Source organism: Chachezhania sediminis, from assembly GCF_009765275.1.
In the GTDB taxonomy this organism is placed as follows: Bacteria; Pseudomonadota; Alphaproteobacteria; order Rhodobacterales; family Rhodobacteraceae; genus Chachezhania; species Chachezhania sediminis.
Genome location: NZ_VOPH01000003.1, coordinates 742299 through 853604, shown reverse-complemented (window position 1 = coordinate 853604; position 111306 = coordinate 742299). Strand labels below are relative to the sequence as shown.

Below are 111306 nucleotides of genomic sequence, written 5' to 3'. Positions count from 1 at the left end.
ACTTTAGGCCTAGCGGCCACGCAGCGATTCATCACCTTCGGAATCTCGGCCACAAAAGGCACAAGATCAGGTTTCGAAAGCGCGGGCTCCCACTACATCTTCGAATTCGGGGGTCCGGACCAGATCGTCCCATGATTTCCCAAAAAATCCCGACCCGAACTGACCAAAGCTCCCCAAGGGGTTAATGTTTCATTTTTGTTCTCGTCACGGCGCCAATTTCCGGCGCGAATCATCCCGGACACGGCATCGGTGGCATGGCTTCCCCTTGCCGGTGGCACGACGTCCCAAATCGGCAGCCCCGGCCAGATCTGCGCGCCTGGCCCTTCGGCACCGGCGGACTGCCGGATCCCCCCGGCGACCGGCCCGACCCGGGCCCACACCGGGCCGACTCGAAACTGGGTCGGCGCCCGAATCTCTCACCCCAAACGACTCGACTCTGGCCCGCGCCGCCCGAAACAGGAGAAACACCCCTGAGGCGAGTTGACGTAAAGTCCCTTCAGGTCAAACTGGTCGCATGGTGAAATTCTGCGCACCGTGCGAAAAATGACGCTGGGGCACACAAGAGATCTTGATGCGAATTGCAGCGCCCCGCTGAAAATTCGCGCATGTCTCCATGCACTTGCCGCATAGCAGCATTGCCGAGGCAGGTATTGTGCAAGCGCAGCAAATACCAAATATTGGGGTCATCGAAACGGACACGGGATCACACGAACCCAACGCGGATCGGACGCCACACAGGCAGCAGCCAGGCAGACGAACCCGAAACCGGATCGATCAGGCGGCGGGCGGCCTCAGGGCCCGCAAGAACATAGAGATCAGGTTCTCCTCTCCTCCTCCCTAGAGAGCCTGTTACTCGCGGCGGCATCTTCCTCCTCCCTGATGCCGCCGCATTTTACAAAGACCCGATCCGGGTCACTGTTGCGCCGGGTACTCTCCTCCCTCATCCCGGCAGCATCTGGAACGGCGGCCCTCCTCCTCCCTCGGGCCGCCGTTCCTCATTTCCCACCCCGCTTTTCAGCAGTCCTCGGCGATCATCCGGCGTTCAACGCGGACGGCGCCGCATTCCGTTTCCATCGGGCAACGGCCGGATACACGCATGGTTTGCATGCTGCGCGCCTTCGGACATTGCCCGGTCGACTGCACTGCATTTGCTGCATAGCAGCATTGATGACGCACCTATTGTGCAGGCGCAGAAAATACTAAATATTGTCTATACCGAAACGCAGACGGGGCCGCAGGGTCCAGCGGGTCGGGCAGGCGGCGGGCAGCCACAGGGCCCGCAGGAACATAGAGATCAGGTTTCCCTCTCCTCCTCCCTGGGGAACCTGCTACTCGCGGCGGTGTCTCCCTCCTCCCTGACGCCGCCGCACTTTACAACGACCCGATCCGGGTCACTGTTGCGCCGGGTACTCTCCTCCCTCATCCCGGCAGCATCTGGAACGGCGGCCCTCCTCCTCCCTCGGGCCGCCGTTCCTAATTTCATCCCCCCGCATATCTGGACCGGCATTGGTCTAACGCCACGGCCCCGGGACTCCGGCGCCAGCCGACAGCAAAACCCCATCTGCATGGCACAAGGCGTCCGTCGGGCGTGATACGCACAAGAGACATGCGCGCGGTGCAGCGCGCACATGCGGCCCTGGTCGGGTCGCTGCGGTCAGAACGGAATGTCGTCGCTGGATGTCACGAAGCGCGCGACCACCTTCTTGGGCCCCGCCTTTTCGAAATCGATGTCCAGCTTGTCGCCCTCGATTCCCGTGATCGCGCCATAGCCGAACTTCTGGTGGAAAACCCGCTGGCCGACCGTGAAGGACGACACGGCCTCCAGATCGATCACGACGTTGCGGGTTTCCTTGGGCTGCGCCATGCCGCGCTGCCCCGACCGCGCCTGCAGCCGCTTCCAGCCGGGCGAGTTGTAGACATTGGCCTCTGCCACCCGCGTCTCGATCCCGCCGCCAAAGCCCTGGGGCTGCCCTGCCCCCATGCCACCGCCGTAAAGCCCCGGGGGCGTCAGGACGTCGACATGTTCGGCGGGCAATTCGTCGATGAAGCGGGACGGCATGGACGACTGCCACTGCCCGAAGACCCGCCGGTTCGCGGCAAAGGAGATGGTGCAGACCTCCTCGGCCCGCGTGATCCCCACATAGGCCAGGCGGCGTTCCTCCTCCAGGCCCTTGATCCCGTTCTCGTCCATGCTGCGCTGGGACGGGAACAGCCCGTCTTCCCAGCCCGGCAGGAACACCGACGGGAATTCCAGCCCCTTGGCCGCGTGCAGCGTCATGATCGACACCTTGGCGCCATCGCCCTCGGCCTCGTTGTCCATGATCAGCGCGACGTGCTCCAGGAACCCTTCCAGGTTCTCGAAATTTTCCAGCGCCTTCACCAGTTCCTTCAGGTTTTCCAGCCGGCCCGGCGCCTCGGGCGTCTTGTCGTTCTGCCACATCGCGGTATAGCCGCTTTCGTCCAGCACCTGACCCGCCAGGTCGACATGGCCGATATCGGCCTCGCCCGTCATCCGGCCCCACCGCGCCAGGTCGTCGACCAGCATCCGCAGCTGCGCGCCGCCCTTGCCCTTGATCTGGCCTTCCTCGACCGCGATCCGCGCGCCTTCGACCAGGCTGACGCCGTGCTTGCGCGCCGTGATCTGGATCGTCTGCTGCGCCTTGTCGCCCAGCCCGCGCTTGGGCACGTTCACGATCCGCTCGAAGGCCAGGTCGTCCTCCGGGCTGACAACCAGCCGGAAATAGGCCATGGCATCGCGGATCTCCATCCGCTCGTAGAAGCGGGGGCCGCCGATCACCTTGTAGGGCAGGCCGATGGTCAGGAACCGGTCCTCGAAGGCGCGCATCTGGTGGGACGCGCGCACCAGGATCGCCGTCTCGTCCAGGTCGAAGGGCCGCAGGCCGCGGGTCCCCTTCTGCATGGATTCGATCTCTTCCCCGATCCAGCGCGCCTCTTCCTCGCCGTCCCAGTGGCCGATCAGGCGGACCTTCTCGCCCTCGTTCGCCTCGGTCCACAGCGTCTTGCCCAGTCGCTTCTCGTTCGCGGCGATCACGGCAGAGGCCGCAGCCAGGATATGCGGGGTCGACCGGTAGTTCTGTTCCAGCCGCACGACATGGGCGCCCGGGAAATCCTTCTCGAACCGCAGGATGTTTCCCACTTCCGCGCCGCGCCAGCCATAGATCGACTGATCGTCGTCGCCCACACAGCAGATGTTCTTGTGGCTGGCAGCCAGAAGGCGCAGCCACATGTACTGGGCGACGTTGGTGTCCTGGTATTCGTCGACCAGGATGTAACGGAACCAGCGCCGATACTGGTCCAGCACGTCCTCATGCGTCTGGAAGATGGTGATGACATGCAGCAGCAGGTCGCCGAAATCGACCGCGTTCAGCTCCTTCAGCCGCGCCTGGTACTGGGCGTAAAGCTCGGTGCCCCGGTGGTTATAGGCCCCGGCTTCCGCGGCAGGCACCTTTTCGGGCGTCCACGCGCGGTTTTTCCAGTTGTCGATGATCCCCGCCAGCATCCGCGCGGGCCAGCGCTTGTCGTCGATATTGGCGGCCGCCACCAGCTGCTTCAGCAGGCGCAACTGGTCGTCGGTGTCGAGAATGGTGAAGTTCGACTTCAGCCCCACCAGTTCCGCATGCCGACGCAGCAGTTTCACGCAGATCGAATGGAAGGTGCCCAGCCAGGGCATCCCCTCGACCGCCTGCCCCAGCATGGACGCCACCCGCGTCTTCATCTCGCGCGCGGCCTTGTTGGTGAAGGTCACGGCCAGGATCTCGTTCGGGCGGGCGGTGCCGGTGTTCAGCAAATGCACGATCCGCGCGGTCAGCGCCCGTGTCTTGCCGGTGCCGGCGCCCGCCAGCATCAGGACCGGGCCGTTCAGGACCTCTACCGCCTGGCGCTGTTCGTCGTTCAGACCGTCCAGATAGGGTGCCGGCCGCGCAGCCATTGCGCGCGAAGACAGCGAGGCGGCCTCGAAGGCGTCGATATCGTCGAAACTGCTCATGCCCCGGACGATACAAGGGATCGGGGCCGCGTTAAAGAGTTGTTCTCGTTCCGTTCACGACAGTTTTCGCAATCCTCGCCGACGGGGGCTCTGCCCCCGGCCCGCCCGTTCCGGACGGGCTCCCCCGAGGGTATTTGAAGACCGAAGAAGCAGGGGACGCGCTCGCATTCCTTCTTCTCTTCACAAATACCTCCGGGGGAGGCCGGGCCATCAGGCCCGGGCGGGGGCAGCGCCCCCACGTGCGACGATTGCCACTTGGGACTGGACAAAGGGACGGCGCAGAGCAACCAATGCAGCCCATGGACCTGCATCAGAGATTTCCCGGCGTCGAAGACCTCCGCCGGCGCGCGCGAAGACGAATCCCGCATTTCGTCTGGGAGTACCTGGACAGTGGCACCGGGCACGAGGCCGCCAAGGCCCGCAACCGCGCGGCGCTGGACCGGGTCGGCTTTCAGCCGTCGATCCTTCACGGCGCGATAGAGCCCGATCTGTCGACCAGCCTTTTCGGACAGGACTATCCCCTGCCCTTCGGCGTGGCGCCCATCGGCATGTCCGGTCTGATGTGGCCGCGGGCCGAGTTCCTTTTGGCTCGGGCCGCGAAGGTGGCCGGCATTCCCTACGCGATCTCGACCGTGGCGGCCCGCACGCCCGAGGACATGGCGCCCCATATCGGACCCAATGCCTGGTATCAGCTGTATCCGCCGCGGGATCCGAAGATCCGGCAGGACATGATCGACCGGATCCGGGCCGCGGGCTTTACCACGCTGATCCTGACCGTCGACGTGCCCTCGCCCTCGCGCCGGGAGCGGCAGGTGCGGTCCGGTCTGACCATGCCACCGGTGCTGACCCCGCGGCTGATGGCCCAGATCGCGATGCGCCCGAGATGGGCCCTGGGCATCGCGCAGTCTGGGCGGCCGACATTGAAGACCATCGAGAAATATGTCGAACCGCAGATGGGTCTCTCCTCCACCGGGCATATCGGCTACATCCTGCGGACCTCGCCCGACATGGATTATGTCAAATGGCTGCGGGATGCTTGGGACGGCCCCTTCCTGATCAAGGGCGTGATGCGGGCCGAGGATGCGGCACCGCTGGAGGCGGCGGGCGTCGATGGCCTGTGGGTGTCGAATCATGCCGGGCGACAGTTCGACGGTTCCATGGCCAGTATCGAGGCGCTGCCCGCGATCCGGGCCGCCACGAAGCTGCCGCTGATCTTCGACAGCGGGATCGAGGGCGGTCTGGACATCCTGCGGGCGCTGGCGCTGGGGGCCGATTTCGTGATGCTGGGCCGGGCCTTCCACTTCGCGCTTGGCGCCTTGGGAGAGGCCGGGCCCGCGCACCTGATCGACATGCTGGCGCAGGACATGATTTCGAACATGGGGCAGATGGGGGCGGCGACGCTGAAGGACCTGCCGCCGCCGATCGTGCTGGCCTGATCTGGTGCTATTTCGCCCGCAAGGGTTTCGCGGCCGGGAAAAAGTGAAGCGTCATTGCTTCTTGTTCCGGCATGGTGTCGTCTCCCAGTACATCGACCAGCCAGACGTTGTCGCCAGCACGAAAATACGTCCCACAGTAGCCGCCCAGGGTTTCCAGGCGCTCATCGTAGAGCGTGACTGCCAAGTTCGACGTGGCATTGGCAACGTCCTGCGCAACAGGGCGCGCCGCCTGATCTATCCTTGTGGAGACTACCGTGGTGCCACCTTTTTCGTAGCAGTCGGACAGGCCCAAAAGCCGTCCTTTCATGACCCACTCATTCGTGACGATGCCGATTTCCATTTTGTAGGTTTCCGTGAGCCGTCGCACCGTTCGTGATCCAGAGATCGACACCTTCCAGATCGAAGAGCAGGACTCTGTCGCCGGACGGTAATTCAGACACCAGTAGTCGTTCACATGTTCTTCGGCGAGCTGCGCAAAACCGACCTGCTGCGCGTTCGGAGGCAAATGCACCTCCGTCACAACATCGCAGGCGCCCAGTGCCATGACCGCACAGGCCGCCAAGGTCTTCAGTCGTACCATCTTCATCGCTACCCGGGCCAGCGCCCGCCCTTCCCCGCAGATCTCACTCCAAACTGGAATATCGCGCAGCGAAGCACAATCCAGAATTGAATTCCACTACATCAACGTTAGCGCCGGACAATTGTATACCGCGGTATTCCTGACAGATGCCAGCCACCCGCCTCCCGCTACATCCTTGCAAAAAATGCACTATTTCGGCTTTTTGCATCTGCAGCACCATGCTAGCACTAGCGTCATCCCGGACCGTGCCGCCCTTACCACGGCACCGTCCGGCGGACCGGCAAGGAGACCCCCATGACCGATTTCCGCAAGATTCTCATCGCGAACCGCGGCGAGATCGCCATCCGCGTCATGCGGGCCGCCAACGAGATGGGCAAGAAGACCGTCGCCGTCTATGCCGAGGAAGACAAGCTGGGCCTGCACCGCTTCAAGGCGGACGAGGCCTATCGGATCGGCGAAGGCCTTGGCCCCGTGGCGGCTTATCTCTCGATCGACGAGATCATCCGCGTGGCCAAGCTGTCGGGGGCGGACGCGATCCATCCGGGCTATGGCCTGCTGTCGGAAAACCCGGCCTTCGTCGAGGCCTGCGATGCCGCCGGCATCACCTTCATCGGGCCGCGCGCCAAGACGATGCGGGCGCTTGGCGACAAGGCCTCTGCCCGTCGGGTCGCCATCGAGGCCGGTGTGCCGGTGATCCCCGCGACCGAGGTTCTGGGCACCGACATGGACGCCATCCGCAAGGAAGCGGCCGAAATCGGCTATCCGCTGATGCTCAAGGCCTCCTGGGGTGGCGGCGGCCGCGGCATGCGGCCGATCCTGGCGGAAGCGGAGCTGGAGACCAAGGTCCAGGAAGGCCGGCGCGAGGCCGAAGCGGCCTTCGGCAACGGCGAAGGCTATCTGGAAAAGATGATCCTGCGCGCCCGCCATGTCGAGGTGCAGATCCTGGGCGACAAGCATGGCGGCATGTACCACCTCTACGAACGCGACTGTTCGGTCCAGCGCCGGAACCAGAAGGTCGTCGAACGCGCACCCGCCCCCTATCTGACCGACGCCCAGCGGGCCGAGATCTGCGAACTGGGCTACCGCATCTGCAAGCACGTGAACTACGAATGCGCCGGGACCGTCGAGTTCCTGATGGATATGGACACCGACCAGTTCTACTTCATCGAGGTGAACCCCCGGGTCCAGGTCGAGCACACGGTGACCGAGGAAGTGACGGGGATCGACATCGTCCGCGCCCAGATCCTGATTGCCGAGGGCAAGACCATTGCCGAGGCCACCGGCAAGGCCACCCAAGGTGACGTCCGGCTGGAAGGCCACGCGCTGCAGACCCGGATCACGACCGAGGATCCGCAGAACAACTTCATCCCCGACTATGGCCGGCTGACCGCCTATCGGTCCGCCACCGGGCTGGGGATTCGGCTGGACGGCGGTACGGCCTATGCCGGGGGCGTGATCACCCGCTATTACGATTCGCTTCTGACCAAGGTCACGGCGCGCGCGCCGACGCCGGAAATGGCGATCGCGCGGATGGACCGGGCGCTTCGGGAATTCCGGATCCGCGGCGTCAGTACCAATATCGCCTTCGTCGAGAACCTGCTGAAGCACCCGACCTTCCTGGATTATTCCTACACGACCAAGTTCATCGACGAGACGCCGGAGCTGTTCAACTTCGCGTCGCGCCAGGACCGGGGCACCAAGGTCCTGACCTATATCGCCGACATCACGGTGAACGGGCATCCCGAGACGAAGGACCGCCCGCGCCCGCCCGCCGACGTGAAGGAGCCGCGGCCGCCCGCGCTGAAGGCGGAACCGATGATGGGCACGCGCAACCTTCTGGAACAGAAGGGCCCGCAGGCCGTCGCCGACTGGATGACGGCACAGCGCCAGCTGCTGATCACCGACACGACGATGCGCGACGGGCACCAGTCCCTGCTGGCCACGCGCATGCGGTCGGTCGACATGATCCGCGTGGCCCCGGCCTATGCCGCGAACCTGCCGCAGCTCTTTTCCATGGAATGCTGGGGCGGGGCGACCTTCGACGTGGCCTATCGCTTCCTGCAGGAATGCCCGTGGCAGCGCCTGCGCGACCTGCGGGAACGGATGCCCAACCTGATGACGCAGATGCTGCTGCGCGGCTCGAACGGCGTGGGCTACACCAATTACCCCGACAACGTCGTCAGGGAATTCGTCCGCGTGGCGGCGAAGACCGGCATCGACGTCTTCCGCGTCTTCGACAGCCTGAACTGGGTCGAAAACATGCGCGTCGCGATGGATGCCGTACTGGAACAGGACAAGGTCTGCGAAGGCACCGTCTGCTATACCGGCGACATCCACGATCCCGAACGGGCGAAATACGACCTGAAGTACTATGTCGCCATGGGCAAGGACCTGCGCGATGCCGGCGCCCATGTGCTGGGCCTGAAGGACATGGCCGGACTGCTGAAGCCCGCCGCGGCCAAGATTCTGATCCGCACCCTGAAGGAGGAGGTGGGCCTGCCCATCCACTTCCATACCCATGACACCGCGGGCGTGGCCGTGGCCACGATCCTGGCCGCGTCCGAAGCCGGGGTCGATGCGGTCGACTGCGCGATGGACGCGCTGTCCGGCAACACCTCGCAGGCGACGCTCGGATCGGTGGTCGAGGCGCTGCGCCGCACCGACCGCGACACGGGCCTGGACATCGGCGCGATCCGCGAGATCTCCGACTACTGGGACACGGTCCGTACCCATTACCGGGCGTTTGAATCCGGCATGCAGGCGCCCTCGTCCGAGGTCTACCTGCACGAGATGCCGGGCGGCCAGTTCACCAACCTCAAGGCGCAGGCGCGCTCCATGGGGCTCGAAGAACGCTGGAGCGAGGTGGCCCACATGTACGCCGACGTGAACCGCATGTTCGGCGACATCGTCAAGGTCACGCCGTCGTCCAAGGTGGTGGGCGACATGGCCCTGATGATGGTGTCACAGGGGCTGACCCGCGACGATGTCGAAAATCCGGGTGTCGACGTGTCCTTCCCGGATTCGGTCATCGACATGATGCGCGGCAATCTGGGCCAGCCCCCGGGCGGCTTCCCCGAGGCGATCGTGAAGAAGGTCCTGAAGGGCGAAGCCCCCTCGACCGAACGCCCCGGCAAGCACCTGCCCCCGGTGGACCTGGAAACCGTGCGCAAGCAGGTGGTGGCCGAACTCGACGGGGAAGAGGTCGATGACGAGGATCTGTCGGGCTACCTGATGTATCCCAAGGTCTTCCTCGACTACCAGTCGCGCCACAGGACCTATGGCCCGGTGCGCACCCTGCCGACCAAGACCTTCTTCTACGGGATGGAACCGGGCGAGGAGATCTCGGCCGAGATCGCTCCGGGCAAGACGCTGGAAGTCCGCCTGCAGGCGGTGTCGGAAACCGGCGAAGACGGCGGCGTGAAGCTCTTCTTCGAACTGAACGGCGTGCCCCGGATGATCCGGGTGGCCGACCGCAAGATCAAGTCGACCAAGGCCGCGCACCAGAAGGCCCAGCCGGGCAACCCGGCACAGGTCGGCGCGCCGATGCCCGGGGTCGTGGCCTCGGTCGCGGTGCAGGCCGGCCAGGCGGTGAAGGAGGGCGACCTGCTGGTCACCATCGAGGCGATGAAGATGGAAACCGGCATCCACGCGGAACGGGCCGCCACGATCAAGGCCGTCCATGTCCAGCCGGGCAGCCAGCTGGACGCCAAGGACCTGATGATCGAGTTCGAAACCGCGACCGAAAACTGACCCTTGGCGGTGCGTGCGTCAGCACGCACCCTGCCCGCCGGGAAAGCCGGTTACCGTGGCCGGAACCCCGGCGGTGCGCCGCAACCCAAGTTGCCGGAACAGGCGAACCCGACGCGTCTGTCGTCTTTGGTCTCCAGATATCCTCGGGGGAGTCGCGCCAGCGGCGCGGCGGGGGCAGAGCCCCCGAACGACGCCCCAACAAGTCCAACCTGTGACCGTCCCGTGCAGGGTGCATGCTCCGCACGCACCACCCCCTCCCCCAGCCACTTTCGGGAAGGTCCCGTCTTCCCGCCCCGAAACGGCAAGCGCGCGTCCCCGCCGAAACCGATCCGCCTTCCGGCCTGCCGCCGCGCGTCCACCCTTCTCGCGGTTTGCATTTTCAGCGCGAGGATGGTCAGCTTCGCATATGCCCCAGGCCTCCATCCCTTCCCCGCTCTTCGATCCCGTCTCCCTGCCCAACGGCACCGTCCTGAAGAACCGGATCGTCAAATCCGCGATGTCGGATTCGCTGGGCGACGGGCGCGGCAATCCGACCCCCGCACAGATCCGCCTCTATCGGCTGTGGGGCGAAGGCGGCGCCGCGGCCGCCATCGTGGGCGAGGTCCAGGGCGACGGTCTATTCCCGGAAAGGCCGGGCAACCTGGTCCTGGCCCCGGATGCCCCGGACGTCCTGGTGGACAGGTTCCGCGCCCTGGCCCGGGCGGGCAAGGACTTGGCCCTGTGGCTTCAGCTGGGCCATGCCGGCGCACTCGCCCATCCGCCGCTCTCCGCCCCGGCCGGCCCCAGCGCGCTGGACCTGCCCGGCCTGTCCTGCCGCGCGCTGACCGCCGGCGAAATCGCGGCGCTGCCAGAGCAGTTCGCCCGCACCGCACGACAGGCGCAGGACCTGGGTTTCGGCGGTGTCCAGATCCACGCAGCCCACGGCTTCCTGCTCAGCCAGTTCCTGTCTCCGCTGTTCAACCGGCGGACCGACCGCTACGGCGGACCCATCGCGAACCGCATGCGCCCCCTGCTGGAAGTCGTGGCCGCCGTCCGCGCCGCCACTGCCCCGGACTTCACCGTCGCCCTGAAGCTCAACGCCACCGACCAGCTGACCGGCGGGCTGGAGGCGCGGGATGCCCTGACCGTCGTCGGCGCCCTGTCCGGATCGGGGCTCGACCTGATCGACATCTCTGGCGGGACATACTTCCCGGGCGCCCCTTCGGCCTCGGACCGCACGACCGGGGGCGCCTATTTCCGCGACTTCGCCCGCGCCGCCCGGACCCGCACCGATATCCCGCTGATGCTGACCGGAGGCATCAAGACCAGGGCCGAGGCGCTGGACTGCGTGACCAGCGGCGATACCGACCTCGTGGGCCTGGCCCGAGCACTGGTTCTGGACCCAGACCTGCCCCGCCACTGGCAGAACGACAGTTCGTCGGATCCCGTCTTCCCCCGCTTCGAAAGCCCACCCGAAGGCGGCGTGACCGCCTGGTACACCATGGCCCTGACAGCCCTTGCCGAAGACAGACCCCTGCCTGCGCCGGACAATCTGCCTTCCGTGATGGCCGCCTACGAGGCCCGCGACGCTGACCGAACACATTTATGGCGCGCGCGCTTCGGGGGCGCTGGCCCGACCGGGGCATAGGCCGGGCATCCTGCAACCGGATCGGCGCCCCCTCCCGATCTGCGATCCGGGACGGCCGCAAGCGCGATATCGGCACCTGTTCCGGCCCAGGACCCATGCAGCAAGCGTATGGAGCCTGATCCCGGACGCCAGCCGGCCCGACCACTGGCTGCAGTGGAAAAGGGTGCCCGGAGCCGTGGCGAATAATTTGCCCGGCCGGGAATTTTCCACTTGCAGCCGGTTTGGGATAATCATATCTCAGCGCTCACCCAAGGACGCGGGCGTAGCTCAGGGGTAGAGCATTACCTTGCCAAGGTAAGGGTCGTGAGTTCGAATCTCATCGCCCGCTCCAATACTGCCTATTTCATAGGCGACATAGCCAGTGAAGCGCGGGCGTAGCTCAGGGGTAGAGCATTACCTTGCCAAGGTAAGGGTCGTGAGTTCGAATCTCATCGCCCGCTCCACTGGAACAAAACACCTCCAATCATTGAACGTGTACCATAGGCATCCGGCCACATCGGCGGGGCGTTCAGCTGCATGCCCAGGTCGACGCGGCAGGCCCGCCGATGAGGTCGGGCGCCCGGTGGCACCCCGGACCGGCCACCTGCCCGCTTGGCCTGTGCCCCCGGATGGATCATGGTGGCGGCACCATCTTCGGGGGAGGACGCGCAGATGCTCGACTATATCACCCGGCCACTGACGGCGGCCGAGATCGACATCGCCGTTGGCTGGGCCGCGGCAGAGGGGTGGAACCCCGGCGCCTCGGACGCGATGGCCTTCCGCAGCGTGGATCCCGAAGGGTTCTGGGGCGGCTTCGCCGATGGCGAGATGGTCGCCTCGATCTCGGTCGTGAACTACGACGACGGGTTCGGCTTCCTGGGCTTCTACATCGTGCGGCCGGAATATCGCGGGCTGGGGCTGGGCCATCAGCTGTGGCAGGCGGCAGAACAGCATGGCGGCGCCCGGGTGATCGGCCTGGACGGCGTGGTGGACCAGCAGGACAACTATCGCAAGTCGGGCTTTGCGCTTACCTATCGCAACATCCGGCAGGGCGGGCCTGCGGGCCCGGCGCTGCGCGCGCTGGGGACAGCACCCGAAGCCACAGCGCCGCTCTCGTCCGTGACCGATGCGGTTGAAGCCTATGACCGCCAGATGTTCCCCGCCCCCCGAAGGACCTTCCTGGAGGCCTGGATCACCAGTCCAGGCCATATCGCCCGCGTCGCCACGAAAGCTGGCCGGATCACAGGCTACGGCGTCCTGCGTCCCTGCGGGACCGGGGCAAAGATCGGCCCCCTTTTCGCCGATGACCCGGAAACCGCCGAGGCGCTGCTGGCCGATCTGCTGCAGGAGTTGGAGCCGGAGACGGAAATCTTCCTCGACACGCCCGAACCGAACGCTGCCGCCCTGGCCCTGGCGGCCAGGCTGGGCCTGTCCCCCGTGTTCGAGACGGCCCGGATGTACAAAGGCCCGGCCCCGGACCTGCCCATCGACCGGATCTTCGGCGTCACCACCTTCGAACTGGGCTGATCACGCCCGCCATCGGCCCAAGCCCGCGCGGCCCTGTGCCCGGCGGCGGTACAGCGGATATGGCACGCATCCGCCGGGTCGGGTGTGCCGGTGGACCGTCGACGGACACAGGACCGCGCGGGCGGTCCCGTCCGACACCCCGGTAAGATCAGAAAACCTTGAACGTCATCGTCGTCAGCGACCGTTCGATCCCCTCGATATCCAGCAGGTTGTCGTTGATGAACTTGCCGACATCCTCGCCCGTGGGCACGTAAAGCTTCATCAGCAGGTCGTATTCGCCGCTGGTCGAATAAAGCTCGGAATGAATCTCGCGCAGCGCGATGCGCTCGGCCACCTTGTAGGTGGTGCCGGGCTTGCAGCGGATCTGGATGAATACGCAGGTCGTCATGGATGTCGTCTTCCCGAAGTACTGTAGAGGGTCGCGCCTGCCCCGACGCTGACACGGGCACCCCGAAAGGGCAAGTCCAAGGGCCAGGGCGGCCACCCTGCCATCGCCCGGCCGTTGCCCAGCCATCCCCATGCCGCCGCAACCGCATCGAAGCGCTTGGATCGGCGGGCACAGCGCCCTATAAGCGCCCCGGCAAGAAGGATCCGCCCCATGCGCAACGCCACGATCACCCGCCAGACCGCTGAGACGAAGATCGAAGTCACCCTCGATCTCGACGGCACCGGAACGTATGACAACGCCACCGGCGTGGGCTTCTTCGACCATATGCTGGACCAGCTGGCGCGCCACGCCATGCTGGACCTGACCGTCCGGGCCCAGGGCGACCTGCACATCGACGATCACCACACGGTGGAGGACACCGGCATCGCCATCGGTCAGGCCCTGACAAAGGCGCTTGGCGACAAACGCGGCATCCGCCGCTACGGGTCCTGCCTTCTGCCCATGGACGACGCGCTGGTGCGTGCCGCGCTCGACCTGTCGGGACGGCCTTTCCTGGTCTGGAACGTCGACCTGCCGACCCAGAAGATCGGCACCTTCGACACGGAACTCGTCCGCGAGTTCTTCCAGGCGCTGTCGACCCATGGTGGCATCACGCTCCATGTCGATGCGCTTCACGGCGTGAACTCGCACCACATCGCCGAAGCCGCCTTCAAGGCCGTCGCCCGCGCGCTGCGCGAAGCACTGGAGCCCGACCCCCGCGCGGCCGGTGCCGTGCCGTCGACCAAGGGCGCGCTGTAAACGATGCTGACCGCGATCATCGACTACGAAAGCGGCAACCTGCATTCGGCGGAAAAGGCGTTCCAGCGGATGGCGGCGGAAACCGGCGCCGGCACCACCGTCGTGACCGCCGACCCGGACGTGGTGGCCAGCGCCGACCGCATCGTCCTGCCGGGCGACGGCGCCTTCCCGCATTGCGCCGAACAGCTGCGCGACCGCACCGGCCTGATGCAGGCGATGCGCGAGGCGGTCGAAGTCAAGGGCCGCCCCTTCCTCGGCATCTGCGTCGGCATGCAACTGATGGCGGCGCGCGGCCACGAATACCAGGAAACCGACGGCATCGGCTGGATCGACGGCGACGTGGTCAAGATCACGCCCGACGACCGGGCGCTGAAGGTCCCGCACATGGGCTGGAACGACCTGGTGATCGACCAACCCCACCCGATCTTCGGCGGCGTTGCCACCGGCGACCATGTCTACTTCGTGCATTCCTACCATTTCCGCACGGCCGATCCGGCGGACCTTCTGGCCCATGTCGACTATGGCGGGCCGGTCACGGCCGTGGTGGGCAAGGACACGATGCTGGGCCTGCAGTTCCACCCGGAGAAAAGCGCGGCCATCGGCCTGCGCATGATCGCCAATTTCCTGACCTGGGCGCCCTGAGGCCCCTTCCCCGCCCGGAACCGGAGCACGACATGATCCTCTACCCCGCCATCGACCTGAAGGACGGCCAGGCCGTCCGCCTTCTTCGCGGCGACATGGAAAAGGCCACGGTCTTCAACGCCGACCCGGCCGCGCAGGCCAAGGCCTTCGTCGACGCCGGTTGCCAGTGGCTGCACCTCGTCGACCTGAACGGCGCCTTCGCCGGCAAGCCGGTGAACGCCGCGCCGGTCGAGGCGATCCTGGCCGCCTGCCCCGTCCCCGCCCAGCTGGGCGGCGGCATTCGCGACATGGCCACGATCGAGGCCTGGCTCGACAAGGGTCTGGCCCGCGTGATCCTGGGCACCGTCGCGGTCGAAAACCCCGACCTCGTCCGTGAAGCGGCGCGCGCCTTCCCCGGCAAGGTCGCCGTCGGCATCGACGCCCGCAAGGGGCGCGTCGCCACCAAGGGCTGGGCCGAAGAAACTGACGTCATGGCCACCGACCTCGCCAAGAGCTTCGAGGACGCGGGCGTGGCCGCCATCATCTATACCGACATCGACCGCGACGGCGCGATGCAGGGGCCGAACGTTCCGGCGACCGCCGCGCTGGCACGGGCCGTGTCGATCCCGGTCATCGCCTCGGGCGGCGTGTCCTCGCTGGACGACCTGATGGCGCTGCGCGATTGCGGCGCATCGCTCGACGGCGCCATCTCGGGCCGTGCGCTCTATGACGGCGCGCTGGACCTGAAGGCCGCGCTGGCGGCCTTGGCCTGACCCCATGCCCCGCTGGATCCCGCGCATCTTCATGATCCTGACCCTTGCCCCGGTGGTGTTCTGGATCGCCAATATGGGCGCCGTGATGTATCTTGCAGGCCCCAACAGCTGCATGATCAACGAAGGGTCCGTGACGCCCTGCCTGTTTCTGGGCCACGACATTGGCGAAACAGCCTATACGATGGGAATGATCGCGGCCTGGGGCCCGCTCTTCCTGTTTCCCTGCGTGGTGATCACCGGCCTGCTGTGGGCCGGCGTGGTCCTGCTGGGCAAGATCCTCGACCGCCGCGGAGACGCCTGATGCTGAAAACCCGCCTGATCCCCTGCCTGGACGTGGCCGACGGCCGCGTGGTCAAGGGCGTGAACTTCGTGGACCTGATCGACGCGGGCGATCCCGTCGAAGCGGCCCGCGCCTATGACGCGGCCGGCGCGGACGAGATCTGTTTCCTCGACATCCACGCCACCCACGAAAATCGCGGCACCATGTTCGACCTGGTCCAGCGGACGGCCGAACAGTGCTTCATCCCGCTGACGGTCGGCGGCGGTGTCCGCACGCCCGACGACGTCCGGGCCCTGCTGCTGGCGGGGGCCGACAAGGTTTCCTTCAATTCCGCAGCCGTGGCCCGGCCCGATGTGGTGGCCGAGGCCGCGGATCGCTTCGGCAGCCAGTGCATCGTGGTGGCCATCGACGCCAAAACGGTTGCCCCCGGCAAGTGGGAAATCTTCACCCATGGCGGCCGCAAACCCACCGGCATCGATGCGGTCGAATTCGCCCGGACGGTGGCCGAAAAGGGTGCGGGAGAGATCCTGCTCACCTCCATGGACCGCGACGGCACCCGTGCCGGCTTCAACCTGCCGCTCACCCGCGCGATCTCGGACACGGTCGACATCCCCGTCATCGCCTCGGGCGGTGTCGGCACGCTGGACCACTTGGTCGAAGGCGTCACGATGGGCGGCGCCTCGGCGGTACTCGCCGCGTCGATCTTCCATTTCGGCACCTATTCCATCGCCGAAGCCAAGGCTCACATGGCCGCGGCCGGCATCCCGATGAGGCTGGCATGACGACGCTTGACACGCTCTACGCCACGATCACCTCCCGCAAGGGGGCCGATCCCGACAGCAGCTGGACGGCGAAACTCTTCGCCAAAGGCCCGGAAAAATGCGCCGAGAAATTCGGGGAAGAGGCTGTCGAGGCGATCATCGAAGCCGTGAAGGGCGACCGCGGGAAGCTGACGACCGAAGCCGCCGACGTCCTCTATCACCTCCTGGTGATGCTGGCCGCCCGCGATGTCCCCCTGTCGGATGTCCTGGCCGAACTCGACCGTCGCGCCGGCACCAGCGGCATCGCCGAAAAGGCCGCGCGCCCGTAAAGCGGCCGGTGCGTGCAGAGCACGCACCCTACGGATGCGCCACGCACGCCTCCCGAAACCCGGGCCCGCAGCCCCCTACTTCTTCGATCTTCAAATACCCTCGGGGGAGTCGCGCCAAAGGCGCGGCGGGGGCAGAGCCCCCTCTCCCACGCGCCCCTAGGCACCCAGCGTCCGGAACTTCGCCGCCAGTTCCGCCGCCGCCTTGTCCCATCCCCAGGGCGCATTGACGACCCAAAGCCCGCTGCCGATCATGCCGTGCCCTTCCCGCGCCGGCGGGAACCGCACTTCGCTGGTCACAGCTCCGTCTCCCAACCCAGCCAGCCGCCGCACCAGCTCCCGTTCCGCGCCGGACGTCAGAATCGGATACCACAGCATCAGCACGCCCACGGGCCACTTGCGGTGCACTTTGGCCATCAGGTCGGTGATCGTGCGGAATTCGGTCTTCACCTCGTAGGAGGGATCGACCAGCAGCATTCCCCGCCGCGGCTCGGGCGGCGTGATCGACAGGGCCAGCTCCGGTCCGTCTGCGGCGTGGATCTCCGCCCACGGCAGGGCCTGGCGCAGCGCCGCGACCTCCCGCGGGTGCATCTCGGCCAGGACCATCCGGTCGTCCGGACGCAGCAGCGTCCGCGCGACCAGGGGCGAACCGGGATAGGCATCCGCCCCGCCCTCCGCACGGGCCGCGTCCAGCGCCCTGGCATAGGGGTGATCCATGCCGAACCAGCCCTCGACCCGGGCAATGCCCGCGGCCGCTTCGCCAGTCTTCAACGCCTCGGCGGCCGAGAGATCGTAGAGCGCACGGCCCGAATGCGTTTCGATATAGGTCAGGGGCTTGGGCTTGGCGGCCATGTAGTCCAGCGCCGCAGCCAGCAGCGCGTGCTTGTGGACGTCAGCCAGGTTCCCGGCGTGGTAGATGTGCTGGTAGGAAAGCATGTCCGGGCTCTAGCACCCGCGGACGGGTTCGGGAATGGGTCGGGTTCGGTCTTTTGGAGCAGAGGTGACGGGGGCTCTGCCCCCGCCGCCCTTCGGGCGACTCCCCCGAGGGTATTTGAAGATCAAAGAAGCCAGGAGGGCGTCCGGAACTGGAACCCGGCATATCGGCCATCCGCAGAGTGCGCACTTTGCACGCACCGCCCCCGGCAAGGCGGCCGGGGAAGCGGTCAGCGAAGCCTGGACGAGATCATGCCGGTGGCGAAGCCGCCCATGCGCAATTCGCCGAACAGGCGCTGGTACTCGATCTTGGGACAGCGGTCCTGGATGACGATGATGCCGCGGGCTTCGGCCCTTGCGGCGGCCTCCGGGTGTTCGATGCCGATCTGCATCCAGATCGTCTTGAGATCGGGGAAGACCTCCATCGCCTCGTCCACGATGGCGGGGACGAATTCGGCGCGGCGGAAGATATCGACCATGTCGACCGGCTCCGTCACCTCGGCGAGGGAGGCCACGACCTTGCGGCCATAGAGGGTTTCTCCGGCCGAAGCCGGGTTCACCGGATGTACCCGGAACCCCTTCAGGCCCAGATAGCGGGCGACATAGTTGCTGGGGCGTACCGGGTTCGTCGACACCCCCACCACCGCGATGGATCGGGTGCCTTGCAGCACGGCTTTCAGATGGGCGTCGGAATAGGTCGGCATGAGGCGATCATAGGACGCGCGCCTACCTGTCCGCATCATAAAAAAGCGCCCAAGGCACAGGGCCTTGAGCGCGAAGTGCGGAACGAGGGACAGTGAAAGCCGGAGCGGTTCCAGCGCGTCCGGCTGTGTGAAACAAATAGGAGTGAACGGGGGCTTGGGAAGGATTCGGGGCGGTCACCCGGCCGTAGGCGCAGGCTTTAGGCGAAGTCCTGCCGAAAAGATGTGTTCCGACCGCATCTATCGGTGCAAAACCGCCGGCCAGTGGCTGTCGGCCGTCTGAATCAGGTGTTTCGTGTCCATCTTCCAGACCCGCTGCACGATGTGCGAATGGGTCAGGTAAAGCCGGCCGTCGACGATTTGCCAGGCCGTCGGATCCGAGGCGATCGCCATGCCCATCGCCACCCCGTAGGCGCAGAAGCCGCCATATTGCGGGGCGAAGGCATAGGGATTGGCCTCGAACAGGTCACGGTTGCGATTCGACGCGAACTGCCAGATCGCGCCCTTCCACATCACCGCATAGGCGGGCGAGCCCCTGACTGCCCTGCCGCGGGTGAAATAGGCAACAGGGTCATAGCCGTCCAGCGCCAGCCCGTCCTCGGCGTAATAGATGCCCTTGTGGGGCCCGGCCGTCCCGGCCAGCGGCCGGGAAAGGGCGAAGGCTGCCATGACGGCAAGGAAGGTGCGGCGGGACGGCATTCGGGTCAAATCTGTCGTTTCGGTGCGCGTGGCCGGTGCCCGGCAAACGGGGCATCGGTCGGCCCTTATCGGAAGGTGCCGAACCTCAGATTGCCCCCGCGGGACCGGACTGCAAAGGGGGCTGACGGGGATGTGACCGCCCGGCCGGGTCGCGCCACGCAGTTGTGACCCCCATGCCGCGCCCCCGGCGGACCCGGGATCCGCATGCGCGCCGATTCATCCGCGGCGGGACGCGTATAGGGCGATTGCGGCAGCGTTGGACACGTTCAGGGACCCGAAGGCACCGGCTGGTGCGATTCGGACCAGGCGGTCGACAGTTTCGCGTGTCTTTTCCCGCAGGCCCGGACCTTCGGCACCCAGGACCAGAGCCACCGGATCGTTCTGGCGGCCTTCCAGCGCCTCTTCCACGGTCACCTCGCCCTCGCCATCCAGGCCCAGGACGTAATAGCCGAACTGTTGCAGCGTCTGGATCGTTTCGGCCAGATTGCGGACCCGCAGATAGGGCTGGCGTTCCAGCGCGCCGCTGGCTGTCTTGGCCAGTGCACCGGTTTCCGGGGCGGAATGATGGCGCGGGGCGATCACGGCGCTGGCGCCCAGCACTTCGGCCGTGCGCAGGATCGCGCCCACATTGTGCGGATCGGTCACCCGGTCCAGGCACAGGACTCGCGGCGCCTCGGCGCCGATGCAGACCTCTTCCAGCGTGCCCCAGCTCAGCGGCTTGACCTCCAGCGCCGCACCCTGGTGGACGGAGGCGGGGTCGATGGGGGCGCTGAACTTGCGGGGATCCACGATTTCCGGCTCCACCCCCGATACGGCGATGGAATCGGCCAGCTTGTCGGCGGCATTGCGGGTCACGATCAACTGCAGCTTCTCGCGCCGGGGATTTTCCAGCGCGTCGCGCACCGCGTGCAGCCCGAACAGCCATACGGTTTCAGAGGCGGCGTCCTTGCGCGCACGCTCCTTCTCGACCACCCATTTCGGTTTCTTCATCGCCTCGCCCCTGCCCTGTCCGCGGCCGTGTTCATGCCCATTTCCAAGCCTGTCACGATTGCCGCAACAAAGCCCGGATTTTCCTGTTGACGCTCATCTGGCGCGCTTGTAATCACGCCTCCACGTTCGGCGCAACGCAATGTTGCCCGGGTGAATGGGCGACAGGCCGCAAGGTGTGGCAGGGGACTGTAACTCCCTCGCGGAGACGCACGCCTGGTTCGATTCCAGGGTCGCCCACCATTCACCCAATCTGTTCAGTGATCTCACAAAACCCACGTCCCGCAATCGGGACGATCGCTCTTACAGGCAGAACAGTTTATGGGCCGAGCGTCCCACAGAAACAGGCCTATTCGCCTTCCTGCATCGCCACCCCATCCAGCCCGTTCACCCGCGGTTCCCAGATGACGCGCTTGGATCATGCCCGGCTGACCACAGACGAAGCACCTGGCCCGTGGCAGGATCTTCTGCCCCGGAAGCGGTCGCGGTCATCCGCCCGGAGATTTTTGCCTACCTGACGCTACTGACGAACCGCAGACGTGTTGAACGTGCAGGAGCATAAGGGGGGACCGGGCATCCACTGCGCCTAGTGCGTCGGTCAGCCACGCGCAGTTAGCTGCCAGCGGCTATGCTACCCATGATCGACAGGACGGTGCAGGGGCTTTTCGGTCAGCGCTCATATCTTGACCGGCCCCGCGACTCTTCGATTCCAAGTCACGTGAGCGGCTGGCGGCCTTTGGATGCCTCTCCCGGTATTTTCGAAGAGCCCACAGTCCGCCCGGGAAAATGAGCGGCCCGTGATCGACGAAGGCCGATCACAATAGCCGCCTCGCAGCCGATGGCGAGCGCTGTGGAACTGCATCCGCGTTCGACCCGGACGTAGTTGCGGTGGCCCTAAGACCTTGAGCCAAATCGCGCCTTCGCGGCCTCGGTCTCCGGCATGTAGAGGCTTACCAGATTTCCCTCCGGGTCACGCAGTTGGAACGTCCGGTTTCCCCAGGGCAGAAGCTTCGGCGCATGGACGACATCCAGCGCCTTCAGGCGTGCGAAGTCCACGTCGATGTCCTCCACCTGAAGCTCGATGATAGACGTCCGGTTCGCCGCGGCCTCGGCACTGCCTTCCTGAAAGAGCGCCACGGTCTCTTCCGAGCCGATGGCTAGCGATGCGCCCGGCATCACGATCTCCGCGAAGACGGGTGCCAGCCAGTCGGCTTTCGCGCCCGTGACGGTTTCGTAGAAGGCCACAAGACCCCGGACATCCCGCGCGATGAGGCGGACGGAAGCAAGTTTCATCGTATATTCCTTTCCTGCCGGCGCTTGACCGGTCGCCAGCGCTTCTAGAGAGGTCCTGCTGACAACATTGTGGCAACAGGAAACCGGATGCGCAGCACCGACCGTCTTTTCCAGATCATCCAGATCCTGCGTCGCACGCCCCGCGCCGTTACGGCCGCCGCCATCGCGGAAGAACTCGAAGTGTCGCGTCGGACGGTCTACCGCGATATTGCCGATCTCATCGGACGCCGGGTCCCGATCCAGGGCACGGCCGGTTTCGGCTATACGCTCGACGATGATTACGAGATGCGCCCCCTGGCCCTCAGTCCGGCCGAGACCGAAGCGCTTGCCCTGGGCGCACAATGGGTGAGCCGTCACCCCGATCAGGCGGTGGCCCGTCTTGCATTGGACGCATTGTCGAAGATCCGGCTGTCTCTGCCCGAGTCCAGCCGCACGGTGCTGGAGCAGCCCGCATTGGGCGTGAAGTCGATTGCGACCGCCCCCGGGGCGACGCTCGATACCACTTGCCTCCGGGAGGCCATACGTCGATGGCGCGTGGTGACATTCAGCTACCGTGCGCTCGACGGGACAATCAGCCAGCGCAACGTCTGGCCGATCCTGATAGGCTACGAGGATACCCGCTGCCTGTTGATAGCCTGGTGCGAGGAAAGGGGTGCCCTCCGCCATTTCCGCCTGGAGCGCATGTCCCATACGGAGGTTCTCGAACGAAGGCCGACCAAAAGGAGGACGGATATGATGCGCCAGTGGCATGCCCAACAAGAAAGTGCGATGCAGGCTGGGGACCGCGAAGTGTAGCGTCTTAAAGTGTAGCGTCTTGATGGGGACCCCGGCGACACCGCCTCCTTGATCGAACGGCGCGCCGTTGATTCAATTCCCGCAATGGATGGGAGGATCGGCAATGATGGGACCGCGGCAGGAGGCACAACCGGGGCTGTTCTATGAGTGCTCGCTTGAGGGTCATGTCCCGCCAGACCACCTGCTGCGCTCCATCGACCGGTTCGTGGGTCTGTCCGGTATCCGCACCTGCCTTGCCGACTTCTACAGCCATGCCGGCCGCCCAGGCCTGTCCATCCAAGGCGGAATGCTGCCCGAACGCGGATGCACGCAAGATCACCCGGGAGGAACATGAAGATGGCCGGCAGGTCGCCCGGGAGATCGCCAAGACCCGCCAGTACGACATGCTGCTTTGCACCCAAGGATCGACGGCGCGGCGAAACCGGGTAGTGGCACCCACCAGTTCACCCCAGTTGCGTGAAGCCCTCTTCAATTGCTTCGAAGGGCAGCATGATCGAGCCAAACCGCGTCGGAAATCCGCGGGCAGCGGAAAAAATCGACAGTTCGTCCCATGGCGCGGCAAAGACCTGCTCCTGCCCCTGCAGCAGGTCCCAGAGTGCCGCCCCGGCCGCAGCCACTTCAGCCCGGCCCAGACCGACGGCGACTTCGGTGACCAGGCCCAGCGAGGCCATGCCCAAGGTGCAGGCCCGCGACCGCCAGCCAAGAGCGGTGATCCGGTCCCGCTCTCGCATCATGTCCAGGGTAATCATGCTGCCGCAAACCTGGCTTCTGCGGGAAACCGTAACATCCGGGTCCTTCAGCCGCCGGTCGGAACGCACCCGGGCAGCAAGCTCCCGGATGCGCGGTCTGTAGAGTGCGGCCAACTCCGCCTCATTCGTGGCCACGGTCAATCGACGTCGGGCTCGGGCGTCGTCTGGCGGCCCAGCACGGCGAGAAACTGCAGCGCAAAATGCAGCCCGCGCCGCACATCCTCGTCGCCCACCGCCCGCAGCAGGCCCAGCCGCGATGGCACCGGCGCGGTCGCCGCCTGATTGGCCGCGTAACGCGCCGCATTGCCAAGCGCCCACGCGGTGCTGGTGATGTCCTCATAAGCGGTCATCATCTTCTGGATCATGGCATCGTCCGCCATGTCCACACCATCCGAGGCAAGCGACATCAGATCGATGACATTGTGCAGGCGCCGGCCCTGGATCAGCGGTGCGAGCTTGTTGGCCAGATCGATCAGACCCTCCTCGGTCGCCGAGTCGGAGAAAGCGCTTTCCTGATTGATACGCTCGAGCAGCGGGGTTTCCGCGCCGTTTGCTGTGGGGTTCGCCATGGCGCCCTCCTGTTCTTAAGCTTGAGATCTCAGATGATGCCGCGCGCGACAGACCAATAGATGCCGCGGTTGAATGCCTTGCGCAGCAGTCCGCCGACCTTGGTCGGTGGTGTCGGATGCACATCCTCATCGTAGTTGTAGAAAAGCGGCATGCCCGCTTCCAATCCCATCTGCGCCACGGCCTGCACCTTGCCGTCATAGTGTTCGACGATCCGGCCCAGCCGCATATCCCCGGCGATATTGTTGACGATCACCGGGCACTGGTTGTGGCAGGAGCCGCCGGCCTTGGAGATCGGCAGATCGACCGTATCGCCCATCACATAGGCATTGGGATAGCCTTCGAGTTGCAGCGTATCCCGGTCGGTGGGCAGCCAGCCCTCGTTGTTCGCCGCCTGCGAAAGACCGCTGTTGATCACCGCGTCCACGGCGCGGATCGGCGGGGTCGACATCAGGATGTCGAATTCCTCTTCCTCGCCTTCGCTGGAAATGGCGACCTTGCGTTCCGGATCGACCTTGGCCAGCGTGAAGCTGCGTTTGTATTTGATGTCGCGCTCTTCAAAGATCGGCGGCAGGACAGAGCAGACCTCTTCCTGCATGAACAGGCAATTGCGCAGAAGCTGAGAAACGGTCGGGTAGGTATAGACGATCTCGATCTGGTCGCGCACACCCTTGCGGCGCAGATATTCATCGAGCATCAGCGTTGTTTCCATCGGCGCGATGCCGCATTGGTGCGGGACGTTCGGCGTTTCGGGGAAGTTCACGGTGACAAACACCCGACCCTTTTCAAGGGTCAGCAGTTTGTCCGAAAGCTTCCGGGCCGGTTCGTATTGATAGAAATAGTCTCCGCCTTCCTTCAGCCCCTCGATCCGTTCCGGCGCGGGCAGGCAGCCGGTGGAAACAACGATGTAATCGTAGCTGATCGTCTTGCCGCTGGCGGTCTTCACCTTGGAGCCCTTGAAATCGAAGGCTTCAACCTTGTCGAGCTGAAAGTCGATCTCGGGACGCAGAAGAGACTGCTGCTTCCGGCGCAGTTCGCCCTTAAAATACATGTCAAAGGCAACATACATGAACGCCGGCTTGTAATAGTGCCACGGATTGTCCGACAGCATGGTCACCTTGACCTTGCCGTTTGCGATCTCTCTGTAGAACTTGGTGACAAGGCTGTTTGCGGTCATCGTGCCGCCGATACCGCCACCGACCACGAGTATGTGCTTTTGCATGATCCCTCCCCCGGAATGCTGAAGTCCTCTGCCCGCCTCTGCGGCAGGCCTAGAACGAGGGATCCAGATACGAGCAGATTTGCCTTGCGGCCAAGCGCCAACCTTTCCATTTTGGAAAGCAGGAGCGCGTGAGAGGGGCCTGAACATGAGCGACGCCATCGACTCACTGCAAAGGCCCGACGCAGTGCGGGCGGCGGTTCAGGCACAGATCATCGAATGTCTCAACCGGTTTTACGCGATGGAATCGGGGATGTGGGGCAAGCCGCTCGACAGCCTGATAATCCGTACGGTGGTGCAGGGCCGAATGCAGGGGAAGCTCTATGATTTTTCGGCCCTGTCAGAGGTGCTCGACCTGCCGATCAGCACTCTACACCGCAAGATCAACAGCCTGGTCGAAAGCGGCTACCTGCGGCGCGAGCCAGTGGGAAAATCGATCTATATCGCCCCAACCGAGCGCACCTCGGTACGGTTCGATGAATCTTTCGAGGCGATGGTCACGACCCTGCGGCGGCTCTACCGGGGCGAATACAATTTCGACGATCCGCCGAACCTCTGCGAAGAGACGTGAGCGCCCCACCCCCAGAAAACTGGGCGCTGACGTTAGCCATGCCGGGCCTTCGGGACATGTCCGGCCGGGCGACATCGGCCATAGCTTCCGCCCCCGTCAGCCTGCGTCGGACGTCTCTGCCTTTCGCGCCTTGTCCAACAGGTCCGTGACGACGGGATTCGGAAACCGGCGCTGAAGGGTCACGGCGTAGAAATCCTCGCCGATATCGAGATCGAAGGGCGCGGTCACCAGCAGGCCGTCGCGCAGTTCGTCCGCCAGAACGACCGCAGGCGTAAGTGCAAGTCCCGCGTCCTCGCGGGCCAGAAGACGGATCATGGCCATGTCATCGACCTCGGCCGCCACCTGGGGGCGCAGCCCAAGCCGTGTGATCAGACTGTCGAAACCGGTCCGGATCGAACTGTCGGTCGGCAGGATGATGGGTTCTTCGCTCAGCATTTCTTCCAGCGTTGCGTGCCGCAGCCGGTGCGGCGTGCCGTGCAGCAGGACCTTCTGTTCGGCGACACGATGCGCAACGAATTTCGAGAACACGTCACGCGCGGGCGGTTCGGTTGTCAGGACCACGTCGAGCGCCATTGACTGCAACGCGTCGAACAGAACGCTCGCACTGCCTGACCGCAGCACGATCTCGACATCCATTCGGCCGATGACCGGTGCAAGGAACCCGATTTGAAAGTTGCGCGACAGCGTCGAAAGGGCGCCGATCCGTACCGCTTTCCGCCCGGTCGACGTCTGACGCAGCGTGGCTGCAAGTTCCTCGCCCGCCCCGAAAATCCGCTCCGAATAGTCGAGCGTGATATGCCCGACCTCGGTCAGCACAAGCTGCCGCCCTCGCCGCTCGAACAACTGGTGGCCGATCCGCGCTTCCAGCGTGCGGATCTGGGTCGAAAGCGCCGATTGCGAAACGTTCAAACGCTCTGCCGTGCGCGTAAGGTTCCCGTCCTTCGCGACCTCGTGGAAGTACCGCAGGTGATGATAGTTCATCTCTGACATCGTTCGATTAAACAGAACGATAATGCAAAAACAATGAATTTTTATTCACGTTTTGCCACCGCTACCTCTCCCCCGGAACGGAATGGAGGTTTCGATGACATATCTTCTGCTGCTGCCGCCGGCGTTTCTGATCGCCATCGGGGCAGATCTGCTTGTGCGCCCCGCGGAACGGGCCGGTGCGCGCCTGCGCGGGCCGGAACTGGCAGCACTTCTGGGTCTTCTTGCGACGGCGGGCGCGGCGGTTGCACTTGCCCTGTCCGGGCCGGCGACAAGTCCGCTTCTCGGTGTGGCGGGTATCGGTCTTTCGGCCCGCAACGACATCGTCAGTGTCGCCCTGGCATTGACCGTCGGCTTCGTAGGTTGGGTCGTACTGCGCTTTTCGCGGGTCGCGCTCGACGGCGAGGCGCGGCAGAGCCGGTTCATGGGCTGGATGAGCCTGACACTCGCCTTCGTGCTGGCGCTGGTGGTAGCGGGCAACCTGTTCCAGCTGGTGATCGCGTGGATCGCGGTCGGCACCGGCCTGCACCGGCTCTTGTTGTTTTACCCCGGGCGCCCCGGCGCGCAGCGGGCCGCGCGGAAGAAATTCCTGGGCGGGCTGGTCGCAAGCGGCGCCTTGCTGATCGCGGCGGGCCTGCTTGCCCACGGGTTCGGCACCACCGATATCGCGCGCATCCTTGCGGCCGCGCGCACCGGTCAGGGTCCGCAGACGCTCTGGCACGTGGCGGCTTTTCTGGGCGTCGCTGCGGTGTTCAAATCCGCGCTTGTCCCGACCCATGGCTGGCTGACCGAGGTGATGGAAGCCCCGACCCCTGTCTCGGCGCTGTTGCATGCAGGGGTGGTCAATGCCGGGGGCTTCCTGCTGATCCGCTTCGCGGATGTGATGCTTGCCGCACCCGGCGTCCTTGCGGTGCTGGCGCTGATTGGCGGGCTCAGCGCGCTTGTCGCCGCGACGGTGGCGACGACACAGGCCGCGGTGAAAACCTCGCTCGCCTGGTCCACCTGCGCGCAGATGAGCTTCATGGTGCTGCAATGCGGTCTGGCGCTGTTCCCGTTGGCCTTGCTCCATATCGTGGCGCATTCGCTCTACAAGGCGCATGCCTTCCTGTCCTCGGGCAGCGCGGTCGCGGCAGTGGCGCAGCAGCGCAGGCCGGGCCCTGTCGCGGTGCCCGGCGCGGGGGCGGTGCTGCGTGCCTTCCTGCTTGCGCTTGCGATCTACGGCGGGGCGCTGGCGCTTTCCGGGCTCTGGCACGAGCCGCCGCAGGCGCTCGCGTTGGGGGCGATCCTTGTCTTCGGCGTGGCCTACCTGATCGCGCAGGGACTGGCCGACGCCGCGCCCTGGCCCCTGTTCTGGCGCACGACGCTGATGTCCCTGGCCGCGACCCTTGGCTATTTCGCGCTGCACTGGGGGGCCAATGCGCTTTCGGCGGGCACCTTGCCGCCGCCGCCCGTAGCCGACCCGCTGATCTGGCTCGTGATGCTTCTGACGATCCTGGGCTTCGGTCTTGTGGCTTGGGCGCAGGCGACCTTCCCACTGTGGTCCGGCCACCCCGCTGCGGCAGGACTGCGCGTCCATCTGATGAACGGTCTCTACCTAAATGCGCTTACCGATCGGTTGATCGGACAGCCCCATCTTCGGAAAGGATAAGGCGATGAATTTTCATAGCTATCAATTCCCCGGCCCGACGCTGCAGCTCTTTGACGCCGCAGAACACGCGCTTGCGCAGATCCCGCCCGCCTTCGGGTTGGAGGCAACGGTGGCGGTGAACCCCTACCTGGGGCAGGTCGAACAGACCCGCCTTCAGGCCGCGGCCCGGCTGGCGCGGGCGGCAGGCGCCCGGACGACCGCGCCCCGCGAAGTGGTCGCCCGGTGGTACAAGGCCGGGCGGATCACGCCGCAGGACATCGCCGCCGCCGCCGTCCAGGCCGGGCTCGATCCCGACCGGGTGCAGGCGGCGCTGCACACTCCGTCGCCCGTATATCTGCCAGATCCGACGCTGGCCGATATCGCGACGGCCCGGACCGAGCAAGACTGGCCCGCGCTGATCCGAGACCGGGTCGGTCTGTGGGCTGCCGGGCATTTCGACAAGGGGCAAGCGCTCTGGCCCGCGCCTGGTGGGTCGGCCTTCACGGCCTGGAGGGCCTTCGCGCTTCGCGACCTGACGCCGGACCTGCACGGCCTGGGGGGCTTTTGCGTTTTCGCAGCGGGCCTGCCCACGGATGCGCGCGCGGCTTTCGCAGAACTCACGGGCAGGCTGGGTCTCGGCGCCGAGGCCGCGCCGTTCTACCTGCACCGGCTTGCGATGACCCTTGGCGGCTGGGTGCAATATGCGCGCGGGCTGGGCTGGGCCGACAGCCTGAAGGGCGAACGCAATGCGCTGAGCTTCGAAATGCTGGTGATCCGGCTGGCATGGGAGGTCGCATTGCTCGACCGTTTCGGGGACCAGCTCGCCGCGCCCTGGGTTCAAGCGCTGAAAGATCATGCCGCGCCATTGGAACCGGGTCTCGACCTGCGCATCGACCTGGCCCTTCAGGAGGCCATGGACCGGGCCGAGGAACGGGTGCTGGCGGACAAGCTTGCCGCCGCGGGCAATCGGGCCGGGACGCCCCCGCCCGACATTCAGGCGGTCTTCTGCATCGACGTGCGGTCCGAGCCGTTCCGGCGGGCGCTCGAAGCGGTCGATCCGGGGGTGCAAACGCGCGGCTTCGCCGGGTTCTTCGGCCTGCCCATCGCGCATCGCGGACTGGCTTCGGACCAGTTAGAGGCACGCGCGCCGGTGCTGCTGGAAACGTCGCTCGAGTCGCAGGTCGCGGTAAGCGGCGCGGCTGACCGGGCAGAGCGGATCGCCCGGCGCGCAGTCCGCGCATGGGGCCGGTTCAAGCTGGCCGCGGTGTCGTCCTTCGCTTTCGTCGAGGCGGCCGGGCCGCTGTACCTGGGCAAGCTGTTCGGCGCGGCGATGGCACAGGGCTCCGCCCCGCACCCCGAACCCATGCCAGCGCTCGATCTGCCGCCGGCAGAACGGGTGGCACTGGCGGGTCGGGTCCTTCGGGCGATGTCGCTCACGTCCGATTTCGCGCCGCTGTTGCTGATCGCAGCGCACGCCGCCCGGGTCACCAACGCCCCCCATGCAAGCGCATTGCAATGCGGCGCCTGTGGCGGCCATTCCGGCGATGTCAATGCGCGGCTTCTGGCGGGACTGCTCAACGATCCCGAGGTGCGCGAGGGGCTCTCGCGGACAGGCATCGCCATCCCGCCGAAGACGCGGTTCCTGGCGGGGCTGCATGACACCGTCAGCGACGACCTGCACCTTTTCGCCGAAGGGACCGGCGCCGTGCCACCGGCGCATCTGGCGCGCCTGCAGGCGGCGCTTGCCAAGGCAGGCGAGATTGCGCGGACGGCCCGGGCGCAGAGCCTGCCCCGTGCGGATGCGGGAACGGGTCTGCCCCGGCGCGGCAAGGACTGGTCCGAGCTGCGTTCCGAATGGGGTCTGGCGGGATGCCGGTCATTCATTGTCGCGCCAAGGCATCGCAGTGCGGGCTGCGATCTGCGGGGGCGGGCCTTCCTGCACGACTACGATTGGCGGCAGGATGCAGGCTTTGGCACGCTGGAGCTGATCCTGACCGCGCCTGCCGTCGTCACCAGCTGGATCGCGCTGCAATATCACGGCTCTGCAACCGCGCCCGAGGTGTTCGGGGCAGGCAACAAGCTGTTGCACAACGTCGTGGGCGGATTCGGCGTTTTCGAAGGCAATGGAGGCGACCTGAAGGTCGGGCTGCCGATGCAGTCGCTTCACGACGGAGAACGGCTCTACCACGATCCGTTGCGGCTCTCGGTTGTGGTCGCAGCCCCGACCGAGGCGATTTCCGACGTACTGCAGCGTCATCCGCAGCTGAAGGCCCTGTTCGAAAACGGCTGGCTGTCGCTCCATGTCATGGACGACGCAGGCCGGATCTCTGCACGCTACACGGACGGGGCCTGGGTTGCCTCGCTCCCCGGGATGGACCGTTCCACCGGTATCGGTCAGGCCGCCTGATACCGCGCCGCTTTGCAGTAAGGCGCCATCATGGCGAAGATGCGGACCAGAGAGGCGGGTTACCAGCCGCCTCTTCACCCCGTTTTGGGTGTCGCCAAGCGTAGCGCAAGGAACAGATGTCGATGCGCACGGTACACTCGCCGCCAAGATCGTGCAGGGACGCACAAAATGGTCGTGCCCGGGATGGACAGCGCCGGGCCCACCGCGACCTGCGCCAGCGCCTCGTCGGCAGGCCAAATGTGGCCAGCACGCCGATGCCAGGCACCCGACAGGGTCCAGCCCGGGCTGCGGGTGGGCCGAATGCACAGAGTGTCGCTGGAACGCCATGCAGGCGTCGCACATGGTTTCGATCAACCGATCCCGCGCGACCGCAGCCGGCGTCTGCGTGCGGTTCACTTCGTCCACCTTGACCCACCGCCGCCCGCGCCCATCTCGCGGCGCGGATCTGTTCGCGACCGATCCCCCTGCCCGATGGCCGAACCGGTTGCCGGACCGTGGGTCGGGACCCTAGGGTTGGGGTTCGCCACATCCTTTCCCCGCCCGCGACGGTCCCGATGCTGCTTCGCCTTGCCCTGTGCCTGCTCCTCTCTGCCCCGGCAGCCCGGGCCCAGCAGGCAGAGCTTCTGCCCGCAGCCGAGCAGCCTGCCTGGAACGCCATCGGCCGGGTGAACCAGGCGGAATACCGAAGCCGCCGGATGTGTACCGGCACGCTGATCGCCGCCGACCTTGTCCTGACGGCCGCGCATTGCCTGTTCCGCAACGGAGTGCCCGCCCGGCCCGAGGATATTCATTTCGTCGCCGGCTGGCGCAGCGGCGACTATGCCGCCCACAGCGTTGCGGCCGAGCTTCTGGTCGATCCCGAGTTCGAGCCCGACGCACCGGCATCGGCCGCCCGGGCCCGCAGGGATGTGGGCTTCATGCGGCTGGCCGAACCGATAGCCGCGGACGTCGTGGTCCCGCTGCCGCTGGCCACCCTACCCCAAGATGATCCGGCGCTGGCCCTGATCGGCTATCGGCGCGACCGGGCCCAGGCCCTGTCGCGGCAAATCCCGTGCCATGTCACGGCGCGGGATGCCGGCCTGATCGGGCTGGATTGCCCGGTGATCCCCGGAACCTCCGGCGCGCCGGTGCTGTGGGAAACGCCCGACGGATGGCGGGTCGTGGCGCTCGTCTCGACCGCGACGCCAAGCGGCGCGGCGACGCAGGCGCTGGCCCCGCTGGTGCCATCGGCCGATCCGGCCACGACATGGGCCAGGCGGCCTTAGCGGCCGGTCCGGTCGCCTGCATAGACGCGGCGCAGCTCCGGCACGGCCAGCGCGACCAACAGGGCCGCGACCAGAAGAAAGATGGTCGGGCCGATCCGTTCATAGCCCCAGACCCCGGCCAAGCCGCCGCCGAAGAAAGCCGCCAGCGTCGCCACATGCAGCAGAAGCTTTGACCGCAGCGCGGGCTGGTGCCGGCCCTGGCCCAGCAGCTGGGCCAATTCGATCCCGATATCCGTGGCAATGCCCGACACGTGGCTGGTCCGGACCCGCGCATCCGAAATCCGGGTCGTCGCCGCGTTCTGCAGGCCCATCACGAAGCTGAGGCCCACCATCATGACGCGGCCCGTGATCTCGATCGGCAGGGCCATGTCCAGCGCGGCCAGGATCACCAGCAACAGCGCCTCGGCCAGGATCGAGAAGGCATAGATGCCGCGGATCCGGCGGGCCTGCCCGGCCTCGACCAAGAGAGCCGACACGAAGGCGCCGAAGATGAAGGCCAGCACAAGGCTTGCAAACCACAGCGCCACGCCCAGCCGGCCGATGGCCAGCATGTCCGACAGGGTCGAGACATTACCGGTCATGTTGGCCGAGAAATAGCCCAGCGCCCGGAACCCGGCCGCATTCACTGCGCCCGCGACCAGCGACAGCCAGACCGCCAGCCGCAGGTCGATGGCGACGGTCCTGTCCTGCCCGACATTGATCAGCATGCTGCGCCCTCCGTTCCGTCGTCGGGGGCCAACATGCCCGGGGGCCGCCCCCAAATGCCAGTGCGAAGTGCGCGGCGGCCGGCCTCAGCGCGCCTCCAGGTCCGCGAAACTTTGCGCGAAGGCGTCGATCACCGGGTCCACATCTGCCATCGACAGGCACAGCGGCGGCACCATCCGCAGAATGTTCTTGTCATTACCGGATTTCGACAGGACCAGCCCGTGTTCCCGGGTGCGTTCGAAGACAAAGGCCGTCTCCGCCGGTGCGGGGTCCTTTGTGGTGCGGTCCTTGACCAGTTCCACCGCCTGCATGAAACCCCGGCCCCGCACGTCGCCGATGACCGGGAAGCGCTGTTGCAGGTCCAGAAGGCCGTCATGCAGTTTTGCCCCCACCTCGCGGGCATTGGCGATCAGGTCTTCGTCCTTGATGATCTGCAAGACCGCACGTCCTGCGGCGCAGGCCGCAGGGTTGGCGCCGTAGGTGTGGAACAGGAACTTGCCGTCCATCGCCTCGGCCACCTCGCGTTTGGCGATGACGGCGCCCAGCGGGATGCCGTTGCCGATGCCCTTGGCCAGGACCATGATGTCGGGGACGACATCGTGCGCCTCGAAGCACCACATCGCGTCGCCGGTCTTGCCGAAGCCCGACTGCACCTCGTCCACGATGGCCAGCCCGCCATGGGCGCGGACATGTTCGAAGGCGCCCCTCATGTAACCCTCGGGCATCGGGACGATGCCGCCATAACCCTGAACGGGTTCGATGATCATGCCGGCCAGTCGGCCGCTGGTGGTGTGTCGGATCACGCGGTCCAACTCGTCCAGATAGGGCTGCGTGCCTGGCCCGAAAGCACCGCGATACTGGTTCGGTTCCGCCGCAAAGGAGATATTCGACAGCTGCCCCGTGTTGTGACGGAAATTCATGACCCCGGTCACGGCCTGCGCGCCATAGGTCGCGCCGTGATAGGAATTGCGCAGCGCGATCATGTCCATGTTCCCGGTGGCCAGCCGCGCCATCATCAGCGCCAGGTCGATGGCCTCGGTCCCCGAATTGGTGAAATGGACCACCCAGTCGTGGCCTTCTGGCATGGTCTGCGCCAGTTCCTCGGCGAAATGGGCGGGCACCGGGTGATAGAACATCGTCGTGCAATGGGTGAGTTCGGCGACCTGTTCCTGCACCGCCTTGACGACCCGTGGATGGGCGTGCCCGACCGAGATGCAGAGGTTCATGCCCAGCAGGTCGATCAGCCGGTTGTCGAGTTCGTCCCAGACATATTGCCCCTGCCCGCGCTTGATGATCAGCGGCTTTTCGTAGGGCACGAAGGCCCGCTGGGTCGCTGCAAAGTACCGGTCCCGCCTGGCGACGATCTCGTCCGTCGACCACGTCACCGGCAACGGTGTCTCTGTCTGCTGGTCCATGTCCTGCCCCCTGCTTGCTGTCTTGTCCGGGCGCAGGCTAGGCCCGGGCTCGGCCGTTGCGAAGGGACAGATCCAGTCAACAAGGTGGACAGTTCAGATCAGCGCCCGCAGCTCCCCGGCCACCAGTGCGATGCCCGGGTCGATGTCGTTGCTGCGCAGCGCCCCGAAGCTGAGACGAAAGCGGCCGCGGGCCCGGGCCGGGTCGATGAAGAACGGTGTGCCTTTGTCGATCAGGACGCCCCGCGCGCGCAGCCGGGCCTGCAGCCGGTCGGTGTCCAGCCGGTCCGGACCTTCGATCCAGAAGGACGACCCGCCCTGCCCCGCGCCCATGGGCAGGTCCGGCATATGGGTGGCCAGCGCCGCGCGCATCGTTTCCCACCGGCGGCGGAACCGCCGGTGCAGGCCGCGCAGATGGGCGTCCTGATGGCCCAGCGCCAGGAAATGCGCCATCGCGTCCTGAAGCAGCGCCGCCGGGTTCCGCATCATCGCCCGCCGGATCGCCGTTGCCTCGCGGATGATCCGCCGGTCCGCCACGATGTACCCAAGCCGCAGCCCGGGCGAGAGCGCCTTGGAGAGCGAGCCGACATAGACCGCGGTCCCCGAAGGCGACAGCACCCGGATCGGCGGCAACGCGTCCTTCAGGAAGTTGCGTTCCGATTCGTAGTCGTCCTCGATCACGATCATCTGCCGCTTCACCGCCAGATCGATCAGCGCCCTGCGCCGTTCCAGGCTCATGGTGACGGTCGTCGGGAACTGGTGGCTGGGCGTGACATAGACCATGCGGCAGCCGTCTGGGATCCGGTCGACCTGCATTCCGTCGCTGTCCAGCGGCACGGGGCACAGGCGGTGGCCGGTCAGCGCGAAGGCATTGCGCGCCTCGGGATAGCCCGGATCCTCGATCGCGACCTGTGCGCCGGGGCCGCCGAAGAGCGTGCCCAGGATATAGAGCCCGTTCTGCGCACCGGCGGTGATCAGGATCTCGTCCGGCGCCGCGCGGATGCCGCGATAGCCCAGCAGGCGCTGACGCAGTTGGTCGACCAGCAGCGCGCTGTCCGCGCCGCCGCCGTCCCCGGCCCACAGCGGAAGGCGGTTCGCGTTCAGGGCCAGCCGCATGCATTCCCGCCAGGCCTGGATCGGAAAGGTACCGGTGTCGATCTGGCTGTAGATGAACGGGTACTTGTAACGGCTCCAGTCCGCGGGCGTGTCGATCCTGGGCAATTGCGAGGGCAGCGGGCGCCCTTCCAGCGCGGGGATCGGGGTCGGTTCGACCGCCGCGTCGTCCGGCGGCAAGTTCAAAGGCGCGGCCTCCGGATCCACCACATAGCCGCTGCGGTCCTTCGCCCGGATCAGGCCGCGATCGACCAGGCTGGCATAGGCCTGGAACACGGTACTGCGCGAGACGTTCAGTTGTCCCGACATCTCGCGGCAGGACGGCAGCGCCTGCCCCGGGCCCAGCGCCCCGTCGGCAATGGCGCGGCCGATGACGTCGCAGATCTGATCCCTGAGCGACAGGGGAGAGCTTTCGGGAAGATGGAACCGATGACCGACCATCTGTCCACCATCGGCGCGCGGTCTGTCCCGCGCAAGCGGCGAACAGGGGGCGACGCCAAGACGTTCCTCCAGTGTGCGGATCGTGTCTGCCATCATCGGGCCCACGACGTCCTGCAGATCCTGTTCCGCCACCTGATGGGCCGGACCGCCGACGTTCAGCCCATAGATCCCACGCTCGTCCCGCACCGCCGGCCCCGCGCACAGACTGGTGCGGACGGCGATATCGGCCATGTGGTCCCGTGCGACCTGCCGCATATCGACCGCCGCCAGCGCCCGATGGCCAGGGGCAAGCGTCTTGCCGCCGATCTCGCAGGTGTTGAAGCGCAGGTTGACGACCAGATAGCCCAGTTCGGTCGGCATGAAGGTCGGGCACGACACAGTGGGCTTCGGGAGACCCGTCCACTGCGACAGTTCCTGATTGCCCGGGTGCCGGTCGCCGACCCTGAAGACCGCCAGGATCTCCGGCCCGCAGGCGAAAAACCGGATCTCGGCGCACCCGCGTGTCATGCGGCACGCGGCCGGCCCCGCACCACGGTATCGCCAAGGCGCCAGGCCTTCAGCACCGTCTTGACCGCCTCGGCCGGGTCAGGCGCGCGGTCCGGCGGCTTTCCCGTGATCTTCGCGGATTTGGCGCCGACGACGCAGGGCGAAAGGATCCTGATCCTTAAAGCCTGCCATCCTGCCGCGGCCGCTGCCCAGCAGGCCTGCGACAGCGGCCGTCGGGTCATTTGGATCACCGTGCTTGGGATGCGGCCATCAGATACTGCGCCAGGACCAGCGCCTTGTCCGATCCTTCGCGGATCTTCCCCGCCATCCGACACAGGGCCACGAAATCCTCGCGGTCCAGCCCGTCGAAGATCTGGTCGTTGACTTCGGCCAGGATGGGTGAGGTCCGGGCGAGTTTATCCCGCGTCAGGGCGGTCAGTGCCAGCCGCACCCGGCGGCGGTCCCTGGGGTCCGGCGTCTTGGACAGAAGGCCCGCCTGCACCAGCTTGCCCACCTCGATCGTGATGAAGGCCCCGGACTGGCCCAGCTGTTCGGCCACGTCCTTCACGGCAACATCGCCGAACCGTTCCAGATGCGCCACTGTCTGAAGGATGGTCCACTGCCCGCCGGTCAGGCCCAGCTGGTTGCCCATCACGGCACGGATCCCTTCCAGCCGGGCATGGATGGTAAAGATGTTGTGCAGCATGGTTCGGAAATCGTCATCGCTGCCGTCAACGATGAAGTCCGGGTTCCGGACCGTCAGCACCTTGCCCGTCATCGCTGTTTCCGCCCGTTCAGGTCTGCGCAAAGTTGTCTCGTTGTCGGTCCAGTTAGTGCCCGCCCCGTCACCTGGCAAGGTGCCGGCGCGCTATCGGCCCTCTTCCGCCTTTCCAGACAGGCGGACGGCAAACGGAAACGGGGCGCCGAGGCCCGCCCCGCGCTCTTCCCCGTCCCCACCGATCCGGCCGACCGCCGCCGGGCCCCGAGGTCACGGCCGGCCCGCCGGCATGGGCGCCGTCACATTCCCGATCGCCCCCGATCGCCGCGGGACCCGCGGGTGCGACCCTTGCTCCCGGGGCCTTGCGCTGGCGCCTCTGGCACGCGATTGTCCGGCCCGCACACTCTTCCCTCCGGTCGAGGTTTCGTATCCCTGTTCCGGATCCGGGGCCGCGGCACGGTCATCTGCTGTAAAGGACCCCCCATGCCCATCCATGTCTCCCCCGGCCCGATCATGTCCCAGGCCGTAGTCCACAACGGCGTCGCCCACCTGGCAGGCCAGGTCGCCATGGACAACCAGTCCGGGGATTTCGCCACCCAGACGAAAGAGGTCTTTGCCCGCATCGACAAGATCCTGGCAGATCTGCGCAGCGACCGCACCCAGATGCTGTCGGCGACGATCTACCTGACCGATCTGGCGGATTTCCCCGAGATGAACAAGCTCTGGGCCGAATGGCTGGACGGCGCGACGCCGCCGGCACGTGCCACGGTCAACGCGGCGCTGGTGCTGCCGGGCCTGAAGATCGAAATCGTGGTCGTGGCCGAAGTTCCGGAAGCCGGGTAACCCCTGCCTGCCTGCGGCAGCAGCCGGCCCGCAGGCCGCGCGCCGGATGCGCCCGGGCTTTCCCGAAAACGGTTCAGGCCGCGTCGGCCCGAACCTCTCCCAGCCAGGCCCTCAGGGCCTCCGGGTCCGCGTCCAGCCTGCGCCCCATGTCGCCGGCGAATGCCGCAAAGGCCTCGGCATTGCCGGGGTTTACGGCCGTCAGCACCGGGATGCCGCGGGCCAGTGCCTCGGCGATCACCGGGCGGAAGCCGCGACCGCCCGCTTCATGCTTGCCGAACTTGTTGACGATCAGAAGATCCGGCAACGGTCCGGTCGCCAGCCGCTGTTCCACCTCGGCCACCGCCTGTTCCAGCGCCTCCGGGTCAAGCCGGCACCCCCGCGATCCCGCGCCCAGCGATTGCGAGATCCGGATCACCGGCCCGTCGGGCAGCACCACCGCATCCATGTCGCACAACTCGCTGTCCGCGCAGGCCACGTTGTCCTGTACGATCCCCGCCAGACGCAGCCCGCGCGCCGCAGCCTCTGTCGCGAAGGCCGCCAGGCACTTGTCCGCCGCGCCCTTGTCCCCGCCTGTCACATATCCCAGCATTGGCCACTTCTCCGTCCTGATGGCGGCAGGATGGTGCACCGCCGCGCCCTGATCAACCCGGCTCGACGCCGCGTTCCGGCCGCTCTAACCTCGCCCGAAAGAACCGAGGGAGGATCGATCATGACGCCGGCAGATGCGCAACAGCTGCTTCAGGACTATTTCGCCGACTGGGTGCGCGCGCTGAAGCCCGAAGTGACCGCCACATCGCCCGAGGAAGTCACCGTCAGGATGCCCCTTGGCCCCCACCTTGCCCGTGTGGGCGGCATCGTCTCGGGCCAGGCCCTTGCCGCCTTGGCCGACACATCGATGGTCCTGGCCGCCTGCGCCCATGCCGGGGGCTTCAGACCCTTCGCCACGACCGACCTGCACACACAGTTCCTGCGCCCCGGCACCGGCACGGCGATCCTCTGCCGCGCCCTCGTCGTCCGCGCCGGCAAGGCGCTGGTCTTCGCCCGGGCCGAGATGACGGAAGAAGACAGCGGCAAGCTGGTCGCCACCGCGACCGCCACCTTCTTCGCCCCCTGATTGAGTCTTGATTGAACTCTTGCCGGGCGCACCGCGCCGGGCCAAAGTGAACAAAAGGAAAACATCTGGACGGGGATTCGCCCATGCGCAGCTTCGACGAGATCTTTGCCATTGCCGCCGACCGCCACGGCGGCCCACAGGCGCTGGAGACGAAGCTGGCCCGCCCCTTGTCCGGGGCCGAGCTGGAACAGATCCCTGCAGATCGCTGGCTGGCGCAGATGACGCGTTCGATCTTTCAGGCCGGGTTTTCCTGGAAGGTCATCGAACAGAAATGGCCTGGCTTCGAAGCCGCCTTCGAAGGCTTCGACATCGGCCGGTGCGCGATGATGGACGACGACTGGTTCGACCGGTTGGTTGCGGACGACCAGATCGTGCGGAACGGCAAGAAGATCGCGACGGTGCGCGAAAATGCCGTGTTCCTGTCCGGCCTCAGTGACCAGGGCGGCGCAGGCAAGGTCCTTGGGCTCTGGCCCTCGACCGATTTCATCGGGCTGATGGATCTTCTGAAGACCAGGGCGTCCCACATGGGCGGGACTAGCGCGCAATACGCAATGCGGATGATGGGGCGGGATGCCTTCGTCTTGTCGACCGACGTGACCCAGCGGCTGATCGTCGAAGGCGTGATCGACAAGCCCGCCACGTCCAGGACCGCGCTGCGCGCCGTGCAGGGCGCCTTCAACACCTGGATGGACCAGTCGGGCCGGTCGCTTTCGGAAATCAGCGGGACACTGGCGCGCAGCCTCTGACAGCGACCTTGCCACGGGCACCTGCCCGGCGTCGGGCAGGACCTTCCGTCCCCGCACCCGGGCCGCGATCTTTGACAATCGCGCCAGGGGCTTGCCTGCCCCCTACCCGCAGCCGCGAAAGCGGGCTAGCGTGCGCCTCATGTCGATCCCGCGTGTGTTCCTTCTGGCGCTTCTGGCGTTGACCGTTTCCAGTTGCGGCCGCCCCCTGACGCCGTCGGAAAAGGCTTTCGCGACCTCTCTCTACGGCGATCAGCTGAACACGAAGCGCGTGCGGCTGGCCACCGGGGCGCCGGTCGATTCGGTCACCTTCCGCCGCCCGCCGCGGCCGCGTGTGACCTGCCGCGAACGGATCTTCCCGCCGCCCACCAGCGACATCGTCACGACCTCGCCTGCGGCGGTGACGCTGTTCAACAAGGTGCTCTTTGCCGACACCTGGTATCTGCCGAACTACATGCCCGACTATCCCAACCGGATGTACCTGGTCGAGGCTATGCTCTTCGGGCACGAGATGGTCCATGTCTGGCAATGGCAAAACCGCAAGCGCACCGGCTATCACCCGCTGAAGGCGGCAATGGAACATCAGGAATCTTCCGACCCGTATCTCTTCGACGTGGCCAGCGACGAGGGCTTCCTGTCATTCGGTTACGAACAGCAGGGGGCCATCGTCGAGGAATACATCTGCTGCAGCGCCATCGACCCGAAGGGCAAGCGCACGAAACGCCTGCACGAGATGCTGGCCGGCGCTTTCCCGGTGTCGGACCTGCCGCAAAGCCGGCAGTCGGATGTCTACCTGCCGTGGAAGGAAGCCGACCTGAAAGGCATCTGCGACTGACCGAAAGCGGGGTACACTGCTGCCGTCCGATCCGCCGGCAGCATATGTCACGCCTGTTTCCCGTGTGATCCGCGCATACCGCCACCGCCTGATCCACAGCCATTGCCCCGCCCTCTTGTACAGGCTGCAAAGGTTGCACCGCCAAACCGGGCGTCGGGCCCGCACCCCCGGCGAGACAAAAGATGCGGAAGGCATCCGACGGGGCAACGCGGAACCGTAGGATCGCGGCCTGACCGACCTCAGCCGGCCAGCTGCCCGTTCTCCATCCGCAGCACCCGATCCATGCGCGCGGCGAGATCCGGATTATGGGTTGCGACCAGCGCCGCAAGGCCTTCGTTCCGGACCAGCGCCATCAGCGCCTCGAACACCCGTTCGGACGTTGCCGGGTCCAGATTTCCCGTGGGTTCGTCCGCCAGCAGCACCCGCGGCCGGTTGGCCAGCGCTCGGCAGAAGGCCACCCGCTGCTGTTCGCCCCCCGACAGGGCCGCCGGCCGGTGGCCCGCGCGGGCGCCCACGCCGACGCTGTCCAGAAGCTCTGCCGCGCGGGCCTTTGCCGCCCCGCGCGCCACACCATTGGCCAGTTGCGGCAGCACGATGTTCTCGGCCGCCGTGAATTCCGGCAGAAGGTGGTGAAACTGGTAGACGAAACCCACGTCGCGCCGCCGCACCGCCGTGCGCGCCGCGTCGCCCGCCCCGGACATGTCGCGCCCGCCGATTTCGACGACGCCGCCATCGGCGGTGTCCAGAAGCCCCGCGATATGCAGCAGCGTCGACTTGCCGGCCCCAGACGGCGCCACCAGCGCCACGGCCTCGCCCGCCCGCAGGTCCAATTCGATCCCGCGCAGAACAGCGACCTCGTTTGGCTTGCCGGCATTGTAGGTCTTGGTCACGCCCGCCAGGCGCAGCGCGATGTCACTCATAGCGCAGCGCCTCCACCGGGTTCATCCGGGCCGCACGCCGTGCCGGGAAGATCGTGACGATAAAGGACAGGCCCAGGGACAGCGCCACCGCCGACAGCACGTCGTCCAGTTGCAGTTCCGCCGGCAGCGCATAGATGCCACGGATCTGCGGATCCCAGACCCCTCCCCCGGCGATATAGTCCACCACCGCGAAGATCTGGTCGATGTAGATGGCAAAGAGGCACCCCAGCGTCACGCCCAGCACCGTGCCGGCCACGCCGGTCGCCGCCCCGCAGATGAAGAAGACCCGCAGCACCGCGCCCTCGCTCAGCCCGATGGTGCGCAGAACGCCGATGTCGCGGCCCTTGTTCTTCACCAGCATGATCAGGCCCGACACGATGTTCATGGTCGCGATCAGCACCAGGATCGACAGGATGACGAACATCACGTTGTCTTCCATCTGAAGCGCCCGCAGGAACCCGCCCTGCATGTCCTGCCAGGTCCAGATCACCGCCGTGGGCCCGGCGGCCTGCAGCAGTGCCAGTTCGACCTGCTGCACATGTTCCGGGTCGTCCAGCATCACGTCGATCTGGTCCGCCACGCCTTCGCGGTTGAAGTAATCCTGTGCCTCGGCAAAGGGCATGTAGACCCGCGTCCGGTCGATGTCGTAGCGCCCGGCGGAAAAGACATAGACGACCTCGTACCCCTTCACCCGCGGGCTGGTGCCGAAGGCCGTGCGCACCCCTTCCGGAGAGATCAGCCGCACGCCGTCGCCCACCTGCACGCCCAGTTCGCGCGCCAGTGCAGCGCCCAGCGCCACGCCTTCGCCGAAACGGGACAGGTCGCCCGTCGCATCGGGGCTTTCGGCCACGCCGGGGATGTCCGCCAGGTCGGCGGCCGAAATGCCGAAGACCTCGGCGCCCGCGTTCCGGCCCTGGTTCGCGACCATGACCTGGCCCTTGACCAGCGGCGCCGCGTCCATGACGCCCGGCACCTGTTCCAGCCGTTCGGCCATCGCGGCATAGTCGGCGATGGAACGATCGACCCGCCCCTGTTCGTCTACCTTGCCGGTGGAATAGATCGTGGCATGGGCATTGGCGCCCAGGATCGTGTCGACGAATTCCGACCGGAAGCCGGTGCGCACCGCCAGCGTCGCGATCAGGGCCGCCACCGCCAGGGTAATGCCGATCAGGCTGATCCAGGTCATGACCGACACGCCGCCTTCGGCCCGAGTCGCGCGCAGATACCGCCAGGCGATCATCCATTCATAGCGCGCGAAGGGCGCCGGTCCGTCGGCCATGTCGGCTCCAAGGGCTGGTTCGGGTCGCGCGGACCCTGCGGTCTTGCCCTGCCGCCGTCAAGCGGCACCGGGTCACGGATCGGCGACAGGCAGATGCGGGCCGGCGGGGGCGGCATCCGGCGGGGGCATGGTCCCCACGCGGCATTTCCGGGCTCCAATGAAGGGAAAGGTGCGTGCAGAGCACGCACCCTACGACGCTATTGTCGCGTCACCGGATCGGTCACGCCGGGCGCACCATGCGTAGGGTGCGTGGTCCCCCACGCACCACTCACCAACGGGTCAGAGAACGCCCGCGTAGATCTTAGCGATCTCCTCGACAGCGGCTTCCGGCGCCATCTCGGTGCTCTCGCCGGTCTTGCGGCTGGTCAGTTCGACCACGCCGTTCTTCAGCCCGCGCGGACCCACGGTGATCCGCCACGGAAGGCCGATCAGGTCCATGGTCGCGAACTTCGCGCCCGCCCTTTCGTCCCGGTCGTCGTAGAGCGGATCCAGACCCTTGGCCCGCAGCGCCTTGTAGAGCCCTTCGCAGGCGGCATCCGCCTCGGCGTCGCCCTGGCGCAGGTTCACGATTCCGGCGTGGAACGGGGTCACCCCTTCCGGCCAGATGATACCCTTGTCGTCGTGGCTGGCCTCGATGATCGCGCCCAGCAGGCGCGACACGCCGATGCCATGGGACCCCATGTGGACCGGCACGTTCTCTCCGGCCGCGTTCTGAACCGTGGCGCCCATCGCCTCGGAATACTTGGTGCCGAAATAGAAGATCTGGCCAACCTCGATCCCGCGCGCCGTGCGGCGGCGTTCCTCGGGGATCTCGTTGAACAGCGCCTCGTCATGGGTCTCGTCCGTGCGGGCATAGCGCGAGGTGAACTCTTCCAGCACCGCGCGGCATTCGTCGACGCTGTCGAAATCGATCTCGCGGTCGCCGAATTTCAGGTCGGTGATCTCGCTGTCATAGAAGACCTCCGACTCGCCCGTGTCGGCCAGCACCAGGAATTCGTGGGTATAGTCGCCACCAATGGGGCCGCCATCGGCACGCATCGGGATCGCCTGCAGGCCCATCCGCTCGTAGGTGCGCAGGTAGGTCACAAGGTGACGGTTGTAGGCGTGGAGCGCCGCGTCCATGTCGATGTCGAAGTTGTAGCCGTCCTTCATCAGGAACTCGCGCCCCCGCATCACGCCAAAGCGCGGGCGGATTTCGTCCCGGAACTTCCACTGGATGTGATAGAGCGTCAGCGGCAGGTCGCGGTAGCTCGCGATGTTCTGACGGAAGATGTCGGTGATCATCTCCTCGTTCGTCGGACCGTACAGCATGTCGCGGTCGTGCCGGTCCTTGATGCGCAGCATCTCGGCGCCATAGGCGTCGTAGCGGCCGCTTTCCTTCCACAGCTCGGCCGGCTGCAAGGTGGGCATCAGAAGCGGGATGTGACCCGCGCGCTGCTGTTCCTCGTGCACGATCTGCTGCAGGCGCTGCAGCACCTTGAAGCCCAGCGGCAGCCAGGAATAGATCCCCGCCTGCTCCTGCTTGATCATGCCGGCACGCAGCATCAGGCGGTGGCTGACGATGGACGCCTCGGAAGGCGTTTCCTTCAGGACGGGCAGGAAATAGCGGCTCAGGCGCATTCTTGTACTCGCAGACAGGTCAGGCTGGCCGTGGGTTTAGGGGAAAGGCGGAACAGGCGCAATCGCGGACGCCACCCGCAGGGCGCGGTTCACCCCGCCGTTTCACCGGGCGGAACTTGTATTCGATCAGCTCGCGTCAGATCGGATGCGGCGGGGTAAACCCCGCCCGACCCTCGGGACGCCGCAAGGGGCGTGGTCTACGGGCACTGTTCCGCCCGCTCAGGTCAACAGCGCCAGGTCGTCGATATTGGTCCTACGTCGGGTCGGCATCGTCTCGGCATTCTCACCCGCCAGGGTCAGGGCGACGTCCTTGTAGAACCCGTCATTGTCGAACCACCAGGTATGGGAATAGGTCATCGTCCGCTGCGCATCCGGCACGTCCCGCAGGTATTGTTCGTTGGCATAAAGATCCCAGTGCCCGCCCGTCCGGGGCGCCGGCATGCCGACCCGCCCCACCCGTTCGCGCCCACCGTTGATTACGTTGCCCGACAGGTCCAGCACCCGGTCCCGGCCGCAATAGTAGTTGGTGAACCGCTTGGCCCGCGCCTTCAGCACCAGCCCGCCCCAGGCCCCCCGTTCCAGCCAGGCCGCGTCCACATCGGCCGAGGCGAACAGGATTTCGTCTGCCCCCCAGTTGGCCCGCGTGGGCCCCGCGGAATCGCCGAAATCCGACAGCGCCCGCAGGACGACAAGACCGCCCATGGAATGCGCCAGGATATGGATCCTGGGCCGGGGCGACATGCCCAGCAGCGGCACGATACCGTCGCCCACCAGATGCGGCGCGACCGTCTTGGCATCCGACCGGTCCCTGTCATAGGCATGGACCGCCCCGTCGCTGGGCCAGTCGAAGGCCACCACAGCGCCCCGGAACCCATGGGCCGCCACCCCGGCCTTGATCTTCGCCAGCCGGTTCAGCATGTCCGCCTGCGAGGTGTTGAACCCATGGACAAAGACCAGCACGCCGTTCGCCGCGCCCTCCTGCCCGACCAGGTCCAGCCAGTTTTCCCGGCTGACGATGCCGCCCTTGCGCGTTCCCCCAGCGCCGGGATCCGAGATCGAGACATAGCGCGTCAGCGCCGCCGGGTTGTTGGTGAACTTCTGCGTCTGCGCGTTGTAGGTCCTGCGCGAAAAGAAAAGGGCCATTGTCCGCACCTCCTGAACAAGGGCTTGGGATCGGGTAAAATCGGCCCCCAAGGGCCCTGAAAATGGATTGGCAAGAATTCTTGGGCCAAGCGTGGTGACCCGGCGCCGCAACCGTCAAGGTATTTCTGGTCCCGGACAGCCCCGCATGCGCCCCGATACGGGTATTCCCTACCCTGAAGGCGGCACCTGCTGTCCGCAGATGACCCACCAGGGCGCAGGCGTACAAAACGAAAGCCGCAGGTTTGCGCCGGAGGTTTGCCTTGCCCGCAGAGGGCGGTCGCGGGCCGTCTTTGCCTGAACCAGGTGCTGCGGGCCGTCCGTTCTTCGGCTTGAAACTGTTGCGCCCGGGGCCGCATTAAGCGATGTCTGATCCAAAGTTTGGGCCGCCCCGGCGGCGGCGATCTGCAGGGGTTTTCATGGCGCTTCCGGTCGAGACGCAATTCCGCTACTGGGGCATCGCCCTGGCCGTGCTGACCGCGGTGCTGTGGTTCCTGGGGGACCAGCTGCTGCCCTTCGTCATCGGCGGCGCCATCGCCTATTTCATCGACCCGATCGCCGACCGTCTGGAACGGATGGGTCTGTCCCGGGTCGCCGCGACTGCGGTGATCACCATCGTGGGCATCCTGCTTTTCGTCGCGGTCTTCCTGCTTTTCGTGCCGACACTGGTGTCGCAGACCGTCGACCTGATCCAGACCGCGCCGCAGATCTTCCGCGATGCGCAGGATTTCCTGAACCAGCGCTATCCCCACATGCTGGAAGAGGGGTCCACCCTGCGCAAGGCGCTGTCGACCTTCGGCGACAGCCTGAAGGACGGCGCTACCGCCGTGGCGGGCGTGGTCTTCGGATCGGCGATGTCGGTCGTGAACCTTGTAACCCTGTTCCTGATCGTGCCGGTCGTCGCGGTCTATCTTCTGCTGGACTGGGACCGGATGATCGCCAGGATCGACGACCTTCTGCCCCGCGACCACGCCCCCACAATCCGCCAGCTGGCGTCCGAGATCGACGCCACCCTGTCGGCCTTCGTCCGCGGCATGGGCACGGTCTGCCTGATCCTCGGGATCTACTATTCCGCCGCGCTGATGCTGGTCGGGCTGAACTTCGGCCTGGTCGTGGGCTTCATCGCCGGCATGGTCACCTTCATCCCCTACCTGGGCGCCCTGATCGGCGGCGCGCTGGCCATTGGCCTGGCCCTTTTCCAGTTCTGGGGCGACTGGACCCAGGTGGCGCTGGTGGCAGGCGTCTTCATGGCCGGACAGGTGGTCGAAGGCAATTTCCTGACCCCCCGCCTTGTCGGCAATTCCGTGGGTCTGCACCCGGTCTGGCTGCTGTTGGCCCTGTCGGTCTTCGGCGCGCTTTTCGGCTTTGTTGGCCTTCTGATCGCGGTCCCGGTGACCGCCGCCCTTGGGGTGCTTGCACGCTTTGGCGTACGGCAGTACCTGCACAGCAAGCTTTACAAGGGCCATGTCGGGCAGGACGCCGAGTAAGATGACCGAACAGCTGCGTTTCGATCTTCCGGTGCGAACCGCACTGGGACGGGAAGATTTCTTCGTCTCGCCCGCCAATGCCATTGCACTTGCGGCGCTGGACGGTGTGTGGCCCGGCGAAAAGATGGTTCTGACCGGCCCCGCCGGCGCCGGCAAGACCCACCTGGCCCATGTCTGGGCCGGCGAAAGCGGCGCGCGGCTGATCCCGGCCATGGATCTGGCGAAACAGGACCTGCCGGACCTGGCCCAAGGACCGATAGCGGTCGAGGACGTGCCCCGGATCGCCGGGCGGCGCGACGATGAAACCGCCCTGTTTCACCTTCACAACATGGTGCTGGGCAACGGTCACCGCCTTCTGATGACCGGGCGGCTGGTGCCGCGCCGCTGGGCGCTGTCCCTGCCCGACCTGCAAAGCCGCTGCGAAGGCGCCACATCCGTCGCGCTGGACACGCCCGACGACGCGCTTCTGGGCGCGGTGATGATCAAGATGTTCGCCGACCGCGGGATCCGGCCCAAGGACGGCGTAATCCTGTATCTTGTGCGGCACATGGAACGCTCCTTCGCCGCCGCCGCCCGGGTTGTGGACCGGCTGGACCACATGTCGATGGACCGTGGCCGCGACGTCAACCGCCAGCTGGCCATTGAACTTCTAAGGGAAGATCAGGCCTGACCCGGCGGCAACCTGCAGGTTGCAGGGACGGAATGTTTGCTTTCCCGTAAATAAGGGGCATTGTTCCATTATGCCGCATCGGCTCAACTTGACCCCGCACGGGGCGGACAGATAGCTGGGCCCAACTTGATCCGGGCACCATGGCGAGGCGGAAACACCCATGGAGACATCGCGGAGCGAAGCCGGCCAACCGCCGTCGGGCACCCCTGACAGCGCAGATGCCACCGGCACCGGCGGAGAGCCAGACAGGGGGCTTTTCGGCCGTCCCCTCTTTGATGATCCCAGCGCACGGCGGCTCAGCCGGGTCGGCGTGGTCGATGTTGGATCGAACTCGGTCCGGCTGGTTGTCTTCGACGGCGCAGCCCGGTCGCCCGCCTATTTCTACAACGAAAAGGTGATGTGCGCCCTGGGTGCCGGACAGTCCGAGACGGGGCGCCTGAACCCCTTGGGCCGCGAACGGGCGCTGGCGGCGCTACGCCGGTTCAAGCTTCTGGCGGAGGGCATGGAACTGGCCTCGCTGACCGTCGTGGCCACCGCGGCGGTGCGCGATTCCGTCGACGGGCCCGAATTCCGGGACGAGGTCCAGCGCGAGACCGGCCTGAAGATGTGGGTCATCAACGGGGACGAGGAAGCCCGGCTGTCGGCGCAGGGCGTCCTGCTGGGCTGGCCCGGCTCCTACGGGCTGGTCTGCGATATCGGCGGATCGTCCATGGAACTGGCCGAAATCCGGGATGGCCGCGTAGGCAAGCGCATGACCTCTCCGCTGGGACCGCTGAAGATGCGCGACATCGCCGGTGGTGCCAAGGAACGGGCAAAGGTCATCGACGAGACGCTGACCACCATGGTCGACTACATGGGCCCGCAGCACGACCGGCTGTTCCTGGTCGGCGGCAGCTGGCGGGCCATTGCCCGGATCGACATGATGCGGCGGAACTATCCGCTGCACGTCCTTCACGAATACCGCATGACCGGCGACGACGTGCAGGCCACGGTCGACCTGATCGCGTCGCAGGACATCGAAAGCCTGCGGTCGGCCTCGGGCGTCTCCGGCTCGCGGATGGCGCTGGTGCCGCTGGCGTCAGAGGTGCTTTCCCGGCTGGTCAGGGCCTTCGACCCGGCGGATATCGCGATTTCCAGCTACGGGATCCGCGAGGGGACGCTTTACGAACAGATGCCGCAAAAGCTGCGCGACCGCGATCCGCTGATCGAAAGCTGCCGCTTCGCGGAAGCCAAGGACGCGCGCCTGCCCGGCTTCGGCAAGACGCTTTACAGTTTCGTCAGCCCGCTGTTCCCGGAACCCGAACCCGCCAAGGTCCGGCTGATCAAGGCCGCCTGCCTGCTGCACGACGTGTCCTGGCGCGCCCATCCCGATTACCGGGCCGAGGTCTGTTTCGAATATGCCACCCGCGCCAATCTGGGCGGGCTGAAGCACTGGGAAAGGATCTTCCTGGGGCTGGCGCTGCTGTATCGCTATCGCAAGACCCGCGAAGGCACCTCGTTCGAGGCGCTCTACGACCTGCTGGACGAAGAGACCAAGAAAGAGGCCGAAATTCTGGGCAAGGCGATGCGTTTCGGTGCCATGCTCTGGATGCAGCCCGATGCGCAGATGGCCACGCTGGACTGGACGCCCGGGCAAAAACGGCTGGGGCTTCACATGCCGCGGGCCGTCAGCGCACTGTACGGAGAGGTCGCGGAATCGCGGCTGTCGTCACTGGCGGATGCGCTTGGCGCCACGGTCGAGGTGTCGCTTTACGAATAGGCCCGGGGGACACGCCATGGACAAGCAGAAGACCATCGCGGCCGGAATGGGACTGGGGGCGATCTGCGCCCTGGTCCAGTTGGCCCTGCCGGAACTGGTCCGCCTGCCTGCGCCGCCGCCGGGCCTGGCCCTGCCGCTGGCGCTTCTGTCACCCGCGGCCGTATTGATCGCCATCGTGGGGCGGATCGCCGGGCGGCGGTTCTTCGATCCCGAGCTGATCGACGGTCAGCCCCCTGCCCCCGGCAGCGCGGCCGCCATCGACGGGCGGGTCCTTCAGAATACGGTGGAACAGGCGCTGATCGCGGCGCTGGTCTGGCCCTTTGTCGCCCACGTGCAGGGCGGCGCCGCCGTTCTGGTGCTGGCGGTGGGTTTTGCCGTCCTGCGCCTGATCTTCTGGGTGGGCTACCACAAGGCCCCGCCGCTGCGGTCCCTGGGGTTTGCCGGCACGTTCTATTCGACCGTGCTGGCGTTGGTCTGGGCGGTGATCTCGGCCCTGATCTGACAGGTCTGATCTGGTCTGACGACCGGGGCCGGGATCCCTGCGCCTTAGTGGGCGGTGGCGGCCTCGGCCTCGACCTCGGCGGCGTTCGCGTCCTTCGCCGAGGGCGCGATCATCAGCACCGTATAGCCCAGAATGGCCGAGATGACCGAGCCGCACAGCACACCGATCTTCACCTCGCTTGACAGCAGAGGATCGGTATAGCTCAGCCCGCCGATGAAGAGCGACATGGTGAAGCCGACACCGGCCAGGCAGGCCACGCCGTAGACGTGCATATACCCGGCGCCTTTCGGCAGGCTGGCCAGGCCCAGCTTGATCAACACCCAGGTCAGTCCGAAGACGCCCAGCTGCTTGCCCAGGATCAGGCCCAGCGCAATGCCCAGGGGCACTGGGCTCAGGATGTCGCTGACCTGCATCCCGGCCAGCGATACGCCAGCATTGGCGAAGGCAAAGATCGGCACGATCACGTACAGCGAATAGGGCGAGATCGCGTGTTCCAGCGAATGCAACGGGGACTTGCCCCACTTGTCGACCAGCGGCACGCAGAAGGCCGCGACAACGCCAGCCAGCGTGGCATGGACGCCGGATTTCAGCACGAAGTACCACATGATCGCCGCCATCAGGATCAGCGGCCCCATGCGGTGGGCGCGGGTGAAGTTCATCCACAGCATCCCCGCCAGCGGCAGCAGCGCCAGCAGCAGGTAATGGACCTTCAGGTCCGCCGTGTAGAACAGCGCGATGATCAGGATTGCGCCAAGGTCGTCCAGGATCGCAAGCGTCAGCAGGAACGCCTTCAGCGACGTCGGCGCGCGCGAGCCCACCAGCGCCAGGATCCCCAGCGCAAAGGCGATGTCGGTCGCTGCCGGGATCGCCCAGCCGCCGATGGTCGGCTGGCCCCAGTTGAACCAGGCGAAGATGACGGCCGGCATCGCCATGCCGCCGACAGCCGCGATCCCCGGCACGACCACGTCGCGGGGGTTCTTGAGCTTGCCTTCTAGCATCTCGCGTTTGAGTTCTAGGCCAACCATGAAGAAGAAGATCGCCATCAGACCGTCGTTGATCCAGTGGATCGCAGTCTTCTCCAGGCCCTGGCCGTCTACCATGACGGATACCTTGGCATGAAGAAAATGGTCGTAAGATGGGGCGAGCGGTGAATTTGCCACGATCATCGCCAGAGCGGCGGACAGCATGAGAAGTATACCGCCCGAAGCCTCGTGGCTGAAGAAACGGTCGATGGCGCGCATGAGCATGAGGCGTCTCGGTCGTTGCTGGAATCCAGACCCACAGATAGGGACTGTCGATGGCGTTTCCCATGGCTGAGAGGCCCCTGCGTCATTTTCTCCATTTTTCCGAAAATCGGGCGGGATTTCCGCGCAGAGCCGAGCAGCCATTGCGGCAGGCTGCGCAGGGTTTCGGGCAAGCCTGCGGTCTGAACGCGCGCCGCGCTTTCGGCGGGCAGATGCGCATGCGGCAGCGGTTCCTCTGGGCGAAGGGCGAGCTTGGCGATAGATAATCGCCCGGACAGGAGACCCCGCGCATGAGCACCCTTCGCCTCGATCATATCGCTGTCGCCGGCCGCACGCTGGACGCGGCCGCCGCCCATGTCGAAGCTTGCCTGGGCGTGCCCCTGCAGCCGGGCGGGCAGCATCCCCGCTTCGGCACCCACAACCGGCTGCTGGGGCTGGCGGACGGCCTGTACCTGGAAGCCATCGCCATAGACCCGGAGGCACCCGCGCCGGACCGGCCCCGCTGGTTCGGGCTGGACGAATTCGACGGGCCCGCCCGGCTGACCACCTGGATCTGCGCGATGGACCGGCTGGACCCGCGGCCCGACGGGCTGGACGGCTCTGGCGCGGCCGTGGCCCTGACCCGCGGCGATCTGCGCTGGCAGATGGCAGTGCCGGACGCGGGCGCCCTGCCCTTCGACGGCCTGCACCCCGCGCTGATCGCATGGGAGGGGGACCACCATCCCGCAAACCGGCTGGCACCGTCGGGCTGCCGGCTGATCAGTCTGGAAATCCGTCACCCCGAGGCCGACAGGCTTCAGGCCCTGCTGGCCCCGCACCTTCACGACACCCGCATCGGCTTTGCCCCGGGCGATCCGGCGCTGAAGGCCACCTTCGAAACGCCATCGGGCCTTCGGGTGCTGTCATGATCCGCCCGTCCGGTGCAGACGGTGCCGCAGTGGCAGGGCATTCCGTCGATCCGACCGTGTCTGCCCAAGGGCGGGATCCAGGCCATCGGCTGATGAATGCGCCGGCTCCTGTGTCGCGTGTGCAGGACATCGACATCCTGTTCGCCGGGATCGGTGCCTCTGGCCTCGACGGCCAGCGCCTCCGCCCGCGCCCCGGCCTTGCCGAGACAGGCCGCCTGCCCGGTGCGGGGCAAAAGTGCAGCCAGCGGCCGGACCTTGTGCGGATGCAGAAAAATCTTTGCGCAGTGCGCGCAGACGCCCCTGACACCGCAGCGGTCAGCGGATAGGGTCGTCCCATGTCGCTCTGGTCCCGGATCTCGCAGGCGCTGGCGGCGCTGAGACATGGCGAAGGCCTGGCAGAGGTCTTCGCCAAACTGCGCACGCCCCCCGAACGCTCGGTCGCCTTCACCATCGCCGTCATCGCCCTTGGCGCCAAGATGGCCAAGGCCGACGGCCATGTGACACGGGACGAGGTCGCGGCCTTCCGCGAGGTCTTTCACATCGCCCCCGAGGACGAAGGGGGAGCTGCCCGCGTCTTCAACCTGGCCCGCACCGATGTCGCCGGGTTCGAAGACTATGCCCGCCGCATCCGCGACATGTTCCAGGACGACCCAAAGACCCTGTCGGACCTGATGGAGGGCCTGTTTCACATCGCCATGGCCGACGGCAGCTATCACCCGGACGAGGACGAGTTCCTCGATACGGTCGCAAACATCTTCGGCCTGCCCGAGGCCGAGTTCCGCGCCATGCGCGCACGTTTCGTCCCCGACCTGCCACCCGATCCCTACACCGTGCTGGGCGTGGGCCTGGACACGCCGATGGAAGACATCCGCCGCGCCTACCAACAGCTCGCCCGCGAAAACCACCCGGACGCCATGTTCGCCCGCGGCGTTCCGCCCGAGGCGATCCGGCTGGCGGAACGGCGCATGGCCGACATTAACCGCGCCTGGGAGGAAATCGGCCGCGGCTTTGTGCAGCGACGCGCAGCCCCGGCCGGCGGCGGCCCGGACGACGGGGTCTAGGCGCCGATGCGGCTGGCCACCTACAATGTCGAATGGTTCGCCAATCTCTTCGACAACAGCGATCACCTGACAGCGGACGACCTGCCTTCGGGCCATGACGGCTCCAGCCGGATGCAGCAGGCGGACGCGGTGGCCCATGTCATGCGCCGGGTGGACGCCGACGCCATGCTGATCGTCGAGGCGCCGAATACCGGGCGCCGCCAGAACACCGTCCGCGCGCTGGAGGAATTCGCCCAGGTCTACGGCCTCAGGACCCGCAAGGCGGCGATGGGCTTTCCCAGCCCTACGCATCAGGAACTGGCGCTGCTTTACGACCCCGACAGGCTGAGCGCGGAACACGACCCCAGGGGCAAGGAAGCCGGCCCGGACGGCAGTTCGCACGCCCCCCGCTTCGATGGCGCCTTCCGGATCGACCTCGACAATGACGGGCGCGAGGATCTGGTGCGCTTCTCGAAGCCACCGATGGAACTGGCGCTGCGCACGGCCGGCGGCACGGAAGTCCGCCTGATCGGGGTGCACCTGAAATCGCTCTCGCCCAACCGGTCGGGGACCCATGACGAGATCATGGCCCGCATGATCGCCGACCGCCGTACCCAGCTGGCCCAGGCACAATGGCTGCGCGCCCGGATCGACGGCCACCTGGCGGCAGGCGAACGCGTCATGCTGATGGGCGACCTGAACGACGGGCCCGGCCTCTTCGCCTTCGAGGGCCTGTTCAGCCGCACCTCCTTCGAGATCCTGATGGGCCGCGACATGTACGACCCCCACGCCCATGCGGCCCTGCAACGACCCGGCGCCGGTCACCCGACGACGGCCCGCTACCGGATCGAGGATGAACACCGGTTTTCCCAGGCACTGCTGGACTATGTCATGCTGTCGCCCCGCCTGGTCGCCGCCGGCGCCCGCTGGCGGGTCTGGCACCCGTTCGACGATGTCGAATGCTGGGAAACGCCGGACCTGCGCAAGGCGCTGCTTGCGGCCTCGGACCATTTCCCGGTGACCGTCGACCTGGAGATCTGAAATCGTTGCGCCATGGGGCCGGGGCACCTATCTCTGGACAATGGTTCCTCCCGTCCGCCTTGCCCTGGCCCTGTCCTCTGCGCTGTTCCTCGCGCCGCCCGCTCTGGCGCAGGAGGCAGAAGACGGTCCCTCGAAGATCCAGCAGGGGCTGAGCCTGTTCCTCGATGGTCTGCGAGAGGAAGCGGCCCCGACCCTGCAAAGCCTGCAGGACCTGATGCGGGAAGCGGGTCCGCGGATGCAGGACTTCGTCGACCAGATGGGCCCCGCGCTGACGGAACTGGCGAACAAGGTCGACGACTGGGCCGCCTACGAGACGCCCGAAATCCTGCCCAACGGCGACATCCTGATCCGCCGCAAGCCGGAGAAGCCGGAAGAACCACCCGAGGCGCCGACCGTACCACATCCACTGGACCCGGACACCGCTACCGATCTTTAAGGTCCGGGGGACATCTATCGCAGCTGATGTCGAGCGGGGACGCTGTCCCCGCACCCCTGAGGTATTTGTGGACCAAAGAAGTTCGGAGCGCGGCCCCTGGCTTCTTTGATCCACAAATATCTCCGCGGGAGGCAGACCGGCGGGGAAACGTTCGCTGTGGCCCGGGGGACCTGGCCCGGACCGGCACGGATGGCGCCGGTCCGGAGATGTCACGTCAGGCGCGGGAGGCGCGGACCAGGTCCATGATCTCGCGCGCGGCGGCGGGGATGTTGGTCCCGGGGCCGAAGATCGCCTTAACGCCATGCTGGTAGAGGTAGTCGTAGTCCTGCTGCGGGATGACACCGCCGCAGATCACGATCACGTCCTCGGCGCCGGCCTTCTTCAGTTCCTCGACCAACTGCGGGGCCAGCGTCTTGTGGCCTGCCGCCTGGGACGAGATGCCGACGATGTGGACGTCGTTGTCGACGGCGTCCTGCGCGGCTTCGGCCGGGGTCTGGAACAGCGGGCCCACGTCGACGTCGAAGCCGATGTCGGCAAAGGCCGTGGCGATCACCTTGGCGCCGCGGTCGTGACCGTCCTGGCCCATCTTGACCACCAGCATCCGCGGGCGACGGCCTTCTTCCTCGGCGAAGGTTTCGACGTCCTTCTGGATCTGCGCGAACCCTTCGTCGCCCTCGTAGGCCTTGCCGTAGACGCCTGCCAGCGTCTTCACCTCGGCCCGATGGCGGCCGAACACCTTCTCCATCGCCATGCTGATCTCTCCAACGCTTGCCCGGGCCCGTGCGGCCTCGACGGCTGCTTCCAGAAGATTGCCTCCCTCGGTCGCGCGCCGTGTCACTTCCTCCAGCGCCGCGGTGCAAGCCGCGTCGTCACGTTCGGCCCGCAGTTTTTCCAGCCGGGCGATCTGGCTGGCGCGGACCTTCACGTTGTCGACGTCCAGGATGTCGATCGGGTCCTCCTTGTCCTTGCGGTACTTGTTCACCCCGACGATCACCTCGTCCCCGCGGTCGATATTGGCCTGCCGCATGGCGGCGGTTTCCTCGATCCGGAGCTTCGGCATGCCCGAGGCCACGGCCTTGGTCATGCCGCCCATTTCCTCGACTTCCTCGATCAGCTTCCAGGCTTCCTCGGCCAGGTCCGCCGTCAGCTTCTCGACATAGTAGGAGCCCGCCAGCGGATCGACGACCTTGGTCACGCCGGTTTCTTCCTGCAGCACCAGCTGGGTGTTCCGCGCGATCCGGGCGGAAAAGTCGGTGGGCAGCGCGATGGCTTCGTCCAGCGCGTTGGTGTGCAGCGACTGTGTGCCGCCCAGGACCGCCGACATCGCCTCGTAGGCCGTGCGGATGACGTTGTTGTAGGGGTCCTGTTCCTGCAGGCTGACGCCCGAGGTCTGGCAGTGGGTCCGCAACATCGAGGATTTGGGGTTCTTCGGCTCGAACTCGGACATGATCTTGTGCCACAGGAACCGCGCCGCGCGGAGCTTCGCCGCCTCCATGAAGAAGTTCATGCCGATGCAGAAGAAGAACGACAGCCGGCCCGCGAACTTGTCGACATCCATGCCGGCGGCAATCGCCGTGCGCACGTATTCCCGACCGTCGGCCAGCGTATAGGCCAGTTCCTGCACCAGGTTCGCGCCGGCTTCCTGCATGTGGTAGCCGGAAATCGAGATCGAGTTGAACTTCGGCATCTCGTTCGCCGTGTACTCGATGATGTCTGCGATGATCCGCATCGAAGGCTCGGGCGGATAGATATAGGTGTTGCGGACCATGAACTCCTTCAGGATGTCGTTCTGGATCGTGCCCGCCAGAACCGACTTGTCGTGGCCCTGCTCTTCGCCCGCGACAATGAAGTTCGCCAGCACCGGGATCACTGCCCCGTTCATTGTCATCGAGACCGAGACCTTGTCGAGCGGGATGCCGTCGAACAGGATCTTCATGTCCTCGACGCTGTCGATGGCGACACCCGCCTTGCCGACATCGCCTTCGACCCGGGGGTGATCGCTGTCATAGCCGCGGTGGGTGGCCAGGTCGAAGGCCACCGACACGCCCTGCTGACCGGCGGCCAGGTTCCGGCGGTAGAAGGCGTTCGATTCCTCGGCCGTGGAAAAGCCCGCATATTGACGGATCGTCCAGGGACGGCCAGCATACATCGTGGCCTTCACGCCGCGGGTATAGGGCGCGGCACCAGGGATCGTACCCAGATGCGGCAGGCCTTCAGTGTCTTCCGCGGTATAGAGCGGCTGGACGTCGATGCCTTCGAGCGTTTTCCAGGTCAGGTCTTCCGGGGTCTTGCCGCGCAGCTCGGACGCTGCAATGGCGCGCCATTCGGCTTTGGGGTCGGACATGGCGTCTTCCTCCTAGGGGGTCATTCAGAAAGGGTGTGCGCGCGGCGCGGAATGCGCATGCGCGGGTGAGACTGCCGAGGCGCCCGCGGCCCCTGCGACAGGAAAACTTTGCGATCCGCGCGGTTCATGGATCGCTTTCTGCCCCGCAGGACATATATTCAGCGGCATGGGACTTTCGATCATCCGCCGCACCGTGCTTCTGGCCCTTCTGGCCGGCCTGACCGCCACGTCCCTGCAAGCAGCGGACGCCCAGCAGCCCATGGCAGAACCGCTGATCCGCGAAGCCGGGGACACCGAGCTGGACAGTTTCCTGTGGACGCACCGGCCCATCGTGGTCTTTGCCGACAACCCGAACGACCCGCGATACCGCGACCAGATCGCGATGATGGAGGCCGAACTGGACCGGCTGGCCGAACGCGACACGGTGGTTCTGGTCGACACGGATCCATCCGCCAACACCGCGGCCCGGCAGAAACTGCGGCCGCGGGGCTTCATGCTGGTGGTCATGGCCAAGGACGGCACGATCATCGTGCGCAAGCCCAGCCCGCAAAGCGTGCGCGAGATCACGCGGTCCATCGACAAGATGCCCTTGCGCAAGCGCGAGGTCGAGGAACGGCGCAGCGGCGGATAGGCCGCCACCTCCAGCGCGAAAATGCAATGCACGGTACGGATCCCTATATTGGACCCGGAGGCAAGGATATGGTCTGATGTCGAAAACACCGAAATCCCCGCCCCCCACCTCTGGCCTGACCGGACCGCGTCCGGGCTATTGAATGGGCCAAAAGATGGCATAAGAATGCGATGGCTACTCGACCAATTCAGTGTTTTAGGGTTGAGGAATTTCATTGGAAAAACTCCTCGTCGACTTCGGCGATTTCCAAGGTGCGGGTAACCCTGCACCCCACACTATGAGCGATCATAAGGCGCACTAATCGAGTACCATCGATCAACACAATCCTCGCACCAAGCTTCTCAGCGGTGGTGCGCGCGCCAGATGAAAATGTTCCAGAAGTCACAAAAATCCCGCGAGACACGTCCTTCAAGCTAAGAGCACCGAAGAAGTCGCGGATTTCGCCGGCACCTACCGTTGAGGACGCTCCATATCGTTTGGCTTGCACATAGACCTGATCGATACCCAACGGGTCCTTGTCGATCACACCATCGACGCCCCCGTCCCCCGATCTGCCGAGGACTTCGCCACTGCCGCCTTCGCCCCCATAGCCCATTCGCAAGAGCAACCTAACGACTGCGCTTTCGAAGAAATCTGGCGAAGACTCGCGGATGCGGGACAGCAGTTCCGACGCTAGTGCATCTTGCAACTCAGCATGTGCGGCATTCAGGACTTCATCTGGAGTTCCACCAGCTTTCTCGGCCTCGTGTGGCACCAGAAAATTGTCAGCAGGCACATCTGAACCAGGTTTGTTCGAACGCGTCTGAAATTCTCGATACTCCGGAAACTGATCCAGGAACTGCATAGTGATGCGTTCGGGGCCGGACGCTAGAGCTTCCCTGCCTCGGTCCGTAATCTCGTAGTAACCTCTTCGAGTTGCTCGAACTAACCCCGCCTGCTTCAAATAGGCTCTTGCCCAATGAACGCGATTGGCAATTCTTGTTTGACGACCGCTGTCCAGCATTTCGTGACGTTCATCGTCGGTCAGCCGGAAAGCAGTCGCCATTTCATCGACAACCTCCCCAATGCGACGCTCTCCGGCGGCCGAAGCCGCCAGAACAGGTCGCATAAGGGTTTGGAAGTCAGGGATCATTCGAATTCCATGATCACTTCGTCGACCGCCAGGCTGTCGCCCGGGGCAGCGTTGATCTTGGACACGATGCCCTTGCGTTCGGCGCGCAGGATGTTTTCCATCTTCATCGCCTCGACCGTGCACAGCGCCTGGCCTTCCTGGACCTCGTCGCCGACCTCGACATTGACCTTCACGATCAGGCCGGGCATCGGGCAAAGCAGCAGCTTCGACGTGTCGGGCGGCAGCTTTTCGGGCATCAGCGCGGCCAGTTCGGCCTGACGCGGCGTGCGCACGTGAACCTTCAGGTCCGCGCCCCTGGTGCGGATCCTGAACCCGCCCGAGATCTTGCCGACCTTCAGCACCAGCGGTGCCCCGCCCACCGTCAGACGCGCCAGCGGCTGGCCCGGGGTCCAGTCGCTTTCGACCCGAAGCGTCGCGCCATCCTCGAAGGTGACGGTCGATCCGGCCGGATCGGCGGCGATGGTCACCGGATAGCTTTCGCCCTGCAGGTTCACGACCCAGTTCGACCCCACGGTGCGTTCGTGGTTGTCCATCCGGCCGGAAATCCGGGTCCGACGGATCTCGCCAACATAGTGCATGGCGGTGGTGGCCGCCGCGATCCGCTTCAGTTCCGCTTCGGGCAGGGTCACGCCTTCGAAGCCTTCCGGGTATTCCTCGGCGATGAAGGCCGTCGTGATCTCGCCCGAGATGAAGCGCGGGTGGTCCATCACGGCCGACAGGAACGGCAGGTTGTGACCGATGCCTTCGACCTCGAAGCTGTCGAGCGCCACGCGCATTTCCTCGATGGCGGCGTCACGCGTCGGGCCCCAGGTGCAGAGCTTGGCGATCATCGGGTCATAGTACATCGAGATCTCGCCGCCTTCGAAGACACCGGTATCGTTGCGAACCGCGGTGGAGTCCACCGGCGCCTCGCCGTTCCATTTTCCGTTGTCGGACAGCGGGCCTGCGGCCACTTCCGACGGCGGGCGGTAACGGGTCAGACGGCCGATCGACGGCAGGAAGTTCCGGTACGGGTCTTCCGCATAAAGACGGTTCTCGATCGCCCAGCCCGTCAGCTTGACGTCGTCCTGGGTCATCTCCAGCTCGTGGCCGGCGGCGACACGGATCATCTGCTCCACCAGGTCGACGCCGGTGATCAGTTCGGTCACCGGATGTTCCACCTGCAGGCGGGTGTTCATTTCCAGGAAATAGAAGTTCTTGTCGCCGTCGACGATGAATTCCACGGTCCCGGCACTGGCATAGCCCACGGCCTTGGCAAGCGCCACGGCCTGTTCGCCCATCGCCTTCCGGGTCGCTTCGTCCAGGAAGGGCGACGGCGCTTCTTCCACCACCTTCTGGTTCCGGCGCTGGATCGAACATTCCCGTTCGCCCAGGTAGATGCCGTTGCCGTGCTTGTCGCACAGGACCTGGATCTCGATGTGCCGCGGCTGGGTCACGAACTTCTCGATGAAGATCCGGTCGTCGCCAAAGCTGTTCGCGGCCTCGTTCTTGGACGATTCAAAGCCTTCGCGCGCCTCGGTATCGTTCCAGGCGATCCGCATGCCCTTGCCGCCGCCACCGGCAGAGGCCTTGATCATCACCGGATAGCCGATCTCGTTCGAGATCTTCACCGCCTCGTCCGCGTCCGCGATCAGGCCCATGTAGCCTGGGACGGTCGAAACGCCCGCTTCCTGCGCGATCTTCTTCGAGGTGATCTTGTCGCCCATCGCTTCGATGGCCTTGACCGGGGGACCGACGAAGGCCACGCCCGCGGCGTCCAGCGCCTCGGCGAATTTCGCGTTCTCGGACAGGAAGCCATAGCCGGGGTGGACGGCCTCGGCGCCGGATTCCTTGATCGCGGCCATGATCTTGTCGATCACGATATAGGACTGGTTGGCCGGCGGCGGGCCGATGTGGATCGCCTCGTCCGCCATTTCCACGTGCAATGCCTCGCGGTCGGCATCGGAATAGACGGCGACGGTGGCGATCCCCAGTTTGCGCGCGGTCTTGATGACGCGGCAGGCGATCTCGCCCCGGTTTGCGATCAGGATCTTGTTGAACATGGAACGTCCTTTGGTTTCGAGGGTCTCTGAGCATGGGCCATCCAAGCAGCGGCCACGCGGAACGGAGCGGCGGAGGGGCTGACCCCTGCCGCGGGAAAACGACGAAAAGCCGCCCGGTGCGATACGCACGGCAGCTGGAAACGGTACGAATGTGCAGAGAGCGCCCTACGGCGCGAAGACACCCGCGATCCGGCGGCGCAGGAAATTGCGCGCCGCCGGGCCGGGTGACAGGTGGTGTCAGTTACAGCGCCGGTTGCCGAACTCACAGGCCGCGATGTTCGCGCCCGCACCGATGACGGCACCGGTGACCGGGTTGTTCTGGGTCGCAGCGGCAATGGCCGCACCGGCACCGCCGCCATAAAGCGCCTGCTTGCCGGTGGTGTCGCCGCAAGCGGCAAGGCCGCCGCCCATGAGGACGAGAAGAAGAGCCGGTTTGATGAAATGCATGGGTCTGATCCCCGTTTTGAATTGGCTTGCAACGAAGCGTGATGCTTCTTGCAGGGGATAACGACCGTGCCCACAGGAAAGTTCCCTGCGGTTTCATCGGTTTTTCCTGTCGGCAGGAAATGGCCAGTGGCGGGGCGGAAGGTCAATCCCAGTCCTCCTCGTCGTCGTCGTCTTCGTCTTCGTCCAGGTCGAAGCCGGCATCGCCGAAGGCGTCGGGGAAGGTCTGGCGGGCGACCTTTTCATCGATCATCAGAAGCGCGTCATAGCTGGCCGGATCGAACGGATCCTCGGCCGGGATGACCTCGCGCCCGAAGAGCCAGCTGAGCCGGCCGGCGTCGAGGTTGCCGCGTTCGAAGGGTTCCGGCCCGAACTGCGCCCAAAGGGCAGCCATGAAGCCCGCATCGGCCCGCTTGTCCGGCGCGCGGCGGTCACGATATCGTTCGCGCCGGACGATGGGAGTGACGCCCTTGGGGTTGGCGCGCCGGATGACGAACTGGAAATCCGTGCCCGGCAGACGCCCGGGGAAGCCGCGATGTTTCAGCATGTTCCTGCCTCCTGGCCGGCGGCCGGGTTAGTTTTGCGGACCGGGGACAAGCACGCCGTCCAGCACGACGAATTCCTGGACCTGGGGCGGCGGCTGGCAGCCGGCCAGCAGCGTCGCCGCAAGACATAGGGCGGCCGCAAGGATGTGCCTGGGCATTCCGGACTCCTGTCTATCCTGGTCTGGGTCGGGGCCGACCCGTACGGTTGGGGAAGCGCGGTCATCAGTACTCCTCCCAGATGCACTCGGTCAGATCGGGGCGGTAGAATTCGAAATACTGTGCCGCGTCGGGGGCGGTTTCGCCCAGCGGCAGTTCCCGGTCCGAAAAAGAGATCACGATGCGCTCCGGCTCCAGCCCCGTGCGGTCCAGCCAGGGCAGCGCCACGTGGTTGCAGACCCAGTCCATGTCGACGGCGGTCACGTCGTATCCCACCCGACCGGGCGCATTGCCGATCTTGGGCGCCAGGAACCGGAACCGCGCCCAAAGCTGGCCGGGCGTGTCGTCCATCAGCACCTCGAACAGCGTCACCGGCTGGCCCGAAGGCACCTCGACCGGCATCGGGTCGGCCAATGCGGCAGCCGGCAGGGCGCCGGCAGGTGCCAGCATCAGTGCAGCCATCCATTGGGCGCGCGCCCGGCCCCGCCCCAGGGGGCGGTCTCCTCCGGCCGGGAGCGCGGGCACCGCACGAAGCGGCGCCGGGTTGGATGGCAGGTTGCAGGTCATGGCGCCGGGACTGCCTCCGTCGGGAACTCGGCCGGAGAGATGATCTCCAGCAGTTCCATGTCGTCGGAATGGCGCACCTCGCGGTGGCGGATGCCGGGGGGCTGCAGCACGCAGGATCCCGCGCGCATCATCTGTTCGCCCTGCCCTTCGTAGTCGAAGACGACCCAGCCCTTCAGGACATAGACCATTTGGAAATCCAGGTCGTGGGTGTGCCAGCCGCCGGGGCTTTCCATGCCGGGCACGGCCCGGATGACATGGGCGCCGTAACGGCCTTGCGTCGCGTCCCTGACGCCAAGGTCGCGATATTCGAAAAACGCCCTGAGCCCGCCCGTGAACTTGCCGTCATCGGCATGGGCAACGGTGAAGGCCTGATTCTTCCACATCTTGTTCATCGGTGTCCCCTCCCCTGGACAGTTTCCAATGCGTGCCGATGCTCGTCCCCGCCTTTGGTGCCCCTCTGCCGTGGGCTTTCGTCACTCAGGCTGGAATGCTGATCGGCGTCCCGCCCGGCGTCTACGCCGGGCCGCGCCGACCCGCCCAAGTCTTGCCGAAGGCGTGCCCCCTGCACCACGGCGCGGCGCGATGCGCCCCCCCGCGGGTCGGCGCGCCCTTCATCGTTTGTGATGGTCGATCTGCGAGCAGCCGCAAACCGCACCCAACGGGCCCTCTTCTTCGGGTCGTCAAGAACGTCGGCAATCGCGGCCTCAATGCCCGCGGGCACGGCCCCGTCGACCTGCCCCCCGGCCCGTACGTTCAGTCCATCGGCCGTCCGCGTCACCTGAACCACGGGCGAGAAGCCCCGCAGCCCCTGCAGCGCGCGCCACATGTCCTGGCGCACCTGTTGCGCGACCTTGGCCCGGTTGCCGTCCGGCAGATCCGTCGCGGCACAGATGTCCATCCGGACCGGCAACCGCCGGGCCAGGGTCAGGACATCGCCGTCGACCGTGATATGCCAGCCGTTCTTCATCAGGGCCGCCGCGCCACGCAGTCGATTTCGACCAGCGCGCCCACGGCCAGGGCCGTGACGCCCACGGTCGTCCGCGCCGGGCGCCGGTCCTCGGGGAAATAGCTGGCATAGGTGTCGTTGAACGCCACGTAGTCGCGTTCGAATTCGGTCAGGAAGCAGCGGCACTGGACGACATGTTCCAGCCCCAGGCCCAGCCCTTGCAGCACGATCTTCAGGTTCTCCATCACCCGCCGCGTCTGCGCCTCGATCCCTTCCGGCAGGGGCGCATCCGGTGCGGCCGGATCGGTCGGCATCTGGCCGGTCAGCACGACCCAGCCGTCGCTTTCCACCGCGTGGGAAAACGGAGCAACGGGGCGCGGGCCACCGGGGATCATGTGAAATTCGGTCATGCCATCACACCCATCGCCGGGTGTCCTTCAGATAGTCGGTGTAGGGCGTGCCCCAGAGTTCGGTCAGATAGGCCTCTTCCCGCAGGACGACGCCGAAATGCAGCAGGGCCCAGACGACCGCCGCCATGGGCAAAGCCCAGTCCAGCGACAGTGCCAGACCAAGCCCCACCAGCAGCAGCACGATCCCCAGATACATCGGGTTCCGCGTGAACCGGTAGGGACCGGCGCGGACCAGCACCAGCGCGGGCTTGTGCGGGTTCACGTTGGTCCCTGCTGCCCGAAAGGCCAGCACGCCCGCGACCCCCAGCCAGCCCGAGAGGGCTAGCACCAGAAGCCCCGGGATCAGAAGCAGCGGCCGGCCGAAAGGCGGCAGGACATGCAGGGGTGCCAGCCAGTGAAGCGCCGCCACGACCACGATCGCGCCGGCCGCCAGCAACGGCGGATACACCAGGATGTCCGGTCCCCTCAACTCGGCCATGGCCGGCACCTCCCACGATGCAGCCCCTTACAGCGGGATGTTGTCGTGCTTCTTCCAGGGGTTCTTCAGCTTCTTGTTCCGCAGGCTTGCGAAGGCCTTGCTGACCCGGCGGCGGGTCGAATGCGGCATGATCACCTCGTCGATGAAGCCACGCTCGGCCGCGACGAAGGGGTTCGCGAAACGATCCTCGTAATCCTTAGTGTGCTTGGCGATCTTCTCCGCATCGCCCAGGTCGGCACGATGGATAATCTCGGTCGCGCCCTTGGCGCCCATCACCGCGATTTCCGCCGTGGGCCAGGCATAGTTGAAGTCGCCGCGGATGTGCTTGGAGCTCATCACGTCATAGGCGCCGCCATAGGCCTTGCGGGTGATGACGGTGACCTTCGGGACGGTCGCCTCGCCATAGGCGAAGAGCAGCTTGGCGCCGTGCTTGATGACGCCGCCATATTCCTGGCCGGTCCCCGGCAGGAAGCCCGGCACGTCGACCAAGGTCAGGATCGGGATCTCGAAGCAGTCGCAGAAGCGCACGAAGCGCGCGGCCTTGCGGGAACTGTCGATGTCCAGGCACCCTGCCAGAACCATCGGCTGGTTCGCCACGACACCCACGGTCTGCCCTTCCAGGCGGATGAAGCCGGTGATGATGTTCTTGGCGTAATCTTCCTGAATCTCGTAGAAGTCGCCTTCGTCCGCGATCTTCAGGATCAGTTCCTTCATGTCGTAAGGCGTGTTGGCATTCGCCGGGATCAGGGTATCGAGCGAGCTTTCCACCCGCGACGGATCGTCGAAGAACGGCCGGACCGGCGGCTTTTCGCGATTGTTCAGCGGAAGGAAGTCCACCAGCCGGCGCACTTCGGCCAGCGCTTCAACATCGTTCTCGAACGCGCCATCGGCGACCGAGGACTTGCGGGTATGGGTCGAGGCGCCGCCCAGTTCCTCGGCGGTCACGACCTCGTTCGTCACGGTCTTCACCACGTCGGGGCCGGTGACGAACATGTAGGAGCTGTCCTTCACCATGAAGATGAAGTCGGTCATCGCCGGGCTGTAGACCGCGCCGCCCGCACAGGGGCCCATGATGACGGAAATTTGCGGCACCACGCCGGAGGCCATGATGTTGCGCTGGAACACCTCGGCATAGCCGGCGAGCGACGCCACACCTTCCTGGATCCGGGCACCGCCGGAATCGTTCAGCCCGATCACGGGTGCGCCGTTCTGCACGGCCATATCCATGATCTTGCAGATCTTCTGGGCATGGGTTTCCGACAGCGAACCGCCGAAGACGGTGAAGTCCTGGCTGAAGACATAGACCTGGCGGCCGTTGATCGTGCCCCAGCCGGTGATGACGCCGTCGCCGTAGGGGCGCTGCTCTTCCATGCCGAAGTCGGTGCAACGGTGGGCGACGAACATGTCGAACTCTTCGAAGCTGCCGTCATCCAGCAGCAGTTCGATCCGCTCGCGCGCCGTCAGCTTGCCGCGCGCGTGCTGCGCGTCGATGCGACGCTGACCGCCACCCAGCCGCGCATCCGCGCGACGATCTTCGAGCTCGGACAGGATATCCTTCATCTTGGCCACTTCCCCTTGTACGGTTTTGCGGGACCATAACGCCCTGCGTGCAGGGGCCAAAGCTCTTTTCGGCAAATTTGCAAATCTTGCTATATGCAAGATCTGGAAATTGAATATCAGCAAAGCATCGGCGCCTTTCCGTTCACGCCGCCGCTACGCTTTGTCGATACATGGCCGATATGCTACGACGTGAACCCACCATCGGTGCGACATGAGCCGAAGCGCACAAGGGAGCCAGGACATGGTCACCAAGACTGAAATTCCGCAGGCGATGCAGTTCGATTTCTTCCACGACAAGCAACCGATGAACACGACCGGCGCCACGCCGTACACCATTTCCTACCGGTTTGCCGGCTTGTCCGAGCCTTCGAACTTCCCTTCTGCGGCCACCTACTCGGGCTGGACCCCCCTGACCGAGGCCGAGAAAACCGCCTTTCGCCAGGCCCTGGCCCAGATCGCGGCGGTGGCCAATGTCAGCTTCGTGGAAACGCCTGACAATGCCGACCCGGTTCTGGATGTGGGCAAGGTCTTGCTGCCCGGCAGCACGACCGGCTTTGGCGGGCCGTCCATCTCTTTCTTCGGCGACCAGATCCGGTCCTATGACGGCTATGTCGTCTATGACACCGAGGAAGACCTCGCCTCCGGCACGGTGGATGTCCGGAACCTGCTTCTGCACGAACTTGGCCATGCCCTGGGCCTGAAGCACCCGTTTTCCGGCGACCACACGCTGCCCGCGGCCGAGGAGACCAACAAATTCACGCTGATGTCCTACACCGACAACCCGGACAACGGGGAACGGTCCGACGGGCTGGAGATCTACGACATCTATGCCCTGCAGAGCATCTGGGGCGCGGCCGCGCATAATGGCGGCGACACCGTCTATACCGGGCCCGGCAACGACACCGTCTTCGCGGTCTGGGACAGCGGCGGCACTGACACCTTCTCTGCCAACGGGCGCAGCGGCGCCGTCCTGCTGGATCTGCGGGAAGGCAGGTTCTCGACCTTCGATGCGACGGACGATGTCGCCATCGCCTTCGACACCCGGATCGAAAACGCGATCGGCGGCAGCGGTGACGACCGGCTGATCGGCAACGGCCTGGACAACAGGATGAGCGGCAAGGGCGGCAATGACGTCCTGAAGGGCGGCGGCGGCGGTGACAAGCTGCTGGGCGGCGCAGGCCGTGACACGCTGCTGGGCAATGGTGGCACGGACAAGCTTCTGGGCGGCGGCAGCCGCGACAAGCTGAAAGGTGGCGCGGGGGCCGACGTGCTGAATGGCCAGAAAGGCAACGACGTCCTGATCGGCGGTGGCGGCGGCGACATGTTCCTGTTCGCGAGGAACGGCGGCCGGGACCGGATCAAGGACTTTCAGGACGACGTTGACACGATCAGGATTTCCAAGCTTGGGGGGCTCGATGCCGTGCTGGACAAGGCCCGGCAGGTCGACGACGATGTGCATTTCGATTTCGGCGGCAATGGCGCGCTGATCGTGCTGGGCACCACCATCGCCCAGGTCGGCGACGATATCCTGGCCTGATCGGTCCCAAGCGCCCCGGCCCCGGGCCGGGGCTTTCGAAAACCACCCCATCACTGCATCGTCCCGGCCAATCCTGGCGGTGCCCGCAGGTCAGTCTGTTGTCGGCCTTTGGTTGGCCCGCGCGCGATCCGGTTCGATGTCGGATTTCCCGTGATCGCCCGGATCCTCGCGCGCCGGTTGCAGCGCCAATCTGCCCAGTCACCCCAACAAAGTTGTCTCAACTGACTCCGGTCAGGATGGACAAGTCACGGTGCGGGCGATACCTCGATACAATGCCAAAGTCTGTGCCCTCTCGGTTCCTGGACCGAACTTCCCCCCCGCATATGGTCACGCTGATCTTCCTGTCGGCGCTTGCCCCTATTGCGATGAACATCTTCCTGCCCAGCCTGCCGCAGATGGCGCTGTACTTCGACACCGACTATCATGTCATGCAACTGTCGGTGGCGCTCTACCTGGGGGTGAACGCGCTGCTGCAGGCGATCATCGGGCCATTTTCCGACAAGTACGGCCGCCGCCCGGTGATCCTGTTCGGCGTCGTCGTCTTCTGCTTTGCGACGCTGGGCTGCATCTTCGCACCCAGCGCCGGGGTGTTCCTGGCCTTCCGGATGCTGCAGGCCATCGCCACCGTGGGCATGGTCCTGAGCCGGGCCGCCGTCCGCGACATGTATTCGGCTGACGAGGCCGCCAGCGTTATCGGTTATGTCACCATGGGCTTTGCCATCGCCCCCATGGTAAGCCCCGTCGTGGGGGGCGCCCTGGGAGAGCTTCTGGGCTGGCAGGCCAATTTCTGGCTGCTGATCGTCTTCGGCATCCTGTGCTTCTTCCTGACCCGCGCCGATTTCGGCGAAACCGCCCGCGTCAGCGGCAAGTCTCTGGGCCAGCAATTCCGCGAATACCCCGAGCTTCTGACCTCGCCCCGGTTCTGGGGCTACACGATGGCGGCGGCGCTGTCGTCAGGGGCCTTCTTCGCCTATCTGGGCGGCGCACCTTATGTAGGCGCCACCCATTTCGGCCTGTCCCCCGCCGTGCTGGGCCTGGCCATGGGGGCACCTGCCGTCGGCTATTTCTTCGGTAACTTCTTCACCGGCAAGTTTTCGACCCGGTTCGGCATCAACCGCATGATCATCAGCGGCTGCATCATCAACGCCTTCGCCATGCTGGCGCTTCTCGCCCTGTTCTATGCGGGCTTCGGCAGTCACTATACCTTCTTCGGCATGATCGTCATCGTGGGCTTCGGCAATGGCATGGCCATGCCCAATGCAATGTCCGGTTCGCTGTCCGTGCGCCCGCACCTGGCCGGCACCGCCGCTGGCCTCAGCGGCGCGATCATGCTGGGCGGCGGGGCTGGCCTGTCCGTCCTGGCCGGCGCCCTGCTAACCGAGGCATCGGGCCCGTATCCGATCATCTGGATGATGCTGATCACCTCGGTGATGGGGTATCTGTGCATGCTGGTCGTCATCCGCCGCGAACGGCAACTGGGCCTTTGACCTTCACCCGGTAATTTGCAAATTTGCGGCGCACTGTCCGCAAATTCGCAAACCGGGCCCAGATGACCGTCCAGAAGCTTTATGCCGGCGCCAAGCTGCGCGAGATCCGCAACCGTCTGGGCCTGACCCAGAAGGACTTTGCCGCCAAGCTGGGCGTGTCCCTGCCCTATCTGAACCAGATGGAGAACAACAACCGCCCGGTCTCGACCACGGTTGTGCTGTCGCTGGCGATGGAATTCGGTGTCGACGTGACCGAACTGTCGACCGGCGATGCCGAACGGCTGGTGTCCGACATGCGCGAGGCGCTGGCCGACCCCGTCTTCGCCGACACGGCCCCGCCCATGGCGGACCTGCGGCTGACCGCGTCGAACGCACCGGGCCTGGCCCGCGCCTTCCTGGAACTGCACCGCCGCTACAGGCAGACCCATGAACGCCTGGCCTCGCTGGACGAGGCGCTGGGCCGCGCCGATGCCGCCGCGCCCTCCAGCCCCTGGGACGAGGTGCGGGATTTCTTCCACTACTGCGACAATTATATCGACGCGGTCGACCGGGCCGCGGAACGGTTCGGGACCTCGGCGGATGCCGCGCGCGACGTGGCCGATGCCGCCATCGCCGCGCTGAAGGCCCACGGGATCGACGTCGAAACCGCCGACATGCCCGGCCTGCGCCAGTTCGATCCGGCACGGCGGGTCCTGACGCTGTCGTCCCGCATGGCCCCGGAAACGCGGCGCTTCCAGCTTCTGTTGCAGGTCGCCCTTGTCCAGCAGAACGCCCTGCTGGAGGCGACGCTGGACCTGGCGCGGTTCCAAAGCGACACCGCCCGCGACATCGCCAAGATCGGCCTGGCCAACTATTTCGCCGGGGCTGCCCTGATGCCCTATACCCGCTTCCTGGAAGCTGCGCAGGACACGCGCCACGACCTGGAACTGCTGGGCAGCCGCTTCGGCGCATCGATCGAGCAGGTGGCGCATCGCCTGTCCACGATGCAGCGCCCGGGCGCCAAGGGCATTCCCTTCTTCTTCGTCCGGGTCGATCAGGCCGGCACGATCACCAAACGCCATTCGGCGACCCGCCTGCAATTCGCCCGCTTCGGCGGCGCCTGCCCCTTGTGGAACGTGCACCGTGCCTTCGAAACCCCGGGCCACTTCCTGCGCCAGCTGGCCGAAACGCCCGATGGCGTGCGTTACATCAGTCTGGCGCGGGACGTGTCGAAACCGGGGGGATCCTATGGCGCGCCGGTCCGGCGCTATGCCATCTCGCTGGGATGCGAGGTGCGCCACGCCGACATGCTGGTTTATGCGGATACGCTCGACACGACCAAGGCCTCGGCCTTCGAGCCCATCGGAATCTCCTGCCGGATCTGCGAGCGGAAGAACTGCCACCAGCGTTCGGTCCCGCCGCTGGAGCGACAACTGACCATCGACGCCGATACGCGGGGCGTGCTTCCCTACGAGGTGGGGTAAACCGTGCTTTGGAACAGCCGTAACGTGTGAGATACTCTTCAAAATTGAATGAGGAGCGGAACTGGAAATGGGCGCGGGTCGAGCTTGCTCAAGAATGATATTTGCCGGCCTGCTCTCTGTCGTACCGATTGCTGACAGCGCATTGGCGCAGGAGAGCTGCGTCTACGATGCCGGGACCAACATGCTGATCTGCAAGAAACCACCGGAACGCGGACCCGGCAGCGGCACGACCCAAAGCACTACCGACCTCTTCGACATGTCGATACAGGAGCAGTTGAAGGTGCTTCAACCGACCGACCGGTCCATGACACCCCAGAAGCAATCCCAATGACATTGCAGGAGGAGCTTCTGGCCTATGGCGTGGCCTTTCGCGAACATGCCCTTGCGGGCATTTTCAACGGGTTTCTTCCGGTCCTGGTCATTGCCGGCACGATCTGGATGTGCATTTCCCTGTTCGCCCCCAGGCGGGTCGCAGCGACAGGCTTCATGTTCGCGCTTGTCGGCGCACTTGTGGGTCTTCTGATGGGGTCCAGCCGGGAACCCGTGGTGCAGGCGATTGTCCCTGCCCTTGTCACGCTGATCGCGGGCTACCTGGCCTGGACGGTGCGACAGGATGCACATTCCGAATTCGATCGGACCTTGTCTGAAGCGGGTTCCCACCCCGGCGCCTTGCACCCGCAGGTCCCCGCGTTCCCAGAGGTTCCCGACCAGGGCGACGGCAATGACAGGAAGGACAACGAGCCCCAAATCCGGTTTTCGACCTCGATGGTGCTTGCCGGGATCTGCGCTCTGATGATCTCGACAGCCACCGGGTCGATGTGGGGCGCCTCCATGCGCGAGGCGTCGGAGGAATTCGACAAGCGATATCAGGAATGGCGCCTGATGTACGAGCGACAGGAACTGCCGGTCGGTACGGACCTTCTGCGCCGCCAAGCCGGACTGCCGGTCGCAGCTCCGAAAACGCCAGGCGGGGAATCGGACGCCGGAAAGTGATGCCGGCGTCCTGTCGGCACTAGGCCTTGGAAAGGATCGCCCAGATCTCGTCCTTCAGCGCGGCGCGCTTCTTGCGCAGTTCGCCTTCCGCCAGGTCTTCCATCGGTTCGACATTGGTCTCGGCCCGGTGGATGGTGCGGTTCAGCTCGTGGTATTCGTCGTAGAGCTTGCTGAAATGCGCGTCCGAAGTCTTCAGCGTGTGCATCGCGTCGACTTTTTCCGGGAATTCCTCGGCCAGCTCGTGCGGCGTGTGGGACATGTCACTCTCCATTTTCGTCAGGTCGGTGGCGACCTTAGAGAGCCCACATAAGGTCAACTTTGACGCGGATCAAACCGGAACAGGGGATGTGTCTTTCCGCCGCCACGGCATTTGCCTGCATGCGGGTGCGCCAACCCGCCGGACGACCCGTCGAACCGCCCGGTCCGAAGGCCACCGAGCCCGCAGGTCAAGGCACCGCAGGCCGGACGTTGGCCCATGCCGCAGGCCGGCGCCGGGGCGTGTTGTGGGGCCGGCCGGCATGCAGGGTCTTGGCCTGCCCTCAACGCTGGGTGGTCTGCCAGTCAGGGTGCATCCACTGGGTCCGTTGGTCGCGCGGCAGCGGGGCCTTGCCCAACAGGTGGTCGGCGATCTTTTCGCCCACCAGGATCGACGGGGCGTTCAGGTTGCCATTGGTGATCCGCGGAAAGATCGAACTGTCGGCGACCGCCAGACCTTCGACCCCGATGACCCGGCCCTGCGGATCGACCACCGCCAGCGGATCGTCCACAGCCCCCATCCTGCAGGTCCCGCAGGGATGATAGGCGCTTTCGGCGTGATCCGCGATCCAGGCGTCCAGCTCGGCATCGCTTTGCACGTCCTGCCCCGGCTGGATCTCCTTCCCGCGGAAGGGCGCAAATGCGTCCTGCGCCAGGATATCGCGCGCCAGCCTGACGGCGGCGCGGAACTCTGCCCGGTCATCCGGCGCGGTCATGTAGTTGAACCGGATCTCGGGGTCCGCCAGCGGATCCGCCGATTTCAGCCGAACGGTCCCGCGGCTTTCGGACCGCATCGGCCCCGCATGGACCTGATAGCCATGCCCCTCGGCCGCGGCATGTCCGTCGTACCGCACGGCGATGGGCAGGAAATGGAACTGCACGTCCGGATAGGCCACCCCTGCCCGCGACCGGACAAAACCGCCGCTTTCGAACTGGTTCGACGCCCCCGGCCCCGTCTTCGTGAACAGCCACCGTGCGCCGACATAGGCCTTGCCGGCAAGGTTCCAGTATTTCGCCAGCGACACCGGTTGTGTGCAGGCCTGCTGGACATAGACCTCTAGGTGGTCCTGAAGGTTGCCGCCCACGCCCGGCCGGTCGGCCACGACGTCGATGCCATAGTCCTTCAGATGCGCCGCCGGACCCACGCCCGACTGCATCAGAAGCTTGGGCGAATTGATCGAGGACGCCGCCAGCACCACGCCCCGCGCGGCCTGGTATTCGACTTCTTTCCCACCTTGCCGCACCACGATCCCCCGCGCACGACGGCCGTCGAAGACCACCCGCAGCGCCTCCCCGCGCACCAGCCGCACCCGGCCCATGGCCAGTGCGGGCCTCAGATAGGCCTTGGCCGCCGACCAGCGTTCGCCTTGCCAGACGGTCTGTTCCAGCACGCCGATGCCTTCCTGGCGATACCCGTTGTAATCGTCGTAGACACCATATCCGGCCTGCCGCCCCGCCTCGACAAAGGCGCGGGTCAGCGGGTTCTCCCGCTTGCCGCGTGTCACATGAAGAGGGCCGCCCTGCCCGCGCCAGGCGGGATCGCCGCCATGGCCGCCGTCGTGCCAGTCTTCCATCCGCAGGAAATAGGGCAGCACATCGGCAAAGGACCAGCCCGCCGCCCCCACGGAGGCCCAGTGGTCGTAATCCTCTGCGTGCCCGCGCACATAGACCATCCCGTTGATCGAGGACGACCCCCCGATGACCTTGCCCCGCGGACAGTGCAGCGCCCGCCCGTTCAGCGCCGGTTCCGGCTCTGCCTCGAAGCCCCAGTTGTACAGGGACATGTTCATCGGATAGCTCAGCGCGCCGGGCATGTTGATGAAGGGGCCCGCATCGGTGCCACCCGTTTCGATCACCGTGACCGAGGCACCGGCCTCTCCCAGGCGATAGGCCAACGCGCAGCCGGCCGACCCGGCGCCCACCACGACGAAATCCGACTGTTTTCCGGGCTCCATCCGCAGCGCTCCGTTCATTCGTGTACGAATCACATCTTCGTAGCCGCTGGTGCCGGCGTGATCGAGCGGCGTTTGATCACAACCTCGCGCCAAGTAATATAAGAAATCGAGCCCAGGATAAGCGACCCGCCCACCAGCACCCAGATGTCCAGCGGTTCGCCGAAGGCCACCACGCCCAGCACCGTCGCCCAAAGAAGTTGCAGGAAGGTGACCGGCTGGGTCACGTTCAAGGGGGCATAGGCCAGGGCCAGCGTCATCGTATAGTGCCCCGTTGTCGCCAGCGCCGCCACCACCAGAAGGATCCCGGCATCGGGCCAGCTGATCGGCACCCAGACGGCGATGGCCAGGGGCGCCAGCGCCAGCATGACCCAGACCGACAGCATTGCCACCACCATCGGGGGATTGGTTTCGTCCGTCGTGATCTTGGCGATCAGGTAGGACCCGCCAAAGACGATGCCCGCGCCGACCATGGCCAGGTGGCCCATCTCGATCTCGCGCACGCCGGGGCGCAGGATGATGACCATGCCTACCAGTGCCACCGCGATGGCCACGATCCGGCGGACCGCCAGCGCCTCGCCCAGGAACAGGGCCGCGCCGATGGTGACGTAGATGGGAGAGAGGTAGTTCAGCGCCGTCACGTCCGCGAGAGCGATTCGGGACATGGCATAGAACCACAGCACCACGCCCGCCCCGTGCATCAGACCGCGCGCGATGAACAGGCCCCACAGCCGCGGTGTCAGGGTGGTGGCCAGGATCGGCCGGATCATCGGGATCAGGAAGACCAGCCCGAACAGATACCGCAGGAAGGCGGATTGTGCCGCCGGGATATCGCTACCCAGCATTTTGACGCCCGCATTGACGCCAACGAACAGCATTCCTGTCAGAAGCATCCAGAGAATCGCGATAACGGGGCGAGGCGAACGTTTGTCAGGCATCGTCACGTGTTCAACACCCTGCGCCTGCGCCGATCAAGACATGAAACGCCCGGGCCCCGGACAACGCGGGAAACTGCGCCCGCCCGCCGTGCCGCCGCAGGTGCCCCCTGTCGTGGCCGCGGCGCCGCTGCCATAGTGCCGCAAAACACGACAGACGGAGGAGAGAAATGTTCAGCCAATCCGAACTGGGGTACTCTGCCATTCCCCTGCCCGACCGCTTCGAGCTGACCGACGAACAGGCGCGCGGCGAGGCGCTGGCCTTCCTCGACCGGATGAGGCGGCGCCACACGACGCGCGATTTCGTCGACACGCCCGTGCCACGCGACCTGATCGAAACCGCGATCCGCACCGCCGGCACCGCGCCGTCGGGCGCCAATCACCAGCCCTGGCACTTCGTGGCGATTTCCGAACCGGCGCTGAAGGCCCGGATCCGGGAGGAGGCCGAGGTGGAGGAACGCGCCTTCTATGCCGGCGGCGGCGGCGACGAATGGATCCGGGCGCTGGAACCCATCGGAACCACGGCCGAAAAACCGCACCTGACCATCGCACCCTGGCTGATCGTCGTCTTCGCCCAGCGCTGGGGCACTTTCGCGGACGGCACGCGGTTCAAGAACTACTACGTCCCCGAAAGCGTCAACATCGCTACAGGCTTTCTTCTGGCGGCGCTGCACCATGCCGGCCTGTGTACGCTGACCCACACGCCCAACCCGATGAAGTTCCTGAACGGCGCGCTGGGGCGCCCCGCCTCGGAAAAGCCCACCATGATCATCGTGGTGGGCCATCCCGCGCCCGACGCCACCGTGCCGGCCGTGGCCAAGATCAAGAAACCGCTGGAAGAGATCGCAACCTTCCTCGACTGAACCGACGGCAATCGGTATGGCTGCGTGCGCATCTGGCATCACTTTCGACCGCGAAGGGCGGTCGGGACTGCCGAAATGACTTTGAAACCACCGCAATTGGTGATTGTCCTCGGGGCAGGAACCGGATTTTCGAGACAGCGAGGAATTTAATGGCGGATCCAAACGTCGCAATGCACCCGATGGCCCCACATCATCTGCCATTCTTCATTCCGGGGCCGGATGGATCGGACCAGATGTTGGTGACGGTAGCGGTGCTGCTGGTCGTCGGCATCTTCGTGGCAGGGGCGCTTTACCTGAAGCTGCATTCGCTGCCGGAACACATGGCGCATGGCGTGAACCGCACCCAGTACCAGCTGGTCGCGATCCTGGCGCTGATCGCGCTCTTCACCCATGAAAACCTGTTCTGGGTCGCAGCCCTGCTGCTGGCCGCGGTGCAGTTGCCGAACCTGATGTACCCGCTGGAAAGCATCGCCGCCTCGTTGGCGAAGGCCACGGGGCGCGACTACGACTATCAAAGCTTCGACGACACGCCGCCCGACCAGGCACAGCACGACGCCGAGGCGCCGTTGGGCGGCCTGAACAAGAACGACACCATGGCAGCCGCGGAGGCGAAGCGCGATGTTTGAATTCATGTTCGCCTCGATGGTCACGATCCTGCCGGACTACCTGTTCCGCCGTTACGTGCAGGGCAAGCGCATCGGCAAGGAAATCACGCTCTTTTCCGTCTGGCACGTGCTGCGTTACGGCATCACCGGCTGCGCCATGCTGACGGTGCTGCTGATCACGATGATCTTCTACTTCCACCCCTCGACCACCAGCGCGATGTCCTTTTTCCGGACCGTCACGATCCTGCCGGAAACCCCGGGCCGGGTGGTTTCGGTCAACGTGGCGAACCTGCAGGAGGTGAAGGCCGGCGACGTGCTGTTCACGCTGGACGATGCACGCCAGAAATCGGCGCTGTCCTCGGCCGAGGCGCGGGTGAAAGAGGTCGAATCGACGATGGAGCTGGTGAAGGCCCAGCTGCACGCCGCGCAGGCGCAGTCGCAATCCACCAAGGCGACGCTGGACCAGGCCAAGAACGAATTGCAGCGCAACCTGGACCTGCAGACCAGGAACGCGAATGTCGTCTCGGGCCAGGAAATCGACCGTCAGACCGCCCGTGTGGCGGCGCTGGAATCCTCGTACGAGGCAGCCCAGGCCAACGAGGATTCGATCGAGGCGCAGCTGAGCGACCAGTTGCCGGCCCAGCTGGACACCGCCCGGGCGGCAGTCGAGCAGGCGCAGGTCGAACTGTCCTTTACCCAGGTCCGCGCCGGCACCGACGGCACGCTGCAGCAGTTCAACCTGCAGCCGGGCGATTACATTAACCCGATCCTGCGGCCCGCAGGCCTGATCGTGCCGGCCCATTCCGGGACCGACCGGATCCAGGCGGGCTTCGGCCAGCTGGCAGCGCAGGTAGTCAAACCCGGCATGATCGCCGAGGTCTCGTGCATGTCGTTGCCCTTCACCGTAATCCCGATGGTGATCGTGGACGTGCAGGACGTGATCGCCGCCGGCCAGTTCCGCCCGACCGACAACCTGGTCGACGCGACGCTGATCCCGCAGGCCCCCGGCTCCATCACCGCGATCATGGAGCCGCTCTATGCCGGCGCCCTGGACAGGCTGCCCCCGGGAAGCCGCTGCGTGGCCAATGCCTATACCTCGTACTACGACCTGCTGGACAGCGGAGAGGTCACGGGCATCCGGGCGCTGGGTCTGCATGTCGTCGACACCGTGGGCCTGGTCCACGCCGCGATCCTGCGCGCGCAGGCGGTGCTGGCGCCGGTGCGCCTGCTGGTCCTGTCCGGCGGCCACTGATCCCGTCACGATCCCGACCAGATCCAATAGGGGGCCGGTGCAGCGATGCACCGGCCCTTTTTTTTTGAAGCCGTCAGGCCGGGATCAGCGCCACGACCTTGATCTCGACCAGCAGCCCGGGATGGGCCAGTTCCGGCGTGCCCACCCGGGTCCAGGCACAGGTGCCGCGCGGGAACCGCCGGTTCTTCACGGTCCGGAACACATCCATGTGGCGGGCCATATCGACGTGATAGGTCGTCATCTCGACCACGTCATCGAAGCTGCATCCCCCCGCCGTCAGGACGGCCGCCAGGTTGTCCCAGCACGCTTCGAACTGTGCTTCCGGGTCATGGATCACGTTCAGGTCGGCATCCCGCCCCACCTGCCCCGCGCAGAACAGCAGCCCCCCGGCCCGCACGGCCGGCACATAGCCGGTCCGTTCGACAAGCGTTTCCATCCCCGGCGGGACGACAAGATCACGGGTCATTCAAGGTCTCCATTGTTCTTCCCCGACCATTGCGTCAGCGCCGGTCCCCCGCAACACGGACTGACGCGAAAGCCGGCCCGTAGGGTGCGTGCTCTGCACGCACCGTTCCCTGCACCCGCCTGTTCACCCGCAACGCGTGGACCGCACGGCAGGACTCCACACCTCAGTCCACCGCGGGTAAAGTAGCGCAAAAGGCTGGGGACGGGCATGGGCACGACGGACAGCGTCCGGCACCGCAAGGTGTTCTACATTCCGGGCTACGACCCGGTCCACGCCCGCCGCTACCGCGAGCTTTATCGTCGCGAGGGCGCGGAGCAGGCGCGGATTTCCGGGTACGAGCTGCAGATGCTGCCGCGGGCCGCCGGAAACGGCCCCTTCGGCTGGACCGCCCTGGGCGGGATCGAGGGCGGTCAGGTCCGCGTCGATGTCGATGTGCTGGAATGGTCCGACATCGTGAAGGGCAGCATGGAACAGACGGTGGCCAATACCTACCTGCAGCTGGCGCAGGCGGTATGGGCCTATGTCGGGTCCGGCATCCTCTTCCGGCTGATGAAGCTGCGCAAGGGCCCCGTGATCGCCGCCCTTTATCCCGTCGGCGTGCTGCTGGGGCAGCTACTGGCCGTGGTCTTGACGATCTGGGCGCTTAACTTTGCCGGCCGCTGGATCGGCGGCGCGATTTCGGGCACCGGCACCGGCAACGGCATGTTCGCGGGCGGGCTGATCGGGCTGATCGCCGGATACTATGCCGCCGCCGCGCTCTTCCGCTGGTTCCGCAAGATCGACAACCGGCTGATGGCGTATTACCTGATGCACGACTATGCGTTCTCGGCCCGGTACGGCGGCGCCAACCCGCCCGCGCTGGAAAACCGTATGGCCAGCTTTGCCGACCGTATCGCCGCCTCGCTGGTCGAACCCGGCATCGACGAGGTGCTGGTGGTCGGCCATTCCTCGGGCGCCCATATCGGCGTGTCGGTGCTGGCCGACCTGCTGCGGGACGGACGCATCCCCGACCATGGCGCGGAACTCGGGTTTCTGACCCTTGGGCAGGTCGTGCCCATGGTGTCCTTCCTACCGAAGGCCGACCGCCTGCGCCGCGACCTGGCGGACCTGTCGGCGACCGACCGTCTGACATGGATCGACGTGTCGGCCCCCGGCGACGGCTGCGCCTTCGCGCTCTGCGATCCGGTGTCGGTCACGGGTGTTGCCCCCGAAGGCAAGCGCTGGCCGCTGGTGATTTCCTGCGCGTTCACCCAGACGCTCAGCCCCGAACGCTGGAACGAACTGAAGCACCGCTTCTTCCGGCTGCATTTCCAGTACCTCTGCGCCTTCGACCGGCCCGGGGACTATGACTATTTCCGGATCACCGCCGGGCCGCTGACACTGGCCGAACGGTTCGCAGGCCGCCCGCCTTCGCAAAGCCGCATCGAAACGCCGGTGTCCCCCCATACCTCGCAGGCCGCCCCGTGACGCCGCCCAAGCCGCCGGCCCGGCCCGACAGGGTGTCGCTGCGACGCTATCTGCAACTGTTCCGCGCCGATCTTCTGTCGGCCCAGCCACAGCGGCTGTACCGGGCGTGGATGGCGGAGTTCAAAACGCCCTTCTTCCGGTCCTTCCTGATGAACCAGCCGGAACTGGTGCAGACCCTGCTGAAGGACCGGCCCGACGACTTTCCCAAGGCCGCCCGCGTCAGCGAAGGCCTGCGCCCGCTGCTGGGGCAATCGGTCTTCATCACCAATGGCGAGACGTGGAAGCGCCAGCGCCGGATCATCGACCCGGCCTTCGAAGGTGGCCGCCTGAAGGAAACCTGGCCCGCCATGCTGGCCGCGGCCGATGCAGCCGTGGCGCGCCTTGACGCCGAAGCCGGGGACCAGCCGGTGGAGATCGAGGTCGTCACCAGCCACGCCGCGGCCGATGTCATCTTCCGCACGCTGTTTTCCATCCCCATCGAACACGAGGTGGCGACAGAGGTCTTCCACCTTTTCCGCGATTACCAGCGGGAACAGCCCATCGTGAACCTGGGGGCCTTCCTGCCCCTGCCCGCATGGGCACCGCGGTTCTTTTCCCGCCGGACGCGGGCGACGGCAAAGGCCATCCGCGCGCTGATCACCGGGCTGACAGCCGAACGCCAGCGGGCCATCGCGAAGGGCACCGCGCCGGACGACCTGGCCACCAAGATCATGACCACCGCAGACCCGCAGACCGGCGCACACTTCGATACCGAAGAGATGGTCGACCAGGTCGCCATCTTCTTTCTGGCGGGGCACGAAACCTCTGCCTCGGCCCTGGCCTGGTGCCTATACCTGCTGGCCACCCACCCGGAATGGCAGGAAAAGGTCGCGGCCGAGGCACAGGCGCTGGCCGATCCGTCCTTTGCCACGGTGGCGGGGCTGACCGTCGCGCGGGACGTCTTCCGCGAAACGCTGCGGCTTTACCCGCCCGTCCCGATGATGGTCCGGGAAGCCGCGCGGCCCGAATGCTTCCGCGACCGGAAGGTGCCAAAGGGTTCGCCCCTGATCATCAGCCCCTGGCATCTGCACCGCCATGAACGGCTATGGGATGCGCCCGACGACTTCGATCCCGGCCGCTGGCAAACCGAAAACGGGCGCGAATGCCAGCGGAAGGCCTATATCCCCTTCTCGGCAGGTCCAAGGGTCTGCACGGGCGCAGGTTTTGCGATGGTCGAAGGCCCGCTGCTGCTGGCCGCCCTGACGCGCGCATTTCGGTTTGAGGCGACGGACCCGCCCCCCGTTCCCGTCGCGCACCTGACGGTCCGGTCGAAAGACGGGATCTGGCTGAAGGTCGCAAGACGCGACGTCTAGGCACGTGCGGGCCACTTGCCCTTGCCCGCAGGCAGAGCTAGGCCAGCGGAATGCGAATTCTATTCCTGGGTGATGTGGTGGGCCGTTCCGGCCGGGCCGCGATAGCTGAGCGGTTGCCGGCCCTGCGCAAGGACTGGCGGCTCGATTTCATCGTCGTCAATGGCGAGAACGCGACAAGCGGGATGGGCCTGTCTGGCGATCACGCCCGGGCGCTTCTGGATGCCGGGGCCGATTGCCTGACGCTGGGCGACCACGCCTTCGACCAGAAGGACATGATGTCCTTCATCGAGAAGGAGCCGCGCATCGTGCGCCCCATCAACTTTGCCAAGGGTGCACCGGGCCGCGGGTTCCGGCTGTTCAACGCGCCGGGCGGGCGCAAGGTGCTGGTGGCGCAGGTGTTGGGCCAGGTCTTCATGCGCCGCGGCTTCGAGGATCCGTTCGGGTCGATCGAGGCGGTGCTGAAGGCCCATCCCCGCGGCGGTCTGGCCGATGCGGTCATCGTCGATGTCCATTGCGAGGCGACGTCGGAAAAGATGGCCATGGGCCACTGGTGCAACGGCAAGGCCAGCCTTGTGGTGGGCACCCATACCCATGTGCCGACGGCCGACATGCGGATCCTGCCGGGCGGCACGGCCTACCTGTCGGATGCCGGCATGTGCGGCGACTATGACAGCGTGATCGGCATGGAAAAGGCCGAGCCGATGCGCCGCTTCGTGACCGGCATGATCAAGGACCGTTTCACCCCCGCTGCGGGCGAGGCGACGCTTTCGGGCATCTTCGTGGAAACCGACGACACCACAGGCGCCGCGAAACGCGCGCAGATGGTGCGGGTCGGCGGATTGCTGGAACAGGCCGCGCCATGACGCTGAAGCCCGGGCACGGCTTGCTGGCCGTGCTGATCCTGGTGGGCGCCGGCTGGGGCGGGACGCAACCGCTGACCAAGATCGCCGTCAGCACCGGTTACGGGCATTTCGGTTTGATGTTCTGGCAGACCGCCATCGGCGCCGTCTTCATGACCACGCTGGTGATCCTGCGGGGCCGGCCGGTGAAGCTGGACCGCCGGGCGCTGGCCTTTGCGCTCGCGATCTCGCTTCTGGGGACGGTGATCCCCAATACAGCGGGATACATTGCCGTCCGGCACCTGCCGTCCGGCATCATGTCCATCCTCTTGTCGTCGATCCCGATGATCGCCTTCCCGATCTCGCTGGCGCTGGGGCTGGACAGGTTTTCCGCGCGCCGGGTGCTGGGGCTGTCCGTCGGCCTGTCGGGCGTGCTGCTTCTGGTCCTGCCGGACGCCAGCCTGCCGGACCCGGCCATGCTGATCTGGATCCCCGTCGCCCTGGTGGCACCCGTCTTTTATGCCTTCGAATCGAACTTCGTGGCACGCTGGGGCACCGGCGGGCTGGACCCCATCGCGCTTCTGGCGGTGGCCACGGCCATCGCTTCGGTCATGCTGCTGCCAGCGGCGGTGGTGACGGGCCAATTCATCCATCCGATCCGCCCGCTGGGCGCGCCGGAATGGGCGCTGATCGCCTCTGCCGTGATCAATGTGATGGTTTATGCGACATATGTGTGGCTGGTGGGCCGCGCCGGGCCGGTCTTTGCGGCGCAGGTCAGCTATCTGGTCACGGGGTTCGGCGTCTTCTGGGCCATGATGATCCTGGGCGAGCGGTATTCTCCCTTCGTCTGGCTGGCGCTTCTGCTGGTGCTGGGCGGTATCGCCCTGGTTCAGCCGCGCGAAAAGGACGCGCTTGCTGCCGTTCCGGCGACCGAGTAGGAATTCGCGACCGGTCCTGTCCGGTCAAATCCTGCGTGGGTTTCCATCGCAGCCGACCAGATGACTTGAATCCAACCATTTGCGGGCACACCGGATTTCATGCATATTTTTACGATCCCCGAACCCTATGGCGCCATTGTTGCGCTTGCCGTCGTCATCGGGATGTTCGTGCTGTTCCTGCGCGAAACATATCCGACCGAGGTCGTGGCATTGGCCGGCGTCTCGCTGCTGCTGATCCTGGGGATATTGCCCTACGATGCCGCGCTGAAGGTCTTTTCCAACCCCGCGCCCTGGACCATCGCGGCCATGTTCATCATCATGGGCGCCCTTGTCCGGACCGGCGCGCTGGACAGCTTCACCAGCAGGGCCCAGTCCTTGGCCTCGGAACGGCCGCGCATGGCGATTGCCGCGCTGATGGGATTCGTCGTGGTGGCGTCGGCCGTGGTGTCGAACACCCCGGTCGTCGTGGTGATGATGCCGATCTTTGTCCAGATCTCGCGCACGCTGGGGATTTCCGCGTCCAAGACGCTGATCCCGCTATCCTACGGCGCGATCCTCGGCGGCACGCTGACGCTGATCGGGACTTCGACCAACCTGCTGGTCGACGGTGTCGCCCGTGCCAACGGGCAACCCGCCTTTACCATCTTCGAGGTGACGCCGCTGGGCATCGTCCTGGTGGCCTGGGGCATGTTCTACCTCTGGGCCTTCGGCTCGCGCCTGCTGCCCGACCGGGCCAGCATGGCAATGCTGCTGTCGGACCGGTCCAAGATGAAGTTCTTCACCGAGGCGGTGATCCCACCCGAAAGCAACCTGATCGGGCGCCAGGTGACGGGCGTGCAGCTGTTCCAGCGCGATGGCGTGCGGCTGATCGACGTGATCCGCGGCGATGTCTCGCTGCGCCGCAACCTGGACGGAGTCACGCTGGAAGTGGGCGACCGCGTGGTGCTGCGAACCGAGATGACGGAACTTCTCAGCCTGCAACGCACCAAGTCGCTGAAGCGGGTCGACCAGGTGTCGGCGGTCGAGACGTCGACGGTCGAGGTTCTGATTACCCCCGGCTGCAAGATGGTGGGCCGGTCGCTGGGGTCCATGCGCCTACGGCGGCGCTACGGGATCTACGTGCTGGCAGCACACCGCCGCAACCAGAACATCGGCCGCCAGCTGGACGAGCTGGTCGTGCGCGTGGGCGACACGCTGCTGCTGGAAGGCGCGCCGGGCGACATCCAGCGCCTGGCCCAGGACATGGACATGGTGTCCGTCTCGCAACCCTCGGCACAGGCCTTCCGACGGACCCAGGCGCCGATCGCGCTGATCGCCCTTCTGGGGATCGTCGCACTGGCCGCCTTCGGCGTTGCGCCGATCCTGGCGCTGTCGGTGGTGGCGGTGGCGGTGGTGCTGCTGACCCGCTGCATCGACGCCGAGGAGGCGTTTTCCTTCGTCGACGGGCGGCTCCTGTCGCTGATCTTCGCCATGCTGGCCATCGGGGCCGCGCTGGAAAGCTCGGGCGCCGTGAAGCTGGTGGTGGGCAAGATCTCTCCTGTGCTGGAACAACTGCCGCCCTTTTTCATGGTCTGGGCGATCTATCTGCTGACCTCTTTCCTGACGGAACTGGTGTCGAACAACGCCGTCGCGGTGGTGGTGACGCCGGTGGCCATCGGCCTGGCCCAGGCCATCGGGGTGGACCCGCGGCCGCTGATCGTGGCGGTGATGGTGGCGGCCTCGGCATCCTTTGCCACGCCCATCGGATATCAGACCAACATGCTGGTCTACGGCCCCGGCGGCTACAAGTTCACCGACTTCATGAAGGTGGGCATCCCGCTGAACCTTTCCATCGGCCTCCTGGCCTCGGCGCTGATCCCGCTGCTTTGGCCGTTGTGACGCCGGCGGCGGCGCAAGGCGATGTCCATCGCCTTCCAGGGCCCTTCTCACAGGACCCTGGTCCCTGCCCCGGCCGTCAGGCGATGAAACCCGACCGGCCCGCGGTCCGGCCCGAGAAGATGCAGCCCCCCAGGAAAGTGCCTTCCAGCGCGTTCCAGCCGTGATAACCGCCACCGCCGAAACCTGAGACCTCTCCGACCGCGAACAGCCCGGGGACCGGGTCGCCGTCCGGTCCCAGCACCCGCGCGTCCAGATCCGTTTCCAGCCCGCCCAGCGACTTGCGCGTCAGCACGTGCAGCCGCACGGCGATCAGGGGGCCATTGTCCCTGTCCAGGAACTTGTGCGGCGTGGCCGTGCGCAGCAGCCGGTCGCCCCGGTGATGCCGCGCCGCCTGGATCGCTATGACCTGCGCGTCCTTGGCGAAAGGGTTGTCGATCTGCCCGTCCCGCGCCGCGATCTGTGCGCGGATCGCGCCCGCATCCAAAAGGTCCGACCCCGCGATCCGGTTCATGCCGTCGACCAGCGTCTCGATATCCTGGGCCACGACGAAATCGGCGCCCTTTTCCTTGAACGCCTCCACCGGCGCCGGCGCGCCGCCCCCCGACAGAAGCCGTGCGCGGATGACCTCCCTCCAGCGCCCGGACGTCAGGTCGGGGTTCTGTTCCGACCCGGACAGGGCGAATTCCTTCTCGATCACCTTCTGGGTCAGGATGAACCAGGAATAGCCGTGGCCCGATTTCAGGATCTGCTTCAGCGTCGCCCGCGTGTCGAAGCCCGGCAGCGCCGGCGGGTCCAGCCGCCGGCCCTTGGCGTCGAACCACATGGACGACGGGCCCGGCAGGATCCGGATCCCGTGCAGGGGCCAGATCGGGTCCCAGTTGGTGATGCCTTCGGTATAGTGCCACATCCGGTCGCCGTTGATCAGGTTGCCCCCGGCCCGGGCCGCGATGCCCTGCATCCGTCCGTCGACATGGAAGGGCACGCCGGACAACATGTGGTCCGGCGGCGCGCCCAGCGTCTCGGCCGGCCAGGCCTTGCGGACAAGGTCATGGTTCCCGCCGATCCCGCCCGACGCCACGACGACCGAAGCCGCGCGCAATTCGAAATCCCCGGTTTCGTCCCGGTTGGTCTTCTGCCCGCGGGGGCTGTCGTCGGGGGCCAGCACCTGACCGGAAACCCCGGCGATGCGCCCGGCCTCGACCAGCAGGCGGTCGACGCGATGGCGGAAGCGGAAGCCGATCCGGCCTTCGGCCACATGCGCCTTCACCCGGCGGAGAAAGGGGCGCAGGACACCGGGGCCGGTGCCCCAGGTCACATGGAAGCGCGGGACGGAATTGCCGTGCCCGTCCGCCCAGGCGCCGCCCCGTTCCGCCCAGCCGACGATGGGGAACCAGCGAAACCCCATCCGCTTCAGCCAGGGGCGCATTTCACCGGCCGAAAAATCAAGGAAAGCCTCGGCCCAGATCCGGGGCCAGTGATCTTCGGGCCTGTCGAAGCCGGCAGAGCCCATCCAGTCGGTCCGGGCCAGCGTGTGGCTGTCGCGGATGCCCATGCGCCGCTGTTCCGGCGTGTCGATCATGAACAGCCCGCCCAGCGACCAGAAGGCCTGACCACCCAGGAACTGCTCGGGCTCCTGATCCACGATCAGGACGCGCTTGCCCCGGTCGCCCAGTTCCGCCGCTGCGACAAGACCGGCAAGCCCGCCGCCTACGATGATGACATCCGCCTGATCCATGACTTGCCCCCCGTTCGCCTCGGGCACAACTAGAACATGCGATGGCCCCCTTGTCTCGGGTTCCCCGAGGGCCCGGCGAAATCAGGCGTGCCGGACAGGATCGCACGTCCAGCGTCACCCGCCCGTCCCCATCGCATCCGCTCCTGAACCGAAGAGGCCCGAGCCCAAGGGGCCCGAGCCGAGGGAGTTGAAACGAGGGGGCCCAACCGAACGGACCAAACGCGCGATCCCTCTCGCCTCCGGCCCGGCAGGGGTTACATCGGCCAGAACACCAGCAGGGCCGGGATCGACACGGCGATGATCAGGATCTCCAGCGGCAGGCCCATCCGCCAGTAGTCGCCGAAGCGATAGCCGCCCGGGCCCAGCACCAGCGTGTTGTTCTTGTGCCCGATGGGCGTCAGAAACGCGGCCGAGGCCGCGACGGCCACCGCCATCAGGAACGGATCTGGCGAGACCTCCAGCGTCTGGGCCATCTGGATGCCCACCGGCGCCGCGACAATGGTCGTCGCCGTGTTGTTCAGCACGTCCGAAAGCGTCATCGTGACCACCATCAGCACGGTCAGGATCGCCCAGGCCGGCAGCCCGTCGGTCAACCGCACCAGCGCGCCCGCGATCAGCTGCGTACCTCCGGACGTCTCCAGCGCCGAGCCCAGCGGGATCATCGACCCCAGAAGCACCACCACCGGCCATTCCACGTGGGTATAGATCTGGTCGACCGGCAGGATCCGCGTCAGCACATAGCCCACGACCACCAGCCCAAGCGCCACGGGCAGGTAGATCAGCCCGAAGGCCGCAGCCGCCACCGCGGCCGCAAACAGGCCCAGCGCCAGCCAGATCTTGTCATCGGCCGTCACGTCGCCGCCCCGCTCGGCCAGCGGCAGCACGCCCATCCAGTCGGCCACGGTATTACCACGCCCCTTGGGGCACAACAGCAGGACAAGGTCGCCCGGATGGATCTCGGTCTTGCGGATCGAGGTTCGGATGCGCCGCCCCTCGCGCGAGAGGCCCAGCAGGATCGCCCCCTGCCGCCAGGCCAGGCCCAGCGACTGCGCGCTGCGGCCCGAGATCCGGGCGCTTTCCGGCACCACGGCCTCGATCACTTCCAGCCCTTCGCCGGCCGGGGGCAACTGGTCCTTGCGGTCGCCGTCGACGAAATCGAGCGAGAGGGCCGCGCGGAATTCGTCCAGCGCTTCGGGCGTGGCTTCCAGGACCAGCGTATCGCCGGCCAGTATCTTGACCGATGCGGCGCGGCCATAGCGGCGCTGGCCGTCGCGGATCAGGCCCAGGATGGCGACATCGGCGCTTTCGGCGGCCTCGTCCAGTTCCGACACGCGTTTGCCGATATGAGGCGACTCCTCCGGGACCGTCAGTTCGGCCACATAGGCGGTCAGGTCGACGGCCGCGATGCCGGATTGATCGTCGTGCCGGGGGATCAGGCGCCAGCCTATCACGGCGACGAAGGCCAGCCCCGCCACGGCCGCAATCCCGCCCACCGGGGCGAAATCGAACATGCGATAGGGCGCGCCCAACGTTTCGGCCCGGATGCTGGCGATGATGATGTTGGGCGGCGTGCCGATCAGGGTGACCATGCCGCCCAGGATGGTGGCGAAGGACAGCGGCATCAGGCTGAGGCCCGCCGGGCGTTTCGCCTTGCGCGCGGTCTGGATGTCGACCGGCATCAGCAGCGCCAGCGCCGCCACGTTGTTCATGAAGGCCGACAGCACCGCGCCGATGCCACCCATCAGCGCGATATGCGCGCCCAGGCCCCGGCCGGCATCGACCAGCGTGCGGGTGATCAGCATCACGGCTCCCGACCGCACCAACCCCGCCGACACGATCAGCACCAGCGCCACCACCAGCGTCGCCGGATGACCGAAGCCGGAAAAGGCGTCCTCGGTCGGGACGACGCCCAGCACGACGCCGACAAGAAGCGCGGCGAAGGCCACGAGATCATAGCGGAACCGGCCCCAAAGCAGGAGACCGAAGACCGCGACGAAAAGGGAGAAGAGGATGATCTGGTCCTGTGTCATGCGGCGCACCCTATGAGGCTTGTGGTTGAGGGGCCAGCAGATGACATGCGGGCCGCCACAAACAACGCGCAGGACAGCCTTTGGTTACCGGGATCGGACGGGTCCCGTCGGGTCAATTGAGAATGGGCAGGCCCTGGGCCATGACGTGCCGCATGGCAAGGATGACGTTGTCGACGGCGACGGAGGCCAGCACCAGACCCATGACGCGGCTGATGATGGCGGCTCCGTTCTGGCCGATCACCTTCAGGATCGGCGTCGCGGCCAGCATGAACACGAAGGCCACGGCCAGGACCAGCATCGTCAGGCTGGCGGTCACCACTTGTTCGGGGACCGAAAAGCGGTTGTTGTCGGTCAGCAGAACGATCCCCAGAAGCGACCCGGGCCCGGCCAGGCCCGGCACCCCGATCGGATAGACGGCCGGGTTTTCCCCCGCTCCCGGATCGGCCGGCGTGGCATTGGGGGTCGAAAAGATCATCTTGATCGCAAAAAGGAACAGGATGATCCCGCCCGAGATCTGGAAGGCGTCGAGAGAAATTCCCAACGCGTCGATCAGGAACTGTCCCACGATCAGGAAGAACATCAGCAGGCCCGCAGCGACGAATGTGCCCTGCAAGGCGATCACTCGCCGCTGAGCGGCGGAGTAATTGGCCGTGGCCGCTGCAAAGATCGCGATGGACCCGATCGGATCGATCAGGACCCAGAGGACGACAAACTCTTCGAACGGAGTGCTATACATCGGGATCCAATCGCCGCGCCGGGGCCGGTGAACGAAGATGCCGGAATGCGGTGGCCCAAGCGAACTTGGCCGAACGCAAGCATTTTCGGTTCCGCCTGACAAGCCGGGGCGCGGCGGCATTGCCGGCGGTGCGACCCGAAAGGCACAGCCCGCCCGCGCAAAAGGACCCTTTTCGCAGCACGTCCCGCCCCGTTCCGCCCCTGCGCAGGCACATGCGCGGCTTGCAGGCCCATGGTGCTCTGGCCTATAGAGCGCGGCAGACATTTACGAGCCGGAGACGACCGATGGCCGGGCATTCCAAATGGGCCAATATCCAACATCGCAAGGGCCGGCAGGACGCGGCCCGTTCGAAGCTGTTTTCCAAGCTTTCGAAAGAGATCACCGTCGCTGCCAAGATGGGCGACCCCGACCCCGAGAAGAACCCGCGCCTGCGGCTGGCCGTAAAGGAAGCCAAGTCGCAAAGCGTCCCGAAGGACGTGATCGAGCGCGCGATCAAGAAATCGCAGGCGGGTGAAGGCGACGACTACGAGGAAATCCGGTACGAGGGCTATGGCCCGAACGGCGTGGCGATCATCGTCGAGGCGATGACCGACAACCGCAACCGGACGGCATCCAACGTGCGGTCGACCTTTTCCAAGAACGGCGGCAACCTGGGCGAGACCGGGTCCGTGGGCTTCATGTTCGAACGCAAGGGCGAGGTCGCCTATCCCGCCAGCGTCGGCGATGCCGACACGGTGATGGAAGCGGCGATCGAGGCCGGGGCCGAGGACGTCGAGAGCGGCGAGGACGGGCATTACATCTATTGCGCGGACACCGACCTGAACGAGGTGTCGACGGCGCTGGAAGCGTCCTTGGGTGAATCCGAGAGCACCAAGCTGGTCTGGAAGCCCACCACCACGACCGAGATGGACCTGGAAGGGCTGCAGAAGCTGATGAAACTGGTCGACGCGCTGGAAGACGACGATGACGTCCAGCGGGTGACGACCAACTTCGAAGCGCCCGACGAGCTGATGGAACAGCTGTAAGGCGAAGGGTCTCGCCGCGCCCACGCTCGGCGACCGGCGCGGGGGCCCCGCCCCCGCGACACGACGGAGCGGGTTCAGACCGTGTCCAGCCAGTGGCGCGCCAGGGGGACCGCCTCTGGGTCGAAGACCTTGACCGGACAGGGCATGAAGACCCCGGCGGCGCGTACGGCCACCGCCATCCAGGCCAGGTCCGTGACGACGGCGATCTTGTCGAAGCCACGCCAGCGGGACAGGCCCAGGCGCATATCCTCCCATGCGGCGCCCATGTCGTAGCCGTCGAAATCCGGCGCGACGATCACCAGCATCTTCAGGCCGGGATGGGCGGCCAGTGCCGCGTCGACCGCCGGGTCCAGGATATCGACATAGTCTTGCTGGGTGACCTTGCCGGACAGGACTGCCTCCAGTCGGCCATGGTGGTGCTTGACCTCGATCATGCCTTCGCCCTTCCGCTGCGAAACCGGATTGCCGCAGGTTATGGCAGCGTCATCCAGTCGGCAACGCCGCCGGGCAGATGGGGACGGAAATAGGCGATCATGCGCCCCTCGCCCGCCGGATCGGGGGTATCCGGGCGCCACGGCGCCACGCCGTGGAGGACATGTCGGTGGAGCAGCGTCGCCTCGCCCGGACGGGCGGGAAGTTCGATGCGGCGACAAGACCCGAACGCGTCGCGCCGGGCCTGCTGATAAAGCGCTGTCACATCGATGTCGGGCCAGTCCGCCGGATCATGGCCTTCGAAGGCGGTGTGGAAAGCCTTGCGCATCAGGCGATGACTGCCCTCCCACACGACCAGCGGGGCGGCACCGGACGCGGCGTCGGACAGGGGCAGACCCAGAATCCAGGCATGAGGTTCGCCCATAAACCGCCTGCGGGCGGGGCCGTGCCGGCGCAGGCCGTCCACATGCGCAGCGTCGCGCGTCAGGCGATAGTGCGCGGCCGCCGGACCTTCGCCTTCGCGAGGGCGGGGATAACCCGGCCAGACGACCGAAACCTGGGCGGGATGCAAGGGCATCGCGCCATAGAGATCGGTCGCAAACTCCATCGCCGGGCCGGCCAAGGGCGGCGAACCGGCCACGCGGCCCGTTTTGTCGTTGGCAAGGGCGTCGAGGCCCACGAACCACGTGCCCTCGCACACCAACCATTGCGCGAAAGCCGGATCGCGGACCGAGGCCAGAGCGGCGGGCCGCGCTGCCGCGGCCCAGTTGGCCACATGGCCGTCGAACGGAAAGTGCAGCCAGCCGCGATCCAGGAACTGTTGCCGGAGCGTCTCGGGCAGTAGCTCCATCAGGTTAAAGCCCGAAGGCCTTGCGCAGCATGTTCAGTGCGACCAGCGTCAGGAACACGGCGAAGACTCGTTTCAGCGGCTTGGGGTTCAGCGAATGCGCCAGCTTCACGCCCAGGGGCGCGGTCAGCAGCGTCATGGCGATGATCACCAGGAAGGACGGCAGGTTGACAGCGCCGATGGTCAGGGGCGGACGGGTTTCCGCCGCGATCGGCACGAACAGGAAGGCCATGACGGACGGCACGGCGATGGTCACGCCAAAGCCTGCGGCGGTGGCCACGGCCCTGTGGATCGGGACGTTGTGCAGCGTCAGAAGCGGCACGCCGAAGCTGCCGCCGCCGATCCCCATCAACACCGACAGGAAGCCCAGGAAGGGCGACAGGATGGCCCGCTTCAGGCCCGTCGGCATCTGGTCGGCCAGCCGCCAGTCGGCATTGCCCAACCCCATGTAGAGCCCGACGAGGATGGCCAGGAACCCGAAGATCGCCTGAAGCACGGTGCTGGACAGTCCCGCCACCAGCCAAACGCCCAGAAGCGCGCCGATGCCGATGCCCGGGGCAAAGCCTTTCAGGATGTCCCAGTCGACCGCGCCGCGTTTGTTATGGGACATGACCGACCGGACCGAGGTCACGATGATCGTCGCAAGCGAGGTCGCCAGGCAGACCTGCATCAACTGCGGCCCGTCATAGCCCAGCACGTGGAAGGCATAGAACAGCGCCGGCACGATGACGATGCCACCGCCCACACCCAGCAAACCGGCCAGCACCCCTGCCAGGGCACCGATGGCCAGAAGAAGGAACAGCATCGGCACCAGCATCGCTGGATCGGGGATATGGCTCATGTCGGGGTACTCCGGTCTGCATTCCGGAGTGGCTTACACCGCCATCGCCCGTTCGGCCAGCGGTGCGATCTGCGACAAGGCTGCCTCGACCACTTCGGGCCCCGCACCGGGCCGGGATGCCTGTTCCGACAGCATCCGCCGCCACGCGCGCGCGCCCGGCCGGCCGGCAAACAATCCCAGCATATGCCGCGTCACCTGGTGCAGGCGACCGCCGCGGGACAGGTGGTTTTCGATATAGGGCAGCATCGCCCGGGCTGCGGTCATCGCGTCGCTGCCCCGGCCCTGCCCGAAGATCTTCGGGTCGGCCTGCGCCAGGATCCGCGCCGGTTCGTGATAGGCCGACCGTCCGATCATCACACCGTCCAACCCGGCATCGAGCAGCGCCGCGGCCTCGGCCAGCGAGGTCACGCCCCCGTTGATCGAGATGTGCAGGTCCGGGAAATCGGCCTTCATCCGGTGGACAAGGTCATAGTTCAGCGGCGGTACGGTGCGGTTTTCCGCGGGGCTCAACCCCTTCAGCCAGGCCATGCGCGCGTGGATCGTCACCCGCCGACAGCCGGCCGCGCGGATCGTTTCCAGAAAACGCGGCAGGATCTCCTCCGGCTGCTGGTCATCGACACCGATGCGGCACTTGACGGTCACCTCGACATCCACGGCACCGGCCATGGCAGCCACGCAGTCGGCCACCAGGTCCGGACTTTTCATCAGCACCGCGCCAAAGGCCCCGGACTGGACCCGGTCGGACGGGCAGCCGCAGTTCAGGTTGATCTCGTCATAGCCCACCCCGGCACCCAGCTTCGCCGCCTGGGCCAGTTCCGCGGGATCGGATCCGCCCAGCTGCAGCGCCACCGGATGCTCGGCCCGATCATGGTCCAAAAGGTGCAGCGCCCGGCCGCGAACCAACGCGGGGGCGGTCACCATCTCGGTATAAAGCAAGGCATGGCTGCTTAGCAGGCGGTGCAGATACCGGCAATGCCGGTCCGTCCAGTCCATCATGGGCGCGACGGATAGGCGGGCGGCCGTTGATAAATCTTGTTTTTTAAATTTATCAGTCACTTATATTCGTCTCGTTCCGGCTTGTTCTGCACCAAATACGCCGATTTCGACGCTGGACTTGGCACAATGTACCACGTCCGGAGGTCATCATGGGCTCGATCAGTATACGCAAGCGAAAGGATGGCAGCAGCAGCTACCTTGCGCGCGTGCGAGTGATGCGAGACGGAATCTCCTATCATGAGACGAAGACCTTTGACAGACGCCCTGCCGCAACCGCCTGGATAAAAAAGCGCGAGCAAGAGCTAGCAAAACCTGGTGCCTTGGAGGAGCTGAACGTATCTGACCCTCCGCTATCCAAAGCGATCGAGCGCTACACCGAAGAAACGGTGAAGGACATCGGTCGCACAAAGGCGCAGGTCCTCCGGACCATCGCCACCTACCCAATCGCCGATCTGCCCTGCTCCACCATCAAGTCGAAGGATGTCATCGAGTTCCTTCAGTCACTACCCGGACAACCGCAAACCGTCGGGAACTACGCGAGCCATCTCGCCTCCATTTTCGCGATAGCTCGACCGATGTGGGACTTCCGACTGGATGATCGAAGGTCTTCTTCTCCATGCTACTTCTCCAACTTGCAGACATAGGCAAAGCCTAACCTGCTGGGGGAAGCAGCCGGTACATCCCATTAGCGGAACACCGTGTCGTCGAGCGAAAAGCGCGTGCGATATGCGTCCCGGTCGAGGCCGTGGAGCAGCAGCGACAGGCGCCGCTCGTCCACCGCGCGCCCGTTCTCGTCGGTCATCAGATATGCTGTTGCTGTGCGACCGGATTGCGCTTCTTGTCGTCGTTCTTTGGCTTCCGCACCAATGATACTTATACATATCCCTAGATAACACGAAGATACTAATACAGATCATTCCCTCGCCAATCCAGCAGGATAGTGATATGTTTTCAGATCAATGTTGACCAGATGAATCGCAAAGGTGTCCTTCGTGCCCGAAACAGGCTCTCTTCACACGATCGGCGCGCAGCTTCGCCGGGCGCGGCTGGCCGCCGGGTTGACCCAGGGACAGGTCGCCGAGTTGGCCGGCATTTCCCGCCCGCGTTACCGCGACATCGAGACAGGCGCCGCCGCCGCGCGCACCACCACGCTGATGAATATCGCGCGCGCGCTCGGGCTCGAGATGATGTTGATCCCGCAATTCCTGATACCAGCAGTCAACACCTTGCTCAGCCCCGATGCCGGGGAGGATGCCCCGGCCTTCGCCCCCCAGCCGGAGCCTGACGATGAGCGCTGAACGAACCGCCGCCAACGTTCAGGCGCTCGACATTTTCCTGAACCACCACAAGATCGGCACCATCGTCCGAACCCCGGGCGATTTCAACGCATTCAGCTTCGATCCCGCATATCGCGCGACAGGTGGATACCCCATCCTCAGCCTGTCCTTCCGGGCGGCGAATGGCGGGCTGCGCAAGGATCCGCAGCCGATCGCAGGTGCCCTGCCGGCCTTCTTCGCCAACTTGCTTCCCGAGGACAAGCTGCGCGACGCGATGGAAAAGCATCACGCAGGGCGCGTCCGTTCCGGCAATGACTTCGACCTGCTCGCAGCGCTCGGGGCCGATCTGCCCGGCGCGGTGCGCGCCCTGCCGGGCGACGGCCTTGCCCTGGTCCCGGCGAAACCTGCGCAGACGGCGCCGAAAGCTCGCTTCTCGCTGGCCGGCGTCCAGATGAAGCTCTCGGTGATGAAGAACACTGGCAAAGGTGGCGGGCTGACCGTGCCGCTCGGCGACGGCGACGGAGAATACATCGCCAAGTTCCCCTCCACGGCTTTTCCGGCGGTGTCCGAGAACGAATTTGCCAACCTCGCACTGGCCAAAGCGATCGGCATGGAGGTACCCGAGCGCGAGCTGGTTACCCGCGACCAGTTCGACGGCATCCCGGAGGAATTTGAGACCATGACCGAGGGTCGGGTCTTGCTGCTGCGCCGCTTCGATCGCGGGCCGGGCGGCCAGCGCATCCATATCGAGGATTTCGCCCAGGTGTTCGGTATCCCCCCCGCGCGCAAATACGAGGGTGCAGCCTATCACGATATCGCATCAGCGCTCAGCATCGCCATTTCTCCGTTGGCGGCGCTTGAGTTCGTCCGGCGTCTTACGCTCTCGGTGATCATGGGCAATGGCGACATGCACCTGAAAAACTGGTCGCTGATCTACCCCGGCGACGGCAACGCCCCTGCCCTCGCGCCCGTCTACGACCTGCTCTCAACCATCCCCTATATTCCGGCGGACGACCTGGCCCTGTCGCTCGGCGGCGAGCGCGCCTTCAAAGCACTGACCTCGGCGCGCTGGAAGGCCTTCGCCAACCGCGCCAAGCTCCCCGGACCCGCCGTTTTGAAGGCGGTTGCCGAAACCGCTCAGGCCGTCGATGCGCATTGGTGGGATCTGCCCGAACGCGCCCTCGTGCCGGACGCAGTGCTGGGGCGCATCGATACCCGTGTCCGGACGATGACGGCCGTTCTGGTCGGGTGACCGGGCGGCCGAGGTCAGGAATTTCCAGACCAACCTCACTTTATGCACTTCGCCCCCGAGCAAGCCTGCCCCCCCGGTCGCGGCGGCATAGGTTCAGCCCGGAACGCTTCGGGCAAGGATCTCCACCGCCCGGGCGATCCGCCCCTCGTCCAGCGCCGCATAGCGCAAACGGAAGGCCTGCCCCCCCCCTCAGCGCAAAGCGCGCAGCGGGGGACGCCGTTGCATGGCGTCCCCCTCTGTCGGTTCGATCTTGATAACCTCGGCGCCGATGTCCGCCATGAGATGGGTGCAGAAGGGCCCTGCCATCAATCGACGACGCGGATCGGTTTAGGACCGTCTGCCATCAGTCCTTGAGCATCGCACGGGCGATGATCAGACGCTGGATCTGGTTCGTGCCTTCATAGATCTGGCAAACCTTGGCGTCGCGCATGTAGCGTTCGACCGGGTTGTCCTGAAGATAGCCTGCCCCGCCAAAAACCTGAACCGCGTCGGTCGTGACCTTCATCGCCATGTCAGAGGCGAACGTCTTGATCATCGACGAATAGACCGGAACCTTCGGGTGGGTCGGATCGCGGTCGATGAAGGCGGCGACCTTGTACAGCAATGCGCGTGCGGCTTCGATCTGGATGGCCATGTCGGCCAGCATCGCCTGCACCAGCTGGAAGTTGGCGATTGGCTGGCCGAATTGCACGCGGTCCTTGGCATAGGCCATGGCGGCGTCCAGCGCGCCCTGCGCGATGCCAACCGAGGCCGCGCCCACGGTCGGGCGGTTCAGGTTCAGCACGCCCATGGCGTTCTTGAAACCCTGTCCTTCCTCGCCGACGAGGTTTTCGGCCGGCACGCGGACATTCTCGAAGAACAGGTCGCAGTTCTTGATGCCGCGCAGGCCCATCTTCTTGGGGCTGCCGCCAATGGTGATGCCGGGCGTGTCCATGGGGACCAGGAAGGACGAGATACCGTCATGCCCCTTGCCTTCGGCCGTGCGGGCGAAGAGCAGGATGTATTTCGCCTGATCGGCCTTGGTGATGAAGACCTTCTGGCCGTTGATGACGTAATCGTCGCCGTCTTTACGGGCCGTGGTCTTGATGCCCGAGACGTCCGAACCGGTGTGCGGTTCGGTCAGACCGATGCAGGTCAGCGTGCGCCCCTTGGCGATCTCGGGCAGGTATTTCTGCCGCTGCGCATCGGTGCCGTAGTGGGTCAGCGGCAGCGCCATCGCGATCGATGTCGCCCCGACCAGGTGAGACACGGCGAAGGAGGCGCGCGAGACCTCTTCCTTGGCGATACACGCCATGGTCAGCGTGCCGCCCGGCCCGCCGTATTGCTCGGGCACCATGATCTGGATCAGCCCCAGGTCCCCGAAGATCGGGACGAGCGAATGGGGCATGTCGTCTTCCTGATCGATCTTCGCCGCGATCGGCGCGACCTCTTTCTCGACCATCCGGCGGATGGTGTCGCGAAACATGATCAGGTCTTCATCGTTTTCGGTTGCGTCGAGCATCGTAGGATCTCCGGTCAAATCCCGGGAATCCTTAAAGGTCCTACCATTAAATGTCAATCATTCATGACCGATCCCACAAACCCGTATGCACGCGGTCCAGGTGGGCGCGCAGCTCTTCCTTCGCTTCGTCGAAACGACCGGCGCGCAGATGTTCGATAAAGCTCCGGCGCGAGTTCAGCAGCACCTCGGGCGCCATGTCTCCAATTCGGAATTGCAGGAAGGTCTGCGTCAACTCGGTCTGCGCATCGGTCGTGTAGACCAGCGCGGTGTTGCCCGTCAGTTCGGCGATCTGGTGGTAGAAATCGCGTGCCACAGCCACGCGCCGCGCCGAGTCCCGCGCCGCCACTGCCTCTTCCGTCTCGGCCAGATTCGCATCGAGCGCCGTCAGGTCAGGAATCGATTCCCGACGCTTGATCTGGTCGATGATCATCTCCAGCAAGAGGGTACGTGCCTCGCAGAGGTCAGAGACCTTAATCGCATTGAGCATAATGAGGTCACTCAGCACCTGGCTCATCTGCGTTGCGCTGCCTTCAGACACGAAGGCCCCGCCATAGGCGCCCTTTTTAGTCACCACCAGCCCGGCGTTTTCCAGAATCCGCAGCGCCTCGCGCACCACGTTGCGGCTGACGTCGAGCTGCTTCGCCAGCTCCCGTTCCGGTGGAAGCTTGTCACCGGGCTGAAGCTCGCCACGCATCATCTTGTCGCGCACGACCTGCACCACGACCTCGAAGTTTCGGTTCTGTTTTACCGGTTCGAAAACGAGCGGTTCGGTTCGTCTGGTAGTCGCAGTCATCAGTGTCTTCCAATCTGGCTTCGGTCCGGCGCGGGGGCTGCGCGCCTACAAAAGGCATCTTGCATTCACCCCGGTTCTTCTATTGGTAATACCAATCATGAAAAACAAAAAGACCTCAGGTTCGGCATCGCCCTGCCACCGTGATGCGAGAGCGCCACGTGCCAGCCAGAGCTCGGCACAAGCGTGGGTGTTTGTCTTCGCCACGCTTGCGACCCTTGCCGACCGGGTCACCGGGATCCACGTTTGGTCGCTTCTAAGCCTGGCGATCATCTCGGTAAGTTTCATCATTTCATGGCGCGAGATCTCAAAGGTCACGCTGGTGATCGCCGCCGTCGGCCTGGTCACCACTATTGGCTTTCTAGCTACGGGAGGCGATATCGAGGCTTTCATGCTGGCGGCCAGCCGCGCCCTGTTCCTGCCCGCTCTCCTGACTGCGATGGCCATCCTGCAGGCGGCGACAAAGACCTCGGCGCCGGTGATGCGCGTCGCGGGCTTCGTGGTTGAGCAGCCGCCCGGGCGACGGTTCGGGATGCTGGCCTTCGCCGGACATCTTTTCGGCATCTTGCTCAACATCGGGGGTTTTCGCCTGTTGCTGGGACTCGCCGTCGACCATTGCCACCGGATGAGTGACGACCCGCGCGTCCGGCTTATCCAGGAACGCCGCATCCTTGGTGCGATCATTGCAGGTTTCGGTGCTACGATCCTGTGGTCGCCCATCGGAGTTGCGATCAACCTGATCATACCGCTCGTCGACGATTTCGACTGGTTCGACTATGCGCCCTACGGCTTGGCAGCCACCATTGTCTTCGTCGGCCTCCAGTTCTGCCTCGACCGGCTCGGACCGCGCCCCAAGGGGCGAACCTACCCGGCCAAATCGCCCTATGTCTTGCTCGACATCCTGCGGCTACTGGCTCTGCTCGTCGGGATCATGGGTTTCAGCATGCTCGTCGATCTCGTGCTGGCAATCCCACTTCAGGGCGCCTTGCTGATCGTGATCCCCTCGGCCGCCATTATCTGGCGGATTGCTGAGCGCCCGGCCAGTGGCGCCGGGGTCGGATCGCTCATGCGAACTGCCTTGAGCTCCCTCGGCGGCCCCGTGAACGAAATCTGCCTGATCCTCGCGACAGGCTTTCTCGGGTTGATCCTTGTCGAGGTCGTACCGACCCAATTCCTTGAGGCGTTCTTTGCAAATTTCGCCCTGCCGGCGGTCGTCTACGCGATCTTCATCGTGGTCGTCATCTTCGGCCTCAGCATGGTGGCGATCAGCCCTATGATCACCGGCACACTGCTCGTTGGGGCCTTCGTGGACGCGAATATTGATATGCCAGCACCAATGCTCATTCTCGCGACTCTGACAGGCTGGGCGTCCAGCATGGTGATCTCGCCGGTGACAGCGACCGTCGCGATCACCTCGGCAGAACTGAAACAGCCTGCCAGCGTGGTCGGGTTGAAGTGGAACGGGGTCTTCGTACTGTGCTTCGCCGCACTGCTTCTTGCGATCTTCGCAACCTGGAGCCTGCTGCTCTAACTTCGCTTGCCGGCCGCCTCCAGCCGTCCCTCCTGGATGACAAGCCGGATCTGGTCACACACATCCTCGAATGCGCGTTTCGTCTTGACCGGTTTGAAGCTGATGTTCTCGTCCACGCCGCTACGCCTTGTCCGATGCAGATCAGTCATCAAGATCGCTAAGGATATGGATAAACTCTCGTCTATGCCATCTTGTGTATTGGTCTGATCATTTAACGGCTGTTAAACTGCAGCTGAGATCCGGCCAGAACAAGCTACGATCGTCCAAGATGGGAGGAAGAAATGAGAATTTTCAATGGTGTAGCCTTTGTGGCTGCACTTACGATGGGCGCGTCGGTACAGGCTGCTGATGTCAATGTGACCTACGCAGCCTATGGGCCTCCCACCTCATCCAACGTGGAATTCGGAATCATCCCATTCCTCGAAACGGCCAAGGCCATGGGCGATGGCACCATCGACTACACCTTGCATTCGGGCGGTTCGCTCCTGGGCGCAAAGGCGATGCTGGGCGGCATGAAGGACGGCATGGTCGACGGCGGCCAGGTGCTTGCGGTGTATTTCCCGGCCGAACTGCCGCTGTCGAACCTCGCCATGGCGCTCGCGCCGATGCTGCGCTCCGGCGGACCGGCGCTGGCTGCGGCGATCACCGACTACGTCCTGACCGAATGCCCCGGCTGCAAGGCCGAGATGGAAGCCAACAATATCATGTTCCTGGGCGCCTATTCGACGACGTCCTACAGCCTGTTGTGCACCAAGCCGATCGACACGCTGGAAAGCCTCGCCGGCTTGAAGGTGCGTGTGCCCGGCGACTTCGCCTATCTCGCCTCGTTCCTGGGCATGACGCCGGTGAATATGGGTATCGGCGAGACCTATGAAAGCCTCCAGCGTGGCGCGCTGGATTGCACGCTCGGGCCGGTTGGCTGGCTTCAGCAGTTCTCTCTGGGCGAGGTCGCCAAGAACGTGCTCAATACCAGCTATGGCGTGTCCTACGGCGGGCCGATCATCAGCCTGACGAAAACGATGTGGGACGGGCTTGACGACACCCAGAAGACCGCGTTCCAGACCGGTGCCGCCATCGGGATCTTCCGCGCCGCGAACGACTACATCGCATCCGACGAAGAGGTTCTCGCCGGAGCCGAACAGTCCGGTTATTCGATCACCGAGCCGGGCGAAGCGCTCTTGGCGAAGCTCCAGGAGTTCAACCCCTACTTCAACGACCTGCTGATTTCGCGGGCCAAGGAGAACGGCATCGAAGACGCAGAAGGCATCGTCAACGGGTTCCGGAAGACGCTCGACATGTGGACGAGCGCAATGGAAGAGATCGGCGACGATGAAGAGGCCTTCGTCAAGAAGATGATGGAGGAAGTCTACTCGGACATGTGATCCTCCGACATGTCTGAAAGAAATGGCCGCCGGGCAGAACCGGCGGCCATTTTTCTGTCTGCACGTTCTTTTTGGGACGCCCGCGACAATCCGGTCGCCACAGCCACCCGGCGCAGTCTAGCTCGCCAGGCGGCTTGACCCGGCTTGGTTCTCGCTCAAGGTCCAAAAGCGTGACAGGTCGTCGACGCTGCTCATGTAGGCAGTGACCGACTTGAGGAACCGGTCCATCGACGGCGTCATGGCGCACTGGCTCCACGCGAGAGAAAGCGTACTGTTCTGCACGTTTTCCGACAGCGGCACATAGGTCACATTGGCCGTTTGGATGTTGACGAGCGACGCCGGAACAAGCGTCATGCCAATGCCCGCAGCGACCAGCCCGATCAGCGAATGCATGTCCGACGCTTCGTGAACGACGTTCAGCTCGTAGCCCCGTTCCACCAACGCGCTGAACATGTGGTCCGAATATTCCCGGTTCGTCGAGCGATAGACCTGCACCAGCGGCTCTTGTGCGATCCGCTCGAGCGACAGGCGGTTCATTCGCGCGAGGGGGCTGTGGCGATTCACGGCGGCCACGAAGGGTTCGGTGAACAGCGGTTGGGTGGCGAATTCCGTCGTCGCCATGGGTTCACGGACAATGGCGATGTCGATCCGTTCCTCTTTCAGGGCGCGGAATTGTTCGTTCACCGTCATTTCCTGAAGATGCACCCGCACACCGGGATTACACGCCGCGAAGGGCGGCAGGATGTGCGGCAACAGCGAATGGATGGCCGAACAGACCGCCCCAAGGGCGATTTGCCCGTTCTTGCCCTTCGCCATGGAGCGGATGGATTCCGTGGCCAGCAAGGTGGTGTTGATGATCCGCCTTGCATAGGCCTGAAGTTCGGTGCCCTCCGGCGTCAGCTTGACCCTTCGGCAGGAGCGTATGAACAGTTTCGCGCCCAGCTGATGCTCAAGCGAGATGATCTGCTGGCTCAACGGGGGTTGCGCAATACCCATCCGCGCGGCAGCGCGCGTGAAGTTCAGTTCTTCCGCCACGGCGAGGAAATAGCGCAACTGGCGTAGCTCCACTTTGGGGAGATCCTCGAGAACAGGTGTCCGAAGCGAGAGCACCTGGCTCGCCTCGACAGCGGCTAATGCGGTTCGGCTGGTCATTGGTTCTTCCTCCCTGATGCCCGCCTGCGTTCCGATCGGAGGGGCCGTGCATGCGAAACAGGATATATCTTTGCATTACGCCAATCAAATACTTTAAAGGTCATACCAATACTGCTAACTTTTGCCGACACGATCGTCCTACGATGATCTGCCCCGGCATGACCGCGAAAGGAATGTGATGGGACCGCTATCCGGACTGAAGGTAGTTGAGTTTAGCGCAATCGGCCCCGGGCCTTTCTGCGCGATGCTGCTGGCCGATCTGGGGGCCACGGTCATTCGGCTGGACCGCACGCAGGATGCCGGCCTTGGCGTCAAACGAGACCTGCGATTCGACGTCACGAAACGCAACCGACCCGCCATCGCCCTGGACCTCAAGACGCCCGCGGATCGGGATTTCGCGCTGGAGCTTGTGTCGGGCGCCGATGCCCTGATCGAGGGCTTCCGCCCCGGCGCGATGGAACGGCTGGGGCTGGGCCCCGACGACTGTCTCGCCGCGAATCCCGCACTGGTGTACGGGCGCATGACCGGCTGGGGCCAGACCGGACCGCTGGCCCAGACCGTGGGCCACGACATCAACTACCTCGCCTTGTCCGGGGCCCTGTCGATGATCGGGTCCAAAGCCGAAGGACCGGCGATCCCCCTGAACCTCGTGTCCGATCTTGGCGGCGGCGCGCTCTATCTTGCCTTCGGTATGCTCGCTGCGATGCTGCACGCCCGCACGACTGGCGAAGGACAGGTGGTGGATGCGGCCATCCTCGATGGGGTCGGGTCGCTTCTGACGACCTTCCGCGGCTTTCGCGCCTCGGGCCTGTGGGTCGATGAGTACGAGAGTAATTTCATCGACGGCGGCGCGCCGTGGTATGCCTGCTACAAGACGCTGGACGGAAAATACGTCTCGGTCGGCGCGGTCGAGAGAAAGTTCTACGCCGAGCTGCTTGGCGGTATGGGGCTCGATGCCTCCTACCTCGACAGGCAGATGGACAAGGCGACCTGGCCAGAACAGAAGCAAGTGTTCGCGCAGGTCTTTGCCAGCAAGACGCGCGATGAATGGGACGCTGTCTTTGCCGGGCGCGAGGCCTGCTATGCCGCGGTCCTCGACATGGACGAGGCGCTCTCGCACCCGCAGGTAACAGAGCGCGGCAGCGTCATCCATGTGGACGGAATTTCCCAGACCGCCCCTGCCCCGCGGTTCAGCAAAAGCCAGCCGGACACGCCCAGACCGCCAAGCGCGCCCGACCCGGATCTGGCCGCGCGGATGCGTGCTCAGGGCTGGGCCGCCTTGGCGACACCCTGATCAGAGCCCCACGGGGGCCCAAGCATACCCGATACGTGAGAGGAGCGCGTTTTTGACCCAAGACACCCACACCCGCCCGCTGGAAGGCCTGCGCGTCGTCGACTTCACGACCCTCGTCGCCGGCCCCTATTGCAGCCGATACCTTGCGGATCTCGGCGCCGAGGTCATCAAGATCGAAAGCGCCGATGGCGACTACATGCGCTCTCAGGCGCCCATGCGCGACGGGCTGAGCTCGTACTTCGGGCAGGTCAATTGCGGCAAGAAAAGCGTCGTGGCGGACCTCAAGGACCCGGACACGCTCACCGACATAAAACGGCTCATCGACACGGCGGACATCGTGATCGAGAACTTCCGTCCGGGCGTCATGGCCCGCTTTGGGCTGGACTACGAAACCTTGTCCGGCAGCAATCCGGGGCTGATCTATTGCGCCGTGTCGGGCTATGGCCAGACCGGGCCGGGGGCGGACCGCCCGGCCTATGCGCAAAACGTCCATGCCTCCTCCGGCCACGACCTGACGCTCTTGCGCTATCAGGACGAACTCACGCGCCCGGCCAACAGCGTGCTGTTCTATGCCGACATCCTCGCCGCCATCTACGCCTTCAGCGCCGTCAACACGGCACTCTACAGCCGCGAAAAGACCGGGCGCGGGCAGTATATCGACGTGTCGCTGATGGAAAGCGTGGTCAACCTCATGCCCTACGACGTGCAGGAGGCGCAGTTCCCGGCCAAGATTTCGCGCCCGGTCTACAAGCCCTCGCGCACCAGCGACGGCTTTGTCATCATCATGCCCAACACCCAGCGCAACTTTGAAATGCTCGCGCGCGCGACCGGGCACGACGAGTGGATCGAGGACCCGCGCTTTGCAACGGTGGAGGCGCGCTACAACAACTTCCCGGAACTGCTCGAGACCATCGAAAGCTGGACGATCCAACATTCGTCCGAGGACTGCGAACGCATCCTGTCGGCCGCCTCGGTGCCCTGTGGCCGCTACCGTACGGTGGCCGAGGCACTGGAGGACCCGCAACTCAAGCACCGTAAGGCGTTCCAGACGGTCACCGACCGGGCGGGCGACTACCTGGTGACGAACCTGCCGTTCAAGATGTCGGGCAGCACCGTCTCGGCTGTGCCGTCGGTCTCGGAACTGGGGGAATACAAGCTCTCCGATTTCCTCTGACCGGCTTGCGCCGACCATAATTTGGTCCCGACACAAATAGGCCCGCGCCGGACCCCGACGCGGGCTTTTCGTGTCTGCGCGTTCCGGATCAGCGCATCAGGTTCGGCAGGAACAGCGTGACTTGAGGGAAGGCAATCAGGATCGCCATGACCACGACCTCGACCAGCAGGAACCACGACACGCCCTTGAAGATCTGCACAAGCCGCACCTCGTCTCCTATGACTCCCTTCATCACGAAAACGTTCAACCCCACGGGAGGCGTCAGCATCCCGATCTCGATGAACTTCACCAGGATGATGCCGATCCAGACCAGATCCATGCCGGCCTTGTCAAAGACCGGCAACAGCACCGGCAGCGTCAGCAGCAGCACGCCCAGCGGGTCGAGGAAACAGCCCAACAGGATATAGACCACCGCGATCGACAGCACGATCGAGATCGGGCTCGCGTTTCCGGCCGTAATCAGGTCGGACAGCAGGTTCGGAATGCCCGAAAAGGCAAGAAACCGGGTGAACAGCGCGGCGCCCACGGCGATCAGGATCAGGCTCGCGGTGGTCGTTGCGGCCTCTTTCAGGCTGTCCCAAAGCATCGCCGGCGAAAAGGAACGCTGGATTATCGTTACGATGATCGCCAGCACGACGCCGGCCGCCCCGGATTCCGTCGCGGTCATGAACCCGCTATAGATCCCACCGATCACCCCAAGCACCAGCACCGGCAAGGGCCAGATCGGCGCCAGCAGCCGCAGGTGACCGGAAAAGCCCACCTTCTGCGTGTCATGGCGCGGGGCCAGGGCCGGATTCAGCTTTACCCGCACGACAATCAGCGTGGCATAGGCAAAGGCCGTCAGAAGACCCGGAATGATCCCCGCGATCAGCACCTGCCCCACCGGCGCCTGCGCAAAGATGGCATAGAGCACGACGATGATGCTGGGCGGGATCACCGCGCCAAGGGTGCCGACGGCGCTGGCGACGCCGGTCGCGAGCCCGGGATCATATCCGCTCTTCAGCATTTCCGGCACCGCGATACGGCCCAGCGTGGCGGTCGTCGCCATGCTTGACCCGCTGGCCGCGGCGAAACCTGCGCCCGCAAAGTTCGTCGCGACCGCAAGCCCGCCGGGCATCCAGCCAAGCCAAACCCGCATCGCCGCGTAAAGGCTTGTCGTCATGCCCGAATTGGCGACGATCGTCCCCATCAACAGGAACATCGGGATCGCGGACAGCGTCCAATGCGCCGTGAAATCGTAAGGAATGCCCTTGAGCGCGCCCAGCGCGCCGTTGAAACCCCGGATCATCCAGAGCCCCAGCAGGGAAACGAGCGAAAGCGCAATACCGACCGGCACGCGGATCCCGAGCAAGACGATCAGGCCGATCATCCCGATGATGCCTATGGTGATCGGTTCCATGTCAGATGCTCTCCGTTTTCTGGCCGATCAGCTCTGCGACACGCCGGTCTTCGCCGCGCCCGAGGGCCGAGGCGATCCGCAGGATCTGCGCCAGCAGGACCAGGCAGAACACCACGCCCGCCAGCACAAGAATCCAGTGCGACGGCCAGGTGGCGAGGTTGAAATACTGGGTCAGGGTATAGGCGCCGACCCGCGTCTTCTCGAGCGCGGAAAGGATCGAGGCCCAGGTGAACGCGACCCCGTAGATCAACGTGAAGATCAGGGCCACGCATTCCACGGCCATACGGGTTCTGGGGCCCGCCCCGTGGATCAGGATATCGACCGACACGTTGTGATCGCGCATCTGCGCATAGCCAAGGGCAAGGAACGACGCGGCCACCATGTAGTAATACGTTCCGAATTCCAGCGTCGCCGCGATCGGGGCGTTGAAGAACGACCGGCTGATCACATCGGCCGTGACGTGAAAAGCCATCAACAGCAGCAGCACCGCCGCGAGCCATAAAGTGACCCGCGCAAGCGCGGACGCGAGCCCGTCGATCAGATTTATCACGAAATCCCCCTTTTTCGTTCGTCACGGCACCTGCGGCCGAAATGGATCGCACCGGACCAGACATGTCCAAGATATCCTGCACCCGGCGCCGGGACCGCGTCCAAGACGGAACCACAAGCGTGCGATACAATTGATATATTCTTGGTGCACGATATGGCGCGCAACGTGAATAGTATTGGTCCGACCAATTGAGTCTCGCATAGGCTCTTTCCGGGATCTGGACAAGGGCATCCAAATGCGCGTCGGCTTCGCGGGACTTGGGAACATCGGCGCGCTGATGGCGTGGCGTCTGCATGAGGTTGGACTGAACCTTGTCGTCTGGAACCGATCCGCGGCCAAGGCGCACGCGTTCCGGGACGCCGGGGTTCCGGTGGCGGCGTCCCCGGCCGATCTGGCGCGCCGGGTCGATATTCTGTGTCTTTGCGTGACCGACGCCGCCGCGCTTGACGCAGTGCTGTTCGGGCCGGACGGGATCGTCGGGGCAGACATCACGCCCGCCGTGATTGTCGACCATTCGACCGTATCCCCGGACGCTACGCGCCGGATCGCTGAGCGCGTCCGGTCAAACTGTGGGGCTGCATGGGTGGATGCGCCGGTCTCGGGCGGTCTGGCGGGGGCGGCGGCGGGCCAGCTTGCCGTCTTCGTCGGCGGAGAGGACAGTACGGTCGCGCATGCCTGGCCGGTGCTGACGGCGCTTGGGGCCAGCGTCACGCATCTTGGCCCCACGGGCAGCGGCCAGATCGCCAAGGCCTGCAATCAGGTGATCGGATTCCTCTCGTTCGCCGCTCTGGCCGAGGGATTGGCCCTCGGGTCCCGGTTCGGCATCGCGCCCCGGCAACTGGCCCAGGCCCTGACGGGCGGCTTCGCGGACACGCCGGTGCTGCGGGAATGGACCCGCGTGGTCGACGGTGGCGCCCCGCTCATTGGCCCCGCACTCCATACCGAGGCGATTATGGGCCACCTTTGTGGCACGCAGCTGCCCCCCTACGACGGCCCCAGCCCCGCGAACCTCGTCAAGGATCTCGGCATCATCGCCGCGCTCGCGAAGGATGCAGACCTTCGACTGCCCCTCGTCGAGGAGATGCGCGCGCTTCTGACCGAGATGCGGGCGCGGTGACATGGGGTTCAACCGCGGCAGGCTCGAAACCCTCGTCTTCCCCCCAGTCACCCGCAGCGTCACCGCGAAGGATGCGCTTCTCTACGCCGTGGCCCTCGGCCTCGGGCGCGACCCGGCGGACGCGGGTGACCTGCCTTATGTCTACGAGGCGGAGCAGAAGATCCTGCCCACGATGGCCGCCACGCTCTGCACCCCCGGCCATTGGGTCGCTGACCCGGATCTCGGGATCGACGCGGACAGCGTCCTGCACGGGGAACAGGCGATTCAGTTTCACCGCAGGCTTCCATTGGACACCCCCCTGACCGGGCACAGCCGGGTCGCGAACCTCTGGGACAAGGGACCGGGCAAGGGGGCGCTGGTCGAGATAGAATGTCGTGTGACCGACACAGAGGACCGCCCCGTCTGGACCGTGAACCGGACCGCCTACCTGCGCGGCGAGGGCGGCTTTGGCGGGCGCCGCCAGCCCCCCGTCCCGGCCTGGTCCCTGCCCGACCGCGCCCCGGACATCACGCGCGACATGCCCACCGGGCCGCATCAGGCGCTGCTCTACCGCCTGACCGGCGACATGAACCCGGTCCACGCCGATCCGGCCGTCGCCGCCGCCGTCGGCTTTGACCGGCCGATCCTGCACGGGCTTTGCACCTACGGGATCGCCGGGCACGCGCTTCTGCGCACGCTCTGCGACAACGACCCGTCGCGCATGGGGGCGCTGGCGCTCAGGTTCTCCGCGCCCGCCTTTCCCGGCGACACGATCCGAACCGAGATCTGGCGCGACGGCCCGCGCGCGCTGTTTCGCTGCCGGGCGGTCGAGCGTGACGTGCACATCACCACGAACGGAACATTCACCTTTGCGAAAGGCCCCCTTCCATGACGCTCGTTCTCACGGACCGCCCGGACCCGGCCGTCGGTCTCATCACGCTCAACCGGCCAGAGGTTCTGAACGCACTTTCCTACGACCTGCGCCAAGAGCTGGTCGATGCGCTCGCCGTCTTTGCCGCTGACGGTGACATCCGCGTGGTGATCCTGACCGGAGGGCCGAAAGTCTTCGCGGCCGGCGCCGATCTGCACCAGATCGACCGGATGGGACCTGTCGAGATGATGGAAGCCGCGCCGGAACAGTATTGGAACGCAATCGCGAATTTCCCGAAACCCCTGATCGCCGCCGTGAACGGGCGCGCCTTTGGGGGGGGCTTCGAAATGGTCCTGCACTGCGACCTCATCGTCGCCGGGGACTCGGCGACCTTCGCCCTGCCGGAACCGAAAGTCGGGCTCATGCCAGGTGCGGGCGGCACCCAACGCCTGCCCCGCGCAATCGGCAAGCACGCCGCGATGCGCTATCTGCTGACCGGCGACACCATGACGGCCGAGACGGCGCGCGATCTCGGGCTGGTCTCCGACCTCGTCGCCGACGCCGAGGTGATGGACACCGCACTGAGGCTTGCACAGCGCATCTCGCGCCGCGCGCCCATCGCGCTCGCGCAGATCAAACAGTCCGTCCTCACCGGGGCCGACCTGTCGCTCGACGCCGGGCTGATGATCGAACGCAAGGCGCTACAACTGCTTTTGTCCACTCAAGACAAGGCCGAAGGAATCGCCGCCTTCAAAGAGAAGCGCCCGCCAAACTTTCGCAATCGCTGACTTTTCCGGAACGGGCGTACTTCCGATTGACAGGAATGCCGGATAATTTTAATGGTAAGACCAATATAATCTTTGCGCGCAGTGATTGCCTTCGTGCGTTTGGAGGATCCGAAATGACCCACATTCAGACGACCGATACCCGGAAGTCCTGACGTGCAAGACACCAACAGCCAAACCCCGTATGAAGAGCGCGACCATATCGACCTTTTGCTGGACGATGACCTGCGCGCATTCCGCAGGGATGTACGGGCCTACCTGCGCGATGCGGTCCCGGAAGAAACGCGCAACCGGATCGACCGGGGCTATGCGCCGACCAAATCCGAGATTGCCGATTTCCTGGCCAAACTCGCAGCCCGCGGCTGGACCGCGCCGGCCTGGCCCGTCGAATACGGCGGCACCGGCTGGACCCAACTGCAGCGTATGGTCTTTTCATCCGAGCTTGCCCGCAATGCCGCGCCCGGTATCCCGCCCTTCGGCGTGTCGATGATCGGCCCCGTGCTTTACACCTTCGGGACGCAGGCGCAGAAGGACAAGTATCTGCCTGGCATCCTGTCGGGCGAGGATTTCTGGTGTCAGGGCTTCTCCGAACCCGGCTCCGGCTCGGACCTCGCGAGCCTGCGGACCAAGGCCGAGGACAAGGGCGGCCATTACCTTTTGAACGGGCAGAAGATCTGGACCTCCAAGGCGCATTATGCCGACCGGATCTTCCTGCTGGCCCGCACGGACGAGGCACCGCGCAGGCAGGGGGGCATCTCGATGTTCGTGCTCGACATGGACACGCCCGGTATCGTCGTGAAACCGATCGTCGCCATCGACATGAACCACTCGCTGAACGAGGTCTTCTTCGAGGACGTGAAAATCCCCGCGGACGGGTTGGTGGGCGAACGTGGAAAGGGCTGGGACTACGCCAAGTTCCTGCTGGGAAACGAACGCACCGGGATCACCAATGTGGGCCGCTGCCGCCGTCAGGTGGAACGGCTGAAACGTCTTGCCCGTACCGACCTGATACCGGGTGTCGATCTGTCCAAGGATAGCGCCTTCCTGCGGGACCTCGCGCGTGTCGAGGCCGACCTCACCGCGCTCGAAATCTCCGAGATTCGCATCCTGTCGCAGGGAAAGAACGGCCCCTCGGCCATGACGGGACCCTCGGTCCTGAAACTCGCCAGCGCGCAGATCCAGCAGACCCTCGCAGAGCTGATCGTATCCACGCTGGGCCATTACGCGGCCGGACGCGGTGCGGAATTCATCGAGGCTTTCGACGACCTCGGCGGGCTGCCCACCGACTTCGTGGACGGGGCGCTCAACGAATATCTGTTCGGTCGCTCGGTCTCGATCTACGGCGGCACCAACCAGATCCAACGCGACATCCTTGCCCGCGCTGCGCTGGAGACACGGCCATGACATTCCTCGAACATCTCACCCCCTCGGACGAAACCAGGATGATCTGCGAGGCGGCCGAGAAATGGACCGCTGGCATCTCGGACGCCGATGTTCGCGCGTCCAAGGGCTTTTCCGCCTCCCGCTGGGGCGAGATGGCCGAGATGGGCTGGCACGGGCTTTTGGTAGATCCCGATCACGGGGGTCTCGGGCTTGACCCCGCCGCGCTGTCGCTTCTGTGTCAGGCCATCGGTCGCGCCCGGCTGCCCGAACCCTTTGTGTCAAGCTCGGTGGTCTGCGTCGGGACGCTTTCCTCGCTTGGTCAGGACGTGAGCGCGCTGGTCGACGGTTCGGCCATCGCCGCACCGGCGGGCTTCGGTCTACCCTGCGACGGCGTCTCTTCGGGCATCACGGCCACGCCCGCAGCGGACGGGCACCACCTGTCGGGTACGGTCGATCTGTGTGAAGCGGGCCCGGATACGACCGAGTTCCTAGTGGTGACGGCAGGTGGCGACGCGCTCTACCGCCTGCCCCACATGACACCCGGCCTGACCGTCACGCCCTATGGTGCCATCGACGGCCGCCCGCTTGCGCGGCTCGCCTTCGACTGCCATCTGCCCGCCGAGGCGCGTCTTGCCACCGGCGACGCGGCCCGCGCGGCGATCCGGCGTGGCAACGCGCTGGCCGTCAGTGCACTCGCCGCCGATGCCACCGGCACCATCGAAAAGGCCATCGGCCTGACCACCGCCTATATCGACGAGCGCAGCCAGTTCGGCAGGCCGCTCGCCGCCTTTCAAGCCCTGCGCCACATGGTGGCCGACCTGCTGGTCGAACTCGAAGCGGCCCGCAGCATGACCGAGCTTGCCGCCTTTGCAGCAAGCGACGACGGCGACCCGAAACAGCTGCACGACCGCGTGCGAGCGCGCATCTGCCGCGCAGCGCAAAGCGTCGGGCATGCCGCCATTCAACTTCACGGAGGCATGGGCATGACCGACGAAATGGCCATCGGCCATTATTTCCGGCGGCTGATCTTCCTTCAGGCGATGATGGGACAAGAGGCGGGCGCCCTGCGCGACCGCGCCGCCACGCTGGCCGAAGAGATCGAACTGCAACGCGAGGTGGCACAATGAGCGCGGCCTATATCATGGGGGCCTACGAGCATCCGACCCGCAAGGCTGACGGCATCTCGGTGGCGCAGCTGCATATGCAGAGCGCGGCCGGGGCGCTGGCCGATGCAGGGCTGAGTTTCGACGATGTCGACGGCTATTTCTGCGCCGGCGATGCGCCGGGCCTCGGCGCGATGTCGATGCTCGAATACATGAACCTCAACGTGCATCACGTCGACAGCACCGAAACGGGCGGCTCGTCCTATCTGATCCACGTGGCCCATGCCGCACAGGCCATTGCCGCAGGAAAATGCAATGTCGCACTGATCACCCTGGCGGGGCGGCCGCGCGCGGCGGGCATGAAATCGGCCAAGATGCCGCCCAGCCCGACGCCCGACACGCCCTTCGAGGGGCTTTTCGCCCCCTCGGTGGTCGAAATGTACGGCATGGTCGCGGCGCGGCACATGTACGAATTCGGC

The 111306-nt window shown here is 65.5% G+C and carries 107 protein-coding genes, 3 tRNA genes and 2 pseudogenes; 59 read left to right on the top strand and 53 right to left on the bottom strand.

Annotated features, from left to right (window positions below; translation table 11 throughout):
* Positions 1-1654: 1654 nt before the first annotated feature.
* Positions 1655-4006: an ATP-dependent helicase gene (locus FQK05_RS13405; RefSeq protein WP_158967503.1), complete on the bottom strand. Its 2352-nt coding sequence runs from the start codon at positions 4004-4006 to the stop codon at positions 1655-1657.
* A gap of 290 nt (positions 4007-4296) precedes the next feature.
* On the opposite strand from FQK05_RS13405, the gene FQK05_RS13400 reads away from it, so the two are divergent.
* Positions 4297-5442 carry an alpha-hydroxy acid oxidase gene (locus FQK05_RS13400; RefSeq protein WP_158967501.1) on the top strand — a complete coding sequence of 382 codons (1146 nt, stop codon included), beginning with the start codon at positions 4297-4299 and terminating at the stop codon, positions 5440-5442.
* A 7-nt stretch (positions 5443-5449) separates the two neighbouring features.
* On the opposite strand, the gene FQK05_RS13395 is transcribed toward FQK05_RS13400, so the two are convergent.
* Positions 5450-6022 (bottom strand): hypothetical protein, encoded by a 573-nt coding sequence (locus tag FQK05_RS13395; RefSeq protein ID WP_158967499.1) that lies wholly within the window; start codon positions 6020-6022, stop codon positions 5450-5452.
* Positions 6023-6316: 294 nt separating this feature from the next.
* On the opposite strand from FQK05_RS13395, the gene FQK05_RS13390 reads away from it, so the two are divergent.
* The 5 genes from FQK05_RS13390 to FQK05_RS13370 all read left to right on the top strand — a co-directional run bounded on the left by FQK05_RS13390 (position 6317) and on the right by FQK05_RS13370 (position 12905).
* Positions 6317-9772, top strand: coding sequence for a pyruvate carboxylase (locus FQK05_RS13390; protein ID WP_158967497.1), 3456 nt, complete (start codon positions 6317-6319; stop codon positions 9770-9772).
* 406 nt (positions 9773-10178) lie between these two features.
* Complete coding sequence (locus FQK05_RS13385) at positions 10179-11399, top strand: oxidoreductase (RefSeq protein WP_158967495.1); 1221 nt, start codon at positions 10179-10181, stop codon at positions 11397-11399.
* Between the two features lie 256 nt (positions 11400-11655).
* Positions 11656-11730 (top strand) — tRNA-Gly (locus FQK05_RS13380).
* A 37-nt stretch (positions 11731-11767) separates the two neighbouring features.
* Positions 11768-11842 (top strand) — tRNA-Gly (locus tag FQK05_RS13375).
* A gap of 208 nt (positions 11843-12050) precedes the next feature.
* On the top strand, positions 12051-12905 hold the full coding sequence (locus FQK05_RS13370) for a GNAT family N-acetyltransferase (protein WP_158967493.1): 855 nt from the start codon (positions 12051-12053) through the stop codon (positions 12903-12905).
* A gap of 148 nt (positions 12906-13053) precedes the next feature.
* On the opposite strand, the gene FQK05_RS13365 is transcribed toward FQK05_RS13370, so the two are convergent.
* On the bottom strand, positions 13054-13293 hold the full coding sequence (locus FQK05_RS13365) for an Lrp/AsnC family transcriptional regulator (protein ID WP_158967491.1): 240 nt from the start codon (positions 13291-13293) through the stop codon (positions 13054-13056).
* Between the two features lie 210 nt (positions 13294-13503).
* Here FQK05_RS13365 and hisB point away from each other — a divergent pair, with 210 nt between their 5' ends.
* Genes hisB through FQK05_RS13335 form a run of 6 tightly spaced genes read left to right on the top strand, consistent with a single transcriptional unit; the run spans position 13504 to position 16855 of the window.
* Positions 13504-14091: an imidazoleglycerol-phosphate dehydratase HisB gene (hisB, locus tag FQK05_RS13360; protein WP_158967489.1), complete on the top strand. Its 588-nt coding sequence runs from the start codon at positions 13504-13506 to the stop codon at positions 14089-14091.
* Between the two features lie 3 nt (positions 14092-14094).
* Positions 14095-14733 (top strand): imidazole glycerol phosphate synthase subunit HisH, encoded by a 639-nt coding sequence (gene hisH / locus FQK05_RS13355; protein ID WP_158967487.1) that lies wholly within the window; start codon positions 14095-14097, stop codon positions 14731-14733.
* Positions 14734-14765: 32 nt separating this feature from the next.
* On the top strand, positions 14766-15485 hold the full coding sequence (hisA, locus tag FQK05_RS13350) for a 1-(5-phosphoribosyl)-5-[(5-phosphoribosylamino)methylideneamino]imidazole-4-carboxamide isomerase (protein WP_158967486.1): 720 nt from the start codon (positions 14766-14768) through the stop codon (positions 15483-15485).
* Positions 15486-15489: 4 nt separating this feature from the next.
* Entirely contained in the window at positions 15490-15786 is a 297-nt protein-coding gene (locus tag FQK05_RS13345; RefSeq protein WP_158967484.1) for a hypothetical protein, read from the top strand.
* Positions 15786-16547 carry an imidazole glycerol phosphate synthase subunit HisF gene (hisF, locus tag FQK05_RS13340; protein ID WP_158967482.1) on the top strand — a complete coding sequence of 254 codons (762 nt, stop codon included), beginning with the start codon at positions 15786-15788 and terminating at the stop codon, positions 16545-16547. Before FQK05_RS13345 ends, hisF begins: the two co-directional genes overlap by 1 nt.
* On the top strand, positions 16544-16855 hold the full coding sequence (locus tag FQK05_RS13335) for a phosphoribosyl-ATP diphosphatase (RefSeq protein ID WP_158967480.1): 312 nt from the start codon (positions 16544-16546) through the stop codon (positions 16853-16855). Before hisF ends, FQK05_RS13335 begins: the two co-directional genes overlap by 4 nt.
* A gap of 156 nt (positions 16856-17011) precedes the next feature.
* Here FQK05_RS13335 and FQK05_RS13330 read toward each other — a convergent pair whose 3' ends face one another.
* The 4 genes from FQK05_RS13330 to rlmB all read right to left on the bottom strand — a co-directional run bounded on the left by FQK05_RS13330 (position 17012) and on the right by rlmB (position 20175).
* Positions 17012-17788, bottom strand: a complete 777-nt coding sequence (locus FQK05_RS13330; protein WP_158967478.1) for a 23S rRNA (adenine(2030)-N(6))-methyltransferase RlmJ — start codon at positions 17786-17788, stop codon at positions 17012-17014.
* A 227-nt stretch (positions 17789-18015) separates the two neighbouring features.
* The gene (locus FQK05_RS13325) at positions 18016-18489 is read right to left on the bottom strand and encodes a CoA-binding protein (RefSeq protein WP_158967476.1); all 474 of its coding nucleotides are present in this window, start codon (positions 18487-18489) and stop codon (positions 18016-18018) included.
* Positions 18490-18726: 237 nt separating this feature from the next.
* Entirely contained in the window at positions 18727-19185 is a 459-nt protein-coding gene (locus tag FQK05_RS13320; RefSeq protein WP_233270496.1) for a YHS domain-containing (seleno)protein, read from the bottom strand.
* Positions 19186-19401: 216 nt separating this feature from the next.
* Positions 19402-20175, bottom strand: a complete 774-nt coding sequence (gene rlmB / locus FQK05_RS13315) for a 23S rRNA (guanosine(2251)-2'-O)-methyltransferase RlmB (protein WP_158967474.1) — start codon at positions 20173-20175, stop codon at positions 19402-19404.
* Between the two features lie 156 nt (positions 20176-20331).
* Here rlmB and FQK05_RS13310 point away from each other — a divergent pair.
* Positions 20332-20415 (top strand) — tRNA-Tyr (locus FQK05_RS13310).
* A 651-nt stretch (positions 20416-21066) separates the two neighbouring features.
* On the opposite strand, the gene FQK05_RS13305 is transcribed toward FQK05_RS13310, so the two are convergent.
* Complete coding sequence (locus tag FQK05_RS13305) at positions 21067-21465, bottom strand: VOC family protein (protein ID WP_158967472.1); 399 nt, start codon at positions 21463-21465, stop codon at positions 21067-21069.
* Between the two features lie 87 nt (positions 21466-21552).
* Between FQK05_RS13305 and FQK05_RS13300 the strand changes: the two genes are divergently transcribed.
* Positions 21553-22260: a helix-turn-helix transcriptional regulator gene (locus FQK05_RS13300; protein WP_158967470.1), complete on the top strand. Its 708-nt coding sequence runs from the start codon at positions 21553-21555 to the stop codon at positions 22258-22260.
* 103 nt (positions 22261-22363) lie between these two features.
* A pseudogene (locus tag FQK05_RS26605) lies at positions 22364-22531 on the top strand (IS5/IS1182 family transposase); the annotation flags it as partial.
* A 172-nt stretch (positions 22532-22703) separates the two neighbouring features.
* Here the strand turns inward: FQK05_RS26605 and FQK05_RS13290 are convergent.
* From FQK05_RS13290 to FQK05_RS13280, 3 genes are all read right to left on the bottom strand, one after another.
* On the bottom strand, positions 22704-23009 hold the full coding sequence (locus FQK05_RS13290; protein ID WP_233270495.1) for a hypothetical protein: 306 nt from the start codon (positions 23007-23009) through the stop codon (positions 22704-22706).
* Positions 23010-23146: 137 nt separating this feature from the next.
* Positions 23147-23578 (bottom strand): DUF1641 domain-containing protein, encoded by a 432-nt coding sequence (locus tag FQK05_RS13285; protein ID WP_158967466.1) that lies wholly within the window; start codon positions 23576-23578, stop codon positions 23147-23149.
* A 29-nt stretch (positions 23579-23607) separates the two neighbouring features.
* Positions 23608-24957 carry an NAD(P)/FAD-dependent oxidoreductase gene (locus tag FQK05_RS13280; protein ID WP_233270494.1) on the bottom strand — a complete coding sequence of 450 codons (1350 nt, stop codon included), beginning with the start codon at positions 24955-24957 and terminating at the stop codon, positions 23608-23610.
* On the opposite strand from FQK05_RS13280, the gene FQK05_RS13275 reads away from it, so the two are divergent.
* The gene (locus tag FQK05_RS13275) at positions 24944-25366 is read left to right on the top strand and encodes a helix-turn-helix domain-containing protein (RefSeq protein WP_158967464.1); all 423 of its coding nucleotides are present in this window, start codon (positions 24944-24946) and stop codon (positions 25364-25366) included. The two genes, FQK05_RS13280 and FQK05_RS13275, sit on opposite strands and share 14 nt — an antisense overlap.
* 96 nt (positions 25367-25462) lie before the next feature.
* Here the strand turns inward: FQK05_RS13275 and FQK05_RS13270 are convergent, their stop codons facing one another.
* Positions 25463-26356 carry a LysR family transcriptional regulator gene (locus FQK05_RS13270; RefSeq protein WP_158967462.1) on the bottom strand — a complete coding sequence of 298 codons (894 nt, stop codon included), beginning with the start codon at positions 26354-26356 and terminating at the stop codon, positions 25463-25465.
* Positions 26357-26450: 94 nt separating this feature from the next.
* Between FQK05_RS13270 and FQK05_RS13265 the strand changes: the two genes are divergently transcribed.
* The 3 genes from FQK05_RS13265 (at position 26451) to FQK05_RS13255 (ending at position 31652) form a co-directional block, all read left to right on the top strand.
* Positions 26451-28001, top strand: a complete 1551-nt coding sequence (locus FQK05_RS13265) for a proton-conducting transporter transmembrane domain-containing protein (RefSeq protein ID WP_158967460.1) — start codon at positions 26451-26453, stop codon at positions 27999-28001.
* Between the two features lie 4 nt (positions 28002-28005).
* Complete coding sequence (locus FQK05_RS13260) at positions 28006-30387, top strand: YbcC family protein (protein ID WP_158967458.1); 2382 nt, start codon at positions 28006-28008, stop codon at positions 30385-30387.
* 554 nt (positions 30388-30941) lie between these two features.
* Positions 30942-31652 carry a trypsin-like serine peptidase gene (locus FQK05_RS13255; RefSeq protein WP_158967456.1) on the top strand — a complete coding sequence of 237 codons (711 nt, stop codon included), beginning with the start codon at positions 30942-30944 and terminating at the stop codon, positions 31650-31652.
* On the opposite strand, the gene FQK05_RS13250 is transcribed toward FQK05_RS13255, so the two are convergent.
* The 5 genes from FQK05_RS13250 to FQK05_RS13230 form a co-directional block, all read right to left on the bottom strand.
* Positions 31649-32359, bottom strand: coding sequence for a YoaK family protein (locus FQK05_RS13250; protein WP_158967454.1), 711 nt, complete (start codon positions 32357-32359; stop codon positions 31649-31651). The two genes, FQK05_RS13255 and FQK05_RS13250, sit on opposite strands and share 4 nt — an antisense overlap.
* Before the next feature lie 84 nt (positions 32360-32443).
* Positions 32444-33772, bottom strand: coding sequence for an aspartate aminotransferase family protein (locus FQK05_RS13245; RefSeq protein ID WP_158967452.1), 1329 nt, complete (start codon positions 33770-33772; stop codon positions 32444-32446).
* 93 nt (positions 33773-33865) lie between these two features.
* Positions 33866-35830, bottom strand: a complete 1965-nt coding sequence (pdxR, locus tag FQK05_RS13240) for a MocR-like pyridoxine biosynthesis transcription factor PdxR (RefSeq protein WP_158967450.1) — start codon at positions 35828-35830, stop codon at positions 33866-33868.
* Positions 35827-36051, bottom strand: coding sequence for a hypothetical protein (locus FQK05_RS13235; protein ID WP_158967448.1), 225 nt, complete (start codon positions 36049-36051; stop codon positions 35827-35829). Before FQK05_RS13235 ends, pdxR begins: the two co-directional genes overlap by 4 nt.
* Before the next feature lie 5 nt (positions 36052-36056).
* The gene (locus FQK05_RS13230; RefSeq protein WP_158967446.1) at positions 36057-36587 is read right to left on the bottom strand and encodes a MarR family winged helix-turn-helix transcriptional regulator; all 531 of its coding nucleotides are present in this window, start codon (positions 36585-36587) and stop codon (positions 36057-36059) included.
* A 423-nt stretch (positions 36588-37010) separates the two neighbouring features.
* Here FQK05_RS13230 and FQK05_RS13225 point away from each other — a divergent pair, with 423 nt between their 5' ends.
* Positions 37011-37370: a RidA family protein gene (locus FQK05_RS13225; protein ID WP_199252657.1), complete on the top strand. Its 360-nt coding sequence runs from the start codon at positions 37011-37013 to the stop codon at positions 37368-37370.
* A 73-nt stretch (positions 37371-37443) separates the two neighbouring features.
* Here FQK05_RS13225 and FQK05_RS13220 read toward each other — a convergent pair whose 3' ends face one another.
* Positions 37444-37959, bottom strand: coding sequence for a DUF2478 domain-containing protein (locus FQK05_RS13220; RefSeq protein ID WP_158967444.1), 516 nt, complete (start codon positions 37957-37959; stop codon positions 37444-37446).
* Positions 37960-38079: 120 nt separating this feature from the next.
* On the opposite strand from FQK05_RS13220, the gene FQK05_RS13215 reads away from it, so the two are divergent.
* The 3 genes from FQK05_RS13215 (at position 38080) to FQK05_RS13205 (ending at position 40062) form a co-directional block, all read left to right on the top strand.
* On the top strand, positions 38080-38484 hold the full coding sequence (locus FQK05_RS13215; RefSeq protein ID WP_158967442.1) for a PaaI family thioesterase: 405 nt from the start codon (positions 38080-38082) through the stop codon (positions 38482-38484).
* Between the two features lie 83 nt (positions 38485-38567).
* Positions 38568-39230 carry a DNA-3-methyladenine glycosylase I gene (locus tag FQK05_RS13210; protein WP_158967440.1) on the top strand — a complete coding sequence of 221 codons (663 nt, stop codon included), beginning with the start codon at positions 38568-38570 and terminating at the stop codon, positions 39228-39230.
* Positions 39231-39369: 139 nt separating this feature from the next.
* On the top strand, positions 39370-40062 hold the full coding sequence (locus FQK05_RS13205) for a hypothetical protein (RefSeq protein WP_158967438.1): 693 nt from the start codon (positions 39370-39372) through the stop codon (positions 40060-40062).
* Positions 40063-40301: 239 nt separating this feature from the next.
* Here the strand turns inward: FQK05_RS13205 and FQK05_RS13200 are convergent, their stop codons facing one another.
* From FQK05_RS13200 to FQK05_RS13185, 4 genes are all read right to left on the bottom strand, one after another.
* The gene (locus FQK05_RS13200; RefSeq protein WP_158967436.1) at positions 40302-40982 is read right to left on the bottom strand and encodes an ABC transporter ATP-binding protein; all 681 of its coding nucleotides are present in this window, start codon (positions 40980-40982) and stop codon (positions 40302-40304) included.
* Positions 40975-42261 carry a lipoprotein-releasing ABC transporter permease subunit gene (locus FQK05_RS13195; RefSeq protein WP_158967434.1) on the bottom strand — a complete coding sequence of 429 codons (1287 nt, stop codon included), beginning with the start codon at positions 42259-42261 and terminating at the stop codon, positions 40975-40977. Before FQK05_RS13195 ends, FQK05_RS13200 begins: the two co-directional genes overlap by 8 nt.
* Before the next feature lie 279 nt (positions 42262-42540).
* Positions 42541-43881, bottom strand: coding sequence for a proline--tRNA ligase (proS, locus tag FQK05_RS13190; protein WP_158967432.1), 1341 nt, complete (start codon positions 43879-43881; stop codon positions 42541-42543).
* Between the two features lie 219 nt (positions 43882-44100).
* On the bottom strand, positions 44101-45024 hold the full coding sequence (locus FQK05_RS13185) for an alpha/beta fold hydrolase (RefSeq protein WP_158967430.1): 924 nt from the start codon (positions 45022-45024) through the stop codon (positions 44101-44103).
* 416 nt (positions 45025-45440) lie between these two features.
* On the opposite strand from FQK05_RS13185, the gene FQK05_RS13180 reads away from it, so the two are divergent.
* The 4 genes from FQK05_RS13180 to FQK05_RS13165 all read left to right on the top strand — a co-directional run bounded on the left by FQK05_RS13180 (position 45441) and on the right by FQK05_RS13165 (position 49439).
* Positions 45441-46508: an AI-2E family transporter gene (locus FQK05_RS13180; RefSeq protein ID WP_158967428.1), complete on the top strand. Its 1068-nt coding sequence runs from the start codon at positions 45441-45443 to the stop codon at positions 46506-46508.
* A 1-nt stretch (position 46509) separates the two neighbouring features.
* Complete coding sequence (locus FQK05_RS13175) at positions 46510-47178, top strand: P-loop NTPase family protein (protein WP_158967426.1); 669 nt, start codon at positions 46510-46512, stop codon at positions 47176-47178.
* 160 nt (positions 47179-47338) lie between these two features.
* The gene (locus tag FQK05_RS13170; protein ID WP_158967425.1) at positions 47339-48937 is read left to right on the top strand and encodes a Ppx/GppA family phosphatase; all 1599 of its coding nucleotides are present in this window, start codon (positions 47339-47341) and stop codon (positions 48935-48937) included.
* Between the two features lie 16 nt (positions 48938-48953).
* Positions 48954-49439: an MAPEG family protein gene (locus FQK05_RS13165; protein ID WP_158967423.1), complete on the top strand. Its 486-nt coding sequence runs from the start codon at positions 48954-48956 to the stop codon at positions 49437-49439.
* Positions 49440-49483: 44 nt separating this feature from the next.
* On the opposite strand, the gene nhaA is transcribed toward FQK05_RS13165, so the two are convergent.
* Complete coding sequence (nhaA, locus tag FQK05_RS13160) at positions 49484-50686, bottom strand: Na+/H+ antiporter NhaA (RefSeq protein WP_158967421.1); 1203 nt, start codon at positions 50684-50686, stop codon at positions 49484-49486.
* Between the two features lie 287 nt (positions 50687-50973).
* On the opposite strand from nhaA, the gene FQK05_RS13155 reads away from it, so the two are divergent.
* From FQK05_RS13155 to FQK05_RS13140, 4 genes are all read left to right on the top strand, one after another.
* Positions 50974-51591, top strand: a complete 618-nt coding sequence (locus FQK05_RS13155) for a VOC family protein (protein WP_158967419.1) — start codon at positions 50974-50976, stop codon at positions 51589-51591.
* Positions 51592-51926: 335 nt separating this feature from the next.
* On the top strand, positions 51927-52652 hold the full coding sequence (locus tag FQK05_RS13150) for a molecular chaperone DjiA (RefSeq protein WP_158967417.1): 726 nt from the start codon (positions 51927-51929) through the stop codon (positions 52650-52652).
* A gap of 6 nt (positions 52653-52658) precedes the next feature.
* The gene (locus tag FQK05_RS13145; RefSeq protein WP_158967415.1) at positions 52659-53672 is read left to right on the top strand and encodes an endonuclease/exonuclease/phosphatase family protein; all 1014 of its coding nucleotides are present in this window, start codon (positions 52659-52661) and stop codon (positions 53670-53672) included.
* A 40-nt stretch (positions 53673-53712) separates the two neighbouring features.
* Positions 53713-54108, top strand: a complete 396-nt coding sequence (locus FQK05_RS13140) for a hypothetical protein (RefSeq protein ID WP_158967413.1) — start codon at positions 53713-53715, stop codon at positions 54106-54108.
* Between the two features lie 214 nt (positions 54109-54322).
* Here the strand turns inward: FQK05_RS13140 and scpA are convergent, their stop codons facing one another.
* Entirely contained in the window at positions 54323-56452 is a 2130-nt protein-coding gene (gene scpA / locus FQK05_RS13135) for a methylmalonyl-CoA mutase (protein ID WP_158967411.1), read from the bottom strand.
* Between the two features lie 166 nt (positions 56453-56618).
* Here scpA and FQK05_RS13130 point away from each other — a divergent pair, with 166 nt between their 5' ends.
* Positions 56619-57083: a DUF4174 domain-containing protein gene (locus FQK05_RS13130; protein WP_158967409.1), complete on the top strand. Its 465-nt coding sequence runs from the start codon at positions 56619-56621 to the stop codon at positions 57081-57083.
* 211 nt (positions 57084-57294) lie between these two features.
* On the opposite strand, the gene FQK05_RS13125 is transcribed toward FQK05_RS13130, so the two are convergent.
* The 11 genes from FQK05_RS13125 to FQK05_RS13080 all read right to left on the bottom strand — a co-directional run bounded on the left by FQK05_RS13125 (position 57295) and on the right by FQK05_RS13080 (position 65363).
* Positions 57295-58215, bottom strand: a complete 921-nt coding sequence (locus FQK05_RS13125) for a restriction endonuclease (protein WP_199252656.1) — start codon at positions 58213-58215, stop codon at positions 57295-57297.
* Positions 58212-60257: an acetyl-CoA carboxylase biotin carboxylase subunit gene (locus tag FQK05_RS13120; RefSeq protein WP_158967407.1), complete on the bottom strand. Its 2046-nt coding sequence runs from the start codon at positions 60255-60257 to the stop codon at positions 58212-58214. The genes FQK05_RS13125 and FQK05_RS13120 overlap by 4 nt, the downstream gene beginning before the upstream one ends.
* Positions 60258-60494: 237 nt before the next feature.
* Complete coding sequence (locus FQK05_RS13115) at positions 60495-60704, bottom strand: hypothetical protein (protein ID WP_158967405.1); 210 nt, start codon at positions 60702-60704, stop codon at positions 60495-60497.
* 142 nt (positions 60705-60846) lie between these two features.
* A complete protein-coding gene (locus tag FQK05_RS13110; protein WP_158967403.1) occupies positions 60847-61248 on the bottom strand; it encodes a hypothetical protein in 402 nt (133 codons plus the stop codon).
* Between the two features lie 27 nt (positions 61249-61275).
* Entirely contained in the window at positions 61276-61404 is a 129-nt protein-coding gene (locus FQK05_RS26375) for a hypothetical protein (protein WP_267902366.1), read from the bottom strand.
* Between the two features lie 64 nt (positions 61405-61468).
* Entirely contained in the window at positions 61469-61852 is a 384-nt protein-coding gene (locus tag FQK05_RS13105) for a DUF6497 family protein (protein WP_233270493.1), read from the bottom strand.
* A gap of 113 nt (positions 61853-61965) precedes the next feature.
* Complete coding sequence (locus FQK05_RS13100; RefSeq protein WP_233270492.1) at positions 61966-62361, bottom strand: cupin domain-containing protein; 396 nt, start codon at positions 62359-62361, stop codon at positions 61966-61968.
* On the bottom strand, positions 62358-62936 hold the full coding sequence (locus FQK05_RS26100) for a hypothetical protein (protein ID WP_233270491.1): 579 nt from the start codon (positions 62934-62936) through the stop codon (positions 62358-62360). Before FQK05_RS26100 ends, FQK05_RS13100 begins: the two co-directional genes overlap by 4 nt.
* On the bottom strand, positions 62936-63325 hold the full coding sequence (locus tag FQK05_RS13090; protein ID WP_158967401.1) for a RidA family protein: 390 nt from the start codon (positions 63323-63325) through the stop codon (positions 62936-62938). The genes FQK05_RS26100 and FQK05_RS13090 overlap by 1 nt, the downstream gene beginning before the upstream one ends.
* 4 nt (positions 63326-63329) lie before the next feature.
* The gene (locus FQK05_RS13085) at positions 63330-63803 is read right to left on the bottom strand and encodes a methyltransferase family protein (RefSeq protein WP_158967399.1); all 474 of its coding nucleotides are present in this window, start codon (positions 63801-63803) and stop codon (positions 63330-63332) included.
* Between the two features lie 27 nt (positions 63804-63830).
* Positions 63831-65363 (bottom strand): acyl-CoA carboxylase subunit beta, encoded by a 1533-nt coding sequence (locus tag FQK05_RS13080; RefSeq protein ID WP_158967397.1) that lies wholly within the window; start codon positions 65361-65363, stop codon positions 63831-63833.
* 241 nt (positions 65364-65604) lie between these two features.
* Between FQK05_RS13080 and FQK05_RS13075 the strand changes: the two genes are divergently transcribed.
* The 5 genes from FQK05_RS13075 to FQK05_RS13055 all read left to right on the top strand — a co-directional run bounded on the left by FQK05_RS13075 (position 65605) and on the right by FQK05_RS13055 (position 70843).
* Positions 65605-66900 (top strand): M10 family metallopeptidase, encoded by a 1296-nt coding sequence (locus tag FQK05_RS13075; protein ID WP_158967395.1) that lies wholly within the window; start codon positions 65605-65607, stop codon positions 66898-66900.
* 272 nt (positions 66901-67172) lie between these two features.
* Complete coding sequence (locus tag FQK05_RS13070; protein ID WP_158967393.1) at positions 67173-68387, top strand: multidrug effflux MFS transporter; 1215 nt, start codon at positions 67173-67175, stop codon at positions 68385-68387.
* A 62-nt stretch (positions 68388-68449) separates the two neighbouring features.
* Positions 68450-69850 (top strand): helix-turn-helix transcriptional regulator, encoded by a 1401-nt coding sequence (locus tag FQK05_RS13065; protein ID WP_158967391.1) that lies wholly within the window; start codon positions 68450-68452, stop codon positions 69848-69850.
* Positions 69851-69944: 94 nt separating this feature from the next.
* Positions 69945-70181 carry a hypothetical protein gene (locus tag FQK05_RS13060; protein ID WP_158967389.1) on the top strand — a complete coding sequence of 79 codons (237 nt, stop codon included), beginning with the start codon at positions 69945-69947 and terminating at the stop codon, positions 70179-70181.
* Entirely contained in the window at positions 70178-70843 is a 666-nt protein-coding gene (locus tag FQK05_RS13055; protein ID WP_158967387.1) for a hypothetical protein, read from the top strand. Before FQK05_RS13060 ends, FQK05_RS13055 begins: the two co-directional genes overlap by 4 nt.
* Before the next feature lie 19 nt (positions 70844-70862).
* Here the strand turns inward: FQK05_RS13055 and FQK05_RS13050 are convergent, their stop codons facing one another.
* From FQK05_RS13050 to FQK05_RS13040, 3 genes are all read right to left on the bottom strand, one after another.
* Positions 70863-71102, bottom strand: a complete 240-nt coding sequence (locus FQK05_RS13050) for a YdcH family protein (RefSeq protein ID WP_158967385.1) — start codon at positions 71100-71102, stop codon at positions 70863-70865.
* A 280-nt stretch (positions 71103-71382) separates the two neighbouring features.
* Entirely contained in the window at positions 71383-73053 is a 1671-nt protein-coding gene (gene betA / locus FQK05_RS13045; RefSeq protein WP_158967383.1) for a choline dehydrogenase, read from the bottom strand.
* A gap of 29 nt (positions 73054-73082) precedes the next feature.
* Positions 73083-73988: a DMT family transporter gene (locus FQK05_RS13040; RefSeq protein ID WP_233270490.1), complete on the bottom strand. Its 906-nt coding sequence runs from the start codon at positions 73986-73988 to the stop codon at positions 73083-73085.
* Between the two features lie 167 nt (positions 73989-74155).
* On the opposite strand from FQK05_RS13040, the gene FQK05_RS13035 reads away from it, so the two are divergent.
* From FQK05_RS13035 to FQK05_RS13025, 3 genes are all read left to right on the top strand, one after another.
* Positions 74156-74848: a nitroreductase family protein gene (locus FQK05_RS13035; protein ID WP_158967379.1), complete on the top strand. Its 693-nt coding sequence runs from the start codon at positions 74156-74158 to the stop codon at positions 74846-74848.
* A gap of 233 nt (positions 74849-75081) precedes the next feature.
* Entirely contained in the window at positions 75082-75474 is a 393-nt protein-coding gene (locus tag FQK05_RS13030; RefSeq protein ID WP_158967377.1) for a hypothetical protein, read from the top strand.
* Positions 75467-76705, top strand: a complete 1239-nt coding sequence (locus tag FQK05_RS13025; RefSeq protein ID WP_158967375.1) for an HlyD family secretion protein — start codon at positions 75467-75469, stop codon at positions 76703-76705. The genes FQK05_RS13030 and FQK05_RS13025 overlap by 8 nt, the downstream gene beginning before the upstream one ends.
* A 73-nt stretch (positions 76706-76778) precedes the next feature.
* On the opposite strand, the gene FQK05_RS13020 is transcribed toward FQK05_RS13025, so the two are convergent.
* A complete protein-coding gene (locus FQK05_RS13020) occupies positions 76779-77171 on the bottom strand; it encodes a RidA family protein (protein WP_158967373.1) in 393 nt (130 codons plus the stop codon).
* A gap of 207 nt (positions 77172-77378) precedes the next feature.
* On the opposite strand from FQK05_RS13020, the gene FQK05_RS13015 reads away from it, so the two are divergent.
* From FQK05_RS13015 to FQK05_RS12995, 5 genes are all read left to right on the top strand, one after another.
* On the top strand, positions 77379-78638 hold the full coding sequence (locus FQK05_RS13015; protein WP_158967371.1) for a hypothetical protein: 1260 nt from the start codon (positions 77379-77381) through the stop codon (positions 78636-78638).
* The gene (locus tag FQK05_RS13010) at positions 78635-79990 is read left to right on the top strand and encodes a cytochrome P450 (protein WP_158967369.1); all 1356 of its coding nucleotides are present in this window, start codon (positions 78635-78637) and stop codon (positions 79988-79990) included. Before FQK05_RS13015 ends, FQK05_RS13010 begins: the two co-directional genes overlap by 4 nt.
* Positions 79991-80040: 50 nt before the next feature.
* Positions 80041-80853 (top strand): TIGR00282 family metallophosphoesterase, encoded by an 813-nt coding sequence (locus FQK05_RS13005; protein ID WP_158967367.1) that lies wholly within the window; start codon positions 80041-80043, stop codon positions 80851-80853.
* Positions 80850-81767: a DMT family transporter gene (locus tag FQK05_RS13000; RefSeq protein ID WP_158967365.1), complete on the top strand. Its 918-nt coding sequence runs from the start codon at positions 80850-80852 to the stop codon at positions 81765-81767. The genes FQK05_RS13005 and FQK05_RS13000 overlap by 4 nt, the downstream gene beginning before the upstream one ends.
* A 99-nt stretch (positions 81768-81866) precedes the next feature.
* The gene (locus FQK05_RS12995) at positions 81867-83645 is read left to right on the top strand and encodes an SLC13 family permease (protein ID WP_158967363.1); all 1779 of its coding nucleotides are present in this window, start codon (positions 81867-81869) and stop codon (positions 83643-83645) included.
* 76 nt (positions 83646-83721) lie between these two features.
* On the opposite strand, the gene FQK05_RS12990 is transcribed toward FQK05_RS12995, so the two are convergent.
* The 3 genes from FQK05_RS12990 to FQK05_RS12980 all read right to left on the bottom strand — a co-directional run bounded on the left by FQK05_RS12990 (position 83722) and on the right by FQK05_RS12980 (position 88146).
* A complete protein-coding gene (locus tag FQK05_RS12990; protein ID WP_158967361.1) occupies positions 83722-85380 on the bottom strand; it encodes an FAD-binding dehydrogenase in 1659 nt (552 codons plus the stop codon).
* A gap of 254 nt (positions 85381-85634) precedes the next feature.
* Complete coding sequence (locus FQK05_RS12985) at positions 85635-87410, bottom strand: SLC13 family permease (RefSeq protein WP_158967359.1); 1776 nt, start codon at positions 87408-87410, stop codon at positions 85635-85637.
* A 112-nt stretch (positions 87411-87522) separates the two neighbouring features.
* Positions 87523-88146 carry a MarC family protein gene (locus tag FQK05_RS12980; RefSeq protein WP_158967357.1) on the bottom strand — a complete coding sequence of 208 codons (624 nt, stop codon included), beginning with the start codon at positions 88144-88146 and terminating at the stop codon, positions 87523-87525.
* A gap of 284 nt (positions 88147-88430) precedes the next feature.
* Between FQK05_RS12980 and FQK05_RS12975 the strand changes: the two genes are divergently transcribed.
* A complete protein-coding gene (locus FQK05_RS12975) occupies positions 88431-89171 on the top strand; it encodes a YebC/PmpR family DNA-binding transcriptional regulator (RefSeq protein WP_158967355.1) in 741 nt (246 codons plus the stop codon).
* A 74-nt stretch (positions 89172-89245) separates the two neighbouring features.
* Here the strand turns inward: FQK05_RS12975 and FQK05_RS12970 are convergent, their stop codons facing one another.
* The 4 genes from FQK05_RS12970 to dusA are packed head-to-tail and all read right to left on the bottom strand — an operon-like array spanning position 89246 to position 92347.
* A complete protein-coding gene (locus tag FQK05_RS12970; RefSeq protein WP_158967353.1) occupies positions 89246-89605 on the bottom strand; it encodes a SpoIIAA family protein in 360 nt (119 codons plus the stop codon).
* A 38-nt stretch (positions 89606-89643) separates the two neighbouring features.
* Positions 89644-90453, bottom strand: coding sequence for a phytanoyl-CoA dioxygenase family protein (locus tag FQK05_RS12965; RefSeq protein ID WP_158967351.1), 810 nt, complete (start codon positions 90451-90453; stop codon positions 89644-89646).
* Positions 90454-90457: 4 nt separating this feature from the next.
* A complete protein-coding gene (locus FQK05_RS12960; protein WP_407644504.1) occupies positions 90458-91291 on the bottom strand; it encodes a sulfite exporter TauE/SafE family protein in 834 nt (277 codons plus the stop codon).
* A gap of 33 nt (positions 91292-91324) precedes the next feature.
* A complete protein-coding gene (gene dusA, locus FQK05_RS12955) occupies positions 91325-92347 on the bottom strand; it encodes a tRNA dihydrouridine(20/20a) synthase DusA (RefSeq protein WP_158967349.1) in 1023 nt (340 codons plus the stop codon).
* 89 nt (positions 92348-92436) lie between these two features.
* Here dusA and FQK05_RS12950 point away from each other — a divergent pair, with 89 nt between their 5' ends.
* Positions 92437-92931, top strand: a complete 495-nt coding sequence (locus FQK05_RS12950) for a hypothetical protein (RefSeq protein ID WP_199252655.1) — start codon at positions 92437-92439, stop codon at positions 92929-92931.
* Between the two features lie 41 nt (positions 92932-92972).
* Here the strand turns inward: FQK05_RS12950 and FQK05_RS26370 are convergent, their stop codons facing one another.
* Entirely contained in the window at positions 92973-93155 is a 183-nt protein-coding gene (locus FQK05_RS26370; protein WP_267902369.1) for an AAA family ATPase, read from the bottom strand.
* Between the two features lie 115 nt (positions 93156-93270).
* On the opposite strand from FQK05_RS26370, the gene FQK05_RS12940 reads away from it, so the two are divergent.
* Together FQK05_RS12940 and FQK05_RS12935 are read left to right on the top strand one after the other, a co-directional pair.
* Entirely contained in the window at positions 93271-93585 is a 315-nt protein-coding gene (locus tag FQK05_RS12940; protein ID WP_233270488.1) for a helix-turn-helix domain-containing protein, read from the top strand.
* Positions 93575-94816, top strand: coding sequence for a type II toxin-antitoxin system HipA family toxin (locus tag FQK05_RS12935; protein ID WP_158967345.1), 1242 nt, complete (start codon positions 93575-93577; stop codon positions 94814-94816). The genes FQK05_RS12940 and FQK05_RS12935 overlap by 11 nt, the downstream gene beginning before the upstream one ends.
* Before the next feature lie 189 nt (positions 94817-95005).
* Here the strand turns inward: FQK05_RS12935 and FQK05_RS26540 are convergent, their stop codons facing one another.
* From FQK05_RS26540 to FQK05_RS12920, 3 genes are all read right to left on the bottom strand, one after another.
* Positions 95006-95095 carry a CoA transferase gene (locus tag FQK05_RS26540; RefSeq protein ID WP_199252654.1) on the bottom strand — a complete coding sequence of 30 codons (90 nt, stop codon included), beginning with the start codon at positions 95093-95095 and terminating at the stop codon, positions 95006-95008.
* 64 nt (positions 95096-95159) lie between these two features.
* Positions 95160-96317: an acyl-CoA dehydrogenase family protein gene (locus tag FQK05_RS12925; RefSeq protein WP_158967341.1), complete on the bottom strand. Its 1158-nt coding sequence runs from the start codon at positions 96315-96317 to the stop codon at positions 95160-95162.
* 61 nt (positions 96318-96378) lie between these two features.
* Positions 96379-97110 carry a FadR/GntR family transcriptional regulator gene (locus FQK05_RS12920; protein WP_158967339.1) on the bottom strand — a complete coding sequence of 244 codons (732 nt, stop codon included), beginning with the start codon at positions 97108-97110 and terminating at the stop codon, positions 96379-96381.
* 97 nt (positions 97111-97207) lie between these two features.
* Between FQK05_RS12920 and FQK05_RS12915 the strand changes: the two genes are divergently transcribed.
* Together FQK05_RS12915 and FQK05_RS12910 are read left to right on the top strand one after the other, a co-directional pair.
* Positions 97208-98638 (top strand): hypothetical protein, encoded by a 1431-nt coding sequence (locus tag FQK05_RS12915; protein WP_158967337.1) that lies wholly within the window; start codon positions 97208-97210, stop codon positions 98636-98638.
* A gap of 281 nt (positions 98639-98919) precedes the next feature.
* A complete protein-coding gene (locus FQK05_RS12910; RefSeq protein WP_158967335.1) occupies positions 98920-100020 on the top strand; it encodes a C4-dicarboxylate TRAP transporter substrate-binding protein in 1101 nt (366 codons plus the stop codon).
* A gap of 117 nt (positions 100021-100137) precedes the next feature.
* Here the strand turns inward: FQK05_RS12910 and FQK05_RS12905 are convergent, their stop codons facing one another.
* Complete coding sequence (locus FQK05_RS12905) at positions 100138-101172, bottom strand: LysR family transcriptional regulator (protein WP_158967333.1); 1035 nt, start codon at positions 101170-101172, stop codon at positions 100138-100140.
* Positions 101173-101350: 178 nt separating this feature from the next.
* On the opposite strand from FQK05_RS12905, the gene FQK05_RS12900 reads away from it, so the two are divergent.
* Positions 101351-102466 (top strand): CaiB/BaiF CoA transferase family protein, encoded by a 1116-nt coding sequence (locus FQK05_RS12900; RefSeq protein WP_199252653.1) that lies wholly within the window; start codon positions 101351-101353, stop codon positions 102464-102466.
* Positions 102467-102518: 52 nt separating this feature from the next.
* Complete coding sequence (locus tag FQK05_RS12895) at positions 102519-103640, top strand: CaiB/BaiF CoA transferase family protein (RefSeq protein ID WP_158967331.1); 1122 nt, start codon at positions 102519-102521, stop codon at positions 103638-103640.
* An 88-nt stretch (positions 103641-103728) separates the two neighbouring features.
* Here the strand turns inward: FQK05_RS12895 and FQK05_RS12890 are convergent, their stop codons facing one another.
* Both FQK05_RS12890 and FQK05_RS12885 read right to left on the bottom strand, forming a co-directional pair.
* Complete coding sequence (locus FQK05_RS12890; RefSeq protein ID WP_158967329.1) at positions 103729-105039, bottom strand: TRAP transporter large permease; 1311 nt, start codon at positions 105037-105039, stop codon at positions 103729-103731.
* A 1-nt stretch (position 105040) separates the two neighbouring features.
* Complete coding sequence (locus FQK05_RS12885; protein WP_158967327.1) at positions 105041-105589, bottom strand: TRAP transporter small permease subunit; 549 nt, start codon at positions 105587-105589, stop codon at positions 105041-105043.
* Positions 105590-105824: 235 nt separating this feature from the next.
* Here FQK05_RS12885 and FQK05_RS12880 point away from each other — a divergent pair, with 235 nt between their 5' ends.
* From FQK05_RS12880 to FQK05_RS12855, 6 genes and pseudogenes are all read left to right on the top strand, one after another.
* Positions 105825-106706 carry an NAD(P)-dependent oxidoreductase gene (locus FQK05_RS12880; RefSeq protein ID WP_158967325.1) on the top strand — a complete coding sequence of 294 codons (882 nt, stop codon included), beginning with the start codon at positions 105825-105827 and terminating at the stop codon, positions 106704-106706.
* A 1-nt stretch (position 106707) separates the two neighbouring features.
* Positions 106708-107577, top strand: a complete 870-nt coding sequence (locus tag FQK05_RS12875) for a MaoC family dehydratase (RefSeq protein WP_158967323.1) — start codon at positions 106708-106710, stop codon at positions 107575-107577.
* Complete coding sequence (locus FQK05_RS12870; RefSeq protein ID WP_158967321.1) at positions 107574-108344, top strand: enoyl-CoA hydratase-related protein; 771 nt, start codon at positions 107574-107576, stop codon at positions 108342-108344. Before FQK05_RS12875 ends, FQK05_RS12870 begins: the two co-directional genes overlap by 4 nt.
* A gap of 153 nt (positions 108345-108497) precedes the next feature.
* On the top strand, positions 108498-109745 hold the full coding sequence (locus FQK05_RS12865) for an acyl-CoA dehydrogenase family protein (protein ID WP_158967319.1): 1248 nt from the start codon (positions 108498-108500) through the stop codon (positions 109743-109745).
* Positions 109742-110851, top strand: a complete 1110-nt coding sequence (locus tag FQK05_RS12860) for an acyl-CoA dehydrogenase family protein (RefSeq protein ID WP_158967317.1) — start codon at positions 109742-109744, stop codon at positions 110849-110851. The genes FQK05_RS12865 and FQK05_RS12860 overlap by 4 nt, the downstream gene beginning before the upstream one ends.
* Positions 110848-111306, top strand: a pseudogene (locus tag FQK05_RS12855) (thiolase domain-containing protein); the annotation flags it as partial. The gene FQK05_RS12860 and the pseudogene FQK05_RS12855, both read left to right, overlap by 4 nt.

What these genes read in the sequence shown, in the direction of transcription:
- FQK05_RS13405 (WP_158967503.1), bottom strand. Translation starts at nt 4,006, where the DNA reads ATGAGCAGTTTCGACGATATCGACGCCTTCGAGGCCGCCTCGCTGTCT.
- FQK05_RS13400 (WP_158967501.1), top strand. Translation starts at nt 4,297, where the DNA reads ATGCAGCCCATGGACCTGCATCAGAGATTTCCCGGCGTCGAAGACCTC.
- FQK05_RS13395 (WP_158967499.1), bottom strand. Translation starts at nt 6,022, where the DNA reads ATGGTACGACTGAAGACCTTGGCGGCCTGTGCGGTCATGGCACTGGGC.
- FQK05_RS13390 (WP_158967497.1), top strand. Translation starts at nt 6,317, where the DNA reads ATGACCGATTTCCGCAAGATTCTCATCGCGAACCGCGGCGAGATCGCC.
- FQK05_RS13385 (WP_158967495.1), top strand. Translation starts at nt 10,179, where the DNA reads ATGCCCCAGGCCTCCATCCCTTCCCCGCTCTTCGATCCCGTCTCCCTG.
- FQK05_RS13370 (WP_158967493.1), top strand. Translation starts at nt 12,051, where the DNA reads ATGCTCGACTATATCACCCGGCCACTGACGGCGGCCGAGATCGACATC.
- FQK05_RS13365 (WP_158967491.1), bottom strand. Translation starts at nt 13,293, where the DNA reads ATGACGACCTGCGTATTCATCCAGATCCGCTGCAAGCCCGGCACCACC.
- hisB (WP_158967489.1), top strand. Translation starts at nt 13,504, where the DNA reads ATGCGCAACGCCACGATCACCCGCCAGACCGCTGAGACGAAGATCGAA.
- hisH (WP_158967487.1), top strand. Translation starts at nt 14,095, where the DNA reads ATGCTGACCGCGATCATCGACTACGAAAGCGGCAACCTGCATTCGGCG.
- hisA (WP_158967486.1), top strand. Translation starts at nt 14,766, where the DNA reads ATGATCCTCTACCCCGCCATCGACCTGAAGGACGGCCAGGCCGTCCGC.
- FQK05_RS13345 (WP_158967484.1), top strand. Translation starts at nt 15,490, where the DNA reads ATGCCCCGCTGGATCCCGCGCATCTTCATGATCCTGACCCTTGCCCCG.
- hisF (WP_158967482.1), top strand. Translation starts at nt 15,786, where the DNA reads ATGCTGAAAACCCGCCTGATCCCCTGCCTGGACGTGGCCGACGGCCGC.
- FQK05_RS13335 (WP_158967480.1), top strand. Translation starts at nt 16,544, where the DNA reads ATGACGACGCTTGACACGCTCTACGCCACGATCACCTCCCGCAAGGGG.
- FQK05_RS13330 (WP_158967478.1), bottom strand. Translation starts at nt 17,788, where the DNA reads ATGCTTTCCTACCAGCACATCTACCACGCCGGGAACCTGGCTGACGTC.
- FQK05_RS13325 (WP_158967476.1), bottom strand. Translation starts at nt 18,489, where the DNA reads ATGCCGACCTATTCCGACGCCCATCTGAAAGCCGTGCTGCAAGGCACC.
- FQK05_RS13320 (WP_233270496.1), bottom strand. Translation starts at nt 19,185, where the DNA reads ATGCCGTCCCGCCGCACCTTCCTTGCCGTCATGGCAGCCTTCGCCCTT.
- rlmB (WP_158967474.1), bottom strand. Translation starts at nt 20,175, where the DNA reads ATGAAGAAACCGAAATGGGTGGTCGAGAAGGAGCGTGCGCGCAAGGAC.
- FQK05_RS13305 (WP_158967472.1), bottom strand. Translation starts at nt 21,465, where the DNA reads ATGAAACTTGCTTCCGTCCGCCTCATCGCGCGGGATGTCCGGGGTCTT.
- FQK05_RS13300 (WP_158967470.1), top strand. Translation starts at nt 21,553, where the DNA reads ATGCGCAGCACCGACCGTCTTTTCCAGATCATCCAGATCCTGCGTCGC.
- FQK05_RS13290 (WP_233270495.1), bottom strand. Translation starts at nt 23,009, where the DNA reads ATGATTACCCTGGACATGATGCGAGAGCGGGACCGGATCACCGCTCTT.
- FQK05_RS13285 (WP_158967466.1), bottom strand. Translation starts at nt 23,578, where the DNA reads ATGGCGAACCCCACAGCAAACGGCGCGGAAACCCCGCTGCTCGAGCGT.
- FQK05_RS13275 (WP_158967464.1), top strand. Translation starts at nt 24,944, where the DNA reads ATGAGCGACGCCATCGACTCACTGCAAAGGCCCGACGCAGTGCGGGCG.
- FQK05_RS13280 (WP_233270494.1), bottom strand. Translation starts at nt 24,957, where the DNA reads ATGGCGTCGCTCATGTTCAGGCCCCTCTCACGCGCTCCTGCTTTCCAA.
- FQK05_RS13270 (WP_158967462.1), bottom strand. Translation starts at nt 26,356, where the DNA reads ATGTCAGAGATGAACTATCATCACCTGCGGTACTTCCACGAGGTCGCG.
- FQK05_RS13265 (WP_158967460.1), top strand. Translation starts at nt 26,451, where the DNA reads ATGACATATCTTCTGCTGCTGCCGCCGGCGTTTCTGATCGCCATCGGG.
- FQK05_RS13260 (WP_158967458.1), top strand. Translation starts at nt 28,006, where the DNA reads ATGAATTTTCATAGCTATCAATTCCCCGGCCCGACGCTGCAGCTCTTT.
- FQK05_RS13255 (WP_158967456.1), top strand. Translation starts at nt 30,942, where the DNA reads ATGCTGCTTCGCCTTGCCCTGTGCCTGCTCCTCTCTGCCCCGGCAGCC.
- FQK05_RS13250 (WP_158967454.1), bottom strand. Translation starts at nt 32,359, where the DNA reads ATGCTGATCAATGTCGGGCAGGACAGGACCGTCGCCATCGACCTGCGG.
- FQK05_RS13245 (WP_158967452.1), bottom strand. Translation starts at nt 33,772, where the DNA reads ATGGACCAGCAGACAGAGACACCGTTGCCGGTGACGTGGTCGACGGAC.
- pdxR (WP_158967450.1), bottom strand. Translation starts at nt 35,830, where the DNA reads ATGACACGCGGGTGCGCCGAGATCCGGTTTTTCGCCTGCGGGCCGGAG.
- FQK05_RS13235 (WP_158967448.1), bottom strand. Translation starts at nt 36,051, where the DNA reads ATGACCCGACGGCCGCTGTCGCAGGCCTGCTGGGCAGCGGCCGCGGCA.
- FQK05_RS13230 (WP_158967446.1), bottom strand. Translation starts at nt 36,587, where the DNA reads ATGACGGGCAAGGTGCTGACGGTCCGGAACCCGGACTTCATCGTTGAC.
- FQK05_RS13225 (WP_199252657.1), top strand. Translation starts at nt 37,011, where the DNA reads ATGCCCATCCATGTCTCCCCCGGCCCGATCATGTCCCAGGCCGTAGTC.
- FQK05_RS13220 (WP_158967444.1), bottom strand. Translation starts at nt 37,959, where the DNA reads ATGCTGGGATATGTGACAGGCGGGGACAAGGGCGCGGCGGACAAGTGC.
- FQK05_RS13215 (WP_158967442.1), top strand. Translation starts at nt 38,080, where the DNA reads ATGACGCCGGCAGATGCGCAACAGCTGCTTCAGGACTATTTCGCCGAC.
- FQK05_RS13210 (WP_158967440.1), top strand. Translation starts at nt 38,568, where the DNA reads ATGCGCAGCTTCGACGAGATCTTTGCCATTGCCGCCGACCGCCACGGC.
- FQK05_RS13205 (WP_158967438.1), top strand. Translation starts at nt 39,370, where the DNA reads ATGTCGATCCCGCGTGTGTTCCTTCTGGCGCTTCTGGCGTTGACCGTT.
- FQK05_RS13200 (WP_158967436.1), bottom strand. Translation starts at nt 40,982, where the DNA reads ATGAGTGACATCGCGCTGCGCCTGGCGGGCGTGACCAAGACCTACAAT.
- FQK05_RS13195 (WP_158967434.1), bottom strand. Translation starts at nt 42,261, where the DNA reads ATGGCCGACGGACCGGCGCCCTTCGCGCGCTATGAATGGATGATCGCC.
- proS (WP_158967432.1), bottom strand. Translation starts at nt 43,881, where the DNA reads ATGCGCCTGAGCCGCTATTTCCTGCCCGTCCTGAAGGAAACGCCTTCC.
- FQK05_RS13185 (WP_158967430.1), bottom strand. Translation starts at nt 45,024, where the DNA reads ATGGCCCTTTTCTTTTCGCGCAGGACCTACAACGCGCAGACGCAGAAG.
- FQK05_RS13180 (WP_158967428.1), top strand. Translation starts at nt 45,441, where the DNA reads ATGGCGCTTCCGGTCGAGACGCAATTCCGCTACTGGGGCATCGCCCTG.
- FQK05_RS13175 (WP_158967426.1), top strand. Translation starts at nt 46,510, where the DNA reads ATGACCGAACAGCTGCGTTTCGATCTTCCGGTGCGAACCGCACTGGGA.
- FQK05_RS13170 (WP_158967425.1), top strand. Translation starts at nt 47,339, where the DNA reads ATGGAGACATCGCGGAGCGAAGCCGGCCAACCGCCGTCGGGCACCCCT.
- FQK05_RS13165 (WP_158967423.1), top strand. Translation starts at nt 48,954, where the DNA reads ATGGACAAGCAGAAGACCATCGCGGCCGGAATGGGACTGGGGGCGATC.
- nhaA (WP_158967421.1), bottom strand. Translation starts at nt 50,686, where the DNA reads ATGCTCATGCGCGCCATCGACCGTTTCTTCAGCCACGAGGCTTCGGGC.
- FQK05_RS13155 (WP_158967419.1), top strand. Translation starts at nt 50,974, where the DNA reads ATGAGCACCCTTCGCCTCGATCATATCGCTGTCGCCGGCCGCACGCTG.
- FQK05_RS13150 (WP_158967417.1), top strand. Translation starts at nt 51,927, where the DNA reads ATGTCGCTCTGGTCCCGGATCTCGCAGGCGCTGGCGGCGCTGAGACAT.
- FQK05_RS13145 (WP_158967415.1), top strand. Translation starts at nt 52,659, where the DNA reads ATGCGGCTGGCCACCTACAATGTCGAATGGTTCGCCAATCTCTTCGAC.
- FQK05_RS13140 (WP_158967413.1), top strand. Translation starts at nt 53,713, where the DNA reads ATGGTTCCTCCCGTCCGCCTTGCCCTGGCCCTGTCCTCTGCGCTGTTC.
- scpA (WP_158967411.1), bottom strand. Translation starts at nt 56,452, where the DNA reads ATGTCCGACCCCAAAGCCGAATGGCGCGCCATTGCAGCGTCCGAGCTG.
- FQK05_RS13130 (WP_158967409.1), top strand. Translation starts at nt 56,619, where the DNA reads ATGGGACTTTCGATCATCCGCCGCACCGTGCTTCTGGCCCTTCTGGCC.
- FQK05_RS13125 (WP_199252656.1), bottom strand. Translation starts at nt 58,215, where the DNA reads ATGATCCCTGACTTCCAAACCCTTATGCGACCTGTTCTGGCGGCTTCG.
- FQK05_RS13120 (WP_158967407.1), bottom strand. Translation starts at nt 60,257, where the DNA reads ATGTTCAACAAGATCCTGATCGCAAACCGGGGCGAGATCGCCTGCCGC.
- FQK05_RS13115 (WP_158967405.1), bottom strand. Translation starts at nt 60,704, where the DNA reads ATGCATTTCATCAAACCGGCTCTTCTTCTCGTCCTCATGGGCGGCGGC.
- FQK05_RS13110 (WP_158967403.1), bottom strand. Translation starts at nt 61,248, where the DNA reads ATGCTGAAACATCGCGGCTTCCCCGGGCGTCTGCCGGGCACGGATTTC.
- FQK05_RS26375 (WP_267902366.1), bottom strand. Translation starts at nt 61,404, where the DNA reads ATGCCCAGGCACATCCTTGCGGCCGCCCTATGTCTTGCGGCGACGCTG.
- FQK05_RS13105 (WP_233270493.1), bottom strand. Translation starts at nt 61,852, where the DNA reads ATGCTGGCACCTGCCGGCGCCCTGCCGGCTGCCGCATTGGCCGACCCG.
- FQK05_RS13100 (WP_233270492.1), bottom strand. Translation starts at nt 62,361, where the DNA reads ATGAACAAGATGTGGAAGAATCAGGCCTTCACCGTTGCCCATGCCGAT.
- FQK05_RS26100 (WP_233270491.1), bottom strand. Translation starts at nt 62,936, where the DNA reads ATGAAGAACGGCTGGCATATCACGGTCGACGGCGATGTCCTGACCCTG.
- FQK05_RS13090 (WP_158967401.1), bottom strand. Translation starts at nt 63,325, where the DNA reads ATGACCGAATTTCACATGATCCCCGGTGGCCCGCGCCCCGTTGCTCCG.
- FQK05_RS13085 (WP_158967399.1), bottom strand. Translation starts at nt 63,803, where the DNA reads ATGGCCGAGTTGAGGGGACCGGACATCCTGGTGTATCCGCCGTTGCTG.
- FQK05_RS13080 (WP_158967397.1), bottom strand. Translation starts at nt 65,363, where the DNA reads ATGAAGGATATCCTGTCCGAGCTCGAAGATCGTCGCGCGGATGCGCGG.
- FQK05_RS13075 (WP_158967395.1), top strand. Translation starts at nt 65,605, where the DNA reads ATGGTCACCAAGACTGAAATTCCGCAGGCGATGCAGTTCGATTTCTTC.
- FQK05_RS13070 (WP_158967393.1), top strand. Translation starts at nt 67,173, where the DNA reads ATGCCAAAGTCTGTGCCCTCTCGGTTCCTGGACCGAACTTCCCCCCCG.
- FQK05_RS13065 (WP_158967391.1), top strand. Translation starts at nt 68,450, where the DNA reads ATGACCGTCCAGAAGCTTTATGCCGGCGCCAAGCTGCGCGAGATCCGC.
- FQK05_RS13060 (WP_158967389.1), top strand. Translation starts at nt 69,945, where the DNA reads ATGATATTTGCCGGCCTGCTCTCTGTCGTACCGATTGCTGACAGCGCA.
- FQK05_RS13055 (WP_158967387.1), top strand. Translation starts at nt 70,178, where the DNA reads ATGACATTGCAGGAGGAGCTTCTGGCCTATGGCGTGGCCTTTCGCGAA.
- FQK05_RS13050 (WP_158967385.1), bottom strand. Translation starts at nt 71,102, where the DNA reads ATGTCCCACACGCCGCACGAGCTGGCCGAGGAATTCCCGGAAAAAGTC.
- betA (WP_158967383.1), bottom strand. Translation starts at nt 73,053, where the DNA reads ATGGAGCCCGGAAAACAGTCGGATTTCGTCGTGGTGGGCGCCGGGTCG.
- FQK05_RS13040 (WP_233270490.1), bottom strand. Translation starts at nt 73,988, where the DNA reads ATGCCTGACAAACGTTCGCCTCGCCCCGTTATCGCGATTCTCTGGATG.
- FQK05_RS13035 (WP_158967379.1), top strand. Translation starts at nt 74,156, where the DNA reads ATGTTCAGCCAATCCGAACTGGGGTACTCTGCCATTCCCCTGCCCGAC.
- FQK05_RS13030 (WP_158967377.1), top strand. Translation starts at nt 75,082, where the DNA reads ATGTTGGTGACGGTAGCGGTGCTGCTGGTCGTCGGCATCTTCGTGGCA.
- FQK05_RS13025 (WP_158967375.1), top strand. Translation starts at nt 75,467, where the DNA reads ATGTTTGAATTCATGTTCGCCTCGATGGTCACGATCCTGCCGGACTAC.
- FQK05_RS13020 (WP_158967373.1), bottom strand. Translation starts at nt 77,171, where the DNA reads ATGACCCGTGATCTTGTCGTCCCGCCGGGGATGGAAACGCTTGTCGAA.
- FQK05_RS13015 (WP_158967371.1), top strand. Translation starts at nt 77,379, where the DNA reads ATGGGCACGACGGACAGCGTCCGGCACCGCAAGGTGTTCTACATTCCG.
- FQK05_RS13005 (WP_158967367.1), top strand. Translation starts at nt 80,041, where the DNA reads ATGCGAATTCTATTCCTGGGTGATGTGGTGGGCCGTTCCGGCCGGGCC.
- FQK05_RS13000 (WP_158967365.1), top strand. Translation starts at nt 80,850, where the DNA reads ATGACGCTGAAGCCCGGGCACGGCTTGCTGGCCGTGCTGATCCTGGTG.
- FQK05_RS12995 (WP_158967363.1), top strand. Translation starts at nt 81,867, where the DNA reads ATGCATATTTTTACGATCCCCGAACCCTATGGCGCCATTGTTGCGCTT.
- FQK05_RS12990 (WP_158967361.1), bottom strand. Translation starts at nt 85,380, where the DNA reads ATGGATCAGGCGGATGTCATCATCGTAGGCGGCGGGCTTGCCGGTCTT.
- FQK05_RS12985 (WP_158967359.1), bottom strand. Translation starts at nt 87,410, where the DNA reads ATGACACAGGACCAGATCATCCTCTTCTCCCTTTTCGTCGCGGTCTTC.
- FQK05_RS12980 (WP_158967357.1), bottom strand. Translation starts at nt 88,146, where the DNA reads ATGTATAGCACTCCGTTCGAAGAGTTTGTCGTCCTCTGGGTCCTGATC.
- FQK05_RS12975 (WP_158967355.1), top strand. Translation starts at nt 88,431, where the DNA reads ATGGCCGGGCATTCCAAATGGGCCAATATCCAACATCGCAAGGGCCGG.
- FQK05_RS12970 (WP_158967353.1), bottom strand. Translation starts at nt 89,605, where the DNA reads ATGATCGAGGTCAAGCACCACCATGGCCGACTGGAGGCAGTCCTGTCC.
- FQK05_RS12965 (WP_158967351.1), bottom strand. Translation starts at nt 90,453, where the DNA reads ATGGAGCTACTGCCCGAGACGCTCCGGCAACAGTTCCTGGATCGCGGC.
- FQK05_RS12960 (WP_407644504.1), bottom strand. Translation starts at nt 91,291, where the DNA reads ATGAGCCATATCCCCGATCCAGCGATGCTGGTGCCGATGCTGTTCCTT.
- FQK05_RS12950 (WP_199252655.1), top strand. Translation starts at nt 92,437, where the DNA reads ATGGGCTCGATCAGTATACGCAAGCGAAAGGATGGCAGCAGCAGCTAC.
- FQK05_RS12935 (WP_158967345.1), top strand. Translation starts at nt 93,575, where the DNA reads ATGAGCGCTGAACGAACCGCCGCCAACGTTCAGGCGCTCGACATTTTC.
- FQK05_RS26540 (WP_199252654.1), bottom strand. Translation starts at nt 95,095, where the DNA reads ATGGCGGACATCGGCGCCGAGGTTATCAAGATCGAACCGACAGAGGGG.
- FQK05_RS12925 (WP_158967341.1), bottom strand. Translation starts at nt 96,317, where the DNA reads ATGCTCGACGCAACCGAAAACGATGAAGACCTGATCATGTTTCGCGAC.
- FQK05_RS12920 (WP_158967339.1), bottom strand. Translation starts at nt 97,110, where the DNA reads ATGACTGCGACTACCAGACGAACCGAACCGCTCGTTTTCGAACCGGTA.
- FQK05_RS12915 (WP_158967337.1), top strand. Translation starts at nt 97,208, where the DNA reads ATGAAAAACAAAAAGACCTCAGGTTCGGCATCGCCCTGCCACCGTGAT.
- FQK05_RS12910 (WP_158967335.1), top strand. Translation starts at nt 98,920, where the DNA reads ATGAGAATTTTCAATGGTGTAGCCTTTGTGGCTGCACTTACGATGGGC.
- FQK05_RS12905 (WP_158967333.1), bottom strand. Translation starts at nt 101,172, where the DNA reads ATGACCAGCCGAACCGCATTAGCCGCTGTCGAGGCGAGCCAGGTGCTC.
- FQK05_RS12900 (WP_199252653.1), top strand. Translation starts at nt 101,351, where the DNA reads ATGGGACCGCTATCCGGACTGAAGGTAGTTGAGTTTAGCGCAATCGGC.
- FQK05_RS12890 (WP_158967329.1), bottom strand. Translation starts at nt 105,039, where the DNA reads ATGGAACCGATCACCATAGGCATCATCGGGATGATCGGCCTGATCGTC.
- FQK05_RS12880 (WP_158967325.1), top strand. Translation starts at nt 105,825, where the DNA reads ATGCGCGTCGGCTTCGCGGGACTTGGGAACATCGGCGCGCTGATGGCG.
- FQK05_RS12875 (WP_158967323.1), top strand. Translation starts at nt 106,708, where the DNA reads ATGGGGTTCAACCGCGGCAGGCTCGAAACCCTCGTCTTCCCCCCAGTC.
- FQK05_RS12870 (WP_158967321.1), top strand. Translation starts at nt 107,574, where the DNA reads ATGACGCTCGTTCTCACGGACCGCCCGGACCCGGCCGTCGGTCTCATC.
- FQK05_RS12860 (WP_158967317.1), top strand. Translation starts at nt 109,742, where the DNA reads ATGACATTCCTCGAACATCTCACCCCCTCGGACGAAACCAGGATGATC.